115 protein-coding genes and 2 pseudogenes (1 of these 117 running past the window's edge) are annotated in these 115,343 nt (G+C 69.1%); 68 read left to right on the top strand and 49 right to left on the bottom strand.

All coding sequences use genetic code 11. From position 1 onward, the window contains the following. Positions 1-504: the end of a flavin-dependent oxidoreductase gene (locus tag ON38_RS12215; protein WP_039824849.1), read on the top strand. 714 nt of this gene lie to the left of the window's left edge; only the last 504 of its 1,218 coding nucleotides appear in the window; the start codon falls outside the window, past its left edge; its stop codon occupies positions 502-504. 32 nt (positions 505-536) lie between these two features. On the opposite strand, the gene ON38_RS12210 is transcribed toward ON38_RS12215, so the two are convergent. After that, positions 537-1,361, bottom strand: coding sequence for a YceI family protein (locus ON38_RS12210; RefSeq protein ID WP_039824932.1), 825 nt, complete (start codon positions 1,359-1,361; stop codon positions 537-539). 100 nt (positions 1,362-1,461) lie between these two features. Next, on the bottom strand, positions 1,462-2,235 hold the full coding sequence (locus ON38_RS12205) for an AraC family transcriptional regulator (RefSeq protein ID WP_039824848.1): 774 nt from the start codon (positions 2,233-2,235) through the stop codon (positions 1,462-1,464). 71 nt (positions 2,236-2,306) lie between these two features. Between ON38_RS12205 and ON38_RS12200 the strand changes: the two genes are divergently transcribed. From ON38_RS12200 to ON38_RS12175, 7 genes are all read left to right on the top strand, one after another. Continuing rightward, positions 2,307-3,182: an alpha/beta fold hydrolase gene (locus tag ON38_RS12200; RefSeq protein WP_039824847.1), complete on the top strand. Its 876-nt coding sequence runs from the start codon at positions 2,307-2,309 to the stop codon at positions 3,180-3,182. 421 nt (positions 3,183-3,603) lie between these two features. After that, a complete protein-coding gene (locus ON38_RS12195; protein ID WP_039824846.1) occupies positions 3,604-4,383 on the top strand; it encodes a DUF72 domain-containing protein in 780 nt (259 codons plus the stop codon). Positions 4,384-4,521: 138 nt separating this feature from the next. Next, positions 4,522-5,496 (top strand): TIGR03557 family F420-dependent LLM class oxidoreductase, encoded by a 975-nt coding sequence (locus ON38_RS12190; RefSeq protein ID WP_039824845.1) that lies wholly within the window; start codon positions 4,522-4,524, stop codon positions 5,494-5,496. Between the two features lie 108 nt (positions 5,497-5,604). Beyond that, positions 5,605-6,492 carry a baeRF2 domain-containing protein gene (locus ON38_RS12185; protein WP_051164643.1) on the top strand — a complete coding sequence of 296 codons (888 nt, stop codon included), beginning with the start codon at positions 5,605-5,607 and terminating at the stop codon, positions 6,490-6,492. After that, entirely contained in the window at positions 6,464-6,688 is a 225-nt protein-coding gene (locus ON38_RS34105) for a hypothetical protein (protein WP_051164642.1), read from the top strand. Before ON38_RS12185 ends, ON38_RS34105 begins: the two co-directional genes overlap by 29 nt. A gap of 29 nt (positions 6,689-6,717) precedes the next feature. After that, on the top strand, positions 6,718-6,900 hold the full coding sequence (locus tag ON38_RS12180) for a hypothetical protein (RefSeq protein ID WP_039824844.1): 183 nt from the start codon (positions 6,718-6,720) through the stop codon (positions 6,898-6,900). Between the two features lie 111 nt (positions 6,901-7,011). Continuing rightward, entirely contained in the window at positions 7,012-8,142 is a 1,131-nt protein-coding gene (locus ON38_RS12175; RefSeq protein WP_051164641.1) for a serine hydrolase domain-containing protein, read from the top strand. 123 nt (positions 8,143-8,265) lie between these two features. Here the strand turns inward: ON38_RS12175 and ON38_RS12170 are convergent, their stop codons facing one another. Next, positions 8,266-9,063 (bottom strand): VOC family protein, encoded by a 798-nt coding sequence (locus tag ON38_RS12170; protein WP_039824843.1) that lies wholly within the window; start codon positions 9,061-9,063, stop codon positions 8,266-8,268. A gap of 325 nt (positions 9,064-9,388) precedes the next feature. Between ON38_RS12170 and ON38_RS12165 the strand changes: the two genes are divergently transcribed. From ON38_RS12165 to ON38_RS12150, 4 genes are read left to right on the top strand one after another with little or no spacing between them, the layout of a single operon-like run. After that, a complete protein-coding gene (locus ON38_RS12165; protein WP_039824842.1) occupies positions 9,389-10,858 on the top strand; it encodes a GntP family permease in 1,470 nt (489 codons plus the stop codon). Between the two features lie 23 nt (positions 10,859-10,881). After that, on the top strand, positions 10,882-12,123 hold the full coding sequence (locus ON38_RS12160) for a CaiB/BaiF CoA transferase family protein (RefSeq protein WP_039824841.1): 1,242 nt from the start codon (positions 10,882-10,884) through the stop codon (positions 12,121-12,123). Next, a complete protein-coding gene (locus ON38_RS12155) occupies positions 12,120-13,058 on the top strand; it encodes a hydroxymethylglutaryl-CoA lyase (RefSeq protein WP_039824840.1) in 939 nt (312 codons plus the stop codon). Before ON38_RS12160 ends, ON38_RS12155 begins: the two co-directional genes overlap by 4 nt. Positions 13,059-13,102: 44 nt before the next feature. Beyond that, a complete protein-coding gene (locus ON38_RS12150) occupies positions 13,103-14,050 on the top strand; it encodes a 2-hydroxyacid dehydrogenase (RefSeq protein WP_051164664.1) in 948 nt (315 codons plus the stop codon). Here the strand turns inward: ON38_RS12150 and ON38_RS12145 are convergent. The 3 genes from ON38_RS12145 to trpB form a co-directional block, all read right to left on the bottom strand. Beyond that, entirely contained in the window at positions 14,025-14,855 is an 831-nt protein-coding gene (locus ON38_RS12145; protein ID WP_051164640.1) for an IclR family transcriptional regulator, read from the bottom strand. The two genes, ON38_RS12150 and ON38_RS12145, sit on opposite strands and share 26 nt — an antisense overlap. A 37-nt stretch (positions 14,856-14,892) precedes the next feature. Then, positions 14,893-16,356, bottom strand: coding sequence for an MDR family MFS transporter (locus tag ON38_RS12140; RefSeq protein WP_039824838.1), 1,464 nt, complete (start codon positions 16,354-16,356; stop codon positions 14,893-14,895). 286 nt (positions 16,357-16,642) lie between these two features. After that, positions 16,643-17,884, bottom strand: a complete 1,242-nt coding sequence (gene trpB, locus ON38_RS12135) for a tryptophan synthase subunit beta (RefSeq protein ID WP_039824837.1) — start codon at positions 17,882-17,884, stop codon at positions 16,643-16,645. 339 nt (positions 17,885-18,223) lie between these two features. On the opposite strand from trpB, the gene ON38_RS12130 reads away from it, so the two are divergent. The 4 genes from ON38_RS12130 to ON38_RS12115 all read left to right on the top strand — a co-directional run bounded on the left by ON38_RS12130 (position 18,224) and on the right by ON38_RS12115 (position 22,376). Then, complete coding sequence (locus tag ON38_RS12130; protein ID WP_083872605.1) at positions 18,224-19,594, top strand: NAD-dependent succinate-semialdehyde dehydrogenase; 1,371 nt, start codon at positions 18,224-18,226, stop codon at positions 19,592-19,594. Beyond that, a complete protein-coding gene (locus ON38_RS12125; protein WP_039824835.1) occupies positions 19,591-20,652 on the top strand; it encodes a tartrate dehydrogenase in 1,062 nt (353 codons plus the stop codon). The genes ON38_RS12130 and ON38_RS12125 overlap by 4 nt, the downstream gene beginning before the upstream one ends. A gap of 216 nt (positions 20,653-20,868) precedes the next feature. Next, on the top strand, positions 20,869-21,075 hold the full coding sequence (locus ON38_RS12120) for a hypothetical protein (RefSeq protein WP_039824834.1): 207 nt from the start codon (positions 20,869-20,871) through the stop codon (positions 21,073-21,075). 335 nt (positions 21,076-21,410) lie between these two features. Beyond that, positions 21,411-22,376 (top strand): glycerate kinase, encoded by a 966-nt coding sequence (locus ON38_RS12115; protein WP_039824929.1) that lies wholly within the window; start codon positions 21,411-21,413, stop codon positions 22,374-22,376. Between the two features lie 69 nt (positions 22,377-22,445). On the opposite strand, the gene ON38_RS12110 is transcribed toward ON38_RS12115, so the two are convergent. Next, positions 22,446-22,913 carry a PPOX class F420-dependent oxidoreductase gene (locus ON38_RS12110; RefSeq protein WP_039824833.1) on the bottom strand — a complete coding sequence of 156 codons (468 nt, stop codon included), beginning with the start codon at positions 22,911-22,913 and terminating at the stop codon, positions 22,446-22,448. A gap of 853 nt (positions 22,914-23,766) precedes the next feature. Between ON38_RS12110 and ON38_RS12105 the strand changes: the two genes are divergently transcribed. From ON38_RS12105 to ON38_RS37905, 3 genes and pseudogenes are all read left to right on the top strand, one after another. Beyond that, positions 23,767-24,051: a hypothetical protein gene (locus tag ON38_RS12105; RefSeq protein ID WP_245564013.1), complete on the top strand. Its 285-nt coding sequence runs from the start codon at positions 23,767-23,769 to the stop codon at positions 24,049-24,051. A 7-nt stretch (positions 24,052-24,058) separates the two neighbouring features. Then, positions 24,059-25,518: pseudogene (locus tag ON38_RS12100) on the top strand (aminotransferase class I/II-fold pyridoxal phosphate-dependent enzyme). 57 nt (positions 25,519-25,575) lie between these two features. Then, positions 25,576-25,707, top strand: a complete 132-nt coding sequence (locus ON38_RS37905) for a hypothetical protein (protein ID WP_281004609.1) — start codon at positions 25,576-25,578, stop codon at positions 25,705-25,707. A gap of 27 nt (positions 25,708-25,734) precedes the next feature. Here the strand turns inward: ON38_RS37905 and ON38_RS12095 are convergent, their stop codons facing one another. The 4 genes from ON38_RS12095 to ON38_RS12080 form a co-directional block, all read right to left on the bottom strand. Further along, positions 25,735-25,998, bottom strand: coding sequence for a hypothetical protein (locus ON38_RS12095; protein WP_157181738.1), 264 nt, complete (start codon positions 25,996-25,998; stop codon positions 25,735-25,737). Positions 25,999-26,009: 11 nt separating this feature from the next. Beyond that, a complete protein-coding gene (locus ON38_RS12090; RefSeq protein WP_306306665.1) occupies positions 26,010-27,197 on the bottom strand; it encodes a cytochrome P450 family protein in 1,188 nt (395 codons plus the stop codon). Between the two features lie 157 nt (positions 27,198-27,354). After that, a complete protein-coding gene (locus ON38_RS12085; protein WP_083872581.1) occupies positions 27,355-28,956 on the bottom strand; it encodes an FAD-dependent monooxygenase in 1,602 nt (533 codons plus the stop codon). 169 nt (positions 28,957-29,125) lie between these two features. Next, positions 29,126-30,070 (bottom strand): SAM-dependent methyltransferase, encoded by a 945-nt coding sequence (locus ON38_RS12080; protein ID WP_245564012.1) that lies wholly within the window; start codon positions 30,068-30,070, stop codon positions 29,126-29,128. 276 nt (positions 30,071-30,346) lie between these two features. On the opposite strand from ON38_RS12080, the gene ON38_RS34845 reads away from it, so the two are divergent. From ON38_RS34845 to ON38_RS12050, 8 genes and pseudogenes are all read left to right on the top strand, one after another. Beyond that, a complete protein-coding gene (locus tag ON38_RS34845; RefSeq protein ID WP_083872578.1) occupies positions 30,347-31,225 on the top strand; it encodes a DUF5919 domain-containing protein in 879 nt (292 codons plus the stop codon). Beyond that, positions 31,201-32,001, top strand: a complete 801-nt coding sequence (locus tag ON38_RS12070) for an inositol monophosphatase family protein (protein WP_039824827.1) — start codon at positions 31,201-31,203, stop codon at positions 31,999-32,001. The genes ON38_RS34845 and ON38_RS12070 overlap by 25 nt, the downstream gene beginning before the upstream one ends. Before the next feature lie 214 nt (positions 32,002-32,215). Beyond that, complete coding sequence (locus ON38_RS12065) at positions 32,216-32,509, top strand: hypothetical protein (protein ID WP_245564011.1); 294 nt, start codon at positions 32,216-32,218, stop codon at positions 32,507-32,509. Then, positions 32,490-33,008, top strand: a pseudogene (locus ON38_RS38185) (DUF6879 family protein). The gene ON38_RS12065 and the pseudogene ON38_RS38185 overlap by 20 nt, the downstream one beginning before the upstream one ends. Positions 33,009-33,016: 8 nt before the next feature. Then, positions 33,017-33,685, top strand: a complete 669-nt coding sequence (locus tag ON38_RS34835; RefSeq protein WP_157181737.1) for a Scr1 family TA system antitoxin-like transcriptional regulator — start codon at positions 33,017-33,019, stop codon at positions 33,683-33,685. Positions 33,686-33,776: 91 nt separating this feature from the next. Continuing rightward, positions 33,777-34,637, top strand: coding sequence for an MBL fold metallo-hydrolase (locus ON38_RS12060; protein WP_039824826.1), 861 nt, complete (start codon positions 33,777-33,779; stop codon positions 34,635-34,637). Positions 34,638-34,959: 322 nt separating this feature from the next. Next, positions 34,960-35,526, top strand: a complete 567-nt coding sequence (locus tag ON38_RS12055; RefSeq protein WP_039824825.1) for a dihydrofolate reductase family protein — start codon at positions 34,960-34,962, stop codon at positions 35,524-35,526. Between the two features lie 33 nt (positions 35,527-35,559). After that, entirely contained in the window at positions 35,560-36,378 is an 819-nt protein-coding gene (locus ON38_RS12050) for an APH(3'') family aminoglycoside O-phosphotransferase (protein ID WP_039824824.1), read from the top strand. A gap of 53 nt (positions 36,379-36,431) precedes the next feature. On the opposite strand, the gene ON38_RS12045 is transcribed toward ON38_RS12050, so the two are convergent. Further along, a complete protein-coding gene (locus tag ON38_RS12045; protein ID WP_039824823.1) occupies positions 36,432-37,238 on the bottom strand; it encodes an aminoglycoside 3'-phosphotransferase in 807 nt (268 codons plus the stop codon). Between the two features lie 161 nt (positions 37,239-37,399). Here ON38_RS12045 and ON38_RS12040 point away from each other — a divergent pair, with 161 nt between their 5' ends. Together ON38_RS12040 and ON38_RS12035 are read left to right on the top strand one after the other, a co-directional pair. Next, on the top strand, positions 37,400-38,290 hold the full coding sequence (locus ON38_RS12040; protein WP_083872574.1) for an IclR family transcriptional regulator: 891 nt from the start codon (positions 37,400-37,402) through the stop codon (positions 38,288-38,290). After that, the gene (locus tag ON38_RS12035) at positions 38,287-39,069 is read left to right on the top strand and encodes an IclR family transcriptional regulator (protein WP_039824822.1); all 783 of its coding nucleotides are present in this window, start codon (positions 38,287-38,289) and stop codon (positions 39,067-39,069) included. Before ON38_RS12040 ends, ON38_RS12035 begins: the two co-directional genes overlap by 4 nt. 14 nt (positions 39,070-39,083) lie before the next feature. Here the strand turns inward: ON38_RS12035 and ON38_RS12030 are convergent, their stop codons facing one another. From ON38_RS12030 to ON38_RS11975, 12 genes are all read right to left on the bottom strand, one after another. Then, positions 39,084-39,824, bottom strand: a complete 741-nt coding sequence (locus ON38_RS12030) for an SDR family oxidoreductase (RefSeq protein ID WP_039824821.1) — start codon at positions 39,822-39,824, stop codon at positions 39,084-39,086. Positions 39,825-39,856: 32 nt separating this feature from the next. Then, positions 39,857-41,578: an IlvD/Edd family dehydratase gene (locus tag ON38_RS12025; RefSeq protein ID WP_039824820.1), complete on the bottom strand. Its 1,722-nt coding sequence runs from the start codon at positions 41,576-41,578 to the stop codon at positions 39,857-39,859. Further along, positions 41,568-42,467 (bottom strand): beta-keto acid cleavage family enzyme, encoded by a 900-nt coding sequence (locus ON38_RS12020; protein ID WP_039824819.1) that lies wholly within the window; start codon positions 42,465-42,467, stop codon positions 41,568-41,570. The genes ON38_RS12025 and ON38_RS12020 overlap by 11 nt, the downstream gene beginning before the upstream one ends. Then, a complete protein-coding gene (locus ON38_RS12015; protein WP_039824818.1) occupies positions 42,464-43,093 on the bottom strand; it encodes a DAK2 domain-containing protein in 630 nt (209 codons plus the stop codon). Before ON38_RS12015 ends, ON38_RS12020 begins: the two co-directional genes overlap by 4 nt. Before the next feature lie 31 nt (positions 43,094-43,124). After that, positions 43,125-44,105, bottom strand: a complete 981-nt coding sequence (locus ON38_RS12010; RefSeq protein WP_245564010.1) for a dihydroxyacetone kinase subunit DhaK — start codon at positions 44,103-44,105, stop codon at positions 43,125-43,127. Positions 44,106-44,119: 14 nt separating this feature from the next. Beyond that, positions 44,120-44,554: a hypothetical protein gene (locus ON38_RS12005; protein WP_051164638.1), complete on the bottom strand. Its 435-nt coding sequence runs from the start codon at positions 44,552-44,554 to the stop codon at positions 44,120-44,122. Next, complete coding sequence (locus ON38_RS12000; RefSeq protein WP_051164637.1) at positions 44,554-44,982, bottom strand: hypothetical protein; 429 nt, start codon at positions 44,980-44,982, stop codon at positions 44,554-44,556. The genes ON38_RS12005 and ON38_RS12000 overlap by 1 nt, the downstream gene beginning before the upstream one ends. Further along, positions 44,979-45,869: a 3-keto-5-aminohexanoate cleavage protein gene (locus tag ON38_RS11995; RefSeq protein WP_039824817.1), complete on the bottom strand. Its 891-nt coding sequence runs from the start codon at positions 45,867-45,869 to the stop codon at positions 44,979-44,981. The genes ON38_RS12000 and ON38_RS11995 overlap by 4 nt, the downstream gene beginning before the upstream one ends. After that, positions 45,859-46,617 carry an SDR family NAD(P)-dependent oxidoreductase gene (locus tag ON38_RS11990; protein ID WP_039824816.1) on the bottom strand — a complete coding sequence of 253 codons (759 nt, stop codon included), beginning with the start codon at positions 46,615-46,617 and terminating at the stop codon, positions 45,859-45,861. Before ON38_RS11990 ends, ON38_RS11995 begins: the two co-directional genes overlap by 11 nt. Next, the gene (locus ON38_RS11985) at positions 46,614-47,162 is read right to left on the bottom strand and encodes a VOC family protein (protein WP_039824922.1); all 549 of its coding nucleotides are present in this window, start codon (positions 47,160-47,162) and stop codon (positions 46,614-46,616) included. The genes ON38_RS11990 and ON38_RS11985 overlap by 4 nt, the downstream gene beginning before the upstream one ends. Positions 47,163-47,292: 130 nt before the next feature. Further along, positions 47,293-48,636 carry an MFS transporter gene (locus tag ON38_RS11980; protein ID WP_051164663.1) on the bottom strand — a complete coding sequence of 448 codons (1,344 nt, stop codon included), beginning with the start codon at positions 48,634-48,636 and terminating at the stop codon, positions 47,293-47,295. A 294-nt stretch (positions 48,637-48,930) separates the two neighbouring features. Beyond that, a complete protein-coding gene (locus tag ON38_RS11975; RefSeq protein ID WP_039824815.1) occupies positions 48,931-49,839 on the bottom strand; it encodes an MBL fold metallo-hydrolase in 909 nt (302 codons plus the stop codon). Between the two features lie 330 nt (positions 49,840-50,169). On the opposite strand from ON38_RS11975, the gene ON38_RS11970 reads away from it, so the two are divergent. Together ON38_RS11970 and dmpG are read left to right on the top strand one after the other, a co-directional pair. Next, on the top strand, positions 50,170-51,048 hold the full coding sequence (locus ON38_RS11970) for an acetaldehyde dehydrogenase (acetylating) (protein ID WP_039824920.1): 879 nt from the start codon (positions 50,170-50,172) through the stop codon (positions 51,046-51,048). After that, positions 51,045-52,094: a 4-hydroxy-2-oxovalerate aldolase gene (gene dmpG, locus ON38_RS11965; RefSeq protein ID WP_039824814.1), complete on the top strand. Its 1,050-nt coding sequence runs from the start codon at positions 51,045-51,047 to the stop codon at positions 52,092-52,094. Before ON38_RS11970 ends, dmpG begins: the two co-directional genes overlap by 4 nt. Here dmpG and ON38_RS11960 read toward each other — a convergent pair. Further along, the gene (locus tag ON38_RS11960; protein ID WP_039824813.1) at positions 52,064-53,332 is read right to left on the bottom strand and encodes an FAD-dependent monooxygenase; all 1,269 of its coding nucleotides are present in this window, start codon (positions 53,330-53,332) and stop codon (positions 52,064-52,066) included. The two genes, dmpG and ON38_RS11960, sit on opposite strands and share 31 nt — an antisense overlap. Before the next feature lie 985 nt (positions 53,333-54,317). Here ON38_RS11960 and ON38_RS11950 point away from each other — a divergent pair. From ON38_RS11950 to ON38_RS11925, 6 genes are all read left to right on the top strand, one after another. Beyond that, positions 54,318-56,492: an acyltransferase family protein gene (locus tag ON38_RS11950; RefSeq protein WP_039824811.1), complete on the top strand. Its 2,175-nt coding sequence runs from the start codon at positions 54,318-54,320 to the stop codon at positions 56,490-56,492. A gap of 170 nt (positions 56,493-56,662) precedes the next feature. Continuing rightward, positions 56,663-57,313, top strand: coding sequence for an ABC transporter permease (locus tag ON38_RS11945; RefSeq protein ID WP_039824919.1), 651 nt, complete (start codon positions 56,663-56,665; stop codon positions 57,311-57,313). Continuing rightward, complete coding sequence (locus ON38_RS11940; protein ID WP_039824810.1) at positions 57,306-58,475, top strand: ABC transporter ATP-binding protein; 1,170 nt, start codon at positions 57,306-57,308, stop codon at positions 58,473-58,475. Before ON38_RS11945 ends, ON38_RS11940 begins: the two co-directional genes overlap by 8 nt. Next, positions 58,472-59,251, top strand: a complete 780-nt coding sequence (locus tag ON38_RS11935; protein WP_051164636.1) for an ABC transporter permease — start codon at positions 58,472-58,474, stop codon at positions 59,249-59,251. The genes ON38_RS11940 and ON38_RS11935 overlap by 4 nt, the downstream gene beginning before the upstream one ends. Next, positions 59,248-60,225, top strand: a complete 978-nt coding sequence (locus ON38_RS11930) for a glycine betaine ABC transporter substrate-binding protein (protein WP_039824809.1) — start codon at positions 59,248-59,250, stop codon at positions 60,223-60,225. Before ON38_RS11935 ends, ON38_RS11930 begins: the two co-directional genes overlap by 4 nt. Positions 60,226-60,249: 24 nt before the next feature. Beyond that, positions 60,250-62,106: an FUSC family protein gene (locus ON38_RS11925; protein WP_051164635.1), complete on the top strand. Its 1,857-nt coding sequence runs from the start codon at positions 60,250-60,252 to the stop codon at positions 62,104-62,106. Positions 62,107-62,182: 76 nt separating this feature from the next. On the opposite strand, the gene ON38_RS11920 is transcribed toward ON38_RS11925, so the two are convergent. From ON38_RS11920 to ON38_RS11910, 3 genes are all read right to left on the bottom strand, one after another. After that, on the bottom strand, positions 62,183-62,917 hold the full coding sequence (locus ON38_RS11920) for a maleylpyruvate isomerase family mycothiol-dependent enzyme (protein WP_039824808.1): 735 nt from the start codon (positions 62,915-62,917) through the stop codon (positions 62,183-62,185). 61 nt (positions 62,918-62,978) lie between these two features. Further along, entirely contained in the window at positions 62,979-63,584 is a 606-nt protein-coding gene (locus ON38_RS11915) for a TetR/AcrR family transcriptional regulator (RefSeq protein ID WP_039824807.1), read from the bottom strand. Between the two features lie 157 nt (positions 63,585-63,741). Next, positions 63,742-64,983 carry a cytochrome P450 gene (locus ON38_RS11910; RefSeq protein ID WP_051164634.1) on the bottom strand — a complete coding sequence of 414 codons (1,242 nt, stop codon included), beginning with the start codon at positions 64,981-64,983 and terminating at the stop codon, positions 63,742-63,744. Positions 64,984-65,072: 89 nt separating this feature from the next. Between ON38_RS11910 and ON38_RS11905 the strand changes: the two genes are divergently transcribed. From ON38_RS11905 to ON38_RS11865, 10 genes are all read left to right on the top strand, one after another. After that, positions 65,073-65,417, top strand: coding sequence for a YnfA family protein (locus tag ON38_RS11905; RefSeq protein ID WP_039824806.1), 345 nt, complete (start codon positions 65,073-65,075; stop codon positions 65,415-65,417). Between the two features lie 224 nt (positions 65,418-65,641). Continuing rightward, a complete protein-coding gene (locus tag ON38_RS11900; protein WP_039824805.1) occupies positions 65,642-66,967 on the top strand; it encodes a bifunctional o-acetylhomoserine/o-acetylserine sulfhydrylase in 1,326 nt (441 codons plus the stop codon). A 172-nt stretch (positions 66,968-67,139) separates the two neighbouring features. Next, complete coding sequence (locus tag ON38_RS37465; RefSeq protein ID WP_245564009.1) at positions 67,140-67,574, top strand: hypothetical protein; 435 nt, start codon at positions 67,140-67,142, stop codon at positions 67,572-67,574. Between the two features lie 509 nt (positions 67,575-68,083). Further along, positions 68,084-68,269, top strand: coding sequence for a hypothetical protein (locus tag ON38_RS37035; protein ID WP_039824804.1), 186 nt, complete (start codon positions 68,084-68,086; stop codon positions 68,267-68,269). Further along, complete coding sequence (locus tag ON38_RS34825; RefSeq protein WP_157181736.1) at positions 68,266-68,355, top strand: potassium-transporting ATPase subunit F; 90 nt, start codon at positions 68,266-68,268, stop codon at positions 68,353-68,355. Before ON38_RS37035 ends, ON38_RS34825 begins: the two co-directional genes overlap by 4 nt. Then, positions 68,356-70,026: a potassium-transporting ATPase subunit KdpA gene (gene kdpA / locus ON38_RS11885; protein ID WP_039824803.1), complete on the top strand. Its 1,671-nt coding sequence runs from the start codon at positions 68,356-68,358 to the stop codon at positions 70,024-70,026. Beyond that, entirely contained in the window at positions 70,026-72,170 is a 2,145-nt protein-coding gene (kdpB, locus tag ON38_RS11880) for a potassium-transporting ATPase subunit KdpB (protein WP_039824802.1), read from the top strand. Before kdpA ends, kdpB begins: the two co-directional genes overlap by 1 nt. Position 72,171: 1 nt before the next feature. Next, positions 72,172-73,116 (top strand): potassium-transporting ATPase subunit C, encoded by a 945-nt coding sequence (locus tag ON38_RS11875; protein WP_039824801.1) that lies wholly within the window; start codon positions 72,172-72,174, stop codon positions 73,114-73,116. Positions 73,117-73,144: 28 nt separating this feature from the next. Further along, positions 73,145-75,691 carry a sensor histidine kinase gene (locus ON38_RS11870; protein ID WP_039824800.1) on the top strand — a complete coding sequence of 849 codons (2,547 nt, stop codon included), beginning with the start codon at positions 73,145-73,147 and terminating at the stop codon, positions 75,689-75,691. Continuing rightward, the gene (locus tag ON38_RS11865; protein WP_051164633.1) at positions 75,691-76,410 is read left to right on the top strand and encodes a response regulator; all 720 of its coding nucleotides are present in this window, start codon (positions 75,691-75,693) and stop codon (positions 76,408-76,410) included. The genes ON38_RS11870 and ON38_RS11865 overlap by 1 nt, the downstream gene beginning before the upstream one ends. Positions 76,411-76,510: 100 nt before the next feature. On the opposite strand, the gene ON38_RS11860 is transcribed toward ON38_RS11865, so the two are convergent. Further along, entirely contained in the window at positions 76,511-78,334 is a 1,824-nt protein-coding gene (locus tag ON38_RS11860; protein ID WP_039824799.1) for an alkyl/aryl-sulfatase, read from the bottom strand. A 424-nt stretch (positions 78,335-78,758) separates the two neighbouring features. Here ON38_RS11860 and ON38_RS11855 point away from each other — a divergent pair, with 424 nt between their 5' ends. Continuing rightward, on the top strand, positions 78,759-79,025 hold the full coding sequence (locus ON38_RS11855) for a lipopolysaccharide assembly protein LapA domain-containing protein (protein ID WP_051164632.1): 267 nt from the start codon (positions 78,759-78,761) through the stop codon (positions 79,023-79,025). Between the two features lie 114 nt (positions 79,026-79,139). On the opposite strand, the gene ON38_RS11850 is transcribed toward ON38_RS11855, so the two are convergent. The 4 genes from ON38_RS11850 to ON38_RS11835 all read right to left on the bottom strand — a co-directional run bounded on the left by ON38_RS11850 (position 79,140) and on the right by ON38_RS11835 (position 81,921). Continuing rightward, positions 79,140-79,796: a GAP family protein gene (locus ON38_RS11850; RefSeq protein WP_039824798.1), complete on the bottom strand. Its 657-nt coding sequence runs from the start codon at positions 79,794-79,796 to the stop codon at positions 79,140-79,142. Between the two features lie 9 nt (positions 79,797-79,805). Further along, the gene (locus ON38_RS11845; RefSeq protein ID WP_039824912.1) at positions 79,806-80,234 is read right to left on the bottom strand and encodes a DUF7144 family membrane protein; all 429 of its coding nucleotides are present in this window, start codon (positions 80,232-80,234) and stop codon (positions 79,806-79,808) included. 83 nt (positions 80,235-80,317) lie between these two features. Further along, positions 80,318-81,385 carry an AI-2E family transporter gene (locus ON38_RS11840; RefSeq protein ID WP_051164661.1) on the bottom strand — a complete coding sequence of 356 codons (1,068 nt, stop codon included), beginning with the start codon at positions 81,383-81,385 and terminating at the stop codon, positions 80,318-80,320. Positions 81,386-81,546: 161 nt separating this feature from the next. Further along, the gene (locus ON38_RS11835; protein ID WP_039824796.1) at positions 81,547-81,921 is read right to left on the bottom strand and encodes an SHOCT domain-containing protein; all 375 of its coding nucleotides are present in this window, start codon (positions 81,919-81,921) and stop codon (positions 81,547-81,549) included. A 222-nt stretch (positions 81,922-82,143) separates the two neighbouring features. On the opposite strand from ON38_RS11835, the gene ON38_RS11830 reads away from it, so the two are divergent. The 3 genes from ON38_RS11830 to ON38_RS11820 all read left to right on the top strand — a co-directional run bounded on the left by ON38_RS11830 (position 82,144) and on the right by ON38_RS11820 (position 86,282). Then, positions 82,144-84,777 (top strand): winged helix-turn-helix domain-containing protein, encoded by a 2,634-nt coding sequence (locus ON38_RS11830; RefSeq protein WP_039824794.1) that lies wholly within the window; start codon positions 82,144-82,146, stop codon positions 84,775-84,777. A gap of 113 nt (positions 84,778-84,890) precedes the next feature. Beyond that, positions 84,891-85,088 (top strand): DUF8691 family protein, encoded by a 198-nt coding sequence (locus ON38_RS11825; protein ID WP_030519143.1) that lies wholly within the window; start codon positions 84,891-84,893, stop codon positions 85,086-85,088. Between the two features lie 258 nt (positions 85,089-85,346). After that, positions 85,347-86,282, top strand: coding sequence for an aldo/keto reductase family oxidoreductase (locus ON38_RS11820; protein WP_083872560.1), 936 nt, complete (start codon positions 85,347-85,349; stop codon positions 86,280-86,282). A 175-nt stretch (positions 86,283-86,457) separates the two neighbouring features. Here the strand turns inward: ON38_RS11820 and ON38_RS11815 are convergent, their stop codons facing one another. Beyond that, entirely contained in the window at positions 86,458-87,474 is a 1,017-nt protein-coding gene (locus ON38_RS11815; protein ID WP_039824793.1) for a polysaccharide deacetylase family protein, read from the bottom strand. A gap of 119 nt (positions 87,475-87,593) precedes the next feature. Here ON38_RS11815 and ON38_RS11810 point away from each other — a divergent pair, with 119 nt between their 5' ends. From ON38_RS11810 to ON38_RS11800, 3 genes are all read left to right on the top strand, one after another. Next, a complete protein-coding gene (locus tag ON38_RS11810; RefSeq protein ID WP_083872558.1) occupies positions 87,594-89,186 on the top strand; it encodes a putative glycoside hydrolase in 1,593 nt (530 codons plus the stop codon). A 102-nt stretch (positions 89,187-89,288) separates the two neighbouring features. Then, positions 89,289-91,076 (top strand): cutinase family protein, encoded by a 1,788-nt coding sequence (locus tag ON38_RS11805; RefSeq protein ID WP_051164631.1) that lies wholly within the window; start codon positions 89,289-89,291, stop codon positions 91,074-91,076. Between the two features lie 74 nt (positions 91,077-91,150). After that, a complete protein-coding gene (locus tag ON38_RS11800) occupies positions 91,151-91,648 on the top strand; it encodes a nucleoside deaminase (RefSeq protein ID WP_039824792.1) in 498 nt (165 codons plus the stop codon). 13 nt (positions 91,649-91,661) lie between these two features. Here ON38_RS11800 and ON38_RS11795 read toward each other — a convergent pair whose 3' ends face one another. The 3 genes from ON38_RS11795 to ON38_RS11785 form a co-directional block, all read right to left on the bottom strand. Next, a complete protein-coding gene (locus ON38_RS11795; protein ID WP_039824790.1) occupies positions 91,662-92,306 on the bottom strand; it encodes a methyltransferase domain-containing protein in 645 nt (214 codons plus the stop codon). Then, positions 92,303-92,950 carry a TIGR04282 family arsenosugar biosynthesis glycosyltransferase gene (locus tag ON38_RS11790; RefSeq protein ID WP_039824907.1) on the bottom strand — a complete coding sequence of 216 codons (648 nt, stop codon included), beginning with the start codon at positions 92,948-92,950 and terminating at the stop codon, positions 92,303-92,305. The genes ON38_RS11795 and ON38_RS11790 overlap by 4 nt, the downstream gene beginning before the upstream one ends. A gap of 68 nt (positions 92,951-93,018) precedes the next feature. Next, positions 93,019-93,690: a glycosyltransferase family 2 protein gene (locus ON38_RS11785; RefSeq protein WP_039824788.1), complete on the bottom strand. Its 672-nt coding sequence runs from the start codon at positions 93,688-93,690 to the stop codon at positions 93,019-93,021. A 114-nt stretch (positions 93,691-93,804) separates the two neighbouring features. On the opposite strand from ON38_RS11785, the gene ON38_RS11780 reads away from it, so the two are divergent. The 4 genes from ON38_RS11780 to ON38_RS11765 all read left to right on the top strand — a co-directional run bounded on the left by ON38_RS11780 (position 93,805) and on the right by ON38_RS11765 (position 97,652). Further along, positions 93,805-95,214 carry a hypothetical protein gene (locus tag ON38_RS11780; protein WP_039824787.1) on the top strand — a complete coding sequence of 470 codons (1,410 nt, stop codon included), beginning with the start codon at positions 93,805-93,807 and terminating at the stop codon, positions 95,212-95,214. Between the two features lie 7 nt (positions 95,215-95,221). Further along, positions 95,222-95,974, top strand: a complete 753-nt coding sequence (locus ON38_RS11775; protein WP_051164630.1) for a sensor histidine kinase — start codon at positions 95,222-95,224, stop codon at positions 95,972-95,974. Continuing rightward, complete coding sequence (locus tag ON38_RS11770; protein ID WP_039824786.1) at positions 95,971-96,879, top strand: polysaccharide deacetylase family protein; 909 nt, start codon at positions 95,971-95,973, stop codon at positions 96,877-96,879. The genes ON38_RS11775 and ON38_RS11770 overlap by 4 nt, the downstream gene beginning before the upstream one ends. Positions 96,880-97,316: 437 nt before the next feature. Next, positions 97,317-97,652, top strand: coding sequence for a DUF4333 domain-containing protein (locus ON38_RS11765; protein ID WP_083872557.1), 336 nt, complete (start codon positions 97,317-97,319; stop codon positions 97,650-97,652). A gap of 215 nt (positions 97,653-97,867) precedes the next feature. On the opposite strand, the gene ON38_RS11760 is transcribed toward ON38_RS11765, so the two are convergent. Beyond that, on the bottom strand, positions 97,868-98,299 hold the full coding sequence (locus ON38_RS11760; protein ID WP_039824782.1) for a chromate resistance protein ChrB domain-containing protein: 432 nt from the start codon (positions 98,297-98,299) through the stop codon (positions 97,868-97,870). Between the two features lie 128 nt (positions 98,300-98,427). Between ON38_RS11760 and chrA the strand changes: the two genes are divergently transcribed. From chrA to ON38_RS34085, 4 genes are all read left to right on the top strand, one after another. Further along, positions 98,428-99,834, top strand: coding sequence for a chromate efflux transporter (gene chrA / locus ON38_RS11755; protein WP_051164660.1), 1,407 nt, complete (start codon positions 98,428-98,430; stop codon positions 99,832-99,834). 190 nt (positions 99,835-100,024) lie between these two features. Continuing rightward, entirely contained in the window at positions 100,025-100,252 is a 228-nt protein-coding gene (locus tag ON38_RS34095) for a hypothetical protein (RefSeq protein WP_051164629.1), read from the top strand. 139 nt (positions 100,253-100,391) lie between these two features. Then, positions 100,392-100,649 carry a hypothetical protein gene (locus tag ON38_RS34090; RefSeq protein WP_051164628.1) on the top strand — a complete coding sequence of 86 codons (258 nt, stop codon included), beginning with the start codon at positions 100,392-100,394 and terminating at the stop codon, positions 100,647-100,649. After that, a complete protein-coding gene (locus tag ON38_RS34085) occupies positions 100,649-100,924 on the top strand; it encodes a cytochrome P450 family protein (RefSeq protein ID WP_051164627.1) in 276 nt (91 codons plus the stop codon). Before ON38_RS34090 ends, ON38_RS34085 begins: the two co-directional genes overlap by 1 nt. A 78-nt stretch (positions 100,925-101,002) precedes the next feature. Here the strand turns inward: ON38_RS34085 and ON38_RS11745 are convergent, their stop codons facing one another. Beyond that, positions 101,003-101,656, bottom strand: coding sequence for an NAD(P)H-dependent oxidoreductase (locus ON38_RS11745; protein WP_245564018.1), 654 nt, complete (start codon positions 101,654-101,656; stop codon positions 101,003-101,005). A 30-nt stretch (positions 101,657-101,686) separates the two neighbouring features. Between ON38_RS11745 and ON38_RS11740 the strand changes: the two genes are divergently transcribed. After that, positions 101,687-102,058: a MerR family transcriptional regulator gene (locus ON38_RS11740; protein ID WP_039824781.1), complete on the top strand. Its 372-nt coding sequence runs from the start codon at positions 101,687-101,689 to the stop codon at positions 102,056-102,058. Positions 102,059-102,186: 128 nt separating this feature from the next. On the opposite strand, the gene ON38_RS35960 is transcribed toward ON38_RS11740, so the two are convergent. From ON38_RS35960 to ON38_RS11730, 3 genes are all read right to left on the bottom strand, one after another. Continuing rightward, the gene (locus ON38_RS35960; protein WP_157181734.1) at positions 102,187-102,327 is read right to left on the bottom strand and encodes a hypothetical protein; all 141 of its coding nucleotides are present in this window, start codon (positions 102,325-102,327) and stop codon (positions 102,187-102,189) included. Between the two features lie 77 nt (positions 102,328-102,404). Further along, positions 102,405-102,908, bottom strand: a complete 504-nt coding sequence (locus ON38_RS11735) for a nitroreductase/quinone reductase family protein (protein WP_051164624.1) — start codon at positions 102,906-102,908, stop codon at positions 102,405-102,407. 103 nt (positions 102,909-103,011) lie between these two features. Continuing rightward, positions 103,012-104,058 carry an NAD-dependent epimerase/dehydratase family protein gene (locus ON38_RS11730; RefSeq protein WP_373281211.1) on the bottom strand — a complete coding sequence of 349 codons (1,047 nt, stop codon included), beginning with the start codon at positions 104,056-104,058 and terminating at the stop codon, positions 103,012-103,014. A gap of 170 nt (positions 104,059-104,228) precedes the next feature. On the opposite strand from ON38_RS11730, the gene ON38_RS11725 reads away from it, so the two are divergent. Then, positions 104,229-105,224: a zinc-binding dehydrogenase gene (locus ON38_RS11725; protein WP_039824777.1), complete on the top strand. Its 996-nt coding sequence runs from the start codon at positions 104,229-104,231 to the stop codon at positions 105,222-105,224. A gap of 36 nt (positions 105,225-105,260) precedes the next feature. On the opposite strand, the gene ON38_RS11720 is transcribed toward ON38_RS11725, so the two are convergent. From ON38_RS11720 to ON38_RS11710, 3 genes are read right to left on the bottom strand one after another with little or no spacing between them, the layout of a single operon-like run. Then, positions 105,261-105,806: an SRPBCC domain-containing protein gene (locus ON38_RS11720; RefSeq protein ID WP_051164623.1), complete on the bottom strand. Its 546-nt coding sequence runs from the start codon at positions 105,804-105,806 to the stop codon at positions 105,261-105,263. 1 nt (position 105,807) lies between these two features. Further along, positions 105,808-106,146 carry an ArsR/SmtB family transcription factor gene (locus ON38_RS11715; RefSeq protein ID WP_039824775.1) on the bottom strand — a complete coding sequence of 113 codons (339 nt, stop codon included), beginning with the start codon at positions 106,144-106,146 and terminating at the stop codon, positions 105,808-105,810. Positions 106,147-106,178: 32 nt separating this feature from the next. Further along, on the bottom strand, positions 106,179-107,018 hold the full coding sequence (locus ON38_RS11710) for a nucleotidyltransferase domain-containing protein (RefSeq protein ID WP_218000764.1): 840 nt from the start codon (positions 107,016-107,018) through the stop codon (positions 106,179-106,181). Positions 107,019-107,260: 242 nt separating this feature from the next. On the opposite strand from ON38_RS11710, the gene ON38_RS11705 reads away from it, so the two are divergent. Next, complete coding sequence (locus ON38_RS11705; RefSeq protein WP_051164622.1) at positions 107,261-108,013, top strand: ankyrin repeat domain-containing protein; 753 nt, start codon at positions 107,261-107,263, stop codon at positions 108,011-108,013. Between the two features lie 185 nt (positions 108,014-108,198). Here the strand turns inward: ON38_RS11705 and ON38_RS11700 are convergent, their stop codons facing one another. Beyond that, entirely contained in the window at positions 108,199-108,687 is a 489-nt protein-coding gene (locus ON38_RS11700) for an FBP domain-containing protein (RefSeq protein WP_039824774.1), read from the bottom strand. 235 nt (positions 108,688-108,922) lie between these two features. Here ON38_RS11700 and ON38_RS11695 point away from each other — a divergent pair, with 235 nt between their 5' ends. Further along, a complete protein-coding gene (locus tag ON38_RS11695) occupies positions 108,923-110,389 on the top strand; it encodes a flavin-containing monooxygenase (RefSeq protein ID WP_039824899.1) in 1,467 nt (488 codons plus the stop codon). Positions 110,390-110,486: 97 nt separating this feature from the next. Further along, positions 110,487-111,569, top strand: a complete 1,083-nt coding sequence (gene zapE, locus ON38_RS11690) for a cell division protein ZapE (RefSeq protein ID WP_085995396.1) — start codon at positions 110,487-110,489, stop codon at positions 111,567-111,569. Here zapE and ON38_RS11685 read toward each other — a convergent pair. The 3 genes from ON38_RS11685 to ON38_RS11675 form a co-directional block, all read right to left on the bottom strand. Continuing rightward, a complete protein-coding gene (locus ON38_RS11685) occupies positions 111,563-111,742 on the bottom strand; it encodes a hypothetical protein (RefSeq protein WP_039824772.1) in 180 nt (59 codons plus the stop codon). The genes zapE and ON38_RS11685 overlap by 7 nt on opposite strands. 254 nt (positions 111,743-111,996) lie before the next feature. Further along, entirely contained in the window at positions 111,997-113,238 is a 1,242-nt protein-coding gene (locus ON38_RS11680) for an acyl-CoA dehydrogenase family protein (RefSeq protein ID WP_039824771.1), read from the bottom strand. Further along, positions 113,235-114,368, bottom strand: coding sequence for an acyl-CoA dehydrogenase family protein (locus ON38_RS11675; protein ID WP_039824770.1), 1,134 nt, complete (start codon positions 114,366-114,368; stop codon positions 113,235-113,237). Before ON38_RS11675 ends, ON38_RS11680 begins: the two co-directional genes overlap by 4 nt. 278 nt (positions 114,369-114,646) lie before the next feature. Here ON38_RS11675 and ON38_RS11670 point away from each other — a divergent pair. Beyond that, positions 114,647-115,343, top strand: a 697-nt coding sequence (locus tag ON38_RS11670; protein ID WP_039824769.1) for a nuclease-related domain-containing protein, incomplete at its 3' end; no start/stop codon positions are given.

Genomic DNA, 115,343 nt, shown 5'->3' with positions numbered 1-115,343 from the left:
CAGGACACGCAGGGCGAGGCCGAGTGGACGCACACCGGACGGGTCGGCGATGTCACGCCGCACTACCGCGGCTGGCGGATCGCGGGCCTCGATGTAGCGGCTCTGCTGGCCGCGAGCGAAACCGTCCTGGAGTACCCGATGGTCGACCGGGATCCGCTGCCGCGCTGGAGTTTCGGCCGGATCACCCTGCTCGGCGACGCCGCGCACCCGATGTATCCGGTCGGCTCCAACGGCGGTTCGCAGGCGATCCTCGACGCCCGGGCGGTGGCCGCCGAACTGGCCCGCACGGGCGATCCGGTCGCCGGATTGGCGGCCTACGAATCGGCCCGTCGCGACACGGCGAACTCCGTCGTGCTCGCCAACCGGGATATTCCCATGGACCACGCCCTGCGGATGGTCGCGGAACGGGCGCCGGAAGGGTTCGACCGCATCGAGGATGTGCTGACCACCGAGGAACTGCGCGCCATCACCGAGGGGTATCGGCGCACCAGCGCCGTCCGGTAGCCGGCGGGCGGTGCCGGCTACCGGACGCCCTTCTAGGCCGATTCGGGCAGCTGGTCGCCCTGTACCACCTGGATGTCCAGATCGATCTTGACCGTGGTGCCGATCGCCGCCACGCCGGCACGGACCATCGCGTTGTAGTCGATGGCGAAGTCGTCGCGCCGCAGCGTGGTCTCGGCGTGGAAGGCGGCGCGCACCCCGCCCCACGGGTCGGGGCCGAACCCGCCATAGGTCAACGCGAGATCGACCCGGCGGCGCTGCCCGTGCAGCGAGAGTTCGCCCGCCATCACCCAGGTGTCGCCGCCGGTACGGCTGAGCCCGTTGGCGGTGAAGGAGATCAGCGGGTAGTTCTCGACATCGAGGAAATCGGCGGACCGCAGGTGGGTGTCGCGCATCTCGATACCGGTGTCGATGGCGGCGGCCTTGATCTCGGCGTAGCCGGAGGTCTGCTCGAAGCGCTCGGCGATGTCGAGCCGGCCGCTCACCTCCGCGAACCGGGCCTTGATACTGGAAATACCCAGGTGGCGAGCGGTGGCGATGACCGAGGAGTGCACCGGATCGATGGTCCATGGGCCGGCCGGCGGGAGGCTCACGGCATCGACGACCGGGACCAGCGCCACCTCGCCCAGCGTGCCCGAACCCGAAGACGAGATCTGCACCGCCCGGGCGGCGGGCTGATACCCGGCCGCGGTGAGCACCGCGGTGTGTACGCCCGGGCGCAGCGGCTCGGTGGCCACCGCGCCGTTCTCGTCGGATTCCGCGCGGCAGATCTGCCGGCCGCGCATATCCGTCACGGTCAGCACCGCGCCGGGTACGGGCCAGCCGTCGGCGCCGTGGATGCGGCCGGTCAAACCGGGCATGGACATCACCTTTTCACCACTCAGAGTTGATTAGCACAAGCAACTAGTTGCCGAAGCCGAATATACCCACGTCATCTCCCCGCCGACAGGCCGGTGGCCGTCACCGCTCGATGACCGACAGTTCGCCGCCGATCCGCACGAAGGCCGTGGGCGTGAGCCCGAACATCGCCCGGAAAGTATCGCTGAAATGCGACGGCGAGGCGAACCCGGCATCCGCGGCCGCACGGGTCAGATCGTGGCCCGCCGCATGGGCACGCGCGATGCGCACCATCCGCGCCCATTGGACGTAGCGCCGGAAGCTGGTCCCCGTCTGCGCGGCGAAGGTACGCAGGAAATAGGAGGTCGACAGGCCGACGGCCCGGGCACAGTCCGCGGCGCGATACGGGCGCGCGGGGTCGGCCCGGATCGTGGCGGTCGCCGCGGCGATCCGCGCGTCGCGGATCACCGGCAGGGGAACGCTGGCCAGTTCGAGGAGCCGCTCGATATCGGGTTCCGGGTGCCGGCACAGGGCGAGGAGTTCGTTCTCGTGCCGGTGGGCGTACACGAAATCGCCGTTCGCCCGGGTCATTCCGCCCAGGCAGCGGCTCAGCCGCGCGCTCGTGGGGTCGAAGAAACAGAACAGCATCCGCCCCTGCGTACCGGTCACGTGGTGGACCACCCGCGCCCGGAACAGGAAACTGCGCGCGGTGATATCCACCGTGTCCCCCGCGCGCACCCGGAACGGCGCGTCCACCCCGAGCCCGAGCGAGGGAAGGGCGGTGGAATGCGGGGCCAGGCCCAATCCGGGGCCCAGGTAGACGGCGTGCCCGGAGCGCACCCACAGCCGCGCCGTCGCGGGCGGGGCGCACGTTTCCGGAAGTGCCGAGGTGGTCATAGGGGCGACGATACCGGCGTGTGCTCGACCGGTCCCCCGAACGAAAATCCCACTACCCCAGGAGTCAGCCGATGACGACCGACCGTATCGACCCTGCCGCGCGCCCGGCGCCCGCACCGTACGAGACGACCGTGGATGGCGCCCGATTGCGTTACCTCGCAGCGGGTTCCGGCGACCCGCTGGTGCTGCTGCATGGTTGGCCGCAGTCCCATCTGGCCTGGCGGGAGCAGATCGGGCCGCTGTCCGGCAGCCGGCGGGTGATCGCGCCGGACTGGCTCGGCTGGGGTGCTTCCGCGCGCGATACGACCCTGCCCTGCGATTACGACAGCGAGGTCGACCGGCTCGCGCGCATGCTGGACGCGCTCGCACTCGACCGCGTCGACCTGGCGTGCCACGACTACGGCGGATTCCTGGGGCTGGGCCTGGTCCAGCGCCACCCGGACCGCGTCCGGCGGCTGGCGATTCTCAACTCGCGGGCCCACGGGACCTTCGTCACGCGCTACGCGCTGCTGTTCGGCGCGTTCACCACCGCCGCCCGGCACGGGCTCGGCCGACGCCTGCTCGCGACGCCCCCGATCCACGCCGTGCACCGCTGGGGTCTGCACCGATACCTACGGAACGGCACCTTCACGCCCGACCGGCTCGAGCAATACCTGGGCATCTTGCGCACGCCCGAGGGACGCCGCTGGTACGCGCATTTCTGGGCCGGGTACCAGGTCCGCGTCCGCCCGGAGCTCCGCGCGCGGCTGAGCGAAATCACCTGTCCCACCACCGTGATCTGGGGCACCCGGGACCCCGCGATCCCGCTCGCCACCGCCGCGGAACTCGCGCGCCACATCCCGCACGCCGAACTGGTGCGGATCGACGCCGATCATTTCCTGATGGAACAGCGACCGGACGAGGTCACCGCGGCACTGCGGCACTGGCTGCGGCGACCCGCGAGGTGAGGGGAGCACCAGGCCTGCGCGGACGGCCTCGGGCCGCCGTACGCGGTGCGGGCCGGGCCGGGCCGACAGCGTCCAGTGACAGCCGAGCCGACTGTGCCCGGCGAGAACCGGGCCGACAGCATCCGACGACAGCCGGGCCGAACGCTGGTGACTGCCGACCGACGGTACCCAGCGACGGCCGGGCCCCGTGCCCGGCCACAGTCCGGCCCACCGTGCCCGGCGACGGCCGAGCAGCCGGGCGTGATGCGCGCCCGTGGCGGTACCGGTCGAGGGCATGAGTGCGGGCCACCGGGGTAGCCACCATTCATGAAACCACGCGGGCACCGGAACCGGGCGCGTCGCGCTCGCTACTGCCGCGGCCCGGAGCGCGACCGCGAAGCGACGCCCCCGGACCTCGCGATGCGGGGCCGGTGACGCGGCGATGACCCTGTACATCGGCACCTCCGGCTGGCAGTACCGGGACTGGCGCGGCGTCCTCTACCCGGACCGGTGTCCGCAGCGGCTGTGGCTCGAGCACTATGCCGCCGGTTTCGCGACCGTGGAGAACAACAATGCCTTCTACCGGCTACCCGCCCGGGAGACCTTCGCGGCCTGGCGCGAACGCACACCGGACGATTTCGTCGTAGCGGTGAAGGCCAGCCGATTCCTGACACATATGAAGCGCCTGCGCGACCCCGAGGAGCCGGTGGCACGGCTACTGCGCCACGCGAGCGGCCTGGGCCCCCGGCTCGGGCCGGTACTGCTGCAACTGCCCGGAACGCTGCGTGCCGATCCGGGACTGCTCGGCACCTGCCTGAGCTGTTTTCCCCGCGATATCCGGGTCGCGGTGGAGCCCCGGCACGACTCGTGGTGGTCACCGCGCATCCGGGGTGTGCTCGAGGAGCACGGGGCCGCCCTCTGCTGGGCCGACGCCGGTTCGCGCCCGGTGACGCCGCGCTGGCGGACCGCCGACTGGGGCTACCTGCGGCTGCATCGGGGCCGCGCGACACCGGCGCCGCGCTACGGGGCGCGGGCCCTGCGCACCTGGACCGAGCGCCTCACCGGGACCTGGTCCGACACCGAGGACATCTTCGTCTATTTCAACAACGACCCCGGTGGCGCGGCCGTCCGGGACGCCGTGGCCTTCGCGACGATCGCGGCCCGGGCCGGCGCCACCGTGACACGGACACCCACCGGCGTTCTCCCCGAGCCCGCGGCCTGATCAGGCGCTGCGCGGGCCGGCGGCAGCGGCCGGTTCCCGTTTCCCGCGTGGTCTCGCGGGTATCGCGCCCGGGTCCGACGCCGGCCGTACCGCGCGAGCGCGGTGGCCGTCGACGACCACAGCGTCCGGAGGAGAACCATGGAGATCGGCTACAAACTCGCCGCCGAGGGGTTCGGCCCCGCCGAACTGGTCCGGCAGGCGGTCCGCGCCGAAGCCGCGGGATTCGATTTCGTCGAGATCAGCGACCATTTCCACCCCTGGCTGGACAACCAGGGCCACTCGCCCTTCGCCTGGACCGTACTCGGCGCCATCGCCGCGAAGACCGAGCGGATCGGGCTCGCCACCGGGGTCACCTGTCCGACCGTGCGGTACCACCCCGCGATCATCGCGCAGGCGGCCGCCACGCTCGCGATCCTGTCGGATAACCGGTTCACCCTGGGTCTGGGCGCCGGCGAACGCCTCAACGAGCACATCGTCGGCGAAGGATTCCCGGTCGATGTCGCCGGCCGCCACCAACTGCTGCGGGAGGCGCTGGAGATCATCCGGTCGCTGTGGGAGGGCGGTTACCGTTCCTACGACGGCCGGTTCCTGAAACTGTCCGATGCTCGCGTGTTCGACCTGCCCGACGAGTTGCCGGTGATCGCGGTGGCCGCCGGTGGCAGCCACGCCGCCGAGATCGCCGGTGAACTGGGTGACGGGCTCTTCGCCACCGAACCGAAACCACAACTGGTCGCGGACTTCGAGGCCGCGGGCGGTACCGGCCCCCGCTATGCCGAGGTTCCGATGGCCTGGGCGTCCGACGCGCACACCGCGGCCCGGGCCGCTCTGGACACCTCGCGCTGGGCGCTGACCGGCTGGAAGGTCATGAGCGAACTGCCGAACCCGGTGAACTTCGCGGCGGCCTCGGCCACGGTCCGGGAGGAGGACATCCTGCAGAATTTCGCCTGCGGACCGGACCCGCAGCGCTACCTCGAGGTCGCGCAGCCTTTCGTGGACGCCGGGTTCGATCATCTGGTGATGCAGAACGCCGGACCGGATCCGGACGGCTTCATCGATTTCTTCCGCGCGGAACTGGACGAACCGCTGCGCAAACTGAGCCCCCAGCCCGCCTGACCGGCGCCGGGGCCCGGGCCGTCCGGCGGCCTCCGCCGGACGGCCCCGCTATTTCGCCGCACCCGGATTGGGACCGCTGTGGCCGGGTACGCGCCCGCCGTGAATGGCATGAGTATCAGAGAAGTAGCGCAACGACCCGGACCGTTCGCCTCGCTGTACATCGACGCCGAACACGACACCGAGGACGCCGAGAAGCAGCGCACGCTGCGCTGGCAGGCGCTCGCCGACCGGCTGGCCGCCGCGGGCGCCTCGAAGCAGATGATCTCGGTGCTCGGCGCGGCGGTCACCGGTGGCCGGCCGGAGCCGGGTCACGCCGGGCGGTTCCTCATCGCCGACGCCGAGTCGGTGCTCATCGATCGGTGGCTACCCGGGCGGCCGCAGCCGGAGATCGTGCGGATGTCGGCACTGCCGTACCTGCTGCCGCTCATCGAACACGAGGCCGGTGAGGTACCGCACGCGGTGGCGGTCGTCGACCGGGTGGGCTCGGATATGTACGGCGTCGACGAACACGGCGAGGTGGTCGAGGAATCCGTCGAGGGCACCGGGCATCCGGTGCACAAGGTGCGCCACGGTGGCGGCTGGTCGCATCGTTCGATGCAGCGGCGGGTGGAGGAGACGGCTCGCCGCAACGCCGGTGAGGTCGCCGAGGAACTCACCCGGGTCGCCCGGCGGGTCCGGGCCCAGGTGGTGGTGCTGGCCGGTGAGCCCGACGCCCGGTCCGCGGTCCATAGTGCGCTGGGTTCCACCGGCGCGCACGTGGTGGAAGTCGAGACCGGCGGCCGCGCCGAGGGTTCCGGCGCGGGCGAGCTCGACGACGCGGTCCGCGAACTCGTCGCCGAACAGGCCGACCGGCGGCGGGCGGAGATCGCGGCGCGATTCAACAAGGCACACGGCCGCGACGAAGGCCTGGCCCGTCACCGGATTGTCCGAAACGGTCTGTGCTCTGCTGGCCGCGAACGCGGAGAACGTGCTGATCAACGCCGCCGCGCTCGGTGACCGCAGGGTCCGGTTGGATCCGGGACCGCTGCGCGATCCGGCCGCGCTCGGCGCACCGGGCACGGCGACCGATACGACCTGCCGCGCCGACGAGGCGCTACCGGTGGCGGCGCTGGTCCGCGGCGGCACGGTGACACCTGTCGGCGCGGAGACCGCACCACGCGAGGGTGTGGGCGCGCTGCTGCGTTACGCCTGAAGCCACTCGCAACGAGTCAGGAGAACGAAATGGAACGAGGAAGCAGCAAACACGGTCCGGTCCGCGACGACGAACTGGCCCACGAGCTGGAGGGCACCCTGCGGGGTAACCGGTCGAGCCGGGCCGAAGAGTGGCACGACCCGGAACCCCCGGCCGACGACGACAATCTGGCGAACGAGCGCGTGGACCGGACCGAACGCCGCGGCACCTGACCGGCTCCATCGGCACCGCGCGACGCCGGAAGCGTCCGCGCGGTGTTCCCCGCGCACAATGCATGGTCGGACCCGGTGTCTTCGCGGGGCGGGTGATCCTACTGTCGGATCATGGGTATACGAGCCGTCGTTCTGCCGATATGCACAGCCGCGGTGCTGTTGTGCGCCTGCACGACGAGCACGGTCGAGCCCGCCCCTGAACCCTCGGTTGCCGCCGCCCACCTGGACAGAGTGCGAGGCGACCTCGACGCGGTGGTCCGCTCGGGTGCGGTCGGGGCCGTCGCCACGCTCACCGAGCACGACGCGACCGCCGTCGCGACCGCCGGCCTCTCCGATATCGCCACGGGGACCCCGATCCCTGCCGATCGTCCCCAGCATGTCCGGGTCGGTAGCGTCACCAAGGCTTTCACCGCGGCGATCGTGCTGCAACTGGTCGCCGAACACAGGATCGACCTCGACCGGTCGATCGACACCTACCTGCCCGGTCTGCTCGCCGGTGCCGGGGTGGACGGGCGCGCCATCACCATCCGCGAGATCCTGGGACATCGAAGCGGCCTACCCGAACTGCCCGTGACGCCGGAGACGAACGAATACGAGGCGGCGCGGGACGGCCGCACCTTCACCCCCGCGCAGGAAATCGCGGCCGCGCTGTGGCATCCCGCGCAGTTCGCCCCGGGGACCCGATTCCAATACACCAACACCAATTACATCGTCGCCGGCATGCTCATCGAGGCAGTGACCGGACACCGCTACACCGATGAGCTGCGCGACCGCGTTCTCATTCCGCTGGCCCTGTCGGACACCTACCTGCCGGCCACCGGAGAAACCGGTCTGCGGGACCCGCATCCGACCGGCTACGCCACCGTCGACGGCATCGTTACCGACCGGACGCGGGTGGAGCCGTCGATTCCGTGGGCGGCGGGCGCGCTGGTCGGCACCGGCGCAGATCTGAACCGGTTCTTCCTCGCGCTGCTGTCCGGCCGGGTGGTGCCGCGGCCGGAACTGGCGCAGATGCTCGACGGGACCGACATGGGCCGTGGGGACGGTATGTCCTACGGGCTCGGGATCGCGTACACCCGGCTACCGTGCGGCCTGCTCTATGTCGGCCACCTCGGCAGCATCCACGGCTTTTCTGCCATCTCGGGTGCCGCCGCCCCCGGGCTCGCGGTCACCTTCTCCTTCACCGGTACACCCGCCACCGTGGATGTCCGGAATCTGCTCACCCACGCACTGTGCGGGTGAACCCCGCCCGGCTCACCGGTCCGGGCGTCGCGGCCCGGACCGGTTCATCCGGAGATCAGGGCACGACCTCGACCACCTCACCGAGGTTCGGATAGGGGTGGACCGCGCCGACGCCGGGCGGGGTCAGGACGGCATCTCGGTGGCCTGCGCGGTGTCGATCACGCCGAAGGTCTCGCCCTGCGGTGCGGTGAGCACGCCCATCCGGCCGAAGGGGCTGTCGTCGGGACCCATCAGCAAGGTCGCGCCCAGACCGGTCGCCGACGCGAGGATCGCATCGGTGTCTTCCACCTGGAACCAGCTCAACCAGTACGACGGCCCGGCGCCCGGGTTCTTGGTGGAATCGTTCAGCCCGCCGACCGGCTCCCCGTCGGGCGCCAGGGCGAAGGTCGCGTAGTCGACGTTCACCCCGTCCCCGATCTCGGTGAACGTCCAGCCGAAAACCTGCGCGTAGAACTCCTGCGCGCGCTGGTAGCCGTCGGTGTGCAGTTCGTTCCAGCAGTAGGCTCCCGGCTCGTTGTAGACCGCCGCGCCGAAGTGCTGCTTGGCCTGCCATACCCCGAACGCGGCGCCGGTGGGGTCGGTGGCCACCAGCATCCGCCCGACATCCAGCACATCGAACGGTGCCGCGAGCACGGTGCCACCGGCCGCCACGATCGCGTCGGCGGTGTCGTCGGCGTTCTCGCTCGCGATATAGGTGGTCCACACCGAGGGCATGGGTTGCCCGGGCGGTTTGGGGCCGATCCCGGCGACCGGGCGGCCGTGACGCAGCGCCATCAGGTAACCGCCGGCTTCCGGCGTGCTCTCGGCGATCTCCCAGCCGAACAGGGCGCGGTAGAACTCCCGGGCGCGGTTCGTATCGTCGACCTGGCAGTCGGTCCAGCACGGGGTGCCGGCCGGCCAGGGAGTTTCACGTATCGGCATTGCGTGTCCTCCGTAGTTCTGTTTCGGGTTCGCACGAGTCGAGCGATAACAGGCCGAGGTGGCCGGATGGGACAGACCCGGATGAGGCAGACGCCGCACGACCCGCGGCAGATATCGCGCCGCGGTCCGTGGCGAGCCCACCGTATCCACCGGGCGGCGGGCGGGCAACCACCGCGCGGGCCGCGCGACCACGCGCCCCCTGCTTGCCTATATCGTGAGTATGTGCTCATAATGTGAATCCGCTGTGGCCTGCGTCACGAGAGGCATGCCGTGCCGCCAGCACGGGAGCCACGCCCGGCCCGGTGCGACTCGATGGGATATGCACATGTCAGACCTTGCAACGATGGTCAACACGGGCGCCGCGGTCCTCGCGGTGGTCGTGCTGGTCATCCGATTCAAAATCAACCCGGCGGTGGCGCTGGTCCTCGGTTCGGCCTATCTCGGGCTCACCGCGGGCCTGGGCACCGAGAAGACGGTCGATACGATCGCCACCGGTTTCGGCGACATCATGGCCGAGGTCGGGTTGCTGATCGCCTTCGGCGTGCTGACCGGCGCCATGCTCCAGGAGACCGGGGCCATCGAACGCCTCGTGCGCGCCCTGATCCGGGTCTTCGGTGTCAACCGGATGCCGTACGCGCTCTCGCTCACCATCGCCACCGCGCTGCAGTCGATCTACCTGGATGTCCTGCTGGTCATCTCGGCGCCGCTGGCCCGCAATGCCGCCGCCAAGATGGACAAGAGGGGCACTGCCCGCATGGCCACGGCACTGGCGATCGGCGGCGAATGCGGCATCGTGCTCATGGTGCCCGGCGTCGGGGCGCTGGCCCTGGCCGGACTGCTCGGCGTCCCCCTCGGCAAGATGCTGCTGTTCGGCCTGCTCCTGGTGATCCCCACGGTCGCCATCGCGGTCGCCGTCATGAGCTTCCTGTTCGACCGCGGCTGGTGGAACTCCGAACGCGACGAACAGCCCTACCCCGCCGGCGACCGGCCCGCCGAGGACACGCAGATCCGCTCCGGCGGCGACGGGCCCGACGCCGACAACGCGGCACCGCGAGCCGGCGGCGACCGGCCCGGAGCGGGTGACGAGGTGCCCGGCGGCGGACACACCGGTTCCGGGGTGGCTGTCGCGACGCCCGGACGGACCCGGGCCGAAACCCCGCTTCCGCTGCTGATGGCACCGCTGATGACCGCCCTGCTGCTGATCGCCCTCGGCGCGGTCCTCGATGTCGCCGAGATCCACAACCCGGTGATCGAATTCCTCGCCACGCCGGTCATCGCCCTGCTGATCGGACTCGTCGGCACGAGCATCGTGGGCCGCCGCAGTGTCGGCATCGACCGGATCCAGCGCTGTATCACCACCGGCTTCCAGGAGAGCGGGCAGATCTTGATCCTGACCGGGGTCGGCGGATCACTGGCCGCCACGATCACGGCCACCGGTGTCGGCGATATCCTCGGCGACTACTTCACCGCGAGCACCGCGGCGCCGCTGCTGATGGTGTGGGCGATCGCGGCGGTCCTGCACATCGCGGTCGGTTCGGTGACGCTCTCGGCGATCACCGCGGCGGGCATCCTCGCGCCGGTGGCCCCCGCGCTCGGCATCGATCCGGTGCTGATCGCGCTGGCCGCCGGGGCCGGATCGCTGTTCGCCGTGCACGTCACGAGCAATACCTTCTGGCTGCTGCAGTCGCTGATGGGTCAGACCACCCGCGGCACGCTGAAAACCTGCTCGGTGGGTGTATCCGTCGCCTCGGTGGTGGCGATCCTGCTGATCATGCCGCTGAGCCTGGTCCTGTGAACACCGGAAACGAGAGGGAAGATATGCCCAACGAGCCCGTCCGGCCGCTCGCCGGTATCCGGGTGCTGGAACTCGGCAACTACATCGCCGCCCCGACCGCCGGCCGGATGCTCGCCGATTTCGGCGCCGAGGTGATCAAGGTCGAACGTCCGGTGACCGGTGACGAACTGCGCCGCTGGCGCCTCTACGGCGGCGAGACCTCCATGCTGTACCGCACGATCAACCGCAACAAGAAATCCATCGTCGTCGATCTGCGGACCGAGGCGGGACGCGCCCTGATCCTGGATCTGGTCCGCGAATGCGATGTGCTGCTGGAGAATTTCCGGCCGGGGACGCTGGAGAAGTGGGGACTCGGCCCGGAAGCACTCCAGGAAGCCAACCCGGATGTGGTGATCACCCGGATCTCCGCCTACGGGCAGACCGGGCCGCAGGCCGCCCGGCCCGGTTTCGCGGCGGTGGCCGAAGCGGTCGGCGGGCTGCGCGAGCTCATCGGCGATCCGGACCGGCCACCGGTGCGCACCGGTGTGTCCATCGGCGATTCCATCGCCGGTATCTACGCGGCGTTCGGTACCGTGATGGCGCTGTTCCAGCGGGCGCGCAGCGATGCCCCGATCCCGTTGCCGGAACGCATCATCGATGTGGCGCTCAACGAGTCGATCCTGTCGGTGATGGAGTCGCTGATCCCCGACTATCTCGCCTACGGTGTGCGCCGCGAACGCGTCGGCGGCCGGATGGAGGGTATCGCGCCCAGTAACGCCTATCCGTGCGGCGACGGCACCAGCATCATCGTCGCGGGCAACGGCGACGCCATCTTCGGCCGCTACATGGAGACCATCGGCCGCCCGGACCTCGCGGCCGACCCGGAGCTGCGTGACAACGCCGGACGCTGGGCCCGCCGCGACGAACTGGATGCCGCGATCGCGGAGTGGACGAGCAGGCACACCCGCGCGGAGGCGCTGCGGCTCCTCGACGCCGCCGGCGTACCGGCCGGCCCGATCTACACCGCCGCCGATATCTGCGCCGACGAGCAGTACGCGGCCCGGAACATGATCCAGCGGTTCGAGGTGGACACGGGCGCGGACGCACCCACCACGGTGGGCTTTCCCGGCATCGTCCCGGTGATCGGCCGAGCCTCGCTGCCGATCCGTACAATCGGCCCCGACCTGGGTGAACACACACGCGAAGTACTCGCCACGGTATTGCGCCTCACCGACGACGAGATCGACGCCGTCACAGGCGCTCCGAAAACAGGGGTTACGGTATGACCTTCACCTACACACCGGCGGCGCGGCTGCGCGATGTGACGCTGCGCGACGGGTTGCAGCTCACCGGCAAACCGCTGGACACCGAACGGAAGGTGGCGCTGGTCCGCGAACTGCTCGCACTCGGCGTCCCCGAGCTCGAGATAGGCTCCATGGCCCGACCGGACCTGGTGCCGCCGCTGGCCGACTCGCTCGAGGTGATCGCCGCGCTCACGCCGGACGAACTCGCGAAATGCTGGGTCTGGGTCGCCACGCCGCGGCATATCGAGAAGGCCGCCGCGGCCGGCGCGCGTAATTTCCAGTACTGCCTGTCGGCGTCGGACTCGCACAACAAGGCCAATATCGGGCGCACCACCGAGGACAGCGTCGCGGCCATGCCCGCGGCGATCGGGCTGACCCGCGACTGCGGGGGCACCATCCAGCTGTGTATCGCGACGGCGTTCACCTGTCCCTTCGAAGGGGTCGTCGATCCGGCGCGGGTGCTGGGTATCGCCGCCGATCCGCGGACCGACGGGGCCGCCGATATCGTTCTCGCCGATACGCTGGGCCAGGCCGTCCCGGCCCAGGTGCGACAGCTCGTCGAGGGCGTCCGCGCGAATACCCCGCCGCGCCGCATCGTCTACCACGGTCACGACACCTGGGGTCTGGGCGTCGCGAACACGCTGGCGGCCGTCGACGCGGGCGCCACGCTGGTGGACGGATCGCTGGGTGGTCTGGGCGGCTGCCCGTTCGCCCCGGGCGCGAGCGGCAATACCGCGACCGAGGACCTGCTGTTCGCCACCCGCCCCGACTGGCTCACCCCCGCGGTGCTGGCGGCGGTGGTCGAAACCGGCGAGTCGCTGCTCGCCGACCTGGGCGAACCCAACCGGTCCAAAACCGCGCAGGGTGCCCGTTCGAAAGCCCGGGCCTTCGACTGGGTGATCGGCGGGCAGGCGTGACGGCCGCGGATTTCCTCGTCACCACCCCCCTGCCCGATCCCGGCATGCGGCTGCTCGAAGCCGCCGGATCGGTGACCGTGGCCCAGAACCGGATGAGCCGGGAGCAATTGGCCGACGCCTGCGCGTCCGGGGACTATCGCGTAGTGGTGGCGCAACTGCGCGACGAGTTCGACGCGGAACTGCTGGGCCGGGCGAAGATCACCGGGATCAGCAATTTCGCGGTGGGGTACAACAATATCGATATCGCGGCGGCCACCGCGAACTCCATCATCGTGGGCAATACGCCCGGCGTACTGACCGACGCGACCGCCGATATCGCCCTGCTGCTGATCCTCGCGGTGGCGCGCCGGTGTGTGGAGGCCGATACCTTCGTGCGATCGGGGGAGTTCCACGGCTGGCAACCGGAACTACTACTGGGCCAGGATGTCAGCGGCCGGACCCTGGGCCTGGCCGGTTTCGGCAGGATCGCCCGTGCCACCGCGCGCCGCGCGCTCGCCTTCGGCATGACCGTGGTGTTCGCGCCGCGCCCGCCCGGTGACCGGGTGGTGAGCCAGGAGGAGCTCGGCGAATTCGCCGGACGGGTGCAGCAGCTGCCGTGGCCCGAACTGGTCGCCACCAGCGACTACCTCTCACTGCACGTACCGTTGAATGCCGAGACCCGCCATCTCGTGGACGAATCCGTACTCCGGTCGATGAAACGATCGGCCATCCTGATCAATACCGCGCGCGGGCCGATCGTCGACGAGCGGGCGCTGGTGGCGGCCCTGCGTGACGGCACCATCGCGGGCGCGGGATTGGATGTGTACGAGGACGAACCGCGGCTGGCGCCGGGCCTGGCCGATCTGCCCAATACCGTGCTGCTGCCGCATATCGGGAGCGCGACGGTGCCGGTGCGCGCCGAGATGGCCCGCCGCTGCGCGGAGAACGCCGTGGCCATGGTCCGCGACGAACTCCCGCCCTACCCGGTCAACCCGGAGGCGTGGGCGCGCTGACCACGGCGGCCCCGGGGTCGGCGACCGGAATGCGGCCACCGAGGGTGCGGGTGACCTGCTCGGCGTAGCCGACGAGCAGGTCCACCCACGCCTCGCACTGTGCCAGCGGCATCCGCAACGTGGGGCCGCTGATCGTCAATGCCGCCACCACCTTTCCGGCGGCGTCGAATATCGGCGCGGACAGCCCCGACGCCGAATCCTCCCGTTCTCCGGCGCTGATCGCGTAGCCGTCGGCCTTCGCCCGGGAGATGAGCGCCCGCAGCTCCCGGGGGCTGGTGACGGTGCCCTCGGTCAGCGGTTCCAGCGGAGCCGCCAGTACCCGCTCGGCGAGTTCGGGATCCCAGGCCAGCAGGATCCGGCCCGCCGACCCGGCATAGAGCGGAATGATCTTGCCCACGTACATGTCCCGGCGCAGCGCGTGCCGGGTCTCGGCGATGGCCACGCACACCCGGAAACCGTGTTCGGCGCGGAAGACACAGGCCGTCTCCCCCGTCTCGTCCCGTATCTCGCGCAGGACCGGGTCGACGATCGCCAGCAGGTCCAGACCCTTGACCGCCGTCGCCGCCCAGTAGCTCATCCGCAGCCCGACCCGGATCCGGTCTCCCGCCCGATCCAGCAGGCCCTGCGCCACCATATTGGTGACCAGCCGCTGCACCGTGGACGTCGGCAACCCGGTGGCCTGCTGGATCTCGCCCAGGGTCAACGACGGCCGCGCCAGGGAGAAGGCATCGAGGATCTCGGTGATCTTCCCCAGTACCAGCAGCGGCTGGTGGTTCGCGGCCGCACCGCCGTCTTGCCTCGACATATCGCCGAATCTACGCCGCGCCCGCGACCTCGTCCGGTCAGACCTTCGCGAGTTCGGGTTCGGGGTGCTCGCTTTCCCCGGTCCCGCCGGGTGCGCCGGACCGGTTGGGCAGCAGGATCGCCGTCACGATCACCACCAGCGACAGCGCCGCCGACACCACGAAGGCCAGTCGCATTCCGTCGAGTTGCGCGGTGAGTGTATCGATACCCGTGGCCTGCAGCGCGCTGGTCCGGCTCGCCATCACGGTGACCACCAGCGCCGTCCCGAGTGCGGCGGCGACCTGCTGCAGGGTGCCCAGCATGGAACTGCCGTGCGAGTAGAGATCCTCCGGCAGCGCACCGAGCGCCAGGGTGAACACCGGCGTGAAGGCCGCGGCCAGCGACAGCATGAGCAGGATGTGCAGGGCCAGCAGCTGCCAGTACGGCATGGTGACCGAGATCTGGGTGAAACCGGCCAGCGCGGCGGTGATCCCGGCCGCACCGGGGATCACCAGGACACGGCCGCCGAACCGGTCGAACAGCCGGCCGATCACCGGCCCGAGCAGACCCATGGCCAGACCGCCGGGCATGACCAGCAGGCCGGTCTCCAGCGGCGACAGACCGCGCAGGTTCTGCAGATACAACGGCAGCAGCATCATCGAGCCGAGCATGGCCAGGAACGCGACCGCCATCAGGACCAGGCCCAGGCTGTAGGTGCGCGAGCGCAGGATCCGCAGATCCAGCAGCGGGGTGCCGTGCCGCTGCAACCACAGCTGCCGTGCCACGAACAGGCCGATCAGGGCGGCACCGGCGAGGGTGATGAGGACCGGGGTGGCGACCGTGCCCGCCTCGAACCGGCTCAACCCGTACACCAGACTGCCGAAACCGAGCGCGGCGAAGACCACGCTGAACCAGTCGATCGAACCGGTCTCCGGTTCGCCGACATTCTCCAGCCGTCGCAACCCGAACCAGGTGACCACGCCCGCGATCGGCAGCACCAGCACGAACAGCCAGCGCCACGACGCGATCTGCAGTACCAGGCCGGAGATGACCGGCCCCATGGCCGGAGCCACCGAAATGGCCAGGGTGACATTGCCCATGACGCGGCCGCGGTCACGCTCGGGCACCACGGTCATCAGCGTGGTCATCAGCAGCGGCATCATCACCGCGGTGCCACCGGCCTGGACGATCCGTCCGACGAGCAGTACGGCGAAGGAGGGCGCCACCGCCGACAATGCCGTGCCCGCGAGGAAGACGCCCATGGCCAGCGCGTAGGCCCGCCGGGTGGTGACCCGCTGCAGGAACCAGCCGGTGACCGGGATGACGGCCGCCATGGTGAGCATGAAGGAGGTCGACACCCACTGCGCGGCCCGCTCGGTGACCTCGAGGTCGTGCATCAGGCGCGGGATCGCGTTGATCATGATGGTCTCGTTGAGGATCACCACGAAGGTGGCGATCACCAGCAGCCGGACGACGGCCGGGGTGCCTGCGCCTTTCCGGCGAACGGACAACAGGGCGGGCATCGGCTACCTCCGGAGGTCGTGAGCATCTGGCGTCGGCCGGGCGGGTCGTCGATGACCGTTGCCGGGCGTACGTGAGATCAGACGAGCGAGCGGCGCTCGGCTCATCGGTGACGCGCCAGTGTTTCTCATGGCTGTGTACGAGATCAATCGCTTTTCCGGCGACCGTATTCCCGGTCACAGCCGGATCGCCCAGCTCGCGGCGGCGCGCCCACGACCGCTCCCCACTCCGTTATGAGTGACGTCACCCGCACGCGCCGCCCGTATGGGAGGACGGGTTACCGGGAGGTCAGTCGAGTCCCAGCTGCTGTGCCGCGATCTCGAGGTCCTTGTCGCCCCGCCCGGAGAGACACAGCAGGACCACGGCCCCGGCGGCCAGTTCACCACGGTCGGCCAGGTCGAGGAGGCAACCCACCGCATGCGCGGATTCCAGGGCGGCGATGATGCCCTCGCTGTGCCCGAGGGCCTCCATACCGCGCAGCGCGAGAGCGTCGGTGACCGGGACGGCGCGCAGGCGACCGCTGTCCCGGAGGTGACTGAGTTCCGGGCCCACGCCCGGATAGTCCAGACCCGCGGCCACACTGTGCGTCCCGGCGATCTGGCCGTCGTCGTCCTGCAGCAGGTAGCTGTAGCTGCCGTCGATCTCGCCCGGACTGCCGGCGGTCAGCGACGCCGCGTGTGCCGCGGTCTCCATGCCGCGCCCGGCCGCTTCCGCACCGAGCAACCGCACCCCGGGATCGGCCACGAAGGGGCGGAACATGCCGAGAGCATTGCTGCCACCGCCGACACAAGCGATCACGTAGTCGGGTAATCGGCCCTCGGCGGTGAGGATCTGGGATCGCGCCTCCGCGCCGATGGGGTGCTGGAAATCCCGGACGATCCGCGGATAGGGCGCGGGCCCGGCCGTGCTGCCCAGCAGGTAGTGCGTGGTGTCGACCTGCGACACCCAGTCGCGGACCGATTCGGTGATCGCCTCCTTGATCCGCCGGTTTCCGGTGTCGACCGCGCGGACCTCGGCTCCGAGCAACCGCATCCGGATCACATTGGCCCGCTGCCGTTCCATATCGACGGCGCCCATATAGATGGTGCAGCTCAGACCGAGCATCGCGGCCACCGTCGCGACAGCCACGCCGTGTTGGCCCGCACCGGTTTCGGCGACGATGCGGCGTTTGCCCATGCGCCGGGCCAGCAAACCCTGGCCGAGCGCGTTGTTGATCTTGTGTGAACCGGTGTGGGCCATATCCTCCCGTTTGAGATAGACGGTCGGCGCCGGTGTGCCCAACCGCGCCGCGAACCGCGGCACCCGATGCAGCAGCGTGGGCCGGCCGACCCGGCTGCGCAGCAGGCCGGTCAGCTCCCGGACGAACGCCGGATCGGTACGGGCCGCCTCGTATGCGCGCTCCAGGTCGAGCAGGGCGGCCATGAGGCCCTCGGGAACGTATCTGCCGCCGAATCTTCCGAATCGGCCACGCTCATCCGGGAAATCCCCGGGACGTAGGGTATTCTGCGCGACCCCGTGATCGACGACCATCCAGCACTCACATTCCCTGTTCCCGACTCCGCCGCAGAAATTCTGGACGCCCGGCGCGAGCGCCGGGTCACCTCTCGGCAACGGATTAGTTAACAGTACTAAAGGGATGGATTTTCGCCGCGACGTCGCGTAACGCGCAATCGGAGTCTTCCCCACCACGAGAACTCACCCCTATTGTAGGATTGTCGACAATCCGGCCAGGCTCGACCGGCCGCCGTCAGGGAGGAGCGTCCCACCGTGCTCACGGAAGCCACACTCACCGCCGCCGAACGGGAAGCCGTCGAGTCGGTGCCCACCGGCCTGTTCATCGACGGCCGCACCCGCGAGACCGCGAAGACCATGCCCGTCCTCGATCCGGCGACCGGGCAACTGCTGTGCGAGGTCGCCGACGCCACCCCCGAGGACGGCCTGGCCGCGCTGGACGCCGCCGCGGCCGCCCAGTCCGACTGGGCGCGCACCGCGCCCCGTGAGCGCAGCGAGATCCTCATGCGGGCCCATCGTCTGCTGCTCGACGACGCCGACCGCCTCGCCCTGATCGCGACCCTCGAGATGGGCAAACCGCTGGCGGAGGCCCGCGGCGAGATCACCTATGCCGCGGAGTTCTTCCGCTGGTTCGCCGAGGAGGCCGTACGCCTCGACGGCGGCTATATGCCCGCGCCCGGCGGCGGCGCCCGATTCCTGGTCACCCGGCAACCCGTCGGGCCGAGCCTGCTCATCACCCCCTGGAACTTCCCGATGGCCATGGGCGCCCGCAAGATCGGGCCCGCTCTCGCCGCCGGCTGCACCAGTGTGGTCAAACCCGCCGAACAGACACCGCTGTGCACCCTGGCCCTGGCGCGGATCCTGCACGCGGCCGGGGTGCCGGCCGGAGTGGTGAACGTGGTGACCACCTCGGATCCGGGCGCGCTGATGACCCCGCTCATCGACGACCCGCGCTCACGCAAACTGTCCTTCACCGGCTCGACCGCGGTGGGCAAGAAACTGCTCGAACAGTGCGCCCGCACCGTCATGCGCACCTCGATGGAACTGGGCGGCAACGCACCGTTCCTCGTCTTCGACGACGCCGACCTGGACGCGGCGGTCGACGGGGCGATGGCGGCGAAGATGCGCAATATCGGGCAGGCGTGCACGGCGGCGAACCGGTTTCTCGTGCAGCGCGGGGTGGCCGCCGAATTCGCGGAACGGCTGGCCGCGCGCATGGGAGAGCTGCCGCTGGGCCGCGGCACCGAACCCGGGGTCGTGGTGGGCCCGCTGATCGATGCCGACGCGGTGACCAAGGTGACCGAACTGGTCGCCGACGCGCGGGCCCGCGGCGCCCGCGTACTGCTGGGTGGTGAACCGCTCGACGGTCCGGGGCACTTCTATCCGGCCACCGTCCTGGTGGATGTCCCCGACGCGGCGCAGATCTGCCACACCGAGGTGTTCGGGCCGGTCGCGAGCATCGCGACCTTCGATACCGAGGACGAGGCCGTCGCCCGCGCCAACGACACCCCCTACGGGCTGGTGAGCTACGTCTACACCGAGGGTCTGCGGCGTGGGCTGCGGATCAGCGAAGCGCTCGACACCGGAATGGTCGGACTCAACCAGGGTGTCGTATCCAATCCGGCCGCGCCCTTCGGCGGGGTGAAAGAATCCGGTCTCGGCCGCGAGGGCGGCCTGGTCGGCATCGACGAATTCCTCGAGATCAAATACATCGGAGTGCCACTGTGAATTCCTATCGGATCGCGACGATCCCGGGCGACGGTATCGGCGTCGACGTGACCGCCGAAGCGGTGAAGGTTCTCGACCGGGTACTGCCCGGCATCGAATGGACCGAATTCGACTGGTCCTGCGAGAACTATCTGCGCACCGGCGCGATGATGCCCGCCGACGGGCCGGAGCGGCTCGCCGGATTCGACGCGATCCTGCTCGGCGCCGTCGGTTTCCCCGGAGTGCCCGATCACATCTCGCTGTGGGGTCTGCTCATCCCGCTGCGCCGGGCCTTCGGCCAGTACGTCAACCTGCGCCCGGTGCGGTTGCTGCCCGGCACCACCTCGGCGCTGCGCGACCGCACCGCCGCCGATCTGGATCTGCTCATTGTGCGCGAGAACTCCGAGGGCGAGTACTCCGAGATCGGCGGCCGGCACAATCCGGGCCGGGCAGACGAATTCGTGCTCCAGGAATCCGTTTTCACCCGGGTCGGCTGCGAACGGATCATCCGATACGCCTTCGACCGGGCCACCGAACGCGCGGGCCGCGTCTGCTCGGCCACGAAATCGAACGGCCTCATCCACTCCATGCCCTACTGGGACGAGATCTTCGAACGGATCGCCGCGGAATATCCCGCCGTGCAGACCCGGCAGATGCACGTCGACGCGCTGGCCGCCGAGATCGTGCTGCATCCGGACCGGCTCGATGTGATCGTCGGCTCCAACCTCTTCGGCGATATCCTCTCCGACCTCGCCGCCGCCGTCACCGGCGGGCTGGGGCTGGCGCCGTCGGGCAATATCAACCCCGCACGGGACGCGCCGTCGATGTTCGAGGCGGTCCACGGCAGCGCGCCCGATATCGCGGGGCAGGGCATCGCCAACCCGGTGGCGCAGATCCTGGCGGGCGCCATGCTGCTCGATCATCTGGGCGAGCACGTCGCGGCGGACGCGGTCGACCGGGCGGTCACCGATGTCCTGGGCGGCGACGGACCACGCACTCCCGATCTGGGCGGCACCGCCACCACCACCGAGGTCGGCACCGAGATCGCCGACCGGGCCTCGGCGCTGCTGCACGCCTGAGCGGACGGCCGGGCCGGTGCCGTCCACGCCGGCCCGGCCGGACTGCCTTGTCCCTCCGCTGACACGGATTACCCCTGGGTCTGCGCTGTCTTGAACATTTCACGGCTGTGCTCGGCCGCGAGGGGAGGTTTCCGCGGAACTCGGCCAGCTTTTCAGCGGGGTGGACGACGACGCCTCGAGCGGAACGGGCGCATAATAGAAAACAGAAGGGTCGTCATGCGAGCGATACAGGGCCTGCTCAACTCGGTGTTGGGCATTGTGACGGCCGTGCTCGGCGCGGTGGTCGGATTGCTCGCGGCCGTGGTGTGGATTCTCGGCGCGGTGTTGTGCGCCACGATCCTCCTGATTCCGCTGGGGCTTCCCGTCATCAAGCTCGGCAGCCGTCTGTTCGGCCTTGCTCGGAAGCTGATGCGTTTCCCCTGACGCGCCTCCCCGACACCCACGACGCGGACAGCGCTGTCCCCGACGGCCACGACGCGCGCCGACCGGGCGAGGGACGCCTGCCGTCGGTGCCCGATAGAGTCGGTCGCCATGAGCGTGTGCACGGTGCCGACCGGTCGGACGAGGCAGCCGCCACCCGGTGGTGCAACCGGTGCCGGGCAACCGGAAACCCGCGGGGTCCGGTGCCGTCCGCCGGGAGGTTCGGGTGGAGTGAAGCGGACCCGCAGGTTCCCGCAGGTCTTCGGGAATCCCGTTGCCGATCCGGCGCGGCCCGAAGGGGCGCGGAGGTGGTCCGTGGCGATGGGCGGGCGCGCGGCGTGACGATTCTGGTCTGTCCCGATAGTTTCAAAGGCACCTACACCGCCGCCGAGGTGGCCGACGCCATCGCCGAGGGCGCCGAGGAAGCAGGCGCGACCGCGGTGCGCCTGCCGGTCGCCGACGGCGGTGAGGGCACCCTCGCCGCACTCACCGGGCCGCTGGGACTCCACCCGGTGACGGTCGCGGCCCGCAATCCGTGGGGTGTCCCCGGTGAGGCCACCTTCGGACTGTCCGACGACGGTGTCGCGGTGATCGAGCTCGCCGCGGCCAGCGGTGTCACCACCGCGCACAGCGGGCCGCGGGATCCGGTCGCCGCGAACACCTACGGCACCGGCATGCTCATCGCGGCGGCGGTGCGGCGCGGGGCCTGGCGGATCGTGGTCACCGCGGGCGGATCGGCCACCACCGACGGGGGTATGGGAGCGATCGCGGCCATCGAGGACGCCGGCGGTCTCGGCGGGGCCTCGATCACCGTGCTCACCGATGTCACCACCCGCTATGTGGACGCCGCCCGGGTGTTCGGACCGCAGAAGGGCGCCGACCCGGCCACCGTCGAATTGCTGACCCGGCGGCTCGCCGATACCGCGCGCACCCTGCCCCGCGATCCGTCCGGGGTCGACGCGACCGGCGCCGCCGGGGGGTTCTCCGGCGGCATGTGGGCACAGTACGGGGCCGAATTGCGTTCGGGTGCGGAGTACGTGCTCGACAGCGCGGGGTTCGACGCCCTTGCCGCGCAGGCGAGCACCATCGTGGTCGGCGAAGGGCGGCTCGACGGGCAGACCAGGGCCGGCAAGATCATTTCGGCGATTCTCGACCGGGCCGGCACCACCCCGGTGTACGCGGTGGTGGGCTCCGTCGGTGAAGACTTGGGTGACTACCGGTCCCGTTTCGCGGAGGTCATCGTGGCCTCCGATACCGAGGCCATGCGGGCGGCGGGGCGGCGGATCGGCACCGCCGCACCCTGACCATCCGGGCGAACACAGAGCCGGCCGCGAGGTCCGCGGGGGCGGCCGCGGACCGTCGCGGACATCGGATCAGCCGGCGGTCGCGGCCTCCGGCGGGAAACCGCCCGTGGCGATGGGCCCCCAGCGCTCGATATCGATGCGGATGAGCGATTTGCCCTGGCGCGCCATGGCGGCCCGGTATTCGTCCCAGTCCGGATGCTCCCCGGCGATACCGCGGTAGTAGTCGACCAGACCGTCGAGCGCCTCGGGCATGTCGAGTATCTCGGCCCGGCCGTCCACCTGCACATAGGCGTCGTCGAACTCGTCGGAGAGGACGCAGATCGACACCTGCGGTGCGCGGCGGATATTGCGGGTCTTGGCCCGGCTCGGATAGGTGGAGACGACGATCCGGCCCTGCGAATCCAGCCCGCAGGTCACCGGTGACATCTGCGGACGGCCGTCGGCGCGGGTGGTGACCAGCACGCCGTGATGGCGCGAACCGAGGAAGGCCAGCAGGTCGGCCTTGTCGACGATGGTGGAGGTCGCGATACGCGGCATGGAGACCTTTCGGGGCGGATCGGTACTCGGGCGGTGCCTTCGCAGCATAGGTCACCGTCCCGGTCACGGAGTCGGCCGTTGCCCGGACCCCGCGCACCTGGCACCACGCCCACCGAGACCCGTCGGCGCACCGGTCACCGCAGCGCACCAGTACCCGAACTCCGCTCACCGGCCCGGCCTGCGCTGCCTGCAACGCCGGATATTCGGATCACCGCGTGCATCGTCGCGCTGGTTCTGCGTACCGGGCATATCGAGGCGGATCACGGAACCCGGCCGGCATGGGGCGACGCCGGGTCGCCATCCGCCGGCTGATTCGCCCGGCCCCCGGCGGGTACCGGCGGGGCAGCGGCCGGATACCGCCTCGCGCCACCGGCCCCAGTACCCGCGACAGGAGCACGATCACCATGCGCGCCATCGACCCACAGCGTCCTTTTCCGGAACCGCATCCGGCGACGGATCCCGAGCCCACGCCCCCGCTGCCCACTCCCCCGCCAGAACCCCGGCCCCGAGAACCACAACCGCCGGTTCCGGACCCCACACCGGGGCCGCAACCGCCCGTCCCGGGTCCATCGCCGGAGCCGCAACCGCCCGTCCCGGGACCATCGCCGGAGCCGGTACCGCCCGCACCCGGGCCCGTCCCGGGACCGGCCCCGGATCGCCCGCCCCTCCCGGACCCCGGCCACCCCGTCCCACCGCCCCCTTTCCCGGCCGGGCGAATCGGGCAGGACCGGTCCCATACCGGTGATTCAACCGCCGCCGAGCGGGTATTCGACGCAACGTCCCTGGTCGCAGGCTCGACAGGAAGGACATGACCATGGTCGCCGGACACAACGATCCGAACAAGAGTCACCCAGTGAGTGAGCATCGTTTCCCCGACGACGCACGGACGACGCGTTCGCACGCCGGAGAAACCATCGAAGACCGGCGCAACTGGCCCGGCATCATCCTCGGCGCGGTCGGCATCGTCCTGGTGGCGCTGACCCTCACCGCCGCCGGTTACGGCTTCGCCGGGTGGGCGGTGATCGCCGGGATCGTCGGCGTGATCTGCCTGATCGCCGGCGGGCTGATCGTGGTCGCCGAGCATCGGCGGATCAAGATGAAGGAAGGCGCGACCCTGCGTGAGCCACGTGGCCACTGACCGCCGCATGGACCACTCCCGCGCCCCGCTGCTCGACGCGCTCGGCGAGTACCAGCGGCTGGACCGGTACGGCTTCACTCCGCCCGGTCACCGTCAGAGCCGCGGTGTGGACGAACGGGTGGCAGCGATCATCGGCGCGGACGCGTTCCGCGCCGATGTGCTGGCCGCGCCCGGTATCGACGACCGCCTGTCCCGCGGCGGCTACCTGGCCCGGGCCGAGGAGCTGATGGCCGACGCGGTGGGCGCCGACCAGACCTTCTTCGCCACCTGCGGCAGCTCGCTGTCGGTGAAGGCGGCCATGATGGCTGTCGCGGGCGGTAACGAGAACGGTTTGCTGGTGGCCCGCGACAGCCACAAATCGATCGTCGCCGGTCTGATCTTCTCGGGTGTGCTGCCGCGCTGGATCACTCCGCGCTGGGATGCCGAGCGCCATCTGTCCCATCCGCCGTCACCGGAGCAGGTCCGTCAGGCGTGGGAGAAATACCCCGAGGCCGCGGGAGCGCTCATTGTGAGCCCCAGCCCGTACGGGACCTGCGCCGATATCGCGGGAATCGCCCGGGTGTGCCACGAACGCGGCAAACCGCTCATCGTGGACGAAGCCTGGGGCGCGCATCTGCCGTTCCACCCCGACCTGCCGACCTGGGCGATGGATGTGGGCGCCGATATCTGTGTGGTGAGCGTGCACAAGATGGGTGCCGGCTTCGAGCAGAGCTCGGTGTTCCACGTCCAGGGCGACCTGGTGGATCCGGTCCGCTTGCGCCACTGCGTCGATCTGCTCATGACGACGAGCCCGAATGTGCTGATCTATTCGGCACTGGACGGCTGGCGCCGCCAGATGGTCGAGCGGGGACACGATCTGCTGGATGCCGCGCTGCGCACCGCGCGCCGCACCCGGACCGAGTTGAACGGTATCCCCGGTATCCAGGTGATGGAGGACGAACTGCTCGGCGCGGAGGCCTCTCACGACCTGGATCGACTCCAGGTGCTGCTGATGTCTCCGGGACCGGCGCCACCGGATACGACGCGGAGGACTGGCTGCGCCGGAACCGGCTCATCGATATGGGGATGAGCGATCACCGGCGGACCCTCGCGACCATGTCCTACGCCGACGACGACCGGACGGCCGATATGCTGATCGAGGCCATCGGCGATTGGCGGGCACAGCTGACCGACGCGCATTCCCCGCACGAGATCTACCTGCCCACGCCACAGGAACTGCAACTGGACACCGCGATCCTGCCCCGCGACGCGTTCTTCGGCAACACCGAAATGGTGCCCGTGGCGGAGGCCGCGGGCCGGGTCGCGGCCGAGCAGCTCACGCCCTATCCGCCCGGTATCCCCGTGGTGGTTCCGGGCGAACGCCTCGACCAGGGAGTGCTGGACTATCTGCGCACCGGTCACGAGATCGGGCTCAACATTCCCGATGCCACCGATCCCGAGATGAAGATGATCCGCGTCGTGGCGTGACCGCGGGCCACGACGGCGCGGTGGTTGAAGGCGCGGGACCCGGGTAAGCGCGCGGGTATGGAACTTCTCGTCATCCTCGCGATCGCGATACTGGTCGCCGTGGTGGTCGGATTCCGATGGTTGAAGGGACAGGATCGGAGTACCCGCGACGCTCCCGACAACGAAGGCAACCCGCACCGCGACGAGTGACTCACGGACCTTCACGAGCCCGTGGGGCTATTCATAGCTGTCGTCGTGGAGTCCGCCGAGGTAGGCGATCGCTCCCAGGTACCGATGACACAGCGGTGTGTGGCCGCTGTGGGCTGCGCGCGCCCGCAATGCCTCGTCCAGGGAACCGAACGTGGGATCGCCGGCGCAGTCACCGCCGTGGCCGGGGATGATCATCGGGTCGCTGCTCGACCCCTGGCCGGTGGTATCGGCGAGTGGTCCGGTCGGATGGGGGCGTGTGGCATGGAGTGTGATGAGTTGGTGTACTGCCAAAGAGTTCACGATCATCCCCGGGTGATGTGGTTCGACGGGAGGGTGACGGCCGGGCAGGGACGAAAGGTGACCGGCAGCCGGGTCAGGGCCCGATGGAACGGGCCGGGCCGCCACACCAGCTCCCCGCGCGGGATCGCGAGCGCCATATCGGGGACGGCGTCGAGAAGCTGGTCGATCGCGTCCTGCACGATCTGATAGGCCAGAGTTCGGGCCGGACAGGCGTGCGGGCCCGCGCTCCAGGACAGGTGGGATCGGTTGCCGGTGTGGTCGCCGTCGGTGATTCGCGGGTCGGTGTTGGCGGCGGCGAGGCCGATCAGCACGGGCTGATGGGCGGGGAGCCAGGTGTCGCCGACGAGAACGGGGGTGCGGGGGTAGGTGGTGCAGAAGTTCGCGATCGGCGGGTCGTGGAAAAGCACCTCGTCGAGCGCGTCCCGGGTGGACAGACTTCCGCCGATCAGTCCGCCTCCGAACCGCTCGTCGGTCATCATCAGCAGCAGGGTGTTGGTGATCAGATTCGGTTGTGCTTCGCCGCCGGCTCCGTAGAAACTCAGCAACTGGGCGAGCACTTCCCCGTCGTCGAGGCGGCGCGGGTGGGCGAGCAGGCGCGAGGTGGCGTCGTCGCCCGGATGGTCGCGTTTGAGCCGGATCAGTTCGGTCAGCGCGGTCCGCAGCGGCCCCATTCCCGCGACGGCGTCGAAGCGCGCGGCCGTCCCGGCGGTGATCCGCGCCCCTATGTCGGGTGGGCAGCCGGTGATCCGGTTGAGGACGGCGACGATGAGGGGGCGGGCGTAGTCTCCCACCAGTTCGGCGGTGCCGGTCTCGCAGAATCCGTTGATCAGCGGGGCCGCGAGTTCTTCGACGACCGCGTGCATGGCATGGCCGTCGACGGCGGCGATACTGTCCTTCGACGCCTGCCGGTAGCGCTGATGGTCGGGTCCGGTGCTGTAGCGGGCGGCGGGGTGCCAGCGCATCATCGGCAGTACCGGTGAATCCGGGGGCACGGTGGCCTGCCAGGTGCGGGGGTCGGTGGGGAAATGCTCGGTGTCGTGCAGGATCCGCACCGCGGTGTGATAGCCGAGTACCAGGGTTGCCGGTACGCCCGGGGCGAGTTCGATCGGTGCGAGGTCACCGAATTCCGTGCGCATTTCGTGGTAGATCCGGTGCGGGTCGGCGGCGAATTCCGGGGTGTGGAGGGGCACTCGCGCCTCCGTCGAAGCGTCGGGGGCGGTGTGGGCGATCGGGCACGAGCCGAGGTGATCGGTTCGCGGATAGGAGATCGATGGTGGAGTCGACATGGTCCGTTTCTTCGAGATGAGCGGGAGACAAGACAGACGTGCGCCGTCGCTGTCCGGCGGATCAGGACAAGGTGTCGCGCAGCGTCGTGAACGCCGTGTCCGGCTCGGTGAGCAGCCAGTGGGCGCCGATATAGCCGTCGGGTCGAATAAGGCAGACAGCGGTTGCGTCGGGGGTGCCGTAGCGGTCGTGGATCCGGCGACTGTCGGCCGCGACGGCACCGGCCGGGCCGGGTCCGTGATACCCGGGCGGCGTGACGACCACCGGTTCGACCCGGGCGCCGAATCGCCGACGCACACGCGTGAGCAGCGCCGAGACCTTCGCGGCATCGTGCGGATCACGATGGACGAGTACCAGCGTGTGCCCACCGTGGCGCAACCGTTCGTGCAGCCGTAGCCGAGGGGTGATCTCGACATCGGGGGCGCGCTCCCCCGCCGCCGGCCCGTCCGACCAGCGCGGCGAGGGCAATCCGGGGTCGGGGGTATTCGCGTAGCGGTAGGCGATGCCGGAGATCCGGGCCACCGCCCGCTCGGTGAACCCGGGTTCGCGGGCGAGCGCGAGTCGTTCGGCGACCGGGCGGCCGTGGTCCATCAGCACCGAATGCAGTTCATGGGTGCCGGCGATCACCTGCTCGGCGATCGGACGCCGCTCCGTCTCGTAACTGTCCAGCAGTGACTCTCGGGCGTGGCCGTGCACAACGGCGGCGAGCTTCCAGCCGAGGTTGAACGCGTCCTGCATCGAGGTGTTCATCCCCTGCCCACCCGCCGGGGACCGCTCGTGTCCGGCGTCCCCGCAGACGAAGACCCGGCCGCTGCGATATCGGGAGACGAGCCGCCGCCGCGTCCGGAACGCCGTCGTCCACTGCGGGGAACCCAACCGCACCGCACCGCCGAAATGCTCGTCGAGCACCTTCTGGAACGCCGCGGCCGAAGCGTCGATATTCCGAGCGTCACCGGGTTCACTGATCAATACCCGCCACACCCCACCGGGCAATGCAGTCGTCAGCAGCATGTGACCGCCGGTGATGCGGTAGTCGATACCGCCGACCTCCATCGGGAAGCCCGGTGACCGCTGCCGAAGCGGCACGTCCATCATCCGCATCGCCGTCCCGACGTACTCCGCACGACCCACCTGCGCACCCAGATAACCGGCGACAGTGCTGTGCACGCCGTCGCAACCGATCAGCCAGCCGGAGTGCACGGTTGCGGTCTCACCACTGTTCGTATCCCGCACGATGGCGGTGACTCCGCCGTCCGGATCCGTGGTCACCGAAATCAGCTCGGTGTGCCATTCGACGGCCCCGCCGAGCGCGCTGAAATGCCGGCGCAGGATCTCCTCTGTGTCGCGCTGGCCGATCGTGCGGAAATACGGGTACCGGCTGTCGAGACCGGTGAAATCCAGCCGTACTTTCTCCGGGAAACCCGCGAACCGATAGTCCATCCACTCCCCGCGCAAACCCCTCTCCTGGAACTCATCGACGATCCCGGCCTGTTCCAGCAACTGCAGAGTGCGGGTGTGCACCGTGAACGACCGCGAAGTCGTCACGGGGGTGGTGAGCCGGTCGATCAACCGGACATCCACACCCCGCCGCAATAACTCGATACCGAGGGTGAGCCCGGTCGGACCGGCGCCCACGATGAGAACCGGACCACCTGAAGAAGACATGACTGATCACCCTCCAAAGATTCAAGACAGAAAATGGACGGCGTGTGTCCCCCAGCGACACACGCCCCGAGCCCGGAATTACCGGGACTGTTCCCCACGCTCCGCGTTCCCGCGGAAGCGCAAACCTCCGCATGAAGCGGTGGAAATACCTGTGAACGAGTGTTTTTGGTCAGGCACCTGGAAACCGCAGCAACGCCGGTCGCTTGTACCCCACCGCGCCACGCATCGTTCGTTCCTCGGGCAACCTGTCCCGCTCGATCCGGCCGAGGGGCCACCAATCGTCGAGTTCGACCAAGCCGGGCGGCAGCAGCTCGAGACCTTCGAAGTATTCGAGGTGCTCCGTACGGGTCCGGTACCAGCCCGAACCCACGCCTTCGGTGAACGCCTCTTCTAGTTTCCGCGCCAGCCGATGGATTTCCGGGTCCTCGGAGCCCGGGTCGTAGAAGTTCGTGACCGCCACATACGAACCGGAAGGCAGCCGTTCGATCAGCTCTCTCATTGCCCGGGCCGGCCTCGACCTGTCACCGATATGGTGGAGCAGCCCGCACACCAGCACCCCTATCGGACGATCCAACTCGAGGTACTGGAGCACGTCCGGGTTCTTCAGGAGTGTGCCGGCCTCCAGGAAGTCCGCGAGAACGTAGTGCGTACGGTCGTTACGCTCGAGCAGCGCACGCCCATACGCGGCGCACACCGGATCGTTGTCGACGTAAATCACTGTCGCTCTGCGATTTTCCAGCTGAACAACCTCGTGGGTATTCAGGGCGGTCGGCAGCCCGGCACCAATATCGACGAACTGCTCGACGCCCGCATACCCGGCCAGATAACGAACCACCCGATGCATCCAGCGCCGATTCATCCGCGATACCTCGCGCTGACCTGGTGCCATCTCGAGTACCCTGGTGAAAACTGCGCGGTCGACCTCGTAGTTGTCTTTGCCGAGCAGGCTGTAGTCGTGGACTCGCGCGACACTGGCCCGGGAGGCATCTACACCAACCGGCTCCTGCAAGCAGGTATCGGGCGGCGGTCGCAGCGGAGCCCGGAATGAGGGTGATGAACGCATTGCGTGCTCCTGGAACAGAGGTCGGGGAATGACGCGTGGGAGATCGAGCACTGGTAGAGGTGGAAGCGACAGCGGTACGTCGTGCGAACCGACACTCCGGCGGATCGAAATTGAACTCGGGCGCGAGTACCTGAGCGGGCCGACGACATGGTTTCCGCCCTCGACGACTCTTCGAGCAGTAGAGATCATTCAGAACGCTCCCGGGTAGCTGGTAAATACACCAAAAGCCTGCTCCACCAGCCAGTATCGTCTCGCCGCCTCCTAGGTCTCTTCCTAACCGCCGAGCTATCATCTATGTCTCATTCGGCAGCGCGGAAGGTAGAAGTCATGGCAACGCTTCTCAAGGCCCTGTTGCGGCAACGTCACTTACAGACGGTCGCGGCGTTCAACCGGGAATACGACCGATTGGCCCGCAGGATCGACCCAGCAATCGTTGGCTGCGGCCCCCGGAAGGCCCAGTTTTACCGTTGGCTCTCCGGTGATATCGGTGGTCTGCCCTACCCACATCATCGCCGCGTATTGCAAGAGATGTTTCCGGAATGGTCGATCGAGGAACTGTTCGGCAGCCATCCCGACAACCAACCCGCGCAGGACAGGCGACACCGAGACAGCGTGCAGCCAGCACCACAGCCTGCCCGTCAACGAGCAAGCGAAGTAGAAGCCGTATTTCGAAACCGTGCCGACTTCGTCCAAGACATGCCGCCGCAGCGAATATTCCGGTCGGCACACAGTATCGACATGGTGGGAATCTCGCTCAATCTCTTCTGCCAGCAGTGCTCCGACAGCGATGTCATTCAGCTTCTGGAAAACGGCACTGAGATCAGATGCTTGTTCCTCGATCCGGCCGGTGACAGTATCCGCGCCCGGGAGGCCGAAGAAGGACACGCACCAAACACTCTATCCGACCTCACAAGCTTGAATATCCGAACACTGGAACGGATCCTGGGAAGGACAGGGCATTACACGCCGGGTTCAATCCATGTACGTACCTTCGATGAGCCGCCGCGCTTCAACCTCGTAATTATCGATACCGAATTGTGCATCATGCAGCCCTACCTACCACAGGGGCGTGGCGTCGAATCGCCGACGTTCGTAATGCGGAAGTCCGGCGGGCCAGCAGTGTTCGATACGTTTGTAAGCGTCTTCGACACTCTATGGACGCGAGGGAAGGGAATCGACGCGTGGACGACATCAGTACACTCCTGACCATCGCGCGCGAGGCCACAGCCGCTGGAGCCGAACTCCTGACGACTGCAGGGACAGGTGCGGTCCACAGCAAAGGCGATCGGGACTTCGTCACCGAACTCGACCTCGAAATCCAAGAGACGACGCAGCGACTGCTGCGAGCGCAGGCACCCCGAATCGGCTTCCGGGGTGAGGAGACCACCACGCAGCCATCGGATTCCGTACATGCCGAACAAACATGGGTGCTCGACCCCATCGACGGGACATCGAACTTCATCCATGATATTCCGCTTTGTGCGGTGTCCCTTGCGCTGGTGCATCAGGACCGGCCGATTGTCGGTGTGATACGAGCACCGTTTCTCGGGCTGGAGTACTACGCGATCGAAGGGCGCGGTGCGTACCTGAATGGCAGGCCCATCACCACCGGCCGGGCGCAGCACCTGCGGGACGCCATAATCTCGATCGGCGACTACGCCGTCGGCCCCGGCGCCGAGGCGAAGAATCACACCCGATTGGCCGTCACCGGGGCGCTGGCGACAGAGGCGGAAAGGGTTCGCATGCTCGGCTCCGCCGCACTCGATCTGGCATGGACCGCTGAAGGCCGTACCGACGGATGCATCATCATGTCCAACAAACAATGGGACATGGCAGCCGGAGTGCTCATCGCCCGCGAAAGCGGTGCCGTGGTGACCGATTCCGACGGCAGCATCCACAACGTCCGGTCGCGCCACACCGTGGCCGCCAACCCTACTATCTCCCGGAAACTCCTACAGCTGATATCCACCGCACAACAGTGACGAGGGCGCCGACGGACAAGGCGCTGCCGCGCTAACTATAGAAGGCCACGAGTGCACGAACCACGAACTTGCCCAATTTGTCCAAGTTCGGTTGTTCCCGCTTGAAGTCTGGCTCAATCGCTGAAAAATGAGGATGCGCAGAACACCCCACACAGAACGCGAGAATGGGCGCGACATCATGCAACTCAGGTTCCTCGGCAGGGGTGGTTCACAGGTGAACGACTGCCCGACCCTGTACGCCACCGACCAGGGCAGTTACGTAGCGACAGGCTGGCGTACCGGCACATCCGAGACAATCGAGATCCCGCACCTGTTGATGGGTTTCGCCGAACCGCACACGTTTATCGGGACCGCGCTGACCGAGACGGGGCGGGGTACGTTCACCCTCAGCGGTCGGCCGATAACGGACGACAAGACGTTGAGTCGACTCGACCTCGCGGACGACGAGGCGGCAATCGAGGTACCCAAGAGCAAAAGGACCTTCTACGGTGCATCTACGGCAGGGTGACTGGTCCGACCTGTTCCGCGAGTGCCGCAGTGAAGCGTTCCATCTCGAAGTCAGAGATGACTACGCGGTACCCGTTGAGTCAGAACCATTCCGGCGGTTTCTGAACAACGAGCCCGATGACTACGAGTGGTTTCGAGACTGGGAAACTCTTGTCGAGGAGTTGACCGGTTGAGGTGTCAGGGTGAGCCGGATTCGGGTAGTTACTGTGCCGCACACCGACTACCAGAGATGGAGTCTCGTCGTCGCGTCTCGCAACGTCGAGGCGGGCGTAGACATCCGTTATCTACCACGCCATCTCGCCGGTGAGGTACCGACGGACGATTGGTGGCTCATAGATAATGAGCGGGTGGCGTTCAATCTGGTCGACCGACAGCTCAAGTCAGCCGGCGTAGCCCTGACGACAGATCCTCGCATCGTCGAGTACTGTCAAGGCGTCAGACAACGGCTCTGGAAGTTGGCCACACCTTATGCTGAATATGCAGCCGGCGAAACGTCGTAGATGGTGAAGTGACCCGTAACGTTCAGGAAGCGAGAGAAGCGCTCGGACAACGACTCAGGGAGTTCCGCCGCTCGACCGGTATGTCCGGGCGCGATCTCGCCGCACGTGCAGGGTGGCATGAATCCAAGGTATCGAAGCTGGAATATGGTAGACGACCCCCCTCCGAGGCCGATCTCCGAGCCTACTGCAACATCCTGGGCGCCGAGCCTGAACTGCCGGAATTGATCACCACGCTTCGAAATATCGACAGTGCTCACGTCGAGTGGCGGCGCGTCCTGAGCGGAGGCACAAAAAGTGGGCAGAACAAGCTGGCGAAGCTTGCTGGACAGACCCGACTGATGAGGATCTACCAACCCTACGTAATACCCGGACTTCTCCAGACCGCAGAATATGCCGAAGCGATCTTACGGCAGGCAATCGAGTTTTATCGAATACCGGATGATCTCGACGAGGGCGTTTCGCAACGGCTCGAAAGACAACAAATACTCTACCGGGGTGAGTGCAAGTTTCATATCCTTATGCGATTCGACACCGCGATATCGATGGCGCCGACCCGGGTGCCGAATCCGCGCACACGGCGACTCCAATCGAACCCATCCTCTACCACCAGTTCACCCAGCTGCCGATGCAGCACCAATATTGAATTGTCGATGCAATCCCCAGATAGGATTTTATAAATAAGTCAAGACTTGAAATTTCAGTGCCATGGTTGGTACTCCTGAAAAGGTGCGGTCGTAGCTGCGTCGCACCGAGGAGGGAGTTCTGCAGATGTCCTGGTTCGTAGACGATCGCTGCGTTAACTGCGATGTGTCCCGGCAATTGGCGCCCGGCTTGATCGGCGAGGTCGATGGTCGCTCCGAAATTCTGCGTCAACCGCGCGACGAAGCCGAGGAACAGGCGCTGGCGGCAGCCGCATTCGCTTGTCAAACCCGGTCCGTTCGGCGTGAGAACGTGCCGCTGAAAGCGGTGTTCGACCCGTTCCCCTTGCGCCTGGATGAGGGGGTCTACCTGTGTGGCCACAACTCGTCACACACCGCGGGCGCCAACTCCTATCTGCTGCGACGCCGCGGCGGCAACCTCATGGTCGATACGCCACGCTGGAGCGAGTCGCTGGCAAGCCGATACGAGGAGCTCGGCGTGGTGACGGACGTTCTACTGACCCACCGTGATCACGCTGCGCATGGTCGGCGCTACGCAGACCGATTCGGGGCTCGACTGTGGATTCACGAGGGTGATCTCGATTCGGCCCCGGATGCCGATCGGATACTACGGGGATCCGAGCCCGTGGAGGTCGTCGACGGCGTAATTGCGCATCCGTTTCCGGGTCACACCGAGGGAAGTGTGCTTTATATAGTCGACGACCGATACTGTTTCAGCGGGGACAGCTTTTACTGGTCCCGCACCACCGGAGATATCGAAATCGCCGAGAGCGTCACCTGGTATTCGGTCGAAGTGCTGGCCCGTTCGCTGGCACGATCGGCCGATTTCGGTTTCGAATGGCTGCTGCCCGGTCATGGCGATCGCCGACAGCTTCCGGCAAGCGAGATGGCGCTCCGGATGCGAGGCCTGGCCGAACGTGTGAAAGCCCTTCGCCCCCAACCGATCGACTTCAGCGCTATGCGGTGGTGATCACGACTCTGCGCCCAGCCGAACATGGCGATCCGCGTGCTTGCCACCATAGTGTAGGTGCGGCCAGAGCCGGCCATGTCTCGTAGGGCACACGGCCTGCGCAGCACGTGCGAGACGCCTGATCTCGATCGGCGACTACGCCGTCGGCCCCGGCGCCGAGGCGAAGAACCGCACCGATTTGCCGTCACCGAGGCGCTGATGGCAGGGAGAAAGGGTTGGCATGCTCGGCTCAGCCGCACTCGATCTGGCCGCCTCTACAAGGAATCGACAAATCTCGTGTGGCGTCGCGATTAGTTCTGCTATCCGATGCAGTCTGATCTTCATGGGCAGACTCATCTATGGCTTCAATGTCTCGGTGGACGGGTACATCGCCGACGCGCAAGGCAATCTCGACTGGTCCGACCCGAGCGAAGAGCTCCTCTGGTACTGGAACGATTTCGAGCGGGAGACCGCGCTGGCGTTCTACGGGCGGCGACTCTACGAACTGATGTCCGCGTACTGGCCGACCGCCGACAAGGCTCCGGACGCCACTGCCCGGAACGTGGACTTCGCCCGTATCTGGCGCGATATGCCCAAGGTCGTGTTCTCACGCACCCTGGAGTCGGTCGACTGGAACTCCCGCCTGGAACGCGGCGACCCGGTCGAGGTGGTGACGAAACTGAAAGCCGAAACCGACGGCAGGCTGGAGGTGGCCGGTGCGACGCTGGCCGCGCCGATCGTGCGGGCCGGACTGGTGGACGAGTACCGGATCGTGGTCGCGCCCACCGCGGTGGGCGGCGGTACACCGTTCTTCCCGACGCTGCCGTCGTGGATACCGCTGCGGCTGCTGGAGAACCGCACTTTCCCGTGCGGCACGGTCCTGCTGCGCTATGCGACGAAACGCGACTGACACAGCGAGGGCGGGCTGGTTAGAGTGGCCGGAATGAGTGAGGGCCACGACCCGCGAACGATTCTGGCCGGCGCGGGATACCGCATCGACGACTGGTCACCTGTCACCACCGGCGAGTCGGGCGCTACCGTCTTTCGCGACGCGGACGCCACCCGATACGCCAAATGCGTGCCGGCGGCGGAGGCCGCCGCACTGAAGGCAGAGCATGACCGGGTGGTGTGGCTGGCCGGCCAGGGCGTGCCGGGCCCACGGGTGCTCGACTGGCACTCCGGCGAGGCGGGAGCACTGCTGGTGACCAGTGCCGTTCCCGGCGTTTCCGCGGATCGCCTATCGGCTGCGGACCTCCGCGCGGCCTGGGAACACATCGCCGGCGCGGTGCGCGGGCTGCACGGACTATCGGCGCAACGGTGTCCGTTCGACCGTGGCCTGGACACGATGGTCGCCGTGGCGCGCGATGTCGTCGCCCGCGATGCCGTGAACCAGGAGTTCCTTCCCGTCGAGCAGCAGCACACGCCCCCCGAGGAACTTCTGGCCCGCCTCGAACCCGAGATCGCGCGGATGCGGGCCCGAGAGGCTGTGGACGCGGTCGTCTGTCACGGAGACCTGTGCCTGCCGAATATCGTCGTGGACCCGGAAACGCTGAAGGTGTCCGGATTCATCGACCTGGGCCGTCTCGGGTCGGCCGATCGGTATGCCGATCTGGCGCTCCTGCTCGCGAACGCCCGGGAGACCTGGGAGGACGAGGAGCAGGCGCTGGCCGCGGACACACTGTTCGCGGCCGGGTACGGCCTCGTCCTGGACCGTGACCGCTTGGACTTCTACCTGCACCTCGACCCCCTCACCTGGGGATGAGGCAAAGCCGGACCGCGCGCGTAGCGATTTCACCGGTCTCGGCGCACGGAGGTTCAGGCCATATCCCACAGCAGGCGGTAGTAATCGATGCGCTCGGGATCCGGCGCGACCCCGTACGCCTCATAGAGGATCCCGTCGTATCCCGGACCGTAGTTCCACTCCGTACTCCATGCCGCGACCGCGAGGTCGGCCCAGCGGTCGCCCACCCCCAGCGAGCCGAGATCCACATGCGCGGCGAACTCGCCGTCGTCGTGCAACAACGTGTTCGGAACGCACGCGTCACCGTGACAGACGACGAGCCGGTCGACCGCGGGCGGATCGCCGATCCGCGCCCGGGCTTCCGCGACGGTCAGATGCCGATACTCGGGCGACCGGTCCGCCGGTCCCTGCCCTTCGGCGATACGCTCGTCGGCGCGCACGAGCCGGGTCCCGACACTCCACTCGAACGGGCAGCGGTCGACAGGTAGGCGGTCGTGCAGCAGGCGCAACCCCGCGCCGATCGCGGCCGCCGCCGTCGCCGGTTCCGCGACCCACCGCGGCAACACCGCGGAACGTCCGGCGACTTCCGCCGTGACCAGCCATGCGCCCTCGTCGTCGGCCCCGAGCTCGAGGACCCGGGGAACGGTCACCCACCGCCGAGCCCAGTCCAGCCGCTCCGCCTCGCCGCGCAGGTCGATCTCCGGAGTGCCCGCGGCAACCCACTTGGCATACCTGACGACCTCACCCTCGAGACGGAACGTCAGACCTCCGAGTTCATTACGCCACACGGGGGTTATCGTGTCGGCGCCGGCGAGCGCCTCGACCACCTCGGGCACATCCACGGGACCGATCGGAATCTCAGCGGTGACAGGACGGCTCATCGGGTGATCGTCCCTGCCGATCCATGCGGGTGGCAAATGAATTGAACGGGTGTGTACCGATCACCGGTACGAAACCATGGACCGTTCCGAGACCCGGCCTGCATACTCGGCCGAAGGCGGGCGGCCGCGCATGGCCTCGCGGCCGGGAAGGGAAACGTACAGTGGCGCCACTGCAGACGGTTCAGAAGATCGGTCCGGTCCTGGACCTGTTCACTGCGTCACGCCCGGAATGGCGTCCCGCCGAGATAGCGGCGGCCATCGATGCTCCACGCTCGAGCGTGCATGCCTTGCTGTCGGCCTTGGTCGATACCGGATTGCTACAGTGCCGGGCCCGCGGGCGCTACCGCCTCGGCTGGCGCGTCGTAGAGCTGAGCGAAACGCTACGGGCGACCGTGGACGTTCGCTCGCACGCGGCGCCGGTTCTTCAGGGACTGGCACACAGATACGGCGAGACCGCACACCTGGCGGTGCTCGAGCGTGACAGAGTCCTCTATCTGGACAAGGTGCCGGGCAACCACATGATCAACGTGTCGGGCGCGCGGGTCGGCGCCTCTCTCGAACCTCATTGCAGTGCGCTCGGGAAGGTGTTGCTCGCACAGCGTGAGGCCGAGGAGATCACCCGCCACCTCACCGCCGAGCCGCTGCGGCGCCTGACCCCGGCGACGATCATCGACCCGGCCGTGCTGACGGGAGAACTCGCCTCGGTCCGTCGCGCCGGATGCGCCTTCGACGCCGGCGAGGCGGCCCCCGAGGTCCACTGCGTGGCCGCGCCGATCCGAGATGAGATGGGCGTGGTGATCGCGGCGGTGAGTATCACCGTGCCGGCGAGTCGATTCAGGCCGGCGCGACAACAGTTGACGAACGCCGTCATCGCCGCCGGAAACCGGATTTCGAGGGCTGTCGCACAGTCCACCGATCCGGTGCCGACCGAACGCGACGACCCCACGATCGCCGCTGGTGCCGACCCGATGTCCTCCGCGTCGGGTACGCACCGGCAGGAGGCCCACGCGACTCGACGGCGCGGCCCGGGGTTCGCCAGAATATCCGCATGAGTCCCGTTCATCGGGCCGATGGTGAGATTTCCGCGATCGGCCGCACCACCGAGATCCTGAAGACGTTCCGGGACAGCCCCGGCGTCCTCAGTGCGGCGGCGTTGGTACGCCGGACGGGAATGGCGAAGACGACGGTGCACCGGATGCTCGACGACCTCGTACGGGTCGGACTGCTCGAACGCGAGGGCAAGGATTACCGGCTCGGCCTGCTGCTGTTCGAGATCGGTGAGTCGGTGCCGCGCCAGCGCGGCCTGCGCGAGGCGGCTCGACGGCACCTGTCGGCATTGCGGGAAGCGACGAGACACAACGTCGGGCTCTGTGTGCTCGACGGGTTCGATGTCGTCTACCTCGACGTGTTCCGCGACGACGACGGACCCCGGCTGCCGCAGCAGATCGGGGGCCGGTGGCCGGCGCACGCGAGTTGCTCGGGGAAGGCGATTCTGGCGTACTCCGAAGGGGCGACGCCGCGACCGGAGACACTGAAGGCCTGCACCGACAGCACCATCACCGACTTCGGCGAACTGGAGCGCGAACTCGAGCAGGTCCGCCGTCGTGGTGTGGCCTTCGACCGCCAGGAAGCGATCCGGGGCATTGTCGGGGTCGCGGCGCCGATCTTCGGTCCCGGTGATGAAGTTCTCGGGGCGGTTTCGTCCTCGGGGGTGGCCGGCCGGATCAACCTCACCCGTATCGACGCCGCCGTCCGAACCACAGCGGTGTCGATCTCCCGGGATCTGTCACGCGCGCAGTCCGTCGTCCGTCCGGTGCTGCGGCGTCACTGATACCGCGCGCCCGTTCAGCCCCGGCCGGCGAACGGCATCCGGTTGGCCATGATCGTCATGAACGGCACCGTCACGTCGAGCGGGAGTTCGGCCAGCCGGACGACAGCGTCCGCTACATACTTCGGATCGAAGGTCGGCTCGGCACGCCGGCTCCCGTCGGGCTGCCGTGCCGACACTCCCACCCCCTCGGTCATGGCGGTGGCCGCATTGCCGATGTCGAGCTGGGTGCAGCAGATGTCGTAGTCGCGCCCGTCCAGCGCGATCGACTTCGTCAGACCCGTCACCCCGTGTTTGGTGGCCGTATAGGCGACGCTGGCCGGTCGCGGTGTGTGCGCCGACAGGGAACCGTTGTTGACGATCCGCCCGCCCCGGGGTGACTGCGCCTTCATCATCCGCATGGCCTCCCGAGCGCACAGGAACGTTCCGGTGAGATTGGCCGCGACGGTCCGCTCCCAGTCCGCCGGATCGATCTCGTCGGCGCTACCGGCCGGCCCGAACGTCCCGGCGTTGTTGATCAGTACGTCGATCCGGCCGTAATCACCGGCCACCCGTGCGAACAGGTCACGCACCGATTCGACGGACGACACGTCGGCCGGGACCACGGCGCTTCGCTCGTGCCCGTTCGCCGTCTCCTCCAGTGGCGCGCGACTGCGTCCGGTCAGTACGACATGATGTCCGGCCTCGAGCAGCGCGTGAGCCATGGCGCGGCCCAATCCGGAGCCGGCCCCGGTGACGACGATGACGCGTTCGTTCACTGTGTGTGCTCCTGTTCGGTGGTTGCCGGTGGTCAGTGGTTGTCGCCTCGCACGGCGGTGCCGCGTCTGCCGACGAGGAAGTCGAAGTCGACGCCGCGATCGGCCTGCAGAACATGGTCGACGAACAGTCGCTGATAGCCGCCGGCGGGGATATCGGCGGCGGGGGCGAGCATTGCTTCGCGGCGGCGCAGTTCCTCGGCGTCGACGTGCAACCGCAGTACCGAGCCCGGGATGTCGAGTTCGATGCGATCGCCGTCGCGGACCAGGGCCAGCGGACCCCCGACGGCCGCTTCGGGCGCGACGTGCAGGACGACCGTTCCGTAGGCGGTTCCACTCATCCTGGCATCGGAAATCCGCACCATATCGGTGACGCCACGTTCGAGCAGCCGGCGCGGCAGGGGGAGATTGCCCACCTCCGGCATACCGGGGGCGCCGATCGGACCCACCCCGGTGAGCACGATGACATCGTCGGGTTCTATCTCGAGATCCGGCGAATCCACCCGGGCCCGGAAATCGTCCATACCGTGGAATACGACCGCCCGGCCCGTGTGCCGCAGCAGGTGCCGGGACGCCGCCGAGGTCTTGACGACCGCCCCGTTCGGCGCGAGATTGCCCTTCAGCACGGTAATTCCGGCATCTTCCTGTAGCGGCGCAGCACGCCGGCGGATGACGTCGTCGTTCCAGATGGGCGCGGATGCCACGTTCTCGCCGAGCGTCCGGCCGGTCACCGTGCGGGCGCCGGTGTGCAGCAGGTCCCCGAGTTCGGCGAGCACTGCGGGCAGGCCGCCGGCATAGTAGAAATCCTCCATCAGATAGCTGCCCGAGGGCATGAGGTTCACCAGAAGCGGGATATCGCGCGTCTGCTCGGCGAAATCCGCCAGTTCCAATGGCAGTTCGAGACGGCCGGCGAGCGCCAGCAGGTGGACCACCGCATTGGTGGACCCGCCGATCGCGGCGTTGACGCGGATCGCGTTCTCGAATGATTCGCGGGTCACCACGGTGGACATCCGGAGGTCCTCCGCCACCATCTCGACAATCCGCACCCCGCTGTCGCGGGCGTGGACTCGCCGCCGGGAGTCGACCGCGGGGATCGCGGCATTGCCGGGCAGGGCGAGCCCGAGGGCCTCCGCGATCGACGCCATCGTCGACGCGGTGCCCATGGTGTTGCAGTGACCGGGTGAGCGGGAGGTCGCCGATTCCGCCGCGCGGAAGGCACATTCACTCATCGTGCCGGCGCGCACCGCCTCGCTCATCGCGAACACCGAGGTACCCGAGCCGATGGTGCGGCCCTCGTGCCTGCCGCTGAGCATCGGACCGCCGGACACTACGATCGTCGGGAGATCGCAGCTCGCGGCGCCCATCAGCAGCGCCGGCGTGGTCTTGTCGCAGCCGCAGAGCAGGACGACCCCGTCGATCGGGTTGGCCCGGATGGACTCCTCGACGTCCATGCTCACCAGGTTGCGGTAGAGCATCGTCGTCGGCCGGATGATCGTCTCACCGAGCGAGGTGACCGGGAACTCGACCGGGAAACCGCCCGCCTCGATCACGCCGAGTCGTACCTGCTCGGCCAGATCACGGAAGTGCGCGTTACACGGGGTCAGTTCCGACCAGGTGTTGCAGATACCGATCACCGGACGGCCGTCGAACATCCGGTCCGGAATGCCTTGGTTCTTCATCCAGGACCGGTGGATGAAGGCATTGAGATCGTTGCCTGCGAACCATTCCCGGGATCGCAACGAGCGCTCAGTGTTCATCGGAGGGTCCTTTCAGTCCGAGGATCAGCCTGGCCTCGGCCGGGCTCGCCGGCGTCAGGCCCAGCCGTTCGACGATGCCGACGATGTGCTCGACGAACCGCACGTTCTCGGTGGGCACCCCCGGCACCAGGCACGGGTTGTCCTCGATGCCGACGCGGACGTGCCCACCCAGCAACAGTGCGTGGGTGAGACCGCGCATCTGCTCGCTGCCACCGATGCTCACCGAGAACACCGAGTCCGCGGGCAGCACATCGACCATCTGCTGCAGGATCGCCGGGGTGTACGGGAGTGCGTTCTGGAAGGTGCGGTCGAGGCCGAGGACCATGTTCACCAGGTGCGGGCCCGGTTCGCCGGCGGTGAGCGTACTGATCTCCTGCAGCAGGTGGGATGGGCCGAAGGCCTCCCATTCGGGTTTGATGCCGCGGGCCCGCATGGCGGCGGCGAGCTCGGCGGCCCGGCTCGGCGGGGTATCCATCAGTATTTCGCCCGACGGCGAGGAGACGTAGGCGGTGATCGCGTCGAGCGTGCAGGTGTCCGCGCCGCCGCCGAGTCCGTCGAGTCGCGCGGACCAGTCCACCACCCGGCTTCCGTCCGCGCGGACCCGCACCATATCCCCGTTGACGCCCCCACCGGTGGAGTTGTTGACCACGATGTCGCAGCGCTGCCGGACGAGGTCGTTGATGCGCCGGTAGATTCCCGCGTCACAGGTCGCCTCGTCGTCGGGACGGCGCGCGTGCAGTGCCGCCATCGACGCACCGGCCGAGTGACACCGGGCGACGTCCGCGGCGATCTCCTCCGGCTGAGTGGGTACGTACGGGTGGTCGGCCTTCGTGAGGAACCCACCGGTCGGAGCCACCGTGACGATCACCTTGTCCCGCAACGTGGTCATGCGTCCACTCCCGTCCGCACCGCGGCCGCGAAGAACATCGCGATCGCGTGCGCACCCGGATCCACGACGCCACGGGCATGGTCGCCGACGTAGCTCGCGCGGCCGCGCAGCGCCGGCAACGCGCGGGTCGACTCGGCGCCCGCCACGGCGGCATCGCGCGCGGAAATCAGCGCCGCGGTGACATCGTCGGAGGTCGTGGCGGCGGCGAGCAGCGCCGCCGCGGCCGGCGCCATCGCGTCGACCATCGTCTTGTGCCCTACCTCCGCCCTACCGAGCCGTCGCACAGCGCCGGTGGCGGTGTCGACCGCGGCGGCGAGCTGCGCGGCACCGACCTTCGCGCCGCGAATATCGGCGATCCGGCCGAACCACAGTCCCAGAAGTGGACCGCTGGTCCCTCCGGTGCCGAGGAAAGCGTCCGAGAGCCGGGCGAACACGTCCCCGGGCCCGGCCGGTGGATCGGCCTCGAATCCGGCCAGCGCGGCACGGACGGCCGAACGCAGGTTGAGGCCGAAATCGCCGTCTCCGATCAGCCGGTCCAGATCGGTGAGCGCGTCGACCTGTGTTTCGACGTCCGAGGCGAATCGCGTGATCCAGTTCCGCGTCCGGTCGAGTTGCAGCGTGGTCATCCATTCCTCCGAAATGCTCGCACCCGTGGGGTCACCACGTGAGTGCCGGTGTGCCGACCGGGTCGTTCCACAGGTCGACGAACTCGTCGGTCGCGCGCACGAGGGTGATCGACAGTCCGTGCATGTCGAACGAGGTGACCAGTGAGCCGGCGAGCAGGCGGGCACACCCGATTCCCCGCTCGCCCAGTGCCCGGACGAGTTCCCTGGTGGCGATGGCGAGTTCCAGGTCGTGCGTGGCGCCGAGCCCGTTGACGATCGCGATCACGTCGTCGCCGGGGCCCACCCGCCCGCCGCCGACCAGTTGCTCGACGAGTTCGTCGACCAATACCCCCACCGGCGCCGCCGGCCGGGTGCCGTGGCCCCGCTCGCCGTGGATCCCGACACCGAACTCGATCTCGTCCGCGGCCAGGTCGAACGACGGCCGGGTGTGGCCCGGCGGAGTGCCCGCGCGCAGCGCGACGCCGAGCGTGGACGACGCCGCCACCACCCTGCGGCCCAGATCCGCGATATCGGCCAGCGACCGGCCCCGTTCGGCCGCGGCGCCGCAGATCTTCTCCACCGCGACCACGCCCGCGGTCCCCCGCCGGCCTGGACCGCCGTCCGCGCCGCCGGCGGTGGCGAGATCGTCGTCGACGACCACGATCTCGGTGGTCACCGACCCGGTGAGCAACTCCGCCGCGATCGAGAAGTTCAGCATGTCGCCGGTGTAGTTCTTCACGATCAGCAGCGTGCCGTGACCGGTCTCGACGGCCTCGACCGCAGCACGCACCTGTAGCGCGGTGGGGCTGGAGAACACCGCGCCCGGCACCGCCGCGTCGAGCATGCCGGTGCCGACGAACTGGGCGTGCAGCGGCTCGTGGCCGGCGCCGCCGCCGGACACCAGGGCCACCTTCGGCCGGGGTCGCCGCGCTCGGACGACATATGCCGGATCGCGGTGGCAGACGAGTGTCTCCGGATAGAGCAACTGCAGGCCCTCGAGCGCCTCATGGGTGACGTTCTCGGGCTCGTTCACGAAGTGCCGACCGATCACGGGTGCCCCCCGGACAGGTCGCGAGGTTCCGGTGTGAGCCGGTGTGCGAACGCGCGGACTCCGGTGTGGACGGTATCGCCCACCCGCAGTCCGGCCGCCCGGGCCGGACCGTTGACGTAGGAGAGGACGCCGTGGTGCCACATGTCCATCCCATTGCTGATCTCGGCGGATTCGTGGCCGACGGTCGCGCCCGGGACCCCGGCCTCCCCCATCGCGACGACACCGGCGATACCGGCGTCGTCCTTGCCGATACCGGCATCGTTGAACACCGCTAGTGCGGGGCCGATCTCGATGGCCAGCCGGCCCGACTCCTGCCCACCGTTGGACGCCGCGACGAGGATGCGGCCGGTGTCCTCGGTCTCCGCCTGGGACATGCTGTCCATGACGACGATCTGCCGGCCGTTCTCCGCGCCGATGATGCTGCGGAACATCAGGACTTGCTCCTTTCGATCAGGGCGAGGATCTGTTCGCGCAGCGACGCCCCGACCCGGACACCGTCCCGGTGCGCGATGTCGTTGACGTAGCTGACGATGCCGTGTTCCCACGCATCGGTGCCGTCCCCGATCCGGGCGCTGTCGTGCGATACCGCGATGCCCGCGATCGCCCGGCCGGCCACCGCCGCCAGTCCCGCGATACCGGCCCGGTTCTTGCCGATACCCGCGTCGTTGCACACCACGACCGCCACCCCGAACGAGGCGGCGTACTCGCCGGCGCTGGCGCCGCCGTGCGATCCGGTGACGAGGATGTCGCCCCGGTATCGCGGTCCGGCGAAGGCGATCGAATCGGTGACCCAGACCCGCCCACCGGCGGCCCGATGAACCAGTCGCGGTTCGGTGCCCGCGATATCGACGGGCCTCATGCGGGTACTCCCAGCAGTTCACGTGCCTGGCCGGGGGTGGCGGGCTCCCGGCCGTGCCGGCGCGCCAGCTCGGCCACCCGGGCGACCAGTTCGGGAGTGGATGGGTAGCCGAGTTCGCCGTAGTGGTGGTCGCCGGCGCCGATGGCGACGTGCCCGCCGCGGCGGATGGCCTCCTCGGCGGCCTCGAGCACATTTCCGCGGTAGGCGGAGACGATCCACTCGATCGAAAGATCTTCGGGCAGCAGATCCAGCTGCGCCCGCAAACCCGCCGCGGTGGCCGGATGCGCCGCGGGGAACTCGTCGCCGCCGAGGATGAACGCCACCACCAGCGGCACCGGTAACGGCCGGGATCGAGCGTGCGCGAGGATGGCCCGGGTCCACCCGACATTGAACGACGCCAGGTACGGCGTCATCCCGAGTTCGCCGGCCAGGTCCAGCAGTTCGGTCTGTGTCCGGGTGTCGTTGAGGAACACTCGGTCGTCGGTGACGAACCGGCCCGAATCGAGATCGATGAGATCCATTGCCGCGAGGCCCATTTCGACGATCAGGAAGTCGGATCTGGTCTCCGGGCGTCCCTGATTCGGTGCGAGGTTGGACAGCCGCCGGGACACCGACCAGCCCGCGACATTGGCGGGCGCCGGGGCGAGCAGCAGGTCGGTTTCGGCACGGACCCGCGCGATGATCTCGGCGTAGGTCCGCGCCGAATGATCCACTCCGCCGTCCGGGGTCCGGCCGTGGAAGTGCATCAGCGACGCTCCCGCGGCCCGGCTCGCGGCCGCGGTCGCGGCGATCTCGCCGGGTGTCCACGGGATATGCGGATTGGGGTCGCGCATCGTGTTCTCGTTGACGTGCACGCCGATGACGATCGGCTTCGACCTACCGGTCACCCCGGCCCCCTTTCGGTACGCGCCAGCCCGCACCGATCGACTGGCCGCCATCGACCGTCCACGTCTGGCCCGTGACGAACCCCGCTCTGGATCCGGCCAGGAACGTGATGACCTCGGCGATCTCCTCCGGTTCGGCATAGCGGCGCAAGGGGATCGCCTTCAGGATCTCTTCTTTCGCGCCCGCGCCCTGACCCGTGCGGGCGAGCGGGGTCAGGGTGGACCCCGGCGCGACGCAGTTGACCCGGATACCGTCCTCGGCGAGTTCGAAGGCGAGTTGGCCGGTCAGCGCGATCACCCCGCCCTTCGACGCCGAGTACGCCGCGCGATCCTGGCTGCCCCGCAGTCCGGAAACCGAGGAGATCGTCACCACCGAACCCCCACCGTCGGCGGCGAGCAGGTCGGCGAAGGCACGGACGACGGTGAACGTGGCGACCAGATTGACCTCGAGCGTGCGCCGGAAGTCCTCGGGCGTGGTCTCCCGGACCGGGGCATTGCGGGCGATGCCGGCGCTGGTCACCACGGCGTCGACCCGTCCGAACCGTTCACCGGTGGCCGCGACGAGCCGAGCGATGTCACCCTCATCTGTGACATCGGTCGGCACGTCGAGCACCCCCTCCCGCGAATCCCGGGACCCGAACGGGGTGCGGTCGGCCACCACCACATTCCATCCGAGGTCGACGAACCGGTCGCATGTCGCTCGCCCGATTCCGGATGCCCCGCCGGTGACGACGGCCACCTGCGCCGTCATGAGCCGAGCACCGTTCGCATATCGCGTACCGGATCGTCACCGTCCCAGCCGACAGCGGCGGCCGCGACAGCACGGAAGAGTGCGCCTTTGCGCCCACTCACCTCGGACAGTTCGACGACGGTCCCCGGGAAGGGCCCCTCCTCGAAGTAGACGAACCGTTCGTCGGGGGCGCCGCTGCCGGAGATACCCCTCTGCAATTCGATCGCGCCGCGTTCGCGGGCGGCGGCACGGAGGCGATCGAAGTCGGTGGTCCAATAGGCCACGTGCTGCAGCCCCTCGAGCCCACGGTCGGTGAACTCCTTGAACGCGGAGGGCTCGTCGTTGCGCTGCTGGATCAGTTCGATCTGGGTGTCGCCGCTCTGTGCGAGGGCGATGCTGAATCGCGGCGACGCACTCTGTCCACGAAACCGGAAACCGGTCAGCGGCTGATCGTCGATGTAGAAGAACGGCCCCACGCCGGTCACCGCTACCCAGTGCTTCATCGCACTGTCGATATCGTTCACCACATAGCCCAGTTGTCGCAGCGGGCCGAAGTATCTGCTCATACTCACCTCGAGTGTCGAACACCGCCGCACGCCGGGGCGGTGTGGAATCGTGTCGATGATGTCGGCCGACATCGCCGAGAGGAACGAATTCGTACCGATCATCGGGACTTGCCCGACCGGTTCGGAGAGGTCAGACCCGTTCGATCCCGGCGCTCACGCCGGCAGCGGAACGCGAATCGCGCGTGGCGAACTTCAGCGCGAGGACGATCACCGCGGCGAGCGCCAGGACCAGGGCGTAGACACTGATCGCCGGCGTGAAGCTGCCGGTCGTGTCCTTGATCCAGCCGGTGACCTGCGGACCGAAGTAGCCGCCGAGATTGCCCATACCGTTGATCACGCCGAATCCGGCGGCCAGGGCCACCCCGGTGAGGAAGTTGGACGGCATGGTCATGAAGATGCCCATCGAGCTGTAGAGGCCGATGCCGGCCACGCAGAAGCCGATGACGGCGACGACCGGAGTCTGGAAGAACAGCGCGGCGAGCCCGAATCCGAGTGCGGCGACACCGGCCGCGATCGCGAAGTGCACCGGCCGTTCGCCGCGGCGATCACTGTGCCGGGTCCACCAGATCATCGGCCCGATCGCCAGCAGCGCGGGCAGGGCGGCGACCCATCCGATCTGGGTGTTGGTCATGCCGAACTGCCGGTAGATCTGCGGCATCCAGATCTGGAAGCCGTTCAGACTGAAGGTGAAGCAGATGAACACCGAGATCAGGACCAGGACCCGAGGATGCACCAGGCCCTGCCAGAAGCTGTGCGAGCCGGCGGCCGACTCGGTGTGCGCGGCCTCCTCGTCGAGCTTGTTCGTGAGCCAGCCGCGTTCCTCGTCGGTGAGGAACTCCGCCTCGGCGGGGGTGTCGCGCAGCACCCGGAAACAGACGACGGCCATGATCACCGCCGGAACACCGGTGAGAATGAAAACCCACCGCCATCCGGACAAGCCGAGGAATCCGTCCATCTCCAGTAGATGCGTGGTGATCGGCGTGCCGAGACCCGACAGGCAGATGAAACCGACGATCCACGACATCGACCGGCCGCGGTCCTGGTTCGGGAACCAGCGGGAGACGAAGTACAGCATGCCGGGCGAGAATCCCGCCTCCGCGATACCGAGCAGGAACCGGCACACGACCAGAGTCGTCGCCCCCTGCACGAATCCCGTCGCGATGGTGACGATCCCCCAGGTGATCATGATCCGGGTGATCCACCGCCGCGCCCCGACTTTGGTGAGGATGTAGTTGCTCGGCGGCTCGCAGACCGTGTAGCTCCAGAAGTAGATGCCCGCCGCGAAGCCGAACATCGACGCGGAGATTCCGAGTTCCCCGTTCATCGTCAGGCCGGCGACACCGATATTGAGCCGGTCCAGATACAGGACTATGTACGCCAATCCGATGATCGGCATGAACCGCAGCATCACCTTACGGATCGTCCGAGCGCCCACCGGGTCCCGGACCTCGGCCGGAGTAGTTTGCCGGCGCATCTTCCACCTCTTGTTCTTCAGCGCATCCACTGTGATGCGCGACACGAGAACGATGCGCGCCGCACTACCGGATTCCCAATCGTAAAGTCCCGTTCATCGGAACTCGGTTCGGCAGACGTCACGGGCCCTGGTGAAAGTGGCAGGAGTTTCGGCAGGTCAGGCCCCTGATGCGGGGTACCGACCCGGTTCGATACCGCGCTCTGCGGGCACAGCGCAGACCGGAAGGACGACAGACACGACTCATCCGTCGTACGCGATCGCGTACGACGGATGAGTGCACCACCGCGGTACCGGTCAGATGAGCAGAGCAGGTGCCGAAGGCCGGCCGGCGTCATCGAACGAGACGACCACCGGCGCGTCCATCGGGAAGTGGGCGGGCATCAGCAGCAGGCCCTCCCGTGCGCAGCGTTCGAGAAGGGCATCGCGGGTGCGGCGGGCCGCGAGCGGGTCCACGTCTCCCCCTTGGACGAGATGGGCGCAGCAGAACTGGATCGGGTGGTGGACGACGTCCCCGGAGATGACCGCGCTGCGGTCGGGGGAACGAATTTCGACGATCTGATGACCGGCGGTGTGGCCGGGCCCCGACCGGAGGACGACACTTGTGTCACCCTCCTCGGCGAGGATATGGCCGTCGTCGACCGTGATCCACGCGGCCTGCTCCAGAACCGGCCGGATGCTGTCGTGATAGGTCCGCACGAGATCCGAAACCACGGGGTCCGGCGGCGGGCTTGCCACCAGCGCCTGCAGTTCGGCCAGTTCCACAGCGCCGAACACATGGGTGGCCCGTTCGAAGGTCGGCACCCACGCCCCGTCGACGAGCCGGGTGTTCCAGCCGCAGTGGTCCGGATGCAGATGGGTGCTCACCACCAGGTCCACCTCGGCGGGCGTGTGCCCGGTCGCGGCGAACCGCTCCTCCCAGTCGGTGTCGAACATATGGTGCGGAAGCAGATTCGGCCGCTCCTTGTGGTTGCCGTTACCGGTGTCGACCACCAGCGTCGTATCACCGATATCGATCACGTAGGTGTGGATCGCAAGGATCAGATCCCCTGTCCCGGGGTCCACGAACCGCGGCGGCAAGGCGGCCGCGACGCGCTCGGCGCGCTCGTCGGCAGCCGGGAACAGGCTCGTCACCGGGAACGGCCAGCGTGCCAATTCGGTGAGCTGCCGGACGCGCGCTACCCCTATGTCGACGGTGAAGGTCACCGCACCACTCTCCTCCCGGTCACGGATCGGTCCCGCGGATCCTCCTGCGCGGAACCGGGCACCGCGACCGCGGCGTCCCGATCATCGGTCCCGGATCGCCGGAGTCACCATGGTCTGTTCCGGCTCGCGTCCGGCGAAGCCGATCCCGACGGCGGCGCGCGCCGCGGTTGTCCGGCTATTCCGCTCATCGGTCCGATCGCCGGCCTCCCGGTGGTTCCCTCTCGGATGACCGGTCGAGGGAGACCCGCGCGGACCGCCGACGCTTCGCACAGCGTCGGCGAAGGACAGGGTCTCGCCGACGCCGAGCAGATTCCAGTGAGAGGCACCTCCATGATTCGCAAAACCGCCGCCATCGTCGGCTCCGGGAACATCGGAACCGACCTGATGTACAAATTGCAGCGCTCCGAATACGTCGAACTCCAGTACATGGTGGGGATCGACCCGGACAGCGAAGGGCTGGCACGGGCCCGCCGGGAGGGTTTCGAGACTTCCGCCGACGGCATCGATTGGCTGCTGTCGCGGCCCGAACTCCCCGATATCGTTTTCGAAGCCACCTCGGCGAAGGTGCATGCCGCCGCGGCACCCGGATACGCCGAGGGCGGTATCACCGCCATCGACTTGACTCCCGCCGCCGTGGGCCCCTATGTCGTGCCGGCGGTGAATCTCGACGAGCACCTGGCCTCGCCCAATGTGAACATGATCAGTTGCGCGGGCCAGGCCACCATCCCGATCCTGTACGCGATCAACGAGGTCGCCGACGCCTCCTACGGGGAGATCGTCGCCGCCATCGCCTCCCACAGCGCCGGGCCCGGCACCCGCCAGAACCTCAGCGAGTTCAGCGAGAAGACCGGCAAAGCGCTCGTCCGGGTCGCCGGCGCCGACCGTGCCAAGGCGATCTCGGTGATCAATCCGGCCGAACCGCCGATGAACATGCGCGACACGGTCTACGCCGAGGTCCGCAACCCCGACGCCGCCGCCATCGAGCGGGCGGTCGTGGACATGGTCGCGAAGGTGCGCCGCTATGTCCCCGGATACTCGCTACGCCTCGTCGACGTCGAGGGCGACCTCGTGACCGTGATGCTCGAGGTCGTCGGCGCCGGCGATTTCCTCCCCACCTATGCCGGAAACCTGGACATCATCACCGCCGCCGCCGTTCGGGTCGCCGACGTCATCGCCCAGCAGAACCTCACCCCCGGAGCAGCACAGTGAACAACCTTGCACAGAAGAAGGTCACGATCGTCGACACCACCCTGCGTGACGGCATGTCCTCGGTGTCGCATCGGTTCACCCCCCGCGATGTCGCCGATATCGCCCGCGGCCTCGACAAGGCCGGTGTGGACACCATCGAGGTCGCGCACGGTATCGGATTGGGCGCCTCGTCCATCCAGTACGGTTTCGCGGCCGCGACCGATCCCGAATACATCCGTGCCGCCGTCGACGCGGTCGACAATGCCACCATCGCGGCCCTCTACGTCCCCGGGATCGCCACGCTCGCCGAGCTGCAGACGGCCGCCGAGGCCGGAATCGGAACGGTCCGCGTCGCGGTCCACTGCACCGAGGCCGACTGTGCGCAGCAGCCGATCCACTGGGCCAAGGACCGCGGCCTGACCGTGATGACCTTCTTGATGATGAGCCACAAACTCGAGCCCGAACCTCTCGCGGAGCAGGCAGCAGTACTCGACTCCTACGGCGCGGACGTCGTCTACGTCGTGGACTCGGCGGGCGCGATGGTCCCCCGGCACGCGGCCGAGCGGGTGGCCGCCCTACGACAGGCGATCTCCGCGGACATCGGCTTCCACGCGCACAACAACCTCGGTGTCGGCATCGCCAATGCTCTCGTCGCCGCCGAGAACGGTGCCACCTTCATCGACGGTTCCCTGCGTGGTCTGGGCGCGAGCGCCGGAAACGCCCAAACCGAGGTCCTCGCAGCGGCTTTCGAACGCGCCGGGTGGGACACAGGCGTCGACCTGTTCCCGTTGATCGATACCGCCGAACACGTTGTGGCACCGCTGATGAACGAACCGCAGATCGTCGACGAGACCGCATTGGTTCTCGGCTACGCCGGCGTCTACTCGACCTTCTTCCATCCGACCAAGCGGGCGGCGAAGAAGTTCGGCGTTCCCACCCGCGACATCCTGCTGGAGCTGGGCCGGCGCGGCGTCATCGGCGGCCAGGAAGACATGATCCTCGACGTCGCCTCCGACCTCGCCGGCCGCACCTCGAGTTATCTGCCCGGAGGTCCCGGCGGCGATTGATCGGTCGGGATCGGCCCGGGTGGGCGTCGCGGCGCGGGTGGTGCCACCGCGAGTTCCCCCCGTCGGGCGGCCCGCCACCACCGCTGTCCGGAGTCCATGACACGCCGGACCTTGCGCACGGCGGGTACCTGTGTGAGCAGGTGCGCCTGGTATCGCCACGGCACCTGTGGCCCGTGCCGAGCCGCCATCGCATAGGCGAACTGTACGGCGCTCCGGTCGAGATACCGGTCGGCGTGTTCGAACCAGACCATGCTGGCACGGGCGGCGGCCTGGATCGGGCGTAGCGCGGCGCGGCGCTGGGCGTCGTAGTTCTCCAGCGCGTCGGCGACCTCGGCATGCTCGTACAGATTCTGTGCGAGCGCGACGGCGTCGACGATCGCCAACCGGGTACCGGAACCGATGGTGAAGTGGGTCGTGTGCGCCGCGTCGCCGAGCAACACGACCTTGTCGTGATACCAGGTCTTGTTGGTGATCTCGGGAAAGCGGCTCCACTTCGCGAACTCGCCGCGTGCCTTGCTGATCAACGAGTGACCGCCGAGAACCCGGGTGAAGATGTTCTCCAGCACACGCGAATTCTCCGGATCCCCCAGGGAATCGAATCCCAGGCCGTGCCAGGTGCGCGGTTGGCACTCGACGATGCAGGTGCTGATCTTCCCGGCCACCGATGGGTAGGCATGGAACCAGATCCAACCGGCCGCGGTGTGTTCGAAGGCGAAGGTGAATCGGGTGAAGACCTGGTCGGTACCGAGCCAGATATATCGATTCTCGCCGAAGGCGACCGACGTGCCGAAACAATGATCACTCAGCTGCCGTACCCGGCTGCTCGCGCCGTCGGAGGCGACGATGAGATCGGTGTCGTCGAATCCGGACAGATCGTGGACCTCTCGCCCGTGCCGGACATCGACGCCCAGATCGATCGCCCGCCGGGAGAGTACGTCGAGTAGTGCCGCGCGCCCCATACTGAACCCGTAACCCCCGAAATGCGCAGTCCGGTCGTCGCCCACATGGATTGCCTGTTCACGCCACAGTACCGACCCGGCGCGCACCGCCCGGGCGCTCTCGGGGTCGTTGCCGTACAGGATGTCGAGCAGGTCGTCCCAGTACACGACGCCCCAGCCATAGGTGGCCCCGGGGGGATCGCGGTCGATCACCGTGATGGCATGGGCCGGGTCGCGCCGCTTCATCGAGATGGCAAAGTACAGCCCGGCAGGCCCGCCACCGACGCATACGATCTTCATCTCGTCACCAGCTCCGTGCCGGCCGGTCGAACCTCACTTCACCTGATCGGTACTCGAGACGACCGTGCCCGGCACATGTCCGGGCACGGTCACCGGCCGCTAGAAGCTGCCCCAGCCACCCCAGCCGGGCCACCAATTGCCCCAGCCGGGACTCCAGCCCCAGCCATTTCCCCAACCCCAGCCATTACCCCAACCCCAGCCGCCGCCTTTACCCCAGCCGCCATTTCCCCAACCCCATCCATTTCCCCAACCGCCGCCTTTACCCCAACCATCGCCGCGATCCCAGCCGCCACCCTTACCCCAGCCGGGGCTGTCGACGAGTTGGCTTGCGGACGTGGGCGAGGATGCCTGCGCGGTAGGCGCTTGCTGCGCGGCTGCGACGACCGGAATCGCGGCAACTGCGGCTATACCGGCGGCGGCCGCCAACCGGGCGAACTTCGTATGTGAATTCTTTCTCGTCATGATGGGCTCCAGAATGCTGTCCCGACCCGCTTGAATTCTACGCGCCGAACTCTGGAATTTTCCGCGTTCTTTCAACTACAAATTACCCGACTTTTGCACGGTTTTTCGATCCGGCAATGCCCATCCACTCCTGAGGGTTCCCGGAGATCGGCCGCCGCCGACTATCCGGCTGACAGGGCCGACAGCGGAATCCGGGCCGCTCGGGAACCGGTCCGGCATCCGGTGACCTCGCCTTTCCTCCGTGCCACGGCATCGACTGCCATCAGCACGCGCCTTCCCCACCGACGATCCGATCAGCGGATCGGGCCTGGAACACACTCGCCATCCACAGCTGCGGTGTCGGGCCGAGGCCGGCCCACCCCGACCGGTAACCGACCGACATCGAGATCGGATTCACCGGTGACCGGACACTCCCCGATTTTTTCGTGTATCGCGTCGAGCGCTGCCGGGAGAACCCGGACAGAAAATCCACACGCGGTGCGTTGCCGTGACAACACCGACAAGACCGATAACAATGCTGCCCATGACCCTGGCGGTCGGCAAAGAATTGGGTGATCGGCGAGCGGACCGCGGCGATGATGCGGTGCCACGTACATACTTCCGGCCCGATATCGAAGGACTGAGAGCAGTCGCCGTGGTGGCCGTCGTGCTTTTTCACACGGGCATGCCCGGAGTTGGTGGCGGATTCGTCGGCGTGGACGTCTTTTTCGTGATTTCCGGCTTCCTCGTCACCGGAATCCTGTTTCGAGAGACGGCGACCACCGGCACTCTCGGGCTCGCCCGGTTCTACGGCGCGCGGGCCCGGCGACTGCTACCCGCGGCGGGCATCGTCCTCGTCACGACCGCGGTGGCGGCCGCCGTACTGCTGCCACCCCTGCAGGCCCGCCGGGTACTCGGCGACGGGATCGCCAGCGCGCTGTATGCCGGGAACTATCGGTTCGCCCTGCGCGGCACCGACTATCTCGCCGGCGATGTGCTCCCGTCGCCGTTCCAGCACTTCTGGTCGCTCGGTGTGGAAGAGCAGTTCTATCTGCTCTGGCCTGTGCTGATCACCGCGACGGCGTGGTTCGCGCGGCGGCACCGGACCGGGGCGGCGGCACCGCGGCCGTACCTGATCGTTCTCCTGATCGTCGCCGCGTTCTCCAGCGCGACCGCACTGCTCTGGACCGGCACGCTCCCCTCGTGGGCGTTCTTCTCGCTGCCCACCCGGGCCTGGGAGTTGGCCGCCGGCGGCGCGATCGCGCTGTCGGCGGCGGCGTGGTCCCGGCTGCCGGCAATCCCGGCCGCTTTCGCCGGCTGGGCCGGATTACTGCTGATCACCGTCGCTTGCACCTGGTACGACGAGCACACCCGATATCCCGGGGCCGCCGCGCTGCTCCCCGTCGCCGGGACTGTACTGGTGATCATTTCCGGCTGTGTCACTCCACGGTTCGGCGTCGGACGCGGGCTGGCATTCGGCCCGATTCGGGCGATCGGCCGCGGGTCCTACTCGTGGTACCTGTGGCACTGGCCGGTGTTACTGCTCGCGCCCTGGGTGGTCGGCCATCCGCTCGGACTCGGCGGTTCGCTGGGCGCGGTCACGATCGCGGGTGGGCTCGCCATGCTCACGCTGTGGCTGGTCGAGAATCCGGCTCGTTTCGCCGTTCCCCTCCGCGATTCGGCCGCGCGCAGCCTGGCCTGTGGCGGGGCGATCACGGCTGTTGCCGCGGGCCTGGCGCTCGCACTACTGGTACTCGCGCCGGTCCCGGCCGGCCGCGGTGCGGCGGCTCCGGCCCTCGCTCTCACCGCACCCGCCGCACCGGTCGCACCGGTCGCACCGAGTGCGGATCCCGGCGCGGCGGCGGTCCGGCAGCAGATCGCGCAAGCGCAGGCCGCTATTGCCGCATCGGCCGCAATCGGCCCCGTCCCTTCCAATCTCACCCCCTCCCTCGCCGACGCGGCCGGCAGCAAGGCGGACGTGTTCGTGAACGGCTGTGTACGGTCCTGGCGGGAGGTGGGCCAGGCCGAGTGCGCCTCCGGCGATCCGGACTCGGCCACCACCGTGGCCCTGGTCGGCGATTCCCATGCCGCGATGTGGCAGCCGGCGTTCGAGCGGGTCACCGCGGCGCGGCACTGGCGGCTGGAGATCATGGCCAAGGTCACCTGCCCGCTGCTGGACCTGCCCATCACCAGTCCTTACCTGGGCCGGGAGTACACCGAATGCGCGCAGTGGCGCGATGAGATCGTGGCCCGGTTGCAGGCCGAGCGGCCCCGGTTGATCGTGGTGGGCATGTCCCGGCGATATGGTGCCGACTTCGGCTTCGTCTCCTACGACCCGGCCTGGCTCGACAGCCTGAACCGCCTGGTCGCCCGGCTGCGCGCGACCGGTGCGGCCGTGCTCGTGCTGGGGTCGATCCCCGACCCGCACACCGATGTCCCGATATGCCTGTCCGGACATCTCGAGGATTCCGCCTCCTGCGCCCCGGCACGACCGGATGCGCTGAACGACGCCGGTATCGCGGCCGAGCGGGCGGCGACCATCGGCGGTGGTGGACAGTACGCCGACCTGACCTCGCTCTTCTGCACCCCCTCCGACTGCCCGCTGGTGATCGGGGACAACCTGGTCTTCCGCGACGACAATCACCTCACCGTCGATTACGCCGAAACGCTCGCACCGATCATCGGCGCACTCACCGACCGCGCGCTCGCCCGCAACTGATCCGGACACGGCGCCGATCCGTCGTTGGGTGTATGTCGTCGTCGCCGGACGAACCGTCGCCTGTGGTGGTCACGCGCCGCCGTCTCGGCGGTCGCGCCTCTCTGGGAAAACCGTCCGGGCGCGGCGAGGTCGCGATAGCCTCGCTGGAGACCGGAACGGGAGGTCCGATCCTGAATACGTGGTGGAGCTTCGTCGTGGAACGACGGCACCAGCTCTTCGTCGACTCCTATCTGCACGTCTCGGCTGTCGTGCAGTCCCTGCTCATCGCGACGGTGGTGGCGGTCGCCGTGGGTATCGCGGTGTATCGCAGCCCGCTCGGCTCGGCCGCCGCGACCGCCGCGGCCGGCACCGTTCTCACGGTGCCGTCGTTCGCCCTGCTCGGCCTGCTCATCCCCCTCATGGGTCTCGGTGTCGCGCCGACGGTCACCGCGCTGGTGCTCTACGCGCTGCTGCCGATCCTGCGCAATACCCTCGTCGGCCTGTCCGCGGTGGACACCGCGGTGGTGGATGCCGCGCGCGGGGTCGGGATGAACCGGTTGCGCGTGCTGGCCGCGGTCGAATTACCGCTGGCCTGGCCGTCGATCCTGACCGGTATGCGGGTGAGCACCCAGTTGATCATGGGCATCCTCGCGCTGGCCGCCTACGCGAAGGGCCCGGGGCTGGGCAATCTGATCTTCTCCGGTCTGGCCCGGCTCGGCAGCCCCAACGCGGTACCGCAGGCGCTCACCGGCACCGTGCTGATCGTCGCGCTGGCCCTGGTTCTCGACGGGATCTTCGTCATCGTCGGACGTTTCACCATTTCGAGGGGAATTCGTGACTGATTCGGCGAACCGTGCCGCGGCGGTGTCCGGGGTCGAGATCGTGCTCGACGCCGTCACCAAACAGTATCCGGGACAGCCGGACCCGGCCGTGGACGCGGTATCGATGACCATTCCGGCCGGTGAGATCGTGGTCCTGGTCGGCCCGTCGGGCTGCGGGAAGACCACCACCATGCGGATGATCAACCGGCTGATCGAGCCCACCTCCGGCACGGTGACCATCGACGGCCGCGACGCCGCCGATATCGACCCGGACCGGTTGCGTCGCGGTATCGGGTACTCGATCCAGCAGGCGGGGCTTTTCCCGCATATGACCGTCGCGCGCAATATCGCCACCGTTCCGGGGCTGATCGGCTGGGATCGCAAGCGCATCGCCGCCCGCGTCGACGAGATGCTGGAACTGGTCGGGCTGGATCCACAGACCTACCGGCGCCGGTATCCACGGCAGCTGTCCGGTGGGCAGCAGCAGCGGGTGGGGGTCGCGCGGGCGCTGGCTGCCGACCCACCGATCCTGCTGATGGACGAACCCTTCGGCGCCGTGGACCCGATCACCCGCGGCCTGCTCCAGGACGAACTGCTGCGGTTACAGGCCGAACTGGGCAAGACGATCGTCTTCGTCACCCACGATTTCAACGAGGCGGTGAAACTCGGCGACCGGATCGCGGTCCTGGGCGACCGCTCCCGGATCCTGCAGTACGACCGGCCGGCCGCGATCCTGGCCGACCCGGCGGACGTGACCGTCGCCGGATTCGCCGGCTCCGACGCCGCGCTCAAACAACTGACTCTCACCCGGATCCGGGAGGTTCCGCTCGGGGAATGCGCCACGGTCGCCGAGGACGCTCCGGTGGAGGTGGCGCGGACGGCGATCGGGGACGGGGCCCGCGCCCTGGTGCTCGACACCGCGGGGCGGCCGCTGCGCTGGATCACCGCCGCCGACCTCGCCCACGCCGATTCGGTCGGCGAGGCCGGGACCGCGGCCGAGACCCTGCCCGCCGAATCGACTCTCCAGCAAGGATTGGCGGCACTGCTCGGCGACCGGAACGCGACCGCGGTGGTCACCGGAGCGGACGGAAAGTACGCGGGACTGATCACGATCGACACGCTGGTCGGCCACCTGGCCGGGCTGCGGACCGAGCCCGGCACGGCGACGGACGTACCGGCATGACCACCCTGGTGGCACCCGCGGCACCGGGGCGGCGTTCGGCGCAGTGGCGCGCCGAGCGGCTCCGGTTGCTGGTTCAGCCGGTGCTCGTCGCGCTGCTCACCACGGGAGTGCTGGTATGGGCGTTCCGGCGCGACCTGACGGTCACCCAGCAGGCGAGCCTCAATGCCGGCAATATCGCCTCCGTCACCTGGCAGCACATCCTGATCACCGCCACGGTGGTGGTGCTCGTCGTCGTGGTCGCGGTCCCACTGGGCACCCTGCTCACCAGGCCCGGCTATCGCCGGTTGGCGCCCGTCGTCGTCGGTATCGCCAATATCGGCGCCGCCGCACCGGCGATCGGGCTGATCGTGCTGTTCTACCTCGCCACCCGCACCACCGGCTTCTGGATCGGGGTCGCGCCGATCGCGTTCTATTCGCTGCTGCCGGTCCTGCGCAACACCATCCTGGGCTACCAGGAAGTCGATCCGATGCTGGTGGACGCCGGGCGCGGACAAGGGATGTCGGCGGGCACCGTCCTACGCCGGATCGAGTTCCCGCTCGCCGTGCCCTACATCCTGGCCGGGCTGCGCACCTCGCTGGTGCTGGCCGTCGGCACCGCCACGCTGTCGTTTCTGGTCAGCGCGGGCGGGCTGGGGATTCTGATCGATACCGGCTACAAACTGCGCGATAACGTCACGCTGGTGGTCGGCGCGGTACTCGCGGTGGCGCTGGCGCTGCTGGTGGACTGGCTGGGCGCGGTGGCGGAACGGTTCCTCGGCCCGCGGGGGCTGCGATGAGAACCGCCCGAGCGTCACGGCTGCTGCTCCTGGCGGCGGTACTGCTACTGGCCGGATGTGGTCTCCAGGCGGGAAGCGCGGTCCCGCTACGGGTCGGACCCGGCAGTATCCGCCCGGTCCCGGAACTGGCGGGTGTCACCGTCACGGTGGGCTCCAAGGATTTCACCGAACAGAACATTCTCGGCTACATCATCGAATACGCGCTGGTCGCGGCCGGGGCCGAAGTCCGCGACCTCACCAATATCCAGGGTTCCAACAGTCTGCGCGACGCCCAGGTCAACGGGCAGATCGATATCGCCTACGACTACACCGGCACCGGCTGGGTCAACTACCTCGGCAATGAGGAACCGGTCCCGGACGAAGCGGGTCAGTTCGCGGCGGTGCGTGACGCGGACCTGGCTGCGCACGACATGGTGTGGACGGCGATGGCGCCCATGAACAACACCTACGCGCTGGCGACCGCCCGGCGCACCGCGGAACGCACCGGCACCTGGACCCTGTCGGACTACGCCCGCCTGGCCGCCACCGACCCCGCCGCGGCGAGTATCTGCGTGGGCACCGAATTCAATGTGCGCCAGGACGGCTTCCCCGGCCTGACCCGCGCCTACGGTATCGACGGCGGGCAGGTGCCCAAGCGGATCGTCCAGGACGCCGTGGTCTATCAGGCGACCGCCGACGCCGCCCAGTGCGGATTCGGTTCGGTCGCGGCCACCGACGGCCGCATTCCGGGACTCGACCTGGTCCTGCTGCGCGACGACCGCTCCTTCTTCCCCAAGTACAATGCCGCTCTGGTGATGCGCGCGGATTTCGCCCGGGCGCATCCGCGGATCACGGAGGTCATGGCACCCGTCTCGGAATTGCTGACCAACGAGTCGATCACGGAATTGAACCGGCAGGTCGATGTCGCGGGCCGCGAGCCCGCGGAGGTGGCGCGCGACTGGATGGTCGCACAGGGTTTCGTCACCGAACAGTGAGCGGCCAGGTGAGGAGGAGGGTGAATGGTGGCTCCGGACGGTCCGACCCTTCCCTCACCGGCTCCGGCCCGCTCGGTGCTGTTCGGCCTGCCGCCCGCCGGGCGGCGGCTGCCCGGGGCGGCACGCGCGGCCCTGGCATTCGGTGCGCCGGCACTGATCGCCGTGGCCCTGGGACACGAACAGCAGGGATTGATGGCCGCGACAGGCGCGCTGGCGGTCATCTTCGGTGAAGGCCAGGTCTACCGGCGCCGGTGGCGGGTCGTCGGGGCGGCCGCGCTGGCGCTCACCCTCTCGGCATTCGCCGGCGGCCTGACCGGGGAACTGATCCACCAGCGGCTCGATTCGGGTGGCACGCACTGGTGGCAACTGCTGCTGGTGCTGTTGATGTCGGCTGTCGCGGTGACCGGCACCTTCGTGAACTCGGCGCTGCGGCTGGGCCCACCGGGCGGGTTCTTCTTCGTCCTGGCCGCCGGGGTCGGGGCGCTGATCACCGGGCACGGCGTCCCACCCGGGGAGGTGGCGCTGTGGACTGCCCTCGGCGGGGTGAGTGCCCTGCTGGTCGGCATGTCGGCGGCGCTGACGCGAGCGCACCCGCCGGAAGAGCGGGCGGTGGCCGCCGCGCTCGCCGCGGTGGACGACTACGCCGCCCTGACCCCGGGAGCCCCGGACCTGGTGGACGCGCGCTACGCGACCGCGATGAAGGTGCAGACGGCATGGGCCCTACTCGACGACGCCCGGCGCACCGGCACCGACGGTCTCGCCGCCACGCTCACCGGCGCCCAGCGCACCTTCGCCGACGCCTTGCAGCGCAACCGGGCCACCGACGACGAATCCGATCTGCTCTTCGATACCGGCCGTCCCGCACCGACACCGCGGCCGTCGCTGCGCTACCGACTGCTGCGGTCGCTGTCGCCGGACAGCCACGCAGTGGTCTCGGCGAACCGGATCGGGGTCGCCGCGCTGCTCGCCGGCTGTTCTACCGTCGCGCTGGATCTCGGTCGCCCGGACTGGGCGGTCCTCACGGTCACCGTCCTGCTGCACCAGGGCCCGGACCGCGTACGCGGCACCTACCGCGGCGTGCACCGCATCGGCGGCACCGCGCTGGGGCTGGTGCTGTTCGCCGCGCTCTACGCGCTGGAACCCCGGAACTGGGCGCTGGTGCTGATCCTGATGACCCTGCAATTCGCGATCGAGATGTTCGTCGCCCGGAACTACGGGCTCGCGGTCGTCTTCATCACCCCGCTGGCATTGCTGATGGGTGGGGGTGGACAGTACGGCGATATCTTCCCGGTACTGCGCGACCGCCTGCTGGAGAGCGTGATCGGTGTGGTGATCGGGCTGGCTGCGCTGTGGGCGGTCGACCGGCGGGCCCACCGGCGAGTCCTGCTGCGCAACGATCAGCGTGTGCTCGAGGTTGTCGGCCACCTCCTGCACCGCATATCCCCGGACCGGGCTTGTCGCGAGGGTCGAGCGCACTCCCCATATACGGCACCACCGCACCGGGCAGGCACACCGCCGAACCCGCGGGATGTCGCTGGTCCGGATCAGGAACCGGCGCCGGACGCGGTAGCACCGGACTCGCGGCAGATCGCGCCGGCGGATCCACCGCACCGCGCACTTCCCTCTTCGCCGCGCGAACCGGTACCCGGGGTCCCCGCGCTGCGGCGGGAGCTGGAATTCGAACTGATGGGTTCCACTCTGGGCGCGATCGACGCCGCCCACAACGAGCCGGACTGGGCGCGGGCGCACTGGACCCGGCATCAGCGCATCCGGCGGCTCGGCCACGAGGTGCTCGCGGCGACCCGGCAGGACCCGGAGTACGAACCGGTCGACACGGCGCAGCTGGGCCGCTGGTCCCGCGGTCTCGCCGAGCTGGCATGATCCCGTTCGAGTACGGCCCCTGGTCCCCCGGTTCGTCCGGCGGCGGCATCGCCCGGTTATCAGGGCATGGCGGCAATCAGGGCACGATCGGCCGGCTCAGGATCTCCTCGACGTGGTCGGTGTCGCCGGAGACGCCGACGCCCGCTTCGTCCGCACTCGCCCGGCCCCACAGCAGCAGTGCCAGTCCTTCGGCCGTCCCGGACACAGTGCCGGCCACGGCCTCCGAGTCACCGAGCACCCACTCGGCCGGGTCGGCGAGATCGGTGGCCACCAGCCGCAGTGCCGCCTCGAGCGGCTCCACCCGGCCCATCCCCACCTGCCGCGGGTAGAACAGCCCCACCACCTCGTCCACCGTATCCGCCCACACCTCCGGGACGGCCCGGATCAGGCCGCCGGCCGCCTTTCCGGCGATCGCCGCCCGCAGATCGTGGCCGTGGATCAGCGTTTCGTGCACCTGGCGGCGGCGCCAGAACGAGGCGGGTCCCGCTGCCGTGGGCTCGGGGTGCGCCAGGATCCGGCCCTGGGCCTGCGGGTTCAGGGCCGCCAGGGTCTCGCGGAGTTCGGTCGCGCAGGCGGCGTAGTGGGCGGCGAGGTCGAACGGGCCCTCCCCCAGCGGTTCGGCCTTCTCGGCGCGGGCATTCGCGGCGGCCCAGTGATGGACGAAGGCCAGATGCTCCACGAGTTCGCGGACCGTCCAGTCACCACAGTGCGGGATCCGCGCCACCGGATCGGCATCCGGTATCGACGCCAGGAACTCGCCCTGGAAATCGGCGAGCAGCAGCGGATAGTCCAGACCGGAGATCGCGTCCATGGCGCAAAGCTACCGCGCCGTACCGATGCCGGCGCGCTGGAAAGGGACAGGGTGGCGCAGGTCATCCGGGCGCTGCCGGACCTCCCGCCGCCGGAGCCGTACCCAGCAGGAACGGGAGCAGGAAATCACGCAGCAGGGCGCGCTCCTCGTCCGCGGTCGCGGGCGGCAGGGTCAGCAGGGAGATCATCACCCGTACCGCCCACCGGCCCAGCCGATCCGCCGCCGCCGCGGACAGATCCGGGCGCAGACGCGCGACGAAGACCGCGACCAGTTCGTCGATCACCTCCGACGAATCCGACAGTCGCGCCACGATTCCCGCGTTCGCGGGTTCGAACCAGACGGCCAGATGCGGGGTGTCGCGGGCCTGCGCCAGGGTGGCGGTCATCCCGTCGAGCAGGAGTTCGGCCCGGTCCGGGCCGTCCAGCCGCCGATCGCGCCAGACCCGTGCGAGGAGCTGGGTGGCCTCCCGGCCCGCGAAGGCGACATACAGCGCCTGCCGGTTGGCGAAGTAGCGGTAGAGCGTGGCCCGGGAACAACCCGCCGCCTCGGCCACCTCGGCCATGCCGACCGTGCCGGCGCCCTTGTCGATGACCAGGGCACGCACCGCGTCGAGGATCCGGTCCGCGGCCAGTTCGGTCCGCCCACCGGCCAGCCAGTCCCCGGTCATCGGGCGCTCCCCGACTCGGTACTGCCCTGTGGGCCGCGGCAACGTGGCAAATCGGACCCGGCCGGTCCGGCGCCGGTGCCGGGCGTGCGGTCGCCGTTCGGCCCGACGAGACCCTCCTCGGCGCCGGTCCGGCGCGGCGGGTCAGGGTATCGATCGGTCACGCCACGCACCGGAAGGGCACCCTGGTCGGGCGCCGGACATACGGCCCGGGCGCGTAGGTGACCGCGTCGATATCGACGTGGTATTCGGGGAAACGCGCCAGCAGTTCCTCCAGTGCCACCCGCGCCTGCATGCGGGCCGCGGCGGCGCCCAGACAATGATGCGGGCCGTGCCCGAAGGTCATGATGCGCTGTGGATTCCGCTCGATATCGAGTTCGGCGGCATCGGCGCCGAAGACCCGTTCGTCGCGATTCGCCGAACCGTACACGAGCAGCACCTTACGGCCCGCCGGGATGGTCACGCCGTCCAGCTCCACCGGGCGCGTACTGGTCCGGGCCAGGCCCTGCACCGGAGAGGTGAGACGGGCGAACTCCTCGACGGCGATCCGGATGCCCGCCGGATCGGCGGCCAGCGCCGCGCGCTGCTCCGGATAGCGCTGCAGCAGCTGCACCGCCCCGCCGAGCAGGCCCGTGGTGGTGTCGTTACCGCCGGCGACCATGGTCCAGGTGTAGGCCAGGATTTGGACCAGGCCGTCCACATCGGCGTCGTCGGCGCCGATCCCGGCCTGGACGAGCAGCGACACCGTGTCTTCGCCCGGGTCGGTGCGCCGGCGTTTGACGAGCTCGGCGAAATAACCCAGCATCTCCATCGACGCGGCCTGCGCGTCCGCCGTGCGCTGGGTACTGGCCGCGACCACGGCGTCGGTCCAGCCGTCGAAGCGGGAACGGTCCTCCTCCGGAACCCCGAGATAGTGCGCGACCACCATGGTCGGCAGCGGTTTGAACAGATCGGCCACGATATCGCCGCCACCGTCGGCGGCCAGCCGGTCCAGCCGATTCCGGACGAACCGGCGCACCACCGGCTCCACCTCGGTGACCTGACGCGGGGTGAAGCCCCGGGCGACCAGTTTTCGGAACTCGGTGTGCTCCGGCGGATCCTGCATCACCATCGGCGGGTTCCCGGTGAGCCCGATCTGTTCGAGTTCACCGTATTCCACCGTCAGCCCCGCACCCGAGGAGAAGGCGTCGGTGTCCCGGGCGGCGGCGTACACGTGCTCGTGGCGGGTGAGCACCCAATAGTCGTTGTCCGGTCGGTCGGCGGGGACGACGCGGTGCACCGGGTCGTGCTCGCGCAGCGCGGCGTACATGGACCACGGGTCGCGCCAGGTCTCGCCGGACCGCAATTCGAACCCGGCCGGGCTCTGATACGTTTCTGCCACCACGTATCGACAATAAGACATAGCTGCGATTCTGTCTTGCGATCGCCGGAACCGGTCGCCGCCGAATCGGCCCGCCCACCGCTCCGGAAGGTCTCGTAGGCTCGGCCTTCATGAGCGTTTTCCGGTCGATCCTGCTGTTCGCCCTCGCCGCCCTCGCCGAGATCGGCGGCGCCTGGCTGGTGTGGCAGGGCGTGCGCGAACATCGCGGCGTGGCCTGGATCGGCGCGGGCGTGATCGCGCTGGGGCTGTACGGATTCGTCGCCACCCTGCAACCCGACGCGAACTTCGGCCGGATCCTCGCCGCGTACGGCGGAGTGTTCGTGGCCGGATCACTGCTGTGGGCCATGGCGCTGGACGGGTTCCGGCCGGACCGGTGGGATATCACCGGGGCACTGTTCTGCCTGGCCGGGGTCGCGATCATCATGTACGCACCGCGCGGCGCGGCGGCCGGATGAGCGCACCGGCCCGAACGGCGGAAAGCATCGCGCGCGGCCCGCCGCCACGGCATGATTGGAATCCACGCGAACAAAACCCTGGCCATTTCCCGAGGGCCACACCTAGCGTGAACGGGCCGCAGCGGCGCATCCGGCCGCGGCAGGCCGGAAAAGCGTGCTGCCCGAGGCAAATCCGCTGTGTCCGGCGCGCTCGTCCCGTTCCTCACCTACAGGAGAACTCCGCGATGACCGAAACCACCCCGCCGGCCGACCCGACCGCCGGTTGGAGCTTCGAGACCAAGCAGATCCACGTCGGCCAGGATCCCGACGCGAGCACCAACGCCCGGGCCCTCCCCATCTACCAGACCACGTCGTACACCTTCCGCGACACGGCGCACGCCGCGGCGCTGTTCGGGCTGGCGGAGCCGGGCAATATCTACACCCGGATCATGAACCCGACCCAGGACGCCGTCGAACAGCGGATCGCGGCGCTCGAGGGTGGAGTGGCGGCGCTGCTGGTGTCCTCGGGGCAGGCGGCGGAAACCCTGGCGATCCTGAACCTCGCCGGCGCCGGTGACCATATCGTCTCCAGCCCGCGGCTCTACGGCGGCACCTACAACCTGTTCCACTACACGCTGCCCAAGCTGGGTATCGAGGTCTCCTTCGTCTCCGATCCCGACGATCTCGACCAGTGGCGTGCCGCGATCCGGCCGAACACCAAGGCCTTCTACGGCGAGACGGTGTCCAACCCGCAGAACCACATCTTCGATATCCCCGGTATCGCCGAGGTCGCGCACGGCGCGGGGGTACCGCTGATCGTCGACAACACGGTCGCGACCCCGTATCTGATCCAGCCCCTCGCGCACGGCGCCGATATCGTCGTCCATTCGGCGACCAAGTACCTCGGCGGCCACGGCGCCGCGATCGCGGGTGTGATCGTCGACGGCGGCACCTTCGACTGGACCGTTCGCGGCGCCGACGGCCCGCGCTTCCCCGGTTTCACCGAGCCGGACCCGAGCTACCACGGCGCCGTATTCGCCGACCTCGGCGCCCCGGCCTACGCGCTCAAGGCGCGGGTCCAGCTGCTGCGCGACCTCGGTACCGCGATCGCGCCGTTCAACGCGTTCCTGATCAGCCAGGGCCTGGAGACGTTGAGCCTGCGGGTGGAGCGGCACGTCCAGAACGCGCAGGCGGTCGCCGAATTCCTCACCGAGCGGCCGGAAGTCACCTCGGTCTCCTACGCGGGGCTGCCGTCCTCGCCCTGGTACGAGCGGGGTAAGCAGCTGGCGCCCAAGGGCACCGGTGCGGTCGTCGGTTTCGAACTGGCCGGAGGAGTCGACGCGGGCAAGAAGTTCGTGGACGCGCTGACCCTGCACAGCCATGTCGCCAATATCGGCGATGTCCGTTCGCTGGTCATCCATCCCGCCTCCACCACCCACTCCCAGCTGACCCCGGACGAGCAGCTCAGCTCGGGTGTCACGCCGGGACTGGTGCGCCTGGCGGTGGGCATCGAAGGCATCGAGGACATTCTCGACGATCTGAAGGCCGGGTTCGCCGCCGCCGCAGAGTAATTCGCGAGGCCCGGGTTCTCGGGGCCGGATCCGCCACCCGGCGGATCCGGCCCTTCTGCCTTCTCCGGACCCCCGGCGACGACATCGATTTCCCTGCGCGCGTAACAAGTATCGATAGCCGATCGATCTGCGAGTGATCCACACCACTTCATCGAAGGTCGAGAGGATGCTCATGAAGATACTCAGCGTGTGCGTGATCGCGGCGGCTCTGGCGGTACTGGCCGCCTGCGGCTCCCCCGAACCGGATACGGAGTCGTACACGGCTGTGGCGTCGGCGGTCCCGGTCCGGATCACCACCGTCACACTCACCGCGCCCGCGCCCGCGCCGCGATCGGCCGGCACCGAGACGGCGCCCTCGGTCGCCGATACCGCCACCGCGACGATGCCCGCGGTCGTCTGCATGAACCTGCAGGCGGCACAGGATCTCATCCAGACGACCGGGGTCTTCTACTCCCGGAGCGAGGACGCCACCGGCCGGGGCCGGTCACAGGTGGTGGACCGCAACTGGGTGGTGGTGGCGCAGAGACCGGAGCCCGGCACACCCATCGGGGAAGGCGACGCGGTGCTGTCGGTGGTCAAGGTGGGTGAGCCGACCGACTGCTACTGAGCGAGGCGCGCCGCGGGCCTGCCGCTTCCGGCCGGGAGCCGGCAGGCCCGCGGCGCTTCCGGCGTCAACTGGGGACACACGGGGTGCCCGACGAATACACGTGCAGGACGCACCGTACGGCCAAGATGACGGCCTGGACGAGTTCGAGGGGCTGATAGGCGAACGGGTGCATGAGCGACCTCCGTTGTGCGTGCCGGGACAGATCAGACGGCCGTTGCGAACATGCGCTTCCCCTACAGCGTGCGCCCCCGGCGCCGTGTCGCGGGCGAGTTCGCGCATACAGCCGCTCAGAGACTTGTCCCACCACCCCCGCCCCGCGATCGACCGGGCGGCGAGCACTTCTTCCCGGCGATCGTCCGGTCACCGGGTCGTCGATGGCGGCGCACGGAGTAGAACAGAGAAGTCGTCCGGCGAACGCGACCGGCGGCGGCACGCGTCACAGTAGCCGGGTGACACGCGCAAGGAAGGCGTCAAGGCGGAAACGCGGCCCGTAAAGGACCCGTCAACGTGTGCGGAGCACCTACCGCGCGGCTCGTAGTTTCGATCCGGTTCGGCAGCAGCGGCCGATCGGCCGCATCGCGCTGCCCCGGGTTCTCGGAACGGAGGCGGAAGTGTCGATCCTGGCCTTTCTCGTGGTCACGGTCGCGGTGTTCGGTGTGCTCGGATTCGTCCAGCGAATGGTGGAGCGCTTGTGAACATCGTCAATGCCGTGGGGCTGGTCCTGGCCGTTCTGGTGACCGCGTTCCTGGTGGCCGCCCTGCTGTTCCCCGAGAGGTTCTGAGTGAGTACCACCATCGCCGGGCTGCTGTTCGTCGCCGCCCTGGTGGCCGCGCTGGCGCTCGTGCATGTGCCCCTCGGGGACTATATGTACCGCGTGTACAGCCGCACCGGCCATTCCCGGATCGAGCGGGGTATCTACCGGGTGATCGGCGCCGATCCCGACCGTGAGCAGACCTGGGGCGGCTACGCCCGCAGTGTGCTCGCCTTCTCCGCGATCGGCCTGCTGTTCCTGTACTTCCTGCTCCTCGTCCAGGACCGGCTGCCGCTGGTGCCCGCCGGCCAGGGCACACCCATGACCGCCGCCCTGGCCTGGAATACCGCGGTCAGCTTCGTCACCAATACCAACTGGCAGAACTACGCGGGCGAATCGACCCTCGGTCATATCGCGCAGGCGGCCGGACTGTCGGTCCAGAACTTCGTCTCGGCCGCGGTCGGCATGGCGGTCGCGATGGCGTTCGTGCGCGGCTTCGTCCGCTCGCGGACCGGAACGCTGGGGAACTTCTGGGTCGACCTGGTGCGCGGCACTCTGCGCATCCTGCTGCCGCTGGCGACCGTATCGGCCGTGGCGCTGATCGCGGGTGGCGTGATCCAGAATCTGCACCTGCACGATCAGGTCGCCACCACGCTCGGCGGCGCGGAGCAGACCCTGCCGGGCGGTCTGGTCGCGAGCCAGGAAGCCATCAAGGAACTGGGCACCAACGGCGGCGGTTTCTACAACGCCAACTCGGCGCATCCCTTCGAGAACCCGGCCGCCTGGACCAACTGGCTGGAGATCTTCCTGCTCATGGTCATCGCCTTCTCGCTGCCGCGCACCTTCGGGCGCATGGTCGGCAGTCCCCGCCAGGGTTACGCCGTCACCGCCGTGATGGCCGTGCTCGCCCTGGTGAGCATCGGGTTGGTCAATATGTTCCAGCTCCAGCACCACGGCACCGTGCCGGCCGCGGTCGGAGCGGCGACCGAGGGCGTGGAACAGCGCTTCGGTGTATCGAATTCGGCGACCTTCGCCGGCGCCACCACGCTCACCTCCACCGGAGCCGTCGACTCGATGCACGACTCCTACACCGGTCTCGGCGGCATGATCCTGATGTTCAACATGCAGCTGGGCGAGGTCGCGCCGGGCGGCGTGGGGTCCGGACTGTACGGGTTGCTCGTGCTGGCGGTGATCACCGTGTTCGTGGCCGGGCTGATGGTCGGCCGGACACCGGAATACCTCGGCAAGAAGATCACCCCCCGCGAGATCAAGCTCGCCGCGGGATACTTCCTCGTCACGCCGGTGATCGTGCTGACCGGCACCGCCGTGGCCGTGGCCATGCCCGGACAACGCGCGTCCATGCTGAACTCCGGGCCGCACGGCCTCTCCGAAGTGCTCTACGCGTTCACCTCGGCGGGCAACAACAACGGGTCGGCCTTCGCGGGCCTGTCCGGTAACACGGACTGGTTCAACACCGCGCTGGGCCTGGCCATGCTCTTCGGCCGCTTCCTGCCGATGATCCTGGTCCTGGCGCTGGCCGGATCGCTCGCCCGCCAGGGCAGCACTCCGGAATCCGACGGAACGCTGCCGACCCATCGACCACAGTTCGTCGGCCTGGTCGTCGGCGTCACGCTGATCCTGGTCGCGCTCACCTTCCTGCCCGCGCTGGCGCTCGGGCCGCTCGCGGAGGGACTCCTCTGATGTCTGCCCCCACTCTCGAATCACCCGGTATGTCCGGCCCGAAATCCACGCACAAACCGGTCCGGGGCGGTCTGCTGGACCCGCACATGCTGCTGAGATCGCTGCCCCAGGCGCTGCGCAAACTCGATCCCCGCACGCTGTGGCGCAACCCGGTGATGTTCATCGTGGAGATCGGCGCCGTATGGGCGACCGTTCTCGTGCTCGCGGACCCCACCTTCTTCGGCTGGGCCATCGTGGTGTGGCTGTGGCTGACGGTGGTCTTCGCCAACCTGGCCGAGGCGGTCGCCGAAGGCCGCGGCAAAGCGCAGGCCGATACGCTGCGTAAGGCCAAGGCCGATACCGTCGCCCGGCGGCTGCGCGACTGGGCGCCGGGCGCACCGGTGACCGAGGAGCCGGTGCCGGCGCCGGAGCTGCGGCGCGGCGATCACGTCGTGGTCGAGGCGGGACAGGTCGTCCCGGGCGACGGTGACGTGGTCGAGGGCATCGCCTCGGTGGACGAATCCGCCATCACCGGCGAATCCGCGCCGGTGATCCGGGAATCCGGGGGCGATCGGTCGGCGGTCACCGGCGGGACGACGGTGCTGTCGGACCGTATCGTCGTCCGGATCACCCAGGAACCGGGGCAGAGCTTCATCGACAAGATGATCGCCCTGGTGGAGGGCGCGGCCCGGCAGAAGACACCCAATGAGATCGCGCTGAACATCCTGCTGGCGGCGCTGACCATCATCTTCGTGGTCGCGGTGGTGACCCTGCAGCCGCTGGCGATCTACTCGAAGGCCGGCAATCCCGGAGTGCCCGACGGTCTGGCGCTCGACGCCCACGGGGTCACCGGGATCGTGCTGGTCTCGCTGCTGGTGTGCCTGATCCCGACGACCATCGGCGCCCTGCTCTCGGCCATCGGCATCGCGGGGATGGACCGGCTGGTGCAGCGCAATGTCCTGGCCATGTCCGGTCGCGCGGTCGAAGCGGCCGGGGATGTGAACACTCTGCTGCTGGACAAGACCGGCACGATCACCCTCGGGAACCGGCAGGCCGCGGGCTTCATCCCACTCACCGGGGTGGACGCCGCCCGGCTGGCCGACGCGGCGCAGCTGTCCAGTCTCGCCGACGAGACCCCGGAGGGCCGCTCGATCGTGGTCCACGCCAAGGAGGCGCACGGGCTCCGGGAGCGCACGCCCGGGGAACTCACCCACGCGCAGTGGGTGCCCTTCAGCGCGGCCACCCGGATGTCCGGGGTGGATGTGGATTCCCATGAGCTGCGCAAAGGCGCGGCCGGCGCGGTATCCGAATGGATCCGCAGCCGGGGTGGCACGGTGCCCACCGAACTGGGCGTCGTGGTGGACGGGATTTCGGCGGCCGGCGGTACACCCCTGGTGGTCGGGGAGATACTCGACGGCGACGCCCGCCTCCTCGGTGTCATCCAACTCGAGGACGTGGTGAAGCAGGGCATGCGGGAACGGTTCGACGAAATGCGCCGGATGGGCATCCGCACCGTCATGATCACCGGCGACAATCCGCGGACCGCCGCGGCGATCGCCGACGAGGCCGGTGTGGACGATTTCCTCGCCGAGGCCACGCCGGAGGACAAACTGGCGCTGATCAAACGCGAACAGGCGGGCGGCCGGCTGGTCGCCATGACCGGGGACGGCACCAACGACGCCCCGGCGCTGGCGCAGGCCGATGTCGGAGTCGCCATGAACACCGGGACCTCGGCCGCGAAAGAGGCGGGCAATATGGTGGATCTGGATTCCGACCCCACCAAACTGATCGAGATCGTGGAGATCGGTAAACAGTTGCTCATCACCCGCGGAGCGCTGACCACCTTCTCGATCGCCAACGATATCGCCAAGTACTTCGCGATCATCCCGGCTCTGTTCGTCGGGCTGTTCCCCGGTCTGGATCTGCTGAACGTCATGCGCCTGACCAGTCCGCAGTCGGCGATCCTGTCCGCGGTGATCTTCAACGCCCTGGTCATCGTGGCACTGATACCGCTGGCCCTGCGCGGCGTGCGGTACACCCCCGGTAGCGCGTCGAGACTGTTGCGCCGCAACCTGTCCGTCTACGGGCTGGGCGGCATCGTCGCGCCGTTCCTCGGGATCAAACTCATCGACCTGTTCGTCCAATACCTGCCCGGGATGTCCTGATATGCCTCTCTCCGATCTGATCCGCCCGCATCTGGCGGCGCTGCGCGCCTTCCTGGTCCTGACCCTGGTGACCGGTCTGCTCTATCCGGCCGGTGTCTGGGCGATCGGGCAGTTGCCCGGCCTGCGCGGCAACGCCGAGGGTTCGCTCATCGAAACCGACGGCCGCCTGGTCGGTAGTTCGCTGATCGGCCAGTCGTTCACCGATGCCGAGGGCGCGCCGCTCGCCTGGTACTTCCAGAGCAGGCCGTCGGCGGCCGGCGACGGCTACGACGGGCTGGCCTCGGGCGGCAGCAATCTCGGCCCGGAGGACGTGGTCGACACACCCGCCGACCCGGCACTGCTCGCCGCCGGCGACGATCCGGAAACAGCCGGTTTCGCGCCGAGCCTGCTGACCCGGGTGTGCTCTCGTAGCCGGGAGATCGGCGCACTGGAGGGCGTGGACGGAAGGCGGCCGTTCTGCACCCCGGGCGGTGCCGGGGCGGTCCTGGCGGTCCTGGGCGCCTTCCATCACGACGGTACGGTCACACCCGAACGCGTGGTCAGCGTCAACGAACCCTGCCCCACCCGCCCCGGCGCGGCGCCGGCGGTATTCCTGGCCGAGTATCAGGGCATCCGGGTCGAATGCGCCCGCTACGGCGAGGACTACTCGGCCGGACGCATCGTGCCGGTCGCCGGGAACGCCCCCGAGCGGCCGGCGGTCCCGGCCGACGCGGTGACCGGCAGCGGTAGCGGTCTGGACCCGCACATCTCCCCCGCCTACGCCGATATCCAGGTGCGCCGGGTCGCCACGGCCCGGGGCGTCGATCCGGCGGCAGTGCGCGCGGTCGTGGCGGCGCACACCGCGGGCCGCGAACTGGGCTTCCTCGGCGAACCCCGGGTGAACGTGCTCGAACTCAACCTCGACCTCGACCGCCGCTATCCCGCTCCCGCGGCGGGCGGCGCGTGATCCGGGTGCGGGATGACATGATGCCGACGTGAGCACGACACACGACCGCACCCCGGGTGAGCTGCGCATCTATCTCGGCGCCGCCCCCGGGGTCGGGAAAACGTATGCGATGCTCGGCGAGGCGCATCGCCGGCTCGGCCGCGGCCAGGACGTGGTGGCCGCGATCGTCGAGACGCACGGGCGCGCGCAGACCGCCGAATTGCTCGACGGCATCGAGCAACTGCCCCGCATCGCGATCCCCTACCGCGGGACGGTGCAGTACGAACTGGACGTGGACGCGGTCCTGCGCCGGCAACCGGAACTGGTGCTGGTGGACGAACTGGCGCACACCAACACCCCGGGCAGCCGTAACCGCAAGCGCTACGAGGACGTGCAGGAATTGCTGGCCGCCGGGATCGATGTGGTCTCCACGGTCAATATCCAGCATCTGGAGGGCCTCAACGATGTGGTCGAGCAGATCACCGGCGTCGTCCAGCGCGAGACCGTCCCGGATTCGGTGGTACGCGCCGCCGATCAGATCGAGCTGGTCGACATCACTCCCGAGGCGCTACAGCGGCGGATAAGTCTCGGCAATGTCTACGCGGCCGACAAGGCCGATGCCGCACTCGCCCATTACTTCCGGCGCGGCAACCTCACCGCGCTGCGCGAACTGGCGCTGCTCTGGCTGGCCGACCAGGTGGACGCCGCCCTCGCGAAATACCGCGCCGACCATCGGATCACCGACACCTGGGAGACCCGGGAGCGGGTGGTCGTGGCGGTCACCGGCGGCCGGGAGTCGGAGACGCTGGTCCGGCGGGCCGGGCGGATCGCGGCCAAGTCCAGTGCCGAACTCCTCGTGGTGCACGTGGTCCGGGGTGACGGATTGACCGGTGTGGCCGCGCCACAGATGGCCGCGGTCCGGGAACTGGCCGCTCATCTGGGGGCCGAACTGCACACGGTGGTCGGCGACGAGGTGCCCACCGCCCTGCTCGATTTCGCGCGGACGGTCAACGCCACCCAGCTGGTACTGGGTACCTCCCGGCGCTCCCGCTGGGCGCGGATGCTGGACGAGGGCATCGGCGCGGAGGTGGTGCAGCGCTCGGGCAAGATCGATGTGCACATGGTGACCCACGAGGCGGCGGGACGACGGCGCCGCCGCCGGCGGCCGCGGCCCCGGTTGCGGCGCACAGCGGCCTGGGTCGCCGCGTTCGCGGTGCCCTCGGCGATCTCGGCCTTGCTCGCCTCCTGGCTCGACCGCTATCTCGATCTGGTGAGCGAGAGCGCGCTGTACTTCGTGGCGGTCCTGGCGGTCGCCCTGTTCGGCGGCGTCCTGCCCGCGATCGCCGCCGCGCTGCTCGCCGGGCTGCTGCTCAACATCCTGTTCACCGACCCGCGATACAGCATCACCATTCAGGAACCGAACAATTTCCTGCCCGCGGTACTACTGCTGGTGGTCGCGGTCGCGGTGGCGGTCCTGGTCGATACCGCCGCCCGCCGGGCCGAACAGGCCGGACAGGCGTCCCGGGAAGCCGAACTGCTGACGCTGTTCGCGGGGTCGGTATTGCGCGGCGCCGATCTCACCGCGCTGCTGGACCGGCTGCGCCGGACCTACGCCCAGCGAGCGGTGAGCCTGCGGCACCATGCCGACGGGGTGATCGCCGCGGTCGGCACCGATCCACCCGAACGCGCCGATACCGCCGACACCGCCGTGGAGGTGAGCGACGGCGACTACTGGCTGCTCCTGGCCGGTCCGACGCTGCGCGCCCGGGATCGGCGCGTCCTGGAAGCGGTCGCCAACCAAGCCGTGGGGTTGGTGCAGCGCCGGCAGCTCGCCGAGGAGGCCAATCAGGCGGCCGCGCTCGCGGAGGCCGACCGGTTGCGGCGTGATCTGCTCTCGGCGGTGAGCCACGATCTGCGCACGCCGCTGGCCGCGGTCAAGGCCGCCGTGTCGAGCCTGCGCTCCGACGATGTCGAATTCTCTCCCGAGGACCGCGCCGAACTCCTGGCCACGGTGGAGGAATCGGCGGATCAACTCACCTCCCTGGTCGGCAATCTGCTCGATTCCTCCCGGCTCGCCGCCGGGGTGGTGCGGCCGCGGATGCGGCCGGTCTACCTGGACGAGGTCGTGCACCGGGCGCTGGTCAGCGTGGGGGTCAGCCCGCGCGGCGCCCGCCGCAGTTCCCTGGACCGGGTCACGGTCCGGGTGGGATCGGTGGCGGTCCGCGCCGACGCCGATCTGCTGGAGCGCATTCTGGCCAATCTGATCGACAACGCATTGCGCTACGGCGCGGAGTCCCCGGTGAAGGTGGACGCCACCACGGCCGACGGGCGGGTGATCGTCCGGGTCGTCGACCACGGGCCCGGTCTCCCGGGCACCGATACCGAGCGGGTGTTCGACCAGTTCCAGCAATTGGGCGACCGGGACAACACCAGCGGCCTCGGTCTCGGGCTCTCGGTGGTCCGGGGTTTCGCCGTCGCCATGGGCGGTGTCGTCACCGCCACCGACACCCCCGGAGGGGGATTGACGGTCACCGTCGACCTGGCGGTGGCGCCCGGTAACGTCGACGACGACATGCCGGCGACGGAGGTGCGGTGATGAAGACTCCCCCGGAGCAGGACGCCGGCCCGACCGCGGGGGCGACCGTCCTCGTGGTGGACGACGAACCGCAGATCCTGCGGGCCATGCGCATCAACCTGTCGGTACGCGGATACGACGTGGTCACCGCGTCCACCGGGGCCGGGGCGCTGCGCGCGGCCACCGAACGGCGGCCCGACGCGGTGGTCCTGGACCTGGGCCTGCCCGATATCGACGGAATCGAGGTGCTGGCCGGGTTGCGCGGCTGGACCCGGGTGCCGGTGATCGTGCTCTCCGCACGTACCGATTCGGCCGACAAGGTGGACGCGCTCGACGCCGGTGCCGACGACTACATCACCAAACCGTTCGGCATGGACGAGTTCCTGGCCCGGCTACGCGCCGCCCTGCGGCGCGCGACGGCCTCGGCGGAAACCGACGAACCGGTGGTGGTGACCGATTCGTTCACCGTAGATCTGGCCGCGAAGAAGGTCGTCAAGCGCGGCGCCGAAGTGCATCTGACTCCCACCGAGTGGGGCGTATTGGAAATGCTGGTGCGCAACCGCGGCAAATTGGTCGGCCGTACCGAGTTGCTGCGGGAGGTGTGGGGTCCGGCCTATCAGACCGAAACCCACTATCTCCGTGTCTATATGGCCCAGTTGCGGCGCAAACTCGAGGACGACCCGTCCCATCCGCGGTATCTGCTGACCGAGCCGGGAATGGGGCACCGCTTCCGCCAGTAGGGGCGGCGCCACCCCGGCGCGACCGCGACCGTCCGGCCGGCGCCCGCGCACGTCGCGGTGTCCACGGCGGACCGGGCGGCGGTGGCCGGGATGCCGCGGGTCAGGGCGTGACGATGGGGAACTGCGGATCCGGGGCATCCAGCAGCCCGATGAATGTCTCGAGCAGGCTACGGTCACCGGTGATCGTCACACCGTCGAACCCCTTGCCGCTCACTGCGTTCAGCAACTGTTCTTTGGAGAGCGTGAGCGTGAGGTCCGCGGGCCCGACGACGGGAGCGTCGGGGTCGGGGGCGCGATGGGTGAGCGCGCCGTGGGACAGGGTGATGCGATGGACGGCGTCCTCGTCGGTCAGTTCCCAGTCCATGGTGAAGTCCGTCGCGGCGGCGCGCAGTCCGTCGATCCGGACGGCGAGCGAGTCGATGATCATCTCCGGTGTCAGCGCGGTCATCATCTCCGGGCTCGCCGATTGGATCGGGGTCGGCGTCGGACCCTTCCGCAGTTCCTGGGCGCCCGTCAGGTAGAAGTTGCGCCAGGTGCCGTTCTCGGCGCCGTGCCCGAGCCGGTCGTAGACCTGGGCCAGTGTCTCTTTGGCTTCCTCGTGGCCGGGCTCGGCGAACACGGCGTGGTTGAGCAGGGTCGCGGCGAATCGGAGATCGCCGGCCTCGGCGTATTCACCTCCCTTGGCGACGAGCGCCTCGATTCCGCCGTAGTCGGCCACATACCGCTGTGCCAGCGCGACGGGCGGATGCTCCCACAGATGCGCCGGGTTGCCGTCGTACCAGCCCATGTACCGCTGGTAGATCGCCTTGACATTGTGGCTGGTTGAGCCGTAGTAGCCGCGATTGGCCCAGACCTTCTCGAGTTCGGGGGGGAAGGCGAACCGTTCGGCGATCTCCGCCCCGGTGTAGCCCGCGTTGGTCAGGCGCAGCGTCTGATCGTGCAGGTAGGCGTACATATCGCGCTGGTTCGCCAGCCACGCGGTCCAGTTCTCCCGGCCCCAGGTCGGCCAGTGGTGCGAGGCGAACGCCACATCTGCCTTGTCGCCGAACCGGGCGATGGCCTCGTCGAGATACCGGGCCCAGACCCGGGAGTCGCGGACCACCGCGCCGCGCAGGGTCAGCACATTGTGCATATTGTGGGTCGCGTTCTCCGCCATGCAGAGTGCGCGCCGATCGGGGAACAGGAAGTTCATCTCGGCCGGGGCCTCGGTGCCCGGGGTCAGCTGGAAAACCATCCGCACGCCGTCGATCTCCTCTTCCTGCCCGGTGTGGGTGATGTCGACGGTGGGCGGGATCAGCGTGATGGTGCCGGTGGAGGTCGACATTCCCAGCCCGGCACCGATCTGACCGTCGGGCGCCTTCGGGAGCACCGCCCCGTACATGAACACGGCGCGACGGTTCATGGCATTGCCGGCGTAGACGTTCTCGCTCACCGCGTGTTCCAGGAATCCGGCGGGCGCCAGGATGGGCACCGGCGGATGACCGGCCGGCACCGCCGCCCGCGCTCCCGCGAAATGGTCGGCGTGCGAATGGGTGTAGATCATGCCGGTGACCGGACGGTCGCCGCGTTGCGCGCGATACAGGGCCAGGCCCGCGGCCGCGGTCTCCTCCGACAGCAGTGGATCGATCACGATGACCCCGTCGCGACCTTCGACGAGCGTCATATTCGACAGGTCCAGGTTACGGACCTGGTAGATACCCTCGGTCACCTCGAACAGCCCCTGTTTGCTGCACAGTTGGCCCTGCCGCCACAGACTCGGATTCGCGGTGTCCGGACAGTCGCCGTCGAGGAATTCGTAGGCGCCGATGTCGTAGACCACCGAGCCGTCCGCGGCCGTCACCACCGGCGGATCGAGTTCGGCCATGAACCCGCGCGTCGCGTTGCCGAAGTCGGCGGTGTCGTCGAAGTCCAGTTCCGTGGTCATCGTTACCTCACGATCTGTCGGCCGGCTCTCGGGTCCTGGCGGAGGCCGTGCCGCCGCCGCGCGGCCGTGTCCGCGCTCCCACGGCGGTGTCGGCACACCGCACGCCACGCTAGGCACTCGCGGCCATTCGCCGGATCACCTGCGACGGGTGAACTGCCCGGACCGCGCGACGAGGCGGGAGGATGCGAGCGATCCGGCGCTGCGCACCCCGACCGGTCCGGGAAGCTCGTCACCCGACCGATCGGAGGCGGCCGCACCACGCCACCCGGCGACTGCAGGCTGCATCAGGACATACGGTGACCCCGGGCCGCTCCACCGCGTGCGGTGAACGACCGTACCGGGTCATCCCCGGCGGGTGATGCCCGCGGCCCGGTCGCGACGACAGACTGCACAGTGTCGCGACCGACTGCCCCCGGAGGATGTGATGACCGACCGAGCGCGCGAGCCCAAGCCCGCACTGCTGTCCCGGATCACCGTGAACCAGTGGCTGGCTCTGGCTCTGACCGTCGTCGCCGTGATCTTCGTCGTCGAGAACCGCGACCATGTGGAGATACATTTCCTGCCCATCACCGTCAGTTCACCGATGTGGGTGATACTGCTGGTCATGTTCTTGATCGGGCTGGTGGCCGGGCTGCTGATCCGCCGGCGCGGCGTCACCGCTCCTGCTCCGGGGCGCCGCGGGAGACGGTGAGGCCCGCGACCATATCCGGCCGCAACCACGACCGCCGGTACCCGTGCAACGAGGGAAACAATGCACCGGCCGGTCCGGAGCGCACCGGATCCGAAGCCGCCGCGTCCGCACCGCTCACAGGCCACCGATCCCTTTGCCCAGGACGACAGCGCCCATCACCAGCAGCATCATCGCCATGACCACGTGATTGTTGGCCTCGAGCCAGGCCCGGCCACGGTCCAGGGTTGCGCCCAGCCGATCCGCCGCGACGGCATATCCGACCACGACGCCGAGCACACTGGCCGCGGCGAGCACCGTGAATACGGCCACGGCCACGATCTGCGCGCCCGCCGCCGTCCCGCTCGCCCCCACCACCACCCCCGCGGACACGCACAGCAGCAAATTCTTCGGATTGACCGCCGCGAGACCGGCTCCGAGCAGTACGGCCCTGCCGGCGTTCAGTGAATCGATACCGCGCATCCAGCCGGGCTGGGAGGTATCGGCGCGACGTCTCCACTGCACCAGAACCAGCGCCAGCAACAACACCCCCAGCACGATCTTCACCCACACCGCGGCCGCGCCGGGTTCGTCGTCCGCGGACAACCCGGCCACGGCGGCGAGCACGGCGAATACCACAGTGGCGAGCAGGATGCCCGCGGTCCAGCCGGTCGCGAAACCGCCCGCCGCCGCGGACGCGTTCTTCGACAGGATCATCAGGATGGCCACCACGATCGGGATCGGTGAGATCGCCACTCCCACCGCCAAGGGAAGCAGATCACCCAGGACAGACACGCGCGGGAATCAGGTGGCCCGCGGCTGCCAGGTCGCGATCGCCCAGATCACGACGATATTGAGCGCGATGATCAGGACCGACCACCACGGGTAGTAGGGCAGCCACAGGAAATTCGCCAGGATCGACAGCGCGGCGATACCGATCGCCAGTCCGCGCCCCCACGCCGTCCCGGTGAGCAGGCCGAGCGCGCTGATGATCAGCACGATCCCCAGGACGAGGTGGATCCAGCCCCAGGTCGTGATATCGAATTCGTAGGTGTAGTTCACCCCGACGACGAACAGTTCGTCCTCGGCCACGGCGGCGATCCCTTCCAATACCGACAGCGCGCCGACGGTCAACAGCAGAATCGCAGCGGTGATCGAGGTACCGGCCGCGAAGCCCTGCCGTACCGGGGACCGGCCGGAAGTGCTCGCCATCGGCTCCCGTGCAGTAGTCATCTCCACTCCTTCCGAGCGCAGGTGTGCGTCGACTCTCGCGTGGGTGGGACCGCTTCACCTCACCCGTCACGGGTGATTCCGGGTCACACCGCCGGTCCGGCGGCCGGCGCCTCGCCGTCCGGATCGGTCTCGGGCGGCGCCCGGTCGCTGATGAGTACGTCCATCCACCGTGTCGACGGATCGATATCGAACAGCAGCGCCTTGGCCAGCAGCGTGAGCGGGATGGCCAGCAGCGCCCCCAGCGCGCCCAGCACCCAGGACCAGAACACCAGGGACAGGAAGGTGACCGTGACACTCAGGCCGACCGCGTCACCCACGAACTTCGGCTGGATCACCGACTGCACCACCACGTTGAACACGCAGTAGAGCACGATCACCCACACCATCCGCGTGACACCGCCGTCGAGCAGGGCCAGCAGCGCGGGCGGGATCAGACCGAGCACGAACCCGATGTTCGGGATGTAGTTGGTGATGAACGACAGCAGTCCCCACAGCACCGGGAACGGGACCGCGAGCAACCACAGCGCCACACCGTCGAGCACGGCCACGATGAGCCCGAACACCGTCGAGACGATCAGGTATTTGCGGGTACCGGCGGCGAAGGTGCTCAGCGCGTGCGAGATATCGGGCCGCATCCCGGCCACCACCTTCATCCGGCGTCCGATGGTCATCCCGTCGAACGCCATGAACAGCAGCAGGGCCAGTACGAACAGCAGATTCGAGAAAACACCGGCGAGTTCGCGCAGCGCACCCTCGAGCATCTCGACCAGATTGCCGAAATCGAAGCCGCTCAACGCCTGCTGGATCCGGTCCTGGTCCACGTCGAATCGTTCCAGCAGTGCGCGGACCTGGTCGAACAGCGCGGAGAACTGATCGGAATAGTCCGGTAGCGCGGTCGCGAGCTGGGCGGCCGACAGCACCATCGCGGCGACCAGTCCCAGCAGCACCAGATACACCACTGTCAGGGCGGCGAGCATCCCCACCCAGGCCGGTGCGCCGCGGCGCTGTAGCCGGGTCTGGATGGGCTGGGCCGCGATCGCGAACATCAGCGCCAGGAACACCGGGCCGAGCACTCCGGAGAACGCCCTGGCTCCGGTGATCGCCACCACCGTGGCGGCCGCGACGAGCAGCACGATCAGGCCACGGGGTATCGCCCACGACGCCGGGCCGGCACCCTCCGGCGCCTGCCCGGCGCCGTCCTGTCCCGGCGCCGCGACCTCCGGTGCCGGCCCCGCCGGTCCCGTGCCCCCATCCTCCCGGCCCTGACCGGCATCCTTCGATACGGGATCGCCGGAGCCCGGAGCGGGTCCGGTCACGACAAGGCCTTGCCCTTGAGCCGTTCGAATTCGCTCTCGGTGATCGTGCCCTCGGCCAGCAGCCGCTTCGCCTCGGCGATCTGGGCGGCCGGACTGGTACCGGCGGTCTCCTGGATGTACTTCTTCTGCGCCGCCTCGACCTGCTCGGCTTCCACGGCCGCGCGTTCGGTCATGCCCCGGCCGCGCACGATCAAGTACACCAGCGAGGTCAGCAGCGGCAGCACGATCAGCAGGACCACCCAGATCGCCTTGACCCAGCCCGAGGTGTGCTTGTCCCGGAACAGATCACCGATGATGTAGAAGAGCAGCAGCAGATAGGCGACGAACGCGAAACTCACCACGATCAGCCAGAGCACTTCCCAGAAGGACATGGCACACCTCGTTCGCTTGCGGATACAGGAGTCCCCGGTGCCGGCGACCTGTCCACGCTAGGGCTGCCACCGGGCCACCGGGCTCACCCGATGCGGATGATTTCACCCGGATACGCCCTGGTAACAGGTTGGTTCACGACCGGCTGGATGCCCTCTTCGCTCCGGTAGGCTGCGGCCGAGTGCGTGCTAGTGCTGTTTCGGACGACGTCTTCGGGAGGCACCGTGACCACTTCGCCAACACTGGATCTGACGGGCCGCTCGGTATCGCGGGCCCGGGCCCGCTCACCCATCCCGGTGTTCCCCTTCACGCCCGTGTCGCGGCCACGATTGCACGCGGTGCTGGATGCGGTGGTCGACGGCGGCACCGGCGGAGTCCTGCTGATCTGCGGCGCGGTGGGGGTCGGCAAAACAGTGGCCGTCGCGGACTGGGCCGCCGAGCGGCTGCCACGCACTCATAACGACACGCGCATCGCGTGGGTCACGGTTCGCGAGCAGACCGCGCTGTGGGCGGAGCTGCGCGCACGGCTGGGCAGTTCCGGGCCGGGCACCGGACAGCCCGCGGCGGGGGTCGGTGAGGCCGAGGCGGTGATCGCCTCGCTGGCCGACGATTCCACGCCCACCGTGCTGGTGATCGACGACGCCCACCTGATCACCGACCCGCTCGCGCTGGCCGGGCTCGAATACTTCCTGCAGTACACGCCGCCGACGGTGACGACCGTGGTGTGCGCCCGCTTCGAGCCGCCGATCCGGTGGCATCTGCTGGAACTACACTCCCGGCTGACCCGGTGGAGCGGCCCGGACCTGGCATTGTCGCCGGAGGAGGCCGCCGGCCTGTGCGCCGAACACGGTTGCGCACTGGACCCGGAGTCACTGGGCACGCTGATGTCGCTCACCCAGGGGTGGGCCGCGCTGGTCCGGATCGCGGCGATCTATCTCGCCGCCCACGACGGCGAGTACCGCGACGCCCTGACCGCGCTGGCCCGGCCGCCGCACGCCTTCACCGATCTACTGGTGGGCGAGCTCATCGACACCCTGTCCCCGGCTTTGCGCCAATTCCTGACCTGCACCAGCATCCCGGACGAGTTCACCGAGGAACTGGCCGACGCCATGGTCGGCGGCGGTGCGGCGCATCTGCTCTACGAACTGGACCGGATCAATTTCCCGATGACCTCGCTGACCCGCGGCGGCAAGGTCTGGCACACCTACCACCCGATGCTGCGCGCGTATTTCCTCGCCGAAGCGAACCGGCTCGGCGCCGACCTGTGCTCGGACCTGCGGCTGCGCGCCGCGCGTCAGCTGATGTCGGCCGGTGAACTGCGCGCCGCGCTGCCCCATCTGCTCACCGTGGCCGATCATCGGCCGCTGGCCGGCTTCCTCGCCGAGCACGCGCTGGCCCTGGTGTTCGCCGGGGACGGTGCGGCGCTGTTCGATTCGCTGGCCGATACCGCCCCCGACGTCCTGGCCGACCCGTATCTGCGGTTGTTGCAGGTCACCGACGCGCTGCTGCACGGGGACAGCGGTTCGGCGCAGGCCTACCGTGACAGTGCCCGGCTGCTCGCCGACGACGATCCGCTCTCACTGGCGGGACCGCACCGGCTCGAGGCCCTGACCACCGCGGTGGACGCGGAACTGGCGGTGGCGACAGGCAGCGCCACCGAAACCGGTGTGTTCCCCGACCGGATGCCGCCCGCCGACCGACCCGACCTGGACGGCTACCTCGCGGTGACCACCGGCACCGCGCTGGCGTTGCGCGGTGAACTGGGCCGCGGCGAGGAACGACTACGGATCGCGCTGAGCCGCACCCGGTCCCGCTGCCATCCCCGGCTCCGGCTCATCGCGGTGACCAGGCTGGCGGTCACCGCGGGCCTGGCCGGATCGATCACGACCATGCGCCAGCGCGCCGAACGGGCCTGCGCCATCGCCCGCGACCACGATCTGCTGGACCTGCCGGAAACCGTGCACGCCACCGCCCTCGAGGCCTACGGCGCCTATCTGCAGGGCACCGAACCGCAGCCGGGGCACATCCGGATTCTGTGCGCCGAGCACATCCGGCGCGACGGTACGCCGGGTCCGGTGGCCGGCTGGCTCCCGCATGTGGTGGGCAGCCTGCTGGACTGCCGGCATTCGACCGACCGGGGCGCCGCCGCGGAACGGCTGCGCCGCAGTATCGGCCGCCTGCTGGACGCCGATCCGCCGCCCGCGCTGAGCGGAGGTCTGGTCGGCGCCGCGGTATGGGCATTGCTGGAGGCGGGTGAAACCGCCACCGCGCAACATCTCACCGAACGCGCCCGTACCGTGCTGGGCCGCACCCCCGACACCGTGCTGTCCGGCGCGGCCCTCACCGCGGCCTCCGGTAACCACCACGGTGTCGTACTGCAGGTCGAGCCGCTGCTGACGGGCACCCCGAACCTGCACCCGGTCACCCAGCTGACCGGCTGGCTGCTCTACGCCCGCGCCCACCACCAGCTGGGCAATGATTCCAAGACCCGCGAAGCCGTGGACAACGGCCTGTGCATCGCCGCAACCCACCGCATCACCCGGCCGTTCTTCGATGTGCCGGGCACCATCGAATTGCTCGACTACTACGCGGGCTGCTTCGGGCATCGCAGCGCGTTCGCCGATTCGGTACGCGCCGGCCATCAGGCCCACCGGCGGGCCGGCCATCCCGCGCTCACCGCGACCGAGCTGACGATCCTGCGCCAGCTGCCCTCCGGCCGGACCACCCAGCACATCGCCGATGACCTCGGTGTCTCCATCAACACCGTGAAGACCCATATGCGCGGGATCTACGCCAAACTCGGCACCAACTCCCGGATGGAGACCCTGCAGGAAGCGCGCCGCACCGGTCTGCTCTGAAGCGGGCCGGGTTCACCCGGTGCGGACGATGCGCCGCCCCGCGTGACCGGCGCACACTCGAATTCGCTGCGACGGCACCACCGTCGAACCGGTCCGGAAGTCAGGAGACGGCGATGCGATACCAGTTCACCATCGACGGCGAACTCTCCGAGCGCGCGCTGGCCGCCTTCCCGGAACTCGACGGCGATCGCGATCACGGCACGACTGTGCTGTCGGGAGCTGTCACCGACCCGACCGGGGTCCGCGCAGTCCTGGCCCGGATCGACAATCTCGGGCTCACCGTGCTGGAGATGCGCCGGCTCCCGGACTGAGGGCCGGCCGGCCACGAAGATGGCGCGGCGGGCACCGACGGGGTGCCGGTCCGATATTCCGGGGCGTGTCGGTGCGGCCGAGCCGGTTCCCGCGGCAACAGCGAATGCCGTTTCGGAGTCCTGCGTCGGCGCCCACCTCACATCGCACCTGTAGGTGGCTTACGCACTTTCGAGTGCCTACTCCCCGGGAAGAAGTAGCTCTCCGATAATCGTGCGGGGAGGCCGGAAGCGCCTCCGCTACAGGAGGAAAGGCACTCCGTGAACACACCCACCACCTCCCTCCCCGGCGGTACCCGGGATCTGGGCGACACCACCATCACCCGGTTCGGTTACGGCGCCATGCAGCTCGCGGGGCCCTGGGTCATGGGACCGCCCGCCGATCGAGACGAGGCCCTGGCCGTGCTGCGCGAGGTCGTCGACCTCGGCATCACACACATCGACACCAGTGACGCCTATGGGCCGTACATCACCAACGAGCTGATCCGTGAAGCGCTGCACCCCTACCCGGAGCCCCTGTTCATCGCCACCAAGGTCGGCGCCGGCCGGGACTCCCGGGGCGGCTGGCCTCCGGCACGACGGCCCGAAGACCTACGCAAGCAGGTACACCAGAACCTCCGGCGCCTCGGTGTCGAAGTACTCGACCTGGTCAACATGCGTATGGGTGACGCCGAAGGGCCTCGGCCCGGGCCGCTCGCCGAAGCATTCGAAACACTCGTCGAACTCCGGCAGCAGGGCCTGATCCGTCACCTCGGGGTCAGCAACGCCACCGAGGAACAGGTCGCCGAGGCACGGGCCATCGCTCCGATCGTCTGCGTGCAGAACATGTACAACCTCGCCCATCGTCACGACGACGACCTCATCGACCGCCTCGCCGCCGACGACATCGCCTACGTGCCGTTCTTCCCGCTCGGCGGCTTCACACCGCTGCAGTCGGAAACGCTCTCGAAGGTCGCCGCCCGACTGGGCGCCACACCGATGTCCGTCGCGCTGGCCTGGTTGCTGCAGCGCGCACCGAACATCCTGCTCATCCCCGGCACCTCGTCGGCAGCGCATCTGCGTGAGAACATCACCGGCGCGGGCCTTATCCTCTCCGATGCCGACGTGGCCGAACTGAACAGCATCGGCGCTGAACGACACGACTACGCCGGCAGCGGAGCGGAATCGCCACGACAGCCACATCGAACAGGTTTGTGACCGTGATCCGGGAAGCACACGCCGAGACCGGCAGGAAGCCGAGCGGTAGGGCACACGCCTCCCGACCGCGGCCGACCCCCGCGGCCGAAAGGCACTGCGGCCCAAGGAGGCACCGACGACCCACTCCGCGCTGCGCCCGGGGGTACCCGATCGTGTGCGGTACGCTCCCCGCCCGTCAGTACGGCGCGGCTCGCCCGGCCCAGCGCGGGGCGAGCCCACCGGCCGCGGCACGGGGAAACGAGATCCGCCGCGGGTCGCCGTCGGAGGTGAAGCGAAGGCTTGGATTCGCCGCGAGTTCGTCTAGCCAGTAGGCGGAGTCGAACGGCACCCGGCCGAGACCGGACCGGATCCGCGGGACCGCGGCCGGGTCGACCGCGCCGAACGGTGAGGGCGCGGGATTCGCACCGACCAGCATCGCGGCCTCGAACCGGTAGCCGGTGCCGCCCCAGCTCCCGGCGAGGGCGAGCGCGGGGTCGGCCGGGGACGAGCCCAGCGGCAGGGCCATGGTGCGCACCACGGTGCCCGGAGCGGCGGCACCGATCGTCCGCACGTTCTGCGCCAGTTCCCGTTGCACGCCCGCGGCGTCCAGCGCACCGAGATCCTGATGGGTCGCGGTGTGCGCGCCGATCTCGTAGCCGTGGGCGGCCAGCCACGGCAGGGCGCGCGGATCGCCGCCGAAGGCATCGTCGGTGACGTAGAAGGTGGCGCGAGCGGGGAAGTCCGGATGCCGCGCCGCGAACTCCTCCAGGACCGCCACCGCGCAGTCCGGCGCGGGCGCGCCCTCCGGGGTGAACCGCAACTGGCCGGTGGTGGAGTCGTCGAAGGTGAGCACCACGGGATGGGTTCCCGCCGGGATGTCCACTGCTCCCGCGGCGTACTGCGCGGCGGTGATCGGCCGGTATCCCTCCCGGTACAGCCGGTCGAGTTCGCCGCGGAACTCGGCGGGCGTCTGGTCGTATTCGCCGCCCGGCCGCGGCGCGAGCTGGTGGTACATCAGGATCGGGACCGCGCCGAGTTCGTCGGCGCCCACGGCCGCCGGGTCGGGCGAGGGCGGGGTGGTCACCGGCGGCGGCTGTGCGGCCGCCGGGGTGGTCTGCGGTTGCGCCCCCGGGGTTCCCCCGCAGGCAGCGGCCGCCGCGCACACCACCGCCGCCACGACCGCCCGTACGACTGCTCCCGGGAACCGCACCATCGCCCGAATGTTACGTGCCGACAACGATTTACGTCCCGTCTCCGGGAAAGAGATTGAGCGGGCCGCGATCTGTCCATATTGACGGGACAGTTGTTCGTGGGAGTTGATGCGTTGTGCTCATGCGGTTCCGGGGCGCCGATCGTAAACGGTTGGTGGTCTCGGCCTTCGGTGTCGTCCTGGCAGTCCTGCTGGTCGCGGTCGGTGTCGGGGCCGGTCGTTCACCCGCTCCCGCCCTACCGCTGAGCGGTCTACCGCCGGGTCCGGTCGGCGCCGCCGCCCTGAACGACCTCATGCTCCGAGTGGACGCCACCGGGCACGACCCGCGGGTGGTGGAACTCGCCGTGGACGGAGGCACGGTCACCGGCCGCGTGGAGGGCACCTCGGTGATCTACCAACCGGAGGGCTTGGGCGACGGCGAGCACACCTTCACGGCTCGGATACCGGTCGGCGGACCTTTCGGGTGGTTGCGCGACGAACCCGCCGTGTCGGCGACGTTCACCGTCGACACCACGGCCCCGGCCCTCGACCTGGCGCCACCGCCGGCCGTGGGCTCCTACCGCGACCCCGTCACGGTTCGCGGGCGGGCTCCCGACGCCGTGCGCGTGTCCATCGGCAATCAGCAGGTCACCCCCGGCCCCGACGGCAGCTTCGAGATCCGGCTGCCCCACCATCCCTCCGGTTCCGCGGTGGTCGCCGCGGACGCGGCGGGTAACGAGACGCGCCGGCCGCCGGCCGCGGGTATCGATCTGCCACGGATGCGGGCGGTGCACGTCACCGCCCACGCCTGGTCGCACGACGGGATGCGCGAGTCGGTGCTGGACATGGCCAGGCAGGGCCTCATCGATACGGTCCAGCTCGATATCAAGGACGAGGACGGCGTCGTCGGCTACGACTCACAGGTCCCGCTGGCCCGCAGCACCGGCGCCGCCACTCCGATCTACCGGGCCCGCGACGCGCTGCGGCAGCTGCACGAGATGGGAGTGCAGGTGGTCGGCCGGATCGTGGCCTTCCGCGATCCCACCCTGGCCGGCTGGGCCTGGCACAATCAGCGGCCCGACTGGGTGGTCCAGAATCCGGCCGGTCAGCCCTATTCCAGCCACTACGGCGCCATCGCGTTCACCAATTTCGCCCATCCCGAGGTGCGTGCCTACAACATCGCGCTCGCTGTCGAGGCCGCCGAACTCGGCTTCGACGGAGTCATGTACGACTACGTCCGCCGGCCCGACGGCAGTCTGTCGAGTATGAGATTCCCGGGGCTCACCGGTCCGGCGACCCGCGCCGTCGCCGGCTTCCTGGGGCAGGCCCGGGAACCGGTGCACACCGCCGGTGCGCATCTCAGCGCGGCGGTCTACGGTATCGCCGCCTCCCGGCCCGACCAGATCGCCCAGGACATCCCCCTCATCGCGCAGCAGGTGGATTTCGTGGCGCCGATGATCTATCCCTCGCACTGGAACGCCGGGGAGTACGGGGTCGCCGATCCGAACAACCAGCCCTACGACATCGTGGCGGCCGCGCTGCGTGACTTCCAGGCCGTGACCAAGGGCACGAACGCGACGGTGATCCCGTGGCTGCAGGACTTCAGTCTCGGAGCGGACTATGGAGACGCCCAGGTCAGAGCGCAGATCGATGCGACCTACCGGACGGGGATCGACAGTTTCTTCCTGTGGAGCCCGTCGGTGAGCTACCACCAGGGGGCACTGGACCCGAAGTGAGACCGTAACGCCGCGCACCCGGGCCGCGACTTCTCCGGTGACGCAATGGCCCGTCGGGGGGCCTGTCCGTCCATTTACCAGCAGTCGAATGGAGCTCGGGACATGGCTTTCCGAAGTGATCACCTGGTGCGCGCCCGCACCTACCTGGCACAGCACCGGCTCGCCGCGGCGATCGCGGCCCCCGCCGGTCTCGGCCTGGCGGCGGCGGTGGCCGCGGCCTACTCGGTGACCGCACCGGCCCAGCACGCCGATACACAGCTGAAGGCGTCGGTCACCGAGTGCCACGATATGGTCACCATCTCGGTCGCGGGACGCGGCGACACACCGGCCGAGGGCACCACGAAACTGCTGGTGGACGCGAACGGCAACCCGCTGCCCGCCGCGCTGTCGGGCGATCACAGCAGCGAATGGGTCGACCCGGTGGTCAACGCCCCGGCCGATGATGTGGACGCGGGTTCGTATGCCGCCGTCTACATCGCCTACCCCGCGAACATGGCCACCTACGAGGACGCCGTCACCACCGGAGTCGCCAATACCCAGCAGGTGATGCGGGAGATCGCCCAGGCATGCCCGGACACGGAGTTCGCGATCGTCGGGTACAGCGAAGGCGCCGATGTGGTGCGGCGAGTGGCGATGGAGATCGGTCACCAGGAGCAGCAGGACGGCGGCTACGCGATCGTCGACCCCGGCAAGGTCACCGGTGTGGTCATCCTCGCCGACTCCGGCCGTTCGGCCGGCGACGGGCCGTTCCCCGGCGCCGAGAACCCGTACGGCAACCCGGACAATTTCGATCAGCTCTACCAGAACGGCGGCACCCCGGTCCCCGGTCGGGGTGCGGTGGCCGGGACCAGCGGCGATTTCGGCGCGCTGAACGGCAAGATCGCCTCCTTCTGCTCCGACGGCGACCTCACCTGCGCGGCGCCGGATAATATCGCGCTGCTGCAACTGGTGGTCAATGTGGCGCGGCAGATGAACGTCGACGCCCTCGAACGGGAAGGCCTCACGCCCGCCACCGGGCAGGATGTCGCGGTGGTCCTCAGCCGGGTCGCGCTGCTGGCACTGGCCGATATCCAGTCGCAGCCCAACTGGATGGCCAGTGACGAAACCTTCCTCGAGGTGTTGCTGCGGGTCTCGGATCCCGCCTACGAACCCGGCAAGACCACCACGCCGGCGCCGGCGGACGCCATCTCGACCGATCAGATGTCCCCGCTGGCCTACCTGCCGCAGAAGGTCCTCAACGAGATCGTCGGCCTGATCGTCACCAACCAGAACACCATCCCGGTGATCCTGTCCGACCCCTACAATCTCACCCTCGGCCCCAACGCCACCGGTCACCACTTCGATTACTGGCGTGACGCCGACCCCGGTAACGGCAAAACGCTCACCTCCGCCGAGTACGCGGCGGCCTGGCTCACCCATCTGGCGAAGCAGGCGCAGGCCGGCGAACCGGTGGACACGAAGTCGGCCCCGACCGCCGAAGACCTCGACGACGCCTACCGGGCGGCGGCGGAGACCACGACCGAACCCACGACCGGCGGAGCGGCCACCGGCACCACGGCCGTGCCGACGACGAGCGGCACCACCCCGGTGACCACGCAGCCGGCGACCGGTACCCCGACCACGACCGGCCCGGCGACCACGACCGATCCCACGACCACGGCGCCGACGACCACGGCGCCGACGACCACCGAGACCACCACGGAGCAGCCGGGCACCACGCCGGAGGCGACGGAGCCGGGCACCGTCGTGGCCACTCCGGAAGTGACGACTCCGCCGGTGGCCACCCGTCCCACACCCCCGCAGGTCGCGGTGAACAGCAGCTCGGAGACACCCCGGCCGAGCACGACCCCGCAGCAGACCACCACCGCCGCGGGCGCACCGACACCCTGACGCGTGCGCCGGACACCCCGTGTCCGGCGCACCGCTACCACCGTGCCGAACCCCTATCGGCGAGGATGGGCTCCATGACGATTTCCGCGCCCGATGTGGAGTACCTGCGCCGCTGTGTCGAACTCGCCGGCGAGGCGCTGGACGCCGGGGACCAGCCGTTCGGCTCACTGCTGGTCACCGCGACCGGCGAGGTGCTGTTCGAGGACCGCAACCGCGTGGCCGGCGGCGACCACACCCGGCACCCGGAATTCGAGATCTGCCGTTGGGCGGCCGCCCACCTCGATCCGGCCGACCGCGCGGCCGCCACGGTGTATACCTCGGGCGAACACTGCCCGATGTGTTCGGCGGCGCACGGCTGGGTCGGCCTCGGCCGTATCGTCTTCGCCACGTCGAGCGGTCAGCTCGCCGGATGGTTGCGCGAATGGGGCGCTCCCGCCGCACCGGTGGCCGCCCTGCCGATCACGCAGGTCGCCCCCGGTGTGGTCGCCGAGGGACCGGCACCCGAGTTCGAGACGCGGATGCGCGCTCTCTATCAGCGGTGTTTCGCGCCGGAAGAGTCCGCCGCGCCGTGATCCACCATCCGGCTCACCGGCGCGCGCCGCTGCGCAACCAGGCGATATGACGTCCTGAGATATCGGCCGTGGTGAGCAGGTCGAACCCGGTCTCCCCCGCCAGCCCGGCGGCGTGCTCGATCCCCGCCTCCGCCCAGGGAAACCAGTCACCGGCCTCGGTGCGGGTTTCCAGCCGGATCTGCCGGACACCGATACCTGTTCCGGGGCCGGAGAATTCGACAACGGCCAGACCGCCCGGACGGAGCAGCCCGCCGATACGGCGCAGCACCCGGCGCGGGTCACCACCGATGCCGATGTTCCCGTCGGCCAACAGCGCGTAGTGCCAGCGGCCATCCCCGGGCAGCGGCCCGAAGATATCGCGTGCCACGGCCGGGGCGCCCCGGTGACGGGTGACCGCGACCGCGGTGGGCGAGATATCGACGCCGAGCGCGATGACACCGCGGCGGCACAGCGCCGCCACCAGCCGCCCCGGTCCGCACCCCAGATCGACCGTCGGCCCGTCACAGCATCCGACCAGGGCCGAATCCACCTGCCGATCGGCCGCGCTGATCCGGGCACCGCCGAGCCAGCGACGGGTCGGCAGCCGGGTGCGGTCGCCGTCGGCGGACCGGATCCAGCAGTCGCGGCCGGTCAGGGCCGGATCGAACCGGCCGATCACCGGACGGTCCGGGGCGCGCCGAGCGCCGCCACCGCCGCCGCGAACCGCCCGGAACAGCCCGCGGCGACTCGCACGGCATCGGCGTAGTGGTCGACATCGGTGAGGGCCGGCAGCATCCCGACCCGATATCCGTGCGCGCGCAATACGCCCCGGGTGCGATCGCCGGTGGCCGCGGTGGACATGGGCACGTCCGCGAGGAGCCGAGCGGCCCGCGGATCGGACAACCCCAGGCCCCACCAGCCACCATCGGTGGCGGGCCCGAGCAGCGCGTCGGCCCCGGCGACCAGGGTACGAGCCGCGTCGGTGAGCACCCGCGCGCCGAGTTGCGGCGTATCCATCCCGATCTGCAATACCGGCAGTCCTGCCCGCGCGGTATCGGCGTGGGCGTTGGCCAGCCGCACCGCGAAACCCGAACCGCGCTGGGGGACCACCTCGAAATCGGCCAGCCGCCGCGCGATCTCCTCGCCGGACTGCGCGGCGTCCAGGTCGCCGGTGAACGCGACCACCCGGTGGGTGACCGGGCAGGCGCTCACCGCATCGAGTGTGTCCAGCAGCGCGGCGGCCGCCAGCCGGGCGGCCTGCGCCGGCGTCAACGGCGGGGTGAGCCTGGTCTTGGCGTATCCGGCGACCGGTGCCTTGGCCATCACCAGCAATGCCACCGGTATCGGCGCAGTTCCGGGGCGGGCACCGGTGCCCGGCGCGGAGGCCCCGCTCACCGCAGGACCGCCAGGAAATCACGGGTGGCGCGCAGTGATCCCCGCGCCGTCCCGGAAATCTTCGACCGGCCGCCGGCACGCGCCCGGTAGCTGATATCGACCTCGCGCACGTCCCACTGCGCAGCGGCGGCGCGTATCAGCAGTTCCAGCGGATATCCGAAGCGATCGTGCAGCCGGCCCAGCGATTCCAGCCGTTCCCGGCCCGCGACCCGCATGGCCCCGATATCGTGCACCGGCAGGCCGTAGCGCCGCCGCAACCGGCGGGCGACGACACGATTACCGAGCCGGGTGTGCCACGGCCAGACCCCGCCGCGCACCGGGCGACGGCGGCCCACCGCGAGGTCGGCGCCGGCGCGGATCTCGGCTACCAGCCGGGGTAGCTCCCCGGGGTCCATCGATCCGTCGCCGTCGAGGACGGCGACCAGTTCGGTACGGGCCGCGGCGATACCGGCCTGTACCGCGGCCCCGTACCCGGGACGCGGTTCGGTGATCACACGGGCGCCGTATCCGGCCGCGACGGCGGCGGTGCCGTCGGTCGACCCGTTGTCGACCACGATCGGCCGATATCCGTCCGGTAGCGCGGCCAGGACCGCCGGCAACGCCTCGGCTTCGTTGCGGCACGGGATCACCACCGTGATACCGGCCGGTTCGCGGTGCTCTGTCGGCATGGGTGCAACGCTAAGCCCGGCGGGGTGGAAATCCCGTGACAAAACCATGACGTCGTGTCCGAATTTCCTGGTGAATGCGCTGCCACGGGGCCGCACCGGCCTAGGGTGGCCTCTGTGCCGGAGCTGATCGAGATCACCGAACCCCGCACCCGGTTCCGGGGCGAGCTTATCGGCGCCGCCGGCGCGGCGTTGCTGGTAGCGGTCGCGTTCACGGTTCCGCAACTGGCCGGCGAATCCTGGCGGCGCAGTCTGTTCGCCGCCGCCGCGCCCATTTTCGGCCACTGGTCGCCACATATCGGCTGGGGCACCCTTCCGGCACTGGCCCTGGCGGCGGCCGTGGTCATCCGGGGTCCGGCGACGGCCGACCGGCTCCCCTGGCGCCGGCTGCTCACCGCCGGATATCTCACGGCGGTGGTGTGGGCATTCGCCCTCACCCTGGTCGACGGGTGGCGGCGGGGTTTCACCGCCCGGCTCGCCGACGGCCACGAGTACCTCGCCGAGGTGCCCGCGGTCACCGATATCCCGGCGACGGTCGCCTCGTTCGCCGACCGGATCGTCGACGGCCGACCGGATTCCTGGACCACGCACGTCTCGGGTCATCCGCCCGGAGCGCTGCTGTTCTTCGTCCTGTTGGACCGGATGGGCCTGGGCGGATCCACGTGGGCGGGAATCGTCTGTGTCCTGGCGGGATCCAGCGCCCCGATCGCGGTGGCGGTCGCGTTGCGCGCCCTGGGCGCCGAGGACCACGCGCGGCGGGCACTGCCGTTCCTGGTGCTCGCGCCGGCGGCCATCTGGGTCGCGGTCTCGGCCGACGCGCTCTTCGCCGGAGTCACCGCATGGGCGGTGGCGCTGCTGGCCGTCGCCACGGGCGCGCGAGCCGCCCGCCGAACCACCCGGCCGGAGCCCACAACCGGCCGGCCGCCCGACCCTTCTGTGAGCCACCGGACCGCGATACCCGTCGCGTTCGCGGCCGGAGTGCTTTTCGGCTGCGGGATCTACCTGAACTACGGCCTGATCCTGATGGGATTTTTCGCCGTCGCGGTGCTGCTCGCGGGCCGTACGGTCCGGCCGCTGCTGCACGCCGTGCTGGGCACGCTGGTCGTGGTGGCCGGCTTCACGGCCGCCGGATTCTGGTGGCTCGACGGCTACCACCTGGTGGTCGAGCGCTACTACCAGGGGATCGCCGCCACTCGCCCGTACGGGTACTGGTGGTGGGGCAATCTCGCCGCCACGGTCTGCGCCGTCGGACTCGCGACGGCGGCGGCCCTGACGCGGGCGCTGGCGCCGTCCCGGCTGCGGACGCTCGATCCGGCCGCGCTGCTGGTCGCCGCCGCAGTCTGCGCTGTCGCCGCCGCCGACCTCAGCGGGTTGAGCAAGGCGGAGACCGAACGGATCTGGTTGCCGTTCGATATGTGGCTGCTCGCGGCGACGGCGTTCCTGCCGCGCGGACATCGTCGCCCCTGGCTCGCCGTGCAGGCGACCGGGGCCCTGCTGCTCGTCCATCTGCTGCTGACGAATTGGTGAGGCATCCATGCGCATCGAGATCATCGGCTACACCGTGGCCTGCGCGCTGCCGGTGGTGACGGCGGGCGCCCTGGTCCTGCGCGCCCTGCGCGATCGTTCGCTCACGGCGTGCACCACGGTCCTGGTGCTCATCCCGATCCTGGCCGCGCCGGTCGCGCTGACCGGGGTGGGCGGACCGGCGGTCACCGCCGAGTTCCGGTGCATCGTCCTCGTTCTCGTGCTGGTCGCCGTGGTCACCGTTCCGGCCGCCGTGCTGCTGGGCCGGGAACAGTCCCGGAAGAGGTCGCGGGAGAGGCGGCTGCGCGAACAGGAACACGCCGCCGAACGGTCGCGGCGCGAACTGGTGGCCTGGGTGAGCCACGATCTGCGGACCCCGCTCGCCGGAATTCGCACCATGACCGAGGCCCTCGGCGACCCGGCGGTGGCCGACCCGGCCGATATCGTCCGGTACGCCGAGCGGATCGACCGGGAGACCCGGCGGCTGTCCCGGATGGTGGACGATCTGTTCGAGATGTCGAAGATCTCGGCCGGCGCCCTGCGCCTCGACCTCGAACCGCTGGACCTGCGCGAACTCGTCGACGAGATCTACGCCGCCCATCGCGCCACCGCCGACCACGCCGAAATCGGTTCTCCTGCGGGCCGGCCCGCCGCGGCACTGCCCGTCGCCACCGACGACCAGGGCCCGGGACACGGCCGACCGGGCCCGGCCGCGACCGTAGGACAGCGTCACACCGACCACCGGAAGGAACCGCTCGGATGAACAAGACGATTCAGGTGGCACTCGGCATCGATGTCGATTCCTGCGCCGGCTGGCTGGGTTCCTACGGCGGCCAGGATTCGCCCAACGATATGCAACGGGGAGTGTTCGCCGGCGAGGTCGGAGTGCCGCGCCTGCTGCGGCTGTTCGAGCGCCGCGCCATCCGGACCACCTGGTTCTGGCCGGGTCATTCCCTCGAAACGTTTCCCGCGCAGGCCCGCCAGTGTGTCGAGGCAGGACACGAGATCGGCGCCCACGGATACAGCCACGAGAATCCGCGCGCGCTCACGCCCCGGCAGGAGCGAGATGTCATGTCCAGATGCGTGGAACTCATCGAACAGCTCTCCGGACACCGGCCACTGGGTTACGTCGCACCCTGGTGGGAGATGAGCGAGCACACCGCCTCGATCCTCGCCGACTACGGCTTCTCCTACGACCATTCGCAGAACTACAACGATTTCGTGCCCTTCTACGCCCGCGTCGGGGACACCTGGACACCCGTCGACACCTCCCGGCCCGCCGCCCACTGGATGAAACCGCTCGAACACGGGCACGAGATCGACCTGGTCGAGTTCTGTGGCAACTGGTACGTCGACGATCTGCCGCCGATGATGTTCATCAAGGCACATCCCAACTCCCACGGCTTCGTCGCGCCGCGCGCGATCGAACAGATGTGGAACGACCAGTTCGACTGGGTGTACCGGGAACTGGACTACGCCGTCATCCCGGTCACCCTGCACCCCGACGTCTCCGGACGACCGCAGGTACTGCTGATGCTCGAACGCCTGCTGGACCGCTGGGCGGGCTTCGCCGGGGTCGAGTTCGTGACGATGGCCGAGGCGGCCGGGGAATTCCGCGCCCGCTACCCGTTCGAACGCCCGGACCGGCCCGAATTCGTCGGCCGCTGAGCACGTCGGTCGTGAACACACCGGGTAAGAGGTCGGGTTGTGTGAAACGGGCGCCCGGGGTGGCGAACTCGCGCACGAGGTCTTGTCGTGGGTGAGCAGGACGTGCCGGTTGAGTTCGGCGGAAGGCGGAGGGGTAATCGAGCGGTACCGGGCGGGAACTGGCGTCCCGTGGCCGGTGTGGAATCCCGCGGCCTCATGGCCGGCGGCGAACTCGATTACCGCCGTCTCGACCGCCCGGCCGGGAGCGCGCGGCCGCCGCACGGCAAGCCGGCATCGACAAGGCGCTGGTCTGCGGCCACGTAGGCGCGGCCGTCGCAGAGCCGGGCGCCGGCGGTAGTGCGCTCCGGGCTCACGTGGAACAACGACAACGCTCGACCGGCGCTGATGACAGCATCTCCGTTCTTGTCAGCCGGATATGGGGCGGATAGGAATATCGGGTGGCTGATCAACAAAGTATTGCCCGGATCGTTACCGCCGCCGCCTCGGTCGTTGTGGCCGTGTGCGCGGTGGTGGTCACGGTGAAGGTGGCGGGCGCCCAGCTCGACCCGGCCGAACCGCCACGGGTGCTGGACCAGGCAGCGCTGGAGCAGCAGGTGGCGAACCGATTGCAAGGTGTGGGGGACGAGCCGGTGGGCCGGGTGAGCTGTCCCGGTTCCGTTCAGGTCGTCGTGGGTAACCAATTCGATTGCGATATATGGGATTACCTGGATTCCGGTAAGGCGCGCGTCGAGATAGTCAGCGATCAAGGCGAGATCCAGGTGACCAAGTTGTGACAGGTGAGGATTTCGAGTTGATCCGGTAACTGCCGGGCCGAGTTGCCCAGGGGACTTCCGAATCGAGTTCGGCCCCGCCCGGGCGTCCCGCATGCGGGACGTCGGCGGCCACCCCATCGAGCACCGTCGTCCCGCGGCAGCACGACCCCACCCCGGCGATCTCGAACCCCGGCGCCCGCGGCGGGCGGTCCCATCCGGGGCCGGTGAGGAGCTGGTCAGGCCGGTTCGCGGCCGAGGAGGGTTTCACGGCGGTAGTACTCGTAGAGGCCGTCGAAGATCGGGCCGGACACGGCCAGGGTGTGGGTGTCGTCGCCGATCATCGACAACCCGCGCAGCACGGCGTCCAGGCCGGGGGCTTCGGGGGCGTCGAAGCGTTCGTCGTCGATATCGGCTTCGTGCACGATCTCGGCGATCCGCCACAGCACCGGGTCGGTGAGATCGTGGCGGCGCAGGATCGTTTCGAAGCTGCAGTCCCCACCGTGGTGGCCGAGGTCGACCCCGCGCATATCGAACGGTGTCGCCTCCGCCGGTACCTCGGCCGGGTCGGTGACGAACACGAACTCCGCTTCCGGGTCGATCTCACGACGGATCAACCAGGCGCAGGCGGCGCGGTCGATGTGGATACCGGCGCGGGTGGCCCATTTCATGCGGACTCCTCGGTGACGTGGTCGGGGTGCAGGGCCTGCACCGCCCGCTGGGCGGCGGTGCGCACCGGCGGTGGGAAGAAGTCCCGGCGCTGGATCCGGCGCAGTTCCCCGCGGTTACATTTCCCGGCATGGATACGGCCGGAGAAGGGGAACGCCCCGTGTTACGACGCGACACCACCACGACAGACGTCATCCCGCTGCGCACCGCGACCAAGGCGTGGTTCCTCATCTCCCTGCAGACCTTCGGTGGCCCCGCCGGTCAGATCGCGGTCATGCAACGCACGCTGGTCGAGGAGAAACGCTGGATCGGCCAGCAACGCTTCCTGCACGCCCTGAACTACTGCATGCTGCTGCCCGGCCCCGAAGCCCAGCAGCTCGCCATCTACATCGGCTGGCTGCTCAACGGCCGCCGCGGCGGCCTCATCGCCGGCACCCTGTTCGTCCTGCCCGGCATGCTCGCCCTCCTGGCGCTCTCGGCGATCTACGTCGGCTTCGGCGACACCACCCTGGTCACCGCCCTGCTGGCCGGACTCGCACCCGCCGTCGTGGTGATCGTCACCCAAGCCGTCCTGCGCGTCGGGCGTCGCGCCCTCACCCGGCCCGGGCTCGTCGCGATCGCCGTCGCCGCCTTCGCCGCACTCACCCTGTTCGCGGTCCCGTTTCCGATCGTCATCGCCGCCGCCGCGGCCGCCGGATGGGCACTGGGGCGCAGAAACACCTCCACACCGGCCGGACCCGCACACTCCGAGGACGACACCGGCGAGGCCGCACCGCTGATCGCCGACGACACCCTGCACCACGAAGCGCCCTCGGCCCGGCGCGGCCTGGCCATACTCGGTATCGGACTGCTCGTCTGGGCGATCCCGGTCGCGGCCGCCGCGGTATTCCTCGGCACCACCAGCACACTCACCACCCAGGGCGTGTTCTTCTCCGGCACCGCCGTGGTCACCTTCGGTGGCGCCTACGCCGTCCTGGCCTTCGTCGCCCAACGCGCCGTCGAGGTCTACGGCTGGCTCTCCCCCACCGATATGGTCCGCGGCCTCGCCCTCGCGGAATCCACCCCCGGACCGTTGATCATGGTCGTCCAGTTCGTCGCGTTCCTCGGCGCCTACCACCACCCCGGCACCCTCGACCCCTGGGTCGCAGGCATACTCGGGGCCCTGCTCACCACCTGGGTCACCTTCGTGCCCTGCTTCCTGTTCATCCTCCTCGGCGCCCCCTACGTCGAACGCCTCCGCCACAACCACACCCTCTCGGCGGCCCTGACCGGCATCACCGCCGCCGTCGTCGGCGTCATCGCCGACCTCGGCCTCTACTTCACCCTGCACACCCTGTTCACCGACACCCACACCCTCACCACCGGGCCCCTGCACCTCCAACTCCCCGACCCCACCAGCATCCAGCCCATCGCCCTCGCGATCACCGCCGTCGCCGCGATCCTCGCCTTCAAACTCGACTGGTCCATGCTGCGCATCCTCGGCACCAGCGTCATCCTCGGCCTCACCGCCACCCTCGCGGGACTGCCTCTCACCTGAGCGCCGCCGTCCGCTCGCACAATGTTCCCAAAGGCGGTTCACACACAAACCGATGCGACCCAGGAATTGGGGGCAATCGATAACGCGGCGATCGACATAATCTGAAACACGCTGTAACGCATAAGCGCCCGCCGAACAGGCGTGGGCGCAACTAGCTGTCCCGGTGTGGGACACCGATGATAGGAACACTGTGAGATCCAGATTCAACACCGTCGTCGCCGCCGTTTCCATCGCTGCGGCCGGCATGGGTGGAGCAGCCGGGACCGCCTCCGCGGCGCCGGTGCAGTTGACCCCGGCGGCACCGGTTACCGATACCAACCCGGGGACCGGAGGTGCGACCGGATCCGCAGACCAGCTGGCGCAGGTGCTGCAGCTGCTGCAGACCGGGTCCTCCACCGACCCCGGCGGCCCCCTGTAACAGCACCATCCCGTACGAGCCTCCGTGGAGGCTCCCGGCCCCGGGTGGCCGGCGCGACCACTTCACCAGAGATAACACCCGGCCGGGCGAAGAAGCCGGGGTACTGGGCAACCTGGCCGCGGCCGTTGCCGCGCAAGCGATGACCCGCGACCAGGCCGCGATCCTGCTGGTGCAGTTGGTGACCGCGGGCGCGGAATCGACCACGAGTCTGCTGGGCACCGCGGTCCGGTTGCCGGCCGAGGACCGCGCGCTGCAGGATCGTGTGCGCGCAGACCGCGGGCGCGTCGATGCGCTGGTGGAGGAGGCCGTGCGGATCGAGAGCCCGTTCCGCGGCCACTTCCGCGTCACCACCACATCCGGCTGGCCGGAATCGAACTCGAAGCCGGTGCACGGCTGATGCTCATGTGGGGGGCGTCCAACCGCGACCCGCGGATCTTCGACCACCCCGACCATGTCGACCGCGACCGCGACCGGCCGAAACTGCACCACAGCTTCGGTCGTGGGATCCACTTCTGCCTCGGCGCCCACCTCGCCCGCAAGGAAACCGCCCAGGCCGTGCACGCCCTGCTCGACGCCACCGGCAACGTGACACTTCGCGGCCCCGAACCGACCTACGTGCCGAGCCTGATCGTGCGCCGCCTGGCCCATCTGAACCTTTCGGTCACCGTATGATCTGGACGTCGGCGTGCTTCTCGACAGCCCACCGGCCCCGTGCCCGGTCACCGGTCCCGGGGTGTGACGTCCGATCACTCAGACCGCAACCGAGTCACGGGCACTGTGCGCACGCCGCGCCATCGCGACGCCGATTTCGTATGCCCGAGCGATCAGCTGCCGGTGGACTGCCGGGTCCTTGGACTCGGTGTCGTAGAGAAACTCGAGGGACGAGTCGCCGATCCGGGAGTAGTCGGCGATGCCGTGCATCGTCTGAGTCGTCAACGCCGTCTTGTATCCGTGCCGGGCGAACGTACCTTCACCGAGACCGGCACCTGCGACGAGATGTAGTTGCTTCACCACGCTCGGTTCACCGTGCGAAATATCGTCGTATGCCCCGAATACCCGGTCGAACCAGCCTTTGACGAGTGCCGGCATGGACCACCAGTAGACCGGAAAGAGGACGACGGTCACATCGGCCGATTCGAGCAGTTCCTGCTCACGCCCGACGTCGGCCGGAAGTTCCGAAAGCCCCCGGTGGTGCGCCAGATCCGCCTCTCGGTAGACCGGATCGAAGCCGGATGCCACCAAGTCGTGGGTTATGACGGTGATATCTCCCTCGGACTCGAGGCCCTGCTCGATGGCCCGGGCAATGGCCCAGGTAGCCGAGTCGTGGTCCGGATGCCCGACCACGAGCATCACCTTCGGCCGACTGTTTTCGTTCATCATGCCGGCCAAACTAAAGTATGACACTAACGTCAATGTCAAGGAGCGGGCAGCCGGATGCGGATACGCGAATTGAGCCAGGCCACCGGGGCGAGCCCCCGAATGCTCCGGCACTACGAGGATGCCGGGATTCTCTCGCCCGAACGCGACTCCAACGGGTACCGGCACTACCACCCCGGCGATGTTCAGATCGTGGACCACATACGCTGCTTGCTCGCATCCGGCCTGTCGCTGTCGGAGGCCTCCGCGATACTGCAGGTCGCCTGCATCGATCCCGCCGGCGCCTCCGATGCCGACCGGAAAGCCGCGTTGACGCAACTCGACGAGCGGGCAAGCCGATTGAACGCTGGAATGGCCCGCCTCCGGGCCCAGGAAGCCGAAATCCTCGCACTCCGCGCAAGCATCGAGGCCGGTCCCGCCTCGAATTGATGCGGGACAGCCACGGCCGGCACCACGCCGCGACCGATCCGACCGGACTCCGGCCCTGCGGTAGCGACCCGAAGCGGTGCCCGGTCGGCGACATTGCGCACGGCGGAACCGGCCGCCGCCTTCGACGGTTATGGATGCAGATCGAGGCCGAGCTCGGTGAGCGGGCCACGGATCCGGTGTTCGATGTCGCCGCGGATCCGGCACACGGTCGCCGGATCGGCGGCGGCGGTATCGTCGAGTCCCCGGTCGAGGTAGCGGGTTACGGGCACCTCCGGCGGCGTTCCGGCTGTGCCGCACAGCCCGGTCGCACCTTTCGACGCGCCGCCGCCGGATGTTCCCGGATCGCTCAGCCCTCGCCGTCGAGGGTCAGCACGACCAGCGGGATCGGCCGGTCGACCTTGGACTGGAAATCCGCCAGCAGCGGGTTGTTGGCCAGCACCCAGGCCGCGAACTCGTCGTACTCCTCGGCTTCGAGGACCTTACCGGTCGCCTGATGGGTTTTGTCCCGGAGCTCGATGGTGACCTGCGGATTCGCCTTGATGTTGTACCACCAGGCCGGGTACTTGTCCTCGATGAACGAACTCACGTACATGGTGTCGTCCCGGTACAGGGGTCCCAGCGGGGTCGTGTGTCGCTTGCCGCTCCTGGCTCCGGTGGTGGTGAGCAGGATGAGGTCTCCGCCCGCGTAGGCGCCGCCCACCTTGCCCGCGTTCTCCCGGAACTCCTTGATCACCTCATCGTTCCAGTCGGCGATGCCGCCTTCCTGGTCCCACTCCTGGTTCCACGGCGCGTTGGGATCGTTGTAGTCGGTGATCTCGGACTGGGCCGGAGCCGATTCGGTTTCACTCATGATGCGAGTGTGTCGCGAATATAGGACAGATACCGGCCTGATCGGCAGCGAAAGACCCGCCGGCCGAAAAATGGCGGTCGCGCTCGCGCGTGGGCCGAGATTCTCAGCCGATCGTGGCGCCGGCCGCGACCGGACGTAGTGGGGCGGAGGCGAACTCTTCCAGGCCGGCGGCCGGGTCGACTTCCGCGGTGAACCCGAGCAATCGGCGGGCGCGTGCCGGATCGGCGACGATATGGCGCACATCTCCCGGCCGCACCGCACCGGTGACCACCGGTTCCGGACCGCCGTGGGCGGCGGCCAGGGTCCGCGCGACCTCACCGATGGTGATCGGATGCCCCGAGCAGATGTTCAACGGCTCGAACCCGGGCAGCGCCGTCTCCACGGCGGCCACGTTCGCGGCGGCGATATCGGTGACGTGCACGAAATCCCGCGTCTGCCCGCCGTCCTCGTACACCTGTGGCGCCCGGCCCGCCGCCAGGGCCGAGCGGAAGATCGCCGCGACACCGGAATACGGGGTATCCCTGGGCATTCCGGGTCCGTACGCATTGTGGTAGCGCAATGCGGTGACCGCGCCACCGGTGGCCGTGGCCCACGCGGTCGCGTAGTGCTCCTGCGCCACCTTGCTCGCCGCGTACAGGCTCCGGGGCCGCGCCGGCGTGTCCTCGGGAACCGGGGCCCAGCCGAGCGGTACGCCGTGGGGCCGGTGTTCGAACCGGCCGGCCGCGAGGTCTTCCCGCCGGCGGGCCGCCACTTCGACGATGCCGTCCGGCCCCCGGTAGAGCCCCTCGCCGTATACCACCATCGAGGAAGCCAGGACGAGCCGCTCGCACCCGGCCCGGTCCATCGCGGCCAGCAGTACCGCGGTGCCGTAGTCGTTGTGCCCGGCATAGGCGGGGGCGTCCTGGACGTCGACACCGGCGCCCACCACGGCGGCCTGATGGCAGACCACGTCGATGCCCCGCACCAGCCCGTCGAGCGCGGCGGCATCGCGGATATCCACCTGCCGCACGCCCGCGGGCGGCCGCGCCCCGGGCCCGTGCGCGGCGGGCAGCATGAGGTCGACCGCCACGACGTCGTGGCCGGCCGTCCGCAGCGCGGCCTGGATATGGGAACCGATGAATCCGGCCGCGCCGGTCAGCAGTACTCGCATGCCCCCGATCCTGCCCGGTCACGGGCGCGGGGCCGGGCAACCGGACGCGGATGTCGCGGGTTCGTCGTGCGCGGCGCGCATCCGGCTCCACCGCTCCACCTTGACCTGAACCTATGTAAAGGTTTCAGACTGGTCGCGTTCACCGGTTGTCGAACCCGAGGAGTGACATCGTGCAGGCAGTACAGGTAAAGGAATTCGGCGGGCCCGGTGTCCTCGAGCTGCGGGAGATCCCGGCCCCGGAGCCGGAAGCCGGCCAGGTCCTGGTACGCGTCGCCGCGGCGGATGTGATGTTCCTCGATACCCGGCTGCGGTCGGGATGGGGCACCGATTTCTTCGCCGTGCGGCCGCCCTATGTACCCGGCGGCGCGATCGGCGGCACCGTCGCGGCCGTCGGATCCGGGGTCGACCCCGGGCTGCTCGGTACCCGGGTAACCGCGCGGACCGTGGCCAGCGGCGTCGGTGGCGGTCTGCCCATCGGCGGCTACGCCGAATACGCGCTCGCCGGTGTCGAGCAGCTGAACCGTATACCGGACGGCGTGAGCGTCGACCAGGCGACGGCTGTGGTCCACGACGGCCATACCGCACTCGCTGCCTTCGAGCGCGCCGATATCCGGCCCGGACAGCGAGTGCTGATCACGGCCGCGGGCGGCGGTCTGGGCACCCTGCTCACCCAGCTCGCCCACCGGGCGGGAGCACAGGTGATCGCCGCCGCCCGCGGGGAAGCCAAGCTCGCTCTCGCCCGGCGGCTGGGCGCCGAGAGCGCGATCGACTACTCCGAGACCGGCTGGGCGGACCGGGCTCTGACCGCGACCGGCGGCCGCGGCCCCGATGTGGTGTTCGACGGTGCGGGCGGCGCCCTGGGCGATGCCGCGGTGGGGATCGTGCCCGGCGGTGGCCTCTTCATCGGGTACGGCGCGGCCGCCGGGGAATTCGCCGCCGCGGGAGCCGAGAGCGCCCGCGAGCGCGGGGTCGAGGTGCTGAGCCTGTACGACCTGAACACCGGCAACGACAGCCGGGCCCGCTACGCCACCCGAATACTGGAACTGCTGGCCACCGGGCAACTCGAGGTGGTCATCGGACAGACCTTCCCGCTCGCCGACGCCGCCGCGGCCCACGTCGCCATCGACGACCGGTCCGCCCTCGGCCGCACCATGTTGCACATCTGACGACCCGCCGCCGGATACCGCGCGACCGTCCCCGATTCAGCCGATGACCTCGGCGTATCGGCGCTCGAGCGCGAGGATCAGCGCACGGTCCGGCTCGTCCCCCGAGCCGGTATCGAGCAAGTCCGCGAGCGCGTCCAGGCAGACGTGGTATCCGGCGGCGGTCCCCGATATCCCGTGCGGCCCCGGGGTGCCGAACCAGACCGTGCACAGCAGCCGGGACCCGGGACCGTGTGGCACGATCTCGAACAGCAGATGTTCGTCATCCCAGAGGAATTCGAACAGCCGCGGCGGTTCCCAGGTCAGGATCCGCCCCGGCAGGACCGGGTCGTCCGGGGCGACCCCCGATTCGATCAGTTCCTCGCCCGCCCGGTCGACCGCCTCGGGCCAGAAGCGGAACCGCACCTCGGCACCCGCGCGGCGCGCACCGATGATGTCCGCGGGGAACCAGTGCCGCAGATGCTCTGATTCGGTGAGTGCCCGCCACACCTTCTCCGGGGGATGCGCCAGGTCGCGTTCGTAGCGGGTGCCCACGCGATCGCCGTCGCGCAGGATTTCACCGAGACGCCGGGTCGCGTCGGTCATGTCACTCCTCGGGTTTCGTCGGATCTTCGTCATCGGGCAGCGTGTCCAGATACCGCTCGAATTCGTCGAGGCGGTCGGCCCAGATCTCACGGAACGGGGCCAGCCAGCTGTCGATCTCCCGCAGCCGGCCCGGCTCGAGACCGTAGTGCCGGCGCGGACCGTCCACCCGGACGCGCACCAGCGCGGCCGCGTCGAGCATCCGCAGATGTTTCGACACATTGGGCTGGGCGGCGCCGAGCGCACCCACCAACTCGCCGACAGTGTGCTCGCCGTCGCGCAGCAGGTCGAGAATCCGCCGCCGGGTGGGGTCGGCCAGTACCTCGAAGACATCACGTACCACTGCGGTTATATTTCCGTAGAGGCATATTCCTGTCAAGGCATATCCGGTTCGGTTTCCTCGATATCGCCGGCGGCCTCGTGCCGCGCGGTCGCGGCCACGGTCCGGCGCACCCAGGCCGAGAACGCGCCGACCTGCCCCGCCGGCAGCTCCGCGGCCTGCCGGCGCGGCCGCTCGAAACTGCGCAGCGCCGCACGCACGAGCGCACCGAACCCGTCGCCGGCTGTCGCGATCGCCCGGCCGGCCTCCCGTTTGGCCACCCAGCGGCCGGTGCGACAGAAGTACACGGCCCGGCAGCCGTTGAGCACCCGATTGTCGGCGAGGTGTCCGGTGCCGGAGGCGTGCTCGTCCACCGACGCCGTCACCGCGGCGAGCAGATCGTGCCGACGTGGCGCCGCGAGAACCTCACGCACCGGCCGCCCGTAGAGCGGCAGCCCACTCTGATGAGCGACCGCGCGATCGATTACGTACCAGAACGCCGGAGCCCCCGCGGACTCGAAATCCGCCACCGCGGGCAGCAGCGGGCCGGTGTTCAGATTCAGCAGATATCCGGGTCCCGGTGCCCCCGACGCGGCGAACTCCGTGTCGTAGACCACCAGCTCGAGTCCGGCGGCAGGACACTCGAGCGCGGGATGGGTCAGCACTGCGGCGAGTTCGTGGCGTAACCGCTCGGGTCCGCCGGGGGCCACGATCACCGTGATATCGATATCGCTGCGGCCGTGCCGGTAATCCCCGAGCGCCAGCGATCCCACCGCGAACACGCTGACGAGCCGATCACCGAAGACGGCGCGCGTCCGCCGGACCAGTTCGGCCAGATACGGCCGCAGCTCGACCGGTATCGACCGGGCGGGCACCGCGGCACAGGGGCCGGTCACGGGTCGCGGGGGAAGCGTCCGGCATTGCGGGATGCGCCTCGGCGTCGATCGGTCATACCGCCCAGGCTAATCCGCCATCACCCCGGCCCGGAGCGACCCGGGCACGCCCTCGCCGACCGGTAGGCCCGGGCCACCTCGACCGAGAGGATGCGGGGCGCTCCGAATTCCGCTGTCGTGGTGCGGAGTCCGGAACCCCTCCCTCGGCCGCGTTATCCAGTTGACCCACCGGCTCCAATGGACATGTGACAGATCTGGTAGCGGCCGTCTCGTGGGAGGGCGCGGGGCGCGTGCGAGAGCTTCTGGCAGCCGGGGCGGATCCCGACGAGCCGGACGAATACGGGACCACTCCCCTGTACCGGGCCGCGGTCCAGGGCGACACCGAGGCGGTACGGCTGCTGCTGGCACACGGCGCCGACCCGCATCGCTGCGGCGGGGGCGAGGACGAAGGACTGCCGTTGTGCGCCGCGGCGTGCTGGAACCATACCGGCGTCGTCGCGGCACTACTGGCCGCCGGCGCCGACCCGGACACCCCGGAGCCACCCCATCCGCAACAGACCGGCCCGGGGACGCCGCCGCTGCTGTGGGCGGTCCGCAACGGGCATCGCGAAACAGTGGAGCTCTTGCTGGCAGCGGGAGCCGATCCGGAGATACCGGGCACTCCGCTGACGATCGCCGCCCAGGACGGCCGCTACGGGATCGTGCGGGCGCTGCTGGCCCACGGCGCGGACCCGGCTCGTACCGACGCGCGGGGTCGCACCGCTCTGGCCATCGCGACCGATCTCACGTCCGCCGACCCGGTCGCGCTGCTGGCGCGACGATGGGCCGGATCCGATCGCGAGTACACGGTGCACCGCCACCCCGCCGGGGACGGCACCGATGTGGTCACCTTGTGTTACGGCGACCGAGGCCGGGGCGGGGAGACATCGATGCAGGACGGGCATGCGGCGATCGCCGAACTCCTCGGCCACCGCCTCGGCTCCTTCGACCCGGGGTGACCCCCGGGCGCATTCTCCCCGACCGGCGCGGTCCGGCCCGGCCGGGCCGCCTCGGCCGGGGAGGATGCGGGAGGCTCCGGATTCCGCTGTCGTGATGCGGGATCCGGAACCCTTCCCGGGCCGGGTCTCGAGTATCGGCGCACAGCCACTACCTCTTTCTCGTCGAGCGATATCCACCGCGATGGTCAGCCGCGCACCCGGGTCAGGAACGCGGTGATGTTCTCCCGGATCTGCTCGATCCGGTACTCGGGATCGAAATCGTCGCGATAGGCACGGCCCATCGCGGGCGTCTTCTTCCGGCGGGCGTACAGCGAACACGACAGATCGTCACAGATGTAGGTCCCGGTCGAGTTGCCGCGCCGGCCGGACTCACCCGCCTTGCGCGCCGTCATCAGCACCACACCGCCGTTGGTGTGCGTGGTGGAGCAGATGGTGCACATCTGCGAACGTCGCGGTCCACCTGTTTCGTAGCGCAGGGCGATCCCGGCCGGTCCGTGTTCCTCGGGCACCACCAGATAGGCGCGTCCGGGAGCGCCGGGGTCGGTCCAGCCCAGGAAGTCCAGATCGTCCCAGGGCCGGTCGGCCAGGTCGGCGGGTACCGATAGACGTTTGGCGTCGCCTTTCGAGCAATTGACGAACGACGCTCTGATCTCGCGTTCGGTCAGGGGTTTCATAACACTGCATCTCCTCCGGCAGTCGGGATGGACAAAACCGCGACAATCTATCGGCCACGCCACCCGCGGGCAATCGGTTTTCCGCCGGTGACCGCCGTGCCCTCAGCGCCCGGGATCGCCCCGGGCCGGCCCGGACAGCTCGGTGGCGGCCCCGAAACGTTTGGCCGAAAGTGCCGATCCGGACCACAGGCACCGTCTTACAGTGAGGAAAACCACAGCGGCGACAGGAGTGGGTATGAGTGCGCGACGCCCGGTATCTATCGTGATCATCGGCGCCGGATTCGGTGGTATCGGCGTGGCCATCGAATTGCGCCGGCACGGGTTCGACCAGATCACCATCCTGGAGAAGGCCGAGGATCTCGGTGGTGTGTGGCGGGAGAACACCTACCCCGGCGCGGCCTGCGATGTGCCGTCCCCGCTGTATTCCTACTCCTTCGAACAGAAGCCCGATTGGCCGCAGCGCTACTCCGGTCAGGCCGCCATCCACGACTATCTGCGCGGCGTGACCCGGCGGCACGGCCTGCTCGACCGGATCGAGTTCGGCGTCGAGGTCACCGACGCGGTCTTCGACGAGCAGGCCGGCACCTGGACGGTGCACACCGCCGACGGGAGCCGGCGGACCGCGCAGGTGCTGATCTCCGCCGTCGGTCAGCTCTCGCGCCCGCAACTGCCCGCCATCCCGGGCATCGACAGTTTCGCCGGCCCCGCCTTCCATTCGGCCCTGTGGGATCACGAGGTGGACCTCACCGGGAAACGGGTGGCCTGTATCGGCACCGGGGCCAGCGCCATCCAGTACGTGCCGCGGATACAGCCGGTGGTCGGGCAGCTGACCCTGTTCCAGCGCACCGCGGCCTGGGTGCTGCCCAAGTTCGACACCGACTACTCCCCGATCCAGCACCAACTCTTCGCCCGGATCCCGGGCATGCTGCTGGTGGAGCGGTTCGGCTGGTGGCTGACCGCCGAGATCTCCTCGCTGGGCCTGGTGGAACTACCGATCATCGGCCGTCTCGTCTCGCGACTGGCCACCCGCAATCTGACGAAGAACGTGGACGACCCCGACCTGCGGGCCGCCCTCACTCCCGACTACCCGATCGCCTGTAAACGCACCCTGTTCTCCAGCGATTACTATCCGGCGCTCACCCGGCCGAATGTGGAAGTGACCACCTCGGGTATCACCGAGATCACCCCGCGGGGCGTGCGCACCGCCGACGGCACCCTGCACGAGGCCGATGTGATCATCTACGGCACCGGGTTCAAGGGCACCGAGTTCCTGTGGCCGATGCGTATCACCGGACGCCACGGGCGCGAGCTGGCCGAGGCGTGGTCCGCGGGCGCCCACGCCTACTACGGGATCACGGTGCCCGAATTCCCGAACCTGTTCATGGTCTACGGGCCCAATACGAATCTGGGCGTCGGGTCGATCATCTACATGATCGAATCGCAGTCCCGCTACATCCGGCAGGCGGTCGAACTGCTCGCCACCACCCCCGGGCATGTCCTGGAGGTGCGCGCAGACACCGAGCAGGCGTTCAACGACGCCCTGCAGAAACGCCTGGAACGCACCCCGTGGAACTTCTGCTCGAGCTGGTACCGCAACGCGGCGGGCAAGATCACCAACAACTGGCCGGGTACGGTGACCCGGTACCGCCGCCGTGTCCGCCGACTGGACCCCCGCGATTACACGCTGACACCCGCCGCCTGACGCCCTCCGCGCGATCATCCTCACATGTGCTCCTGATCTCTGGGCTCGCCGGCATCGTCCTGCCAGGCTGGCCTCCGGGACCGAGGAGGTGGCGAAGGTGGCCGGGACAGAACACGGTTGGACACCGGAGGTTTTCGAGGTGGCCGCCCGGACGGCGGGTTTCGACCTGGACGCCGCCCAGTACGCGGCCGCCACCCGGCTGGTGCGGCTCGGCGACGAGCTATCGCGCCGCCGTCCGCTCTTCGGCGGCGCGGCACCGCGCGGTGTGTACGTCTGGGGGCCGGTCGGGCGCGGGAAGAGCTGGCTGACCGATACCTTCTACGCGGCGTTACCGATCACCGGGAAACGGCGGATGCACTTCCACGAGTTCTTCCGCGAATTCCACACCCGCTACGCCGCCCACCGCCACGAGAAACACGCCGGTGACCGCGCCGTGCGCGAACTACTCGGCGATTCCCGGCTGGTGTGTTTCGACGAATTCCATGTCCACGATCCCGGTGACGCCACCATCATGGCCAGGGTCGTGCAATCGCTACTCGCCCAGCGGATCACGCTGGTCGCCACCTCGAACTATCCGCCGACGGGTCTGCTGCCGAACCCGCTGTTCCATCACCTGATCGAACCGCTGGCCGCGACCCTGCACCGCTCGCTCGACATCGTCGAGGTCGCCGGCCCCCACGACTACCGGCGGACCCACCGGCCGGGAACACCCGCCGCCGAGTTCGAGCGCGGCGGCTACCTCTGGCCGGGCACCGGCGCCCAGCTGGCGCGAGCCGGGCTGGTGCCGCCGGCGCCGGCCGAACGGCAGCGCCTCCGGCTCGGTGCACGCGCGGTGACCGCCCGGGCGGTGCGCGGCGACGCGGTCTGGTTCGATTTCACCGACCTCTGCGACGGGCCGTACTCGACCATCGACTACCTGGGCCTGGCCGACCGGTTCCGGGACTGGACAGTGTCGGGCCTGCCCCCGCTGGCCACCACCGGCCGCGACGCCGCGCAACGTTTCGCCAACCTGGTGGACGTGCTGTGCGATCGGGACCGCCGCCTGCACCTCGTCGCCGCCGCGCCGCTCACCGTGAGCCTGACCGGAGATCATCTGCCGCCCGATATCCAGCGCACGACCAGCCGGCTGGCGCTGCTACCGCAGATCGGCACCGAACCGGTCGCCGTGGCCGATCAGTAGTCGGGGAACAGCCAGAGTCCCTGGGCCGCGGCCGTGCGCAGGAAAGCGGCCAGCGACCGCACCCGCGTCAGCGCGTACCCGTCGTCGCTGTCGTGTCCGAACAGCGGCACCGGCACCGCACCGGCATCCGCCCGGCCGAGCCATTCCTCGAGCCGTTTCAGCAGGTCCCGCACATCCTCTGGGTCGACCAGGTCGTAGAGACCGACCCCGAACTCGTCGGATATCCATTCCTGATAAATCTTCCCCCGGAAGCCGGTCGGATCGCCGTCGGAGGGCCAGAACAGTCCGCCGGTCGCGAACTCGCGCGGCAGTGCGCGGAAGGGCTCGAGCTCCTCCGGAGGCAGCCATCCGAACTCGCCGCGTTCCTCCGGCGGAGGCCCCGGAGCACGAAACCACCGCCGGGCCGGGCGACGAGGCCGGCGACTTCTCAGGAGCCGCGCCGGCCGCCGCGTGGTACGTCGCGAAACGGGACATCGTGGTCCGACCGCGCCTCACGGGGCATACCCAGCACGCGTTCGCTGATCACATTGCGGGCCATCTCTGTGGTGCCGCCGCCGATACAGCTGACCTGCCGCATCAGGAACACATCGCCGATATCGCCGAATTCGCCGGTCCAGATGGCACCGCCCGCCGTGGCGATCTCGTATTCGATGGTGGCACGTCGCGATTCGGCGACACCGCGGAACAACCGGCCGACAGCGGCCGACTGATCGGAGAGACGGCCGGACGCCATCCCGGCGCCGAGCCGGCGCTGCAGTTCGGTCCCGACGATCTCGAGCATATGGGCTTCCCCGACGAGCTCCCGGACGCCAGGTTCGTCGAGAGTCCCCGCCCGGTAGGCGATCTCGACCGGAGACCGGTCGGATATGGCGGGTTTCTCGGGCACCGTGACATACGGCGATTCCGACAGCAGACGTTCGTGATACATCCACCGGGTGCCGACCGTCCAGCCGCCGTCCACCGCACCGATCCGATCGGTATCGGGCACCCGGACGTCGGTGAGGAATTCCTGGCAGAATTCGCGGGCGCCGTTGAGCATCTCGATCTGGCGGACCTCGATACCGGGCTGGTGGATCGGCAGCATGAAAACCGTCAGACCACGATGTTTGGGTACATCCCAGTTGGTCCGGGCCAGGCACAGCGCCCAGTCGGAGTACCACGCGCCGGTGGTCCAGATCTTGGCGCCGTTGAGAATCCAGTCGTCGCCGTCGCGTACGGCGGTCGTCACCGCACCCGCGACATCGGAACCGCCGCCGGGTTCGGAGAGGAACTGCATCCAGATCTCCTCGCCCCGCAGCATGGCCGGAATATGGCGGCACTTCTGCTCCTCGGTGCCGAAATCGAGCAGTACCGCCGCGCACGGCGACAGGGTCGGCACCTGGCACCGGGAGGGGTATTCGTATCCGGCCAGCTCACCGGTGAACGCCCGCTGGTGTGCGGCAGTGAGACCGCGGCCGCCGTATTCGACCGGAATCGCGATACCGGCGAACCCGGCCTCGTAGAACGCGCGCTGGAGTTGCCGGTCGTAGGCTACGGCCGCGAGTTCCTCCTCCCGCGCGACCTTGCGCAGCCCGGCGACGGCCTCGGCGCGGTAGGGCCCGAGCTCGGCCCGGATCCAGGCTCGTGCCCGCAGACGGAAACTCTCGACGGCTTCGATCTCGGCGGTCATACCGGAAACTCCTGTTCGACGAGGCGGTCGGCGATCCGGCGGCGGTGTTCGGCCGGTGTGCCGTGGAGCGTGCCGTTGACCGTGGCCCGGCGCAGGAACAGGTGCAGATCGTGTTCGAAGGTCAGCCCGATGCCGCCGTGCAGCTGGACGCAGTCCTGGAGCAGTTCCGGCCCGTGGTGGCCGATGAACGCCTGCGCGACATCCACCAGCATGCCCGACTCGGGACTGTTCCCGTCGATCGCGGCGGCGGCACTGTCGGCGATGGCGTGCGCGGCCTCCAGCCACGATTTCAAGTCCGCCATACGGTGTTTCAGCGCCTGATACGACGCCAGCGGCCGGCCGAAGGAATAGCGATCGGTCAGCCAGTCGAGGGTCATCTCGAATCCCGTCTGGATCGCGCCGACCGTTTCGGCGCACTGGAGCACAAGCGCGATCTCCACCTGCCGTTCGATCCGGCTGCCCGCGGTCTCGAGCTCCCCCACCAGCGCAGTCCGAGGTACCCGGACATTGTCGAAGACGACCCGCGAGAACCGGCGGGTCAGGTCGGGCGAGCGCAGCGGCGTATACGAGATGCCCGGCGTCTCCGCGGGGACGAGGACCTGCGCGAGGCGGCCGGCGCAGCGCCCGGTGACCAGGAGCCGGCCCGCGGCCGCCGCCGATTCCACCGGCTGTTTCACGCCGTCGAGCACCAGATCGATGCCGTCGGGCCGGATCTCGAGCGCGGTCGCGCCGAGTTCGTGTCGCGGAGCGGGTTCGGCATGACACCAGGCCGCGACGGATTCACCGCTCAGCAGTGCGGCGAGAACCGCCGGGTGGGCGCCGGTGTCCGACAGCGCCGCGGCCACGATATTCACCGGCACCAGGGGCCCGGGCGCGGCGCGGCGGCCGAATTCGTAGGCGACGAGCGTGAGATCGGTGACGGGCCGGCCGCTGATCGTGCCGCCGCCGTGATCCTCGCCCACCAGCAGAGAGGTCCAGCCCAGTTCGGCACCGCGGCGCCAATAGTCGGCGGTGAACCCGTCGTCGTCCCCGCGCAGCCGGCGAAGCCGGTCCACCGGCGCCCGGGTGGTCAGGAATTTCGCCGTGGTGGAACGGAAGAACTCCTGTTCAGGGGTGATATCGAACAGCATGGTGTCCTCCGTGCGGCCGGTGTCGGCTGCGGTGCAGCGCGGCGGGCGCCCACAAGGGGGGCAGCCGACGAATCGGTACCGCCACCGTCGGCGCTCCGTGAAGTCGAATACCGTACGAACGGCCGCTCCCGCAATAGCCGGCACGGTCGTTGCAGGTAGGAGGTCCGGATACCGGGGCGCGCCGGAGATGAAGAGTCTCTGTGGCAAAGGGTTTCGCGCCCGGCCGCGCGACTACCGATATCGTGTCCACATCACCGGCGACAGGGAGGGGTATCGGGATGCTCGTCATCGCCGACAAGCTCAGATCGGGCGCGGAGAAACGGGTTGTCGGCTGGCTCCGGAAATGGGAGGGGGATTATCGGGTTCCCGGAGTCGCCATCACGAACTGCTTCATCTCCGGACAGGAGGTGGACCTGGTCATCATCACCCCGTACACGACCGTGGTCGGTGAGATCAAAGGTATCGACCCCGAGGTCACCGGCAACGTGCTGCAGTGCACCACCAACAGCCGCTGGCGGGTTCCGGGCTCCGCGGGCGACCCGATCAGTGTGCGCGACAACGACACCACTCCCTACGACCAGGTTCGCGACGGGGTGTTCAAACTGAAGGCCGCCGCCGAGCAGGTCGGCGGTAGCGCGTTCGTCACCGGGCTCGTGGTCGTGCTCCCGCCCCGCGGCTCGACCATGCGGCTCGAGAAGAAGTCGGCCCCGCCGCCGGGCTGCGATGTGCTGCTGTGCAACACCCAGAACCCGCTGCGCGCCTGGTTCCACCGCGCCCATCACCGCAGTGCGGTCGTCTGGACCGCCGAGCAGGCCTACGCGGTGATCGAAGAGCTCGAATACGGTGACCGCACCACCATCGCCGAACTTGCCGAGGCGGGCTTCCCGCTGGACTCGGCCCTTCCCGCGATCGAACCGACGCCACTTGTGCCGTCCGCGCCGGAGCCGGCCCCGATCCGTCCTCTGCACGTCACGC

Source organism: Nocardia testacea NBRC 100365 (genome assembly GCF_000308775.1).
Classification (GTDB): domain Bacteria; phylum Actinomycetota; class Actinomycetes; order Mycobacteriales; family Mycobacteriaceae; genus Nocardia; species Nocardia testacea.
This window is presented reverse-complemented; position numbering and strand designations above follow the sequence as displayed.

Coding starts and splice junctions, on each gene's coding strand:
- ON38_RS12020 (WP_039824819.1), bottom strand. CDS start 42,467: ATGACCACGTTGCGGGACAAGGTGATCGTCACGGTGGCTCCGACCGGT.
- ON38_RS11915 (WP_039824807.1), bottom strand. CDS start 63,584: ATGACCGGGGACTGGCTGGCCGGTGGGCGGACCGAACTGGCCGCGGAC.
- ON38_RS11950 (WP_039824811.1), top strand. CDS start 54,318: ATGACCCTGGCGGTCGGCAAAGAATTGGGTGATCGGCGAGCGGACCGC.
- ON38_RS11960 (WP_039824813.1), bottom strand. CDS start 53,332: ATGAAGATCGTATGCGTCGGTGGCGGGCCTGCCGGGCTGTACTTTGCC.
- ON38_RS11860 (WP_039824799.1), bottom strand. CDS start 78,334: ATGACCACGGAACTGGACTTCGACGACACCGCCGACTTCGGCAACGCG.
- ON38_RS37905 (WP_281004609.1), top strand. CDS start 25,576: ATGGAACTTCTCGTCATCCTCGCGATCGCGATACTGGTCGCCGTGGTG.
- ON38_RS11925 (WP_051164635.1), top strand. CDS start 60,250: ATGGTGGCTCCGGACGGTCCGACCCTTCCCTCACCGGCTCCGGCCCGC.
- ON38_RS11680 (WP_039824771.1), bottom strand. CDS start 113,238: ATGACCGCCGAGATCGAAGCCGTCGAGAGTTTCCGTCTGCGGGCACGA.
- ON38_RS11785 (WP_039824788.1), bottom strand. CDS start 93,690: ATGCCGACAGAGCACCGCGAACCGGCCGGTATCACGGTGGTGATCCCG.
- ON38_RS12085 (WP_083872581.1), bottom strand. CDS start 28,956: ATGTCTTCTTCAGGTGGTCCGGTTCTCATCGTGGGCGCCGGTCCGACC.
- ON38_RS11790 (WP_039824907.1), bottom strand. CDS start 92,950: ATGGCCAAGGCACCGGTCGCCGGATACGCCAAGACCAGGCTCACCCCG.
- ON38_RS11935 (WP_051164636.1), top strand. CDS start 58,472: ATGACCACCCTGGTGGCACCCGCGGCACCGGGGCGGCGTTCGGCGCAG.
- ON38_RS12055 (WP_039824825.1), top strand. CDS start 34,960: ATGGGCAGACTCATCTATGGCTTCAATGTCTCGGTGGACGGGTACATC.
- ON38_RS12165 (WP_039824842.1), top strand. CDS start 9,389: ATGTCAGACCTTGCAACGATGGTCAACACGGGCGCCGCGGTCCTCGCG.
- ON38_RS12205 (WP_039824848.1), bottom strand. CDS start 2,235: ATGACCACCTCGGCACTTCCGGAAACGTGCGCCCCGCCCGCGACGGCG.
- ON38_RS12000 (WP_051164637.1), bottom strand. CDS start 44,982: ATGAGGCCCGTCGATATCGCGGGCACCGAACCGCGACTGGTTCATCGG.
- ON38_RS11760 (WP_039824782.1), bottom strand. CDS start 98,299: ATGAAATGGGCCACCCGCGCCGGTATCCACATCGACCGCGCCGCCTGC.
- ON38_RS11740 (WP_039824781.1), top strand. CDS start 101,687: ATGCGGATACGCGAATTGAGCCAGGCCACCGGGGCGAGCCCCCGAATG.
- ON38_RS34090 (WP_051164628.1), top strand. CDS start 100,392: ATGACCCGCGACCAGGCCGCGATCCTGCTGGTGCAGTTGGTGACCGCG.
- ON38_RS11775 (WP_051164630.1), top strand. CDS start 95,222: ATGCGCATCGAGATCATCGGCTACACCGTGGCCTGCGCGCTGCCGGTG.
- ON38_RS37465 (WP_245564009.1), top strand. CDS start 67,140: ATGAAGATACTCAGCGTGTGCGTGATCGCGGCGGCTCTGGCGGTACTG.
- ON38_RS11735 (WP_051164624.1), bottom strand. CDS start 102,908: ATGAGTGAAACCGAATCGGCTCCGGCCCAGTCCGAGATCACCGACTAC.
- ON38_RS12195 (WP_039824846.1), top strand. CDS start 3,604: ATGACCCTGTACATCGGCACCTCCGGCTGGCAGTACCGGGACTGGCGC.
- ON38_RS12190 (WP_039824845.1), top strand. CDS start 4,522: ATGGAGATCGGCTACAAACTCGCCGCCGAGGGGTTCGGCCCCGCCGAA.
- ON38_RS11910 (WP_051164634.1), bottom strand. CDS start 64,983: ATGTCTTATTGTCGATACGTGGTGGCAGAAACGTATCAGAGCCCGGCC.
- ON38_RS11730 (WP_373281211.1), bottom strand. CDS start 104,058: ATGCGAGTACTGCTGACCGGCGCGGCCGGATTCATCGGTTCCCATATC.
- ON38_RS12025 (WP_039824820.1), bottom strand. CDS start 41,578: ATGAACACTGAGCGCTCGTTGCGATCCCGGGAATGGTTCGCAGGCAAC.
- trpB (WP_039824837.1), bottom strand. CDS start 17,884: ATGGTCGTCGATCACGGGGTCGCGCAGAATACCCTACGTCCCGGGGAT.
- ON38_RS12155 (WP_039824840.1), top strand. CDS start 12,120: ATGACCTTCACCTACACACCGGCGGCGCGGCTGCGCGATGTGACGCTG.
- ON38_RS11800 (WP_039824792.1), top strand. CDS start 91,151: ATGACGATTTCCGCGCCCGATGTGGAGTACCTGCGCCGCTGTGTCGAA.
- ON38_RS12185 (WP_051164643.1), top strand. CDS start 5,605: ATGAGTATCAGAGAAGTAGCGCAACGACCCGGACCGTTCGCCTCGCTG.
- ON38_RS11865 (WP_051164633.1), top strand. CDS start 75,691: ATGAAGACTCCCCCGGAGCAGGACGCCGGCCCGACCGCGGGGGCGACC.
- ON38_RS11700 (WP_039824774.1), bottom strand. CDS start 108,687: ATGAAACCCCTGACCGAACGCGAGATCAGAGCGTCGTTCGTCAATTGC.
- ON38_RS11815 (WP_039824793.1), bottom strand. CDS start 87,474: ATGGTGCGGTTCCCGGGAGCAGTCGTACGGGCGGTCGTGGCGGCGGTG.
- ON38_RS11900 (WP_039824805.1), top strand. CDS start 65,642: ATGACCGAAACCACCCCGCCGGCCGACCCGACCGCCGGTTGGAGCTTC.
- ON38_RS34085 (WP_051164627.1), top strand. CDS start 100,649: ATGCTCATGTGGGGGGCGTCCAACCGCGACCCGCGGATCTTCGACCAC.
- ON38_RS12145 (WP_051164640.1), bottom strand. CDS start 14,855: ATGTCGAGGCAAGACGGCGGTGCGGCCGCGAACCACCAGCCGCTGCTG.
- ON38_RS11770 (WP_039824786.1), top strand. CDS start 95,971: ATGAACAAGACGATTCAGGTGGCACTCGGCATCGATGTCGATTCCTGC.
- ON38_RS12050 (WP_039824824.1), top strand. CDS start 35,560: ATGAGTGAGGGCCACGACCCGCGAACGATTCTGGCCGGCGCGGGATAC.
- ON38_RS12120 (WP_039824834.1), top strand. CDS start 20,869: ATGCGAGCGATACAGGGCCTGCTCAACTCGGTGTTGGGCATTGTGACG.
- ON38_RS11970 (WP_039824920.1), top strand. CDS start 50,170: ATGATTCGCAAAACCGCCGCCATCGTCGGCTCCGGGAACATCGGAACC.
- ON38_RS12175 (WP_051164641.1), top strand. CDS start 7,012: ATGGGTATACGAGCCGTCGTTCTGCCGATATGCACAGCCGCGGTGCTG.
- ON38_RS12170 (WP_039824843.1), bottom strand. CDS start 9,063: ATGCCGATACGTGAAACTCCCTGGCCGGCCGGCACCCCGTGCTGGACC.
- ON38_RS11905 (WP_039824806.1), top strand. CDS start 65,073: ATGAGCGTTTTCCGGTCGATCCTGCTGTTCGCCCTCGCCGCCCTCGCC.
- ON38_RS11835 (WP_039824796.1), bottom strand. CDS start 81,921: ATGTCCTTCTGGGAAGTGCTCTGGCTGATCGTGGTGAGTTTCGCGTTC.
- ON38_RS12130 (WP_083872605.1), top strand. CDS start 18,224: ATGCCCGTCCTCGATCCGGCGACCGGGCAACTGCTGTGCGAGGTCGCC.
- ON38_RS11805 (WP_051164631.1), top strand. CDS start 89,289: ATGGCTTTCCGAAGTGATCACCTGGTGCGCGCCCGCACCTACCTGGCA.
- ON38_RS11985 (WP_039824922.1), bottom strand. CDS start 47,162: ATGAGCAGATACTTCGGCCCGCTGCGACAACTGGGCTATGTGGTGAAC.
- ON38_RS11695 (WP_039824899.1), top strand. CDS start 108,923: ATGAGTGCGCGACGCCCGGTATCTATCGTGATCATCGGCGCCGGATTC.
- ON38_RS12200 (WP_039824847.1), top strand. CDS start 2,307: ATGACGACCGACCGTATCGACCCTGCCGCGCGCCCGGCGCCCGCACCG.
- ON38_RS12060 (WP_039824826.1), top strand. CDS start 33,777: ATGTCCTGGTTCGTAGACGATCGCTGCGTTAACTGCGATGTGTCCCGG.
- ON38_RS12005 (WP_051164638.1), bottom strand. CDS start 44,554: ATGTTCCGCAGCATCATCGGCGCGGAGAACGGCCGGCAGATCGTCGTC.
- ON38_RS12150 (WP_051164664.1), top strand. CDS start 13,103: ATGCGGCTGCTCGAAGCCGCCGGATCGGTGACCGTGGCCCAGAACCGG.
- chrA (WP_051164660.1), top strand. CDS start 98,428: ATGGATACGGCCGGAGAAGGGGAACGCCCCGTGTTACGACGCGACACC.
- ON38_RS11675 (WP_039824770.1), bottom strand. CDS start 114,368: ATGCTGTTCGATATCACCCCTGAACAGGAGTTCTTCCGTTCCACCACG.
- ON38_RS12110 (WP_039824833.1), bottom strand. CDS start 22,913: ATGCCGCGTATCGCGACCTCCACCATCGTCGACAAGGCCGACCTGCTG.
- ON38_RS11930 (WP_039824809.1), top strand. CDS start 59,248: ATGAGAACCGCCCGAGCGTCACGGCTGCTGCTCCTGGCGGCGGTACTG.
- ON38_RS11920 (WP_039824808.1), bottom strand. CDS start 62,917: ATGGACGCGATCTCCGGTCTGGACTATCCGCTGCTGCTCGCCGATTTC.
- kdpB (WP_039824802.1), top strand. CDS start 70,026: ATGTCTGCCCCCACTCTCGAATCACCCGGTATGTCCGGCCCGAAATCC.
- ON38_RS12160 (WP_039824841.1), top strand. CDS start 10,882: ATGCCCAACGAGCCCGTCCGGCCGCTCGCCGGTATCCGGGTGCTGGAA.
- ON38_RS11855 (WP_051164632.1), top strand. CDS start 78,759: ATGACCGACCGAGCGCGCGAGCCCAAGCCCGCACTGCTGTCCCGGATC.
- ON38_RS12015 (WP_039824818.1), bottom strand. CDS start 43,093: ATGACCACGCTGCAACTCGACCGGACGCGGAACTGGATCACGCGATTC.
- ON38_RS12140 (WP_039824838.1), bottom strand. CDS start 16,356: ATGCCCGCCCTGTTGTCCGTTCGCCGGAAAGGCGCAGGCACCCCGGCC.
- ON38_RS11825 (WP_030519143.1), top strand. CDS start 84,891: ATGCGATACCAGTTCACCATCGACGGCGAACTCTCCGAGCGCGCGCTG.
- ON38_RS11980 (WP_051164663.1), bottom strand. CDS start 48,636: ATGCGCCGGCAAACTACTCCGGCCGAGGTCCGGGACCCGGTGGGCGCT.
- ON38_RS34845 (WP_083872578.1), top strand. CDS start 30,347: ATGGCAACGCTTCTCAAGGCCCTGTTGCGGCAACGTCACTTACAGACG.
- ON38_RS11845 (WP_039824912.1), bottom strand. CDS start 80,234: ATGACTACTGCACGGGAGCCGATGGCGAGCACTTCCGGCCGGTCCCCG.
- ON38_RS12045 (WP_039824823.1), bottom strand. CDS start 37,238: ATGAGCCGTCCTGTCACCGCTGAGATTCCGATCGGTCCCGTGGATGTG.
- ON38_RS11990 (WP_039824816.1), bottom strand. CDS start 46,617: ATGACGGCGCAGGTGGCCGTCGTCACCGGCGGGGCATCCGGAATCGGG.
- ON38_RS11720 (WP_051164623.1), bottom strand. CDS start 105,806: ATGACCGACGCGACCCGGCGTCTCGGTGAAATCCTGCGCGACGGCGAT.
- ON38_RS12180 (WP_039824844.1), top strand. CDS start 6,718: ATGGAACGAGGAAGCAGCAAACACGGTCCGGTCCGCGACGACGAACTG.
- ON38_RS12035 (WP_039824822.1), top strand. CDS start 38,287: ATGAGTCCCGTTCATCGGGCCGATGGTGAGATTTCCGCGATCGGCCGC.
- ON38_RS12210 (WP_039824932.1), bottom strand. CDS start 1,361: ATGCCCGGTTTGACCGGCCGCATCCACGGCGCCGACGGCTGGCCCGTA.
- ON38_RS11875 (WP_039824801.1), top strand. CDS start 72,172: ATGCCTCTCTCCGATCTGATCCGCCCGCATCTGGCGGCGCTGCGCGCC.
- ON38_RS11810 (WP_083872558.1), top strand. CDS start 87,594: ATGCGGTTCCGGGGCGCCGATCGTAAACGGTTGGTGGTCTCGGCCTTC.